Below are 84,107 nucleotides of genomic sequence, written 5' to 3' on the forward strand. Positions count from 1 at the left end.
GGCCTGTACCTCAGCTGGACCGCCGGACGGCTCGACCGGCTGCACGCGCGGATCGACGCGGCCCGCGCCGCGCTCGACGCCCAACTGCTGCGCCGTGCCTCGGTCACCCAGGAGCTGGCCACCTCGGGCGTCCTCGACCCCGCCGCGTCGATCGTCCTGTACGAGGCCGCGCACGCCGCACGCCAGGCCGAGGAGGACCACCGCGAGGTCGCCGAGAGCGAACTGAGCACGGCGCTGCGGGCCGTCTTCGGCGAGCCGGCCCAGGTCGAGGCCGTGAAGGAGATCCCCGGCGGCGAGGAGGCGGCCACCGAACTGGCCGCGGCCGTGCGCCGGGTACCGATGGCCCGGCGCTTCCACAACGACGCCGTGCGGGCGGCCCGCGCCCTGCGCAGGCACCGCACGGTGCGGCTGTTCCGGCTGGCCGGACACGCACCGTTCCCGCTCGCCTTCGAGATGGACGACGCGCCGCCGGTGGCCCTCGCGGACCGCCCCGGAACCTGACGCCCGGAGCGCCGACGGGGCCGTACACCGCAGGACTGTCCCGGGGAAAACGATCCACAGCCTGTCCATTGGCCCTTGCTGTGGACTGGTCCCGGAGCGTTTGCTCGGTCGTGCAGCATCCCGAGCGTCTTTCCACCGAGTGAGGTCCCGTGTCCACGCTTCCCAGCACCCCGCAGTCCACCGAGTCCCCGGCCACCGGCACCGCCCGCGTCAAGCGCGGCATGGCCGAGCAGCTCAAGGGCGGCGTGATCATGGACGTCGTCGACGCCGAGCAGGCGAAGATCGCCGAGGACGCGGGCGCCGTGGCCGTCATGGCCCTGGAGCGGGTGCCCGCCGACATCCGCAAGGACGGCGGCGTGGCCCGGATGTCCGACCCGAACATGATCGAAGAGATCATCGCGGCCGTCTCGATCCCCGTCATGGCCAAGTCCCGCATCGGCCACTTCGTCGAGGCGCAGGTCCTGCAGTCCCTCGGCGTCGACTACATCGACGAGTCCGAGGTCCTCACCCCGGCCGACGAGGTCAACCACAGCGACAAGTTCGCCTTCACCACCCCCTTCGTCTGCGGCGCCACCAACCTGGGCGAGGCCCTGCGCCGCATCGCCGAGGGCGCGGCCATGATCCGTTCGAAGGGCGAGGCCGGCACCGGCAACGTCGTCGAGGCTGTCCGCCACCTGCGCCAGATCAAGAACGAGATCGCCCGGCTGCGCGGCTACGACAACAACGAGCTGTACGCCGCCGCCAAGGAGCTCCGCGCTCCGTACGAGCTGGTCAGGGAGGTCGCCGAGCTCGGCAAGCTGCCCGTCGTCCTGTTCTCCGCCGGTGGCGTGGCCACCCCCGCCGACGCCGCGCTGATGCGCCAGCTCGGGGCCGAGGGAGTCTTCGTCGGCTCCGGCATCTTCAAGTCCGGCGACCCTGCCAAGCGCGCCGCAGCGATCGTGAAGGCCACCACCTTCTACGACGACCCGAAGGTCATCGCGGACGCCTCCCGCAACCTGGGCGAGGCCATGGTCGGCATCAACTGCGACACGCTGCCCGAGGCCGAGCGCTACGCGAACCGTGGCTGGTAACCACAGATGAACGAAACCCCTGTGATCGGAGTCCTGGCCCTCCAGGGCGACGTACGGGAGCACCTGATCGCCCTGGCCTCGGCCGATGCCCTGGCCAGGCCGGTCCGGCGCCCCGAAGAGCTCGCCGAGGTCGACGGCCTCGTCATACCCGGCGGCGAATCCACCACCATGTCCAAGCTCGCCGTCCTGTTCGGCATGCTGGAACCGCTGCGCGAGCGGGTACGGGCCGGGATGCCGGTCTACGGCACCTGCGCCGGAATGATCCTGCTCGCCGACAGGATCCTCGACCCGCGCTCGGGCCAGGAGACGGTCGGCGGCATCGACATGATCGTGCGCCGCAACGCCTTCGGACGGCAGAACGAGTCCTTCGAGGCCGCGGTCGAGGTCGACGGCATCGAGGGCGGCCCGGTCCAGGGTGTCTTCATCCGGGCCCCCTGGGTCGAATCCGTGGGGGCGGCGGCCGACGTCATCGCCGAGCACGGTGGCCATATTGTCGCCGTACGGCAGGGAAACGCCCTGGCCACGTCGTTCCACCCCGAACTGACCGGGGACCACCGGGTTCACGCACTGTTCGTCGACATGGTGCGCGCAGTCGGCTGACCTGATCCCGGTAGGATCTCTCGGGTTCGGATCGATTTTGGTGACGCGAGGGAGAAGGCAGATGTCCGGCCACTCTAAATGGGCTACGACGAAGCACAAGAAGGCCGTGGTTGACGCCAAGCGCGGCAAGCTCTTCGCGAAGCTGATCAAGAACATCGAGGTCGCGGCGCGTTCCGGCGGCGTGGACCCCGAAGGCAACCCGACGCTCGTCGACGCCATCCAGAAGGCGAAGAAGAGCTCCGTCCCCAACAAGAACATCGACTCCGCGGTCAAGCGCGGTGGCGGTCTCGAAGCGGGCGGCGCCGACTACGAGACGATCATGTACGAGGGCTACGGTCCCAACGGTGTCGCGGTGCTCATCGAGTGCCTCACCGACAACCGCAACCGTGCCGCGTCCGACGTGCGTGTCGCGATGACCCGCAACGGCGGCTCGATGGCCGACCCCGGTTCCGTCTCGTACCTCTTCAACCGCAAGGGCGTCGTCATCGTCCCCAAGGGCGAGCTGGCCGAGGACGACGTCCTCGGTGCGGTGCTCGACGCGGGCGCCGAGGAGGTCAACGACCTCGGTGACACCTTCGAGGTCGTCAGCGAGGCCACCGACATGGTCGCGGTCCGCACCGCGCTCCAGGAGGCCGGCATCGACTACGACTCGGCCGAGGCCAACTTCCTGCCCACCATGCAGGTCGACCTCGACGAGGAGGGCGCGCGCAAGATCTTCAAGCTCATCGACGCGCTGGAGGACAGCGACGACGTGCAGAACGTCTTCGCCAACTTCGACGTGTCCGACGAGGTCATGGAGAAGGTCGACGCCTGAGGCGCGATCGGAGAAGCTTCCGCGGACGGGCCGACGGGGACACACCCCGTCGGCCCGTCGCATTGTCAGTGCGAGCCGATAGCCTGCCAGAACAGTTGACCGAGCGGTGAGGACAGGGGGGGCTCCATGCGGGTACTCGGCGTGGACCCGGGGCTGACCCGGTGCGGTGTCGGGGTCGTCGAAGGGGTCGCGGGCCGCCCCCTGACGATGATCGGCGTCGGCGTCGTGCGCACCCCCTCCGACGCCGAGCTGGGACAGCGCCTGGTCGCCATCGAGCAGGGCATCGAGCAGTGGCTCGACGAGCACCGCCCCCAATACGTCGCCGTGGAACGGGTCTTCGCCCAGCACAACGTCCGTACGGTGATGGGCACCGCCCAGGCCAGCGCGGTCGCCATGCTCTGCGCCTCCCGGCGCGGCATCCCGGTCGCCCTGCACACCCCCAGCGAGGTCAAGGCCGCCGTCACCGGCTCGGGGCGCGCGGACAAGGCCCAGGTCGGCGCCATGGTGACCCGGCTGCTCCGGCTGGACGCGCCGCCCAGGCCCGCGGACGCCGCGGACGCCCTCGCACTCGCCATCTGCCACATCTGGCGCGCGCCCGCGCAGAACCGGCTCCAGCAGGCCGTCGCCGCCCATCGCACGCTGAAAGGCCGTACCGCATGATCGCCTTCGTCTCCGGCCCGGTGGCCGCCCTCGCCCCGACCACGGCCGTGATCGAGGTCGGCGGAATCGGCATGGCCGTCCAGTGCACCCCGAACACCCTGGCCCCTCTCCGCGTCGGCAAGGAGGCCAGGCTCGCCACCTCCCTCGTCGTACGGGAGGACTCGCTCACGCTCTACGGCTTCGCCGACGACGACGAGCGCCGGGTCTTCGAGCTGCTCCAGAGCGCCAGCGGCGTCGGCCCCCGCCTGGCCCAGGCCATGCTCGCCACCCACAGCCCGGACGCGCTGCGCCTGGCCGTCTCCACCGGCGACGAGAAGGCGCTCACGGCTGTCTCCGGCATCGGGAAGAAGGGCGCCCAGAAGCTCCTGCTGGAGCTCAAGGACCGGCTCGGTGAACCCACGGGCGCCCATATCGGCCAGCAGGGCATCGGCACCGCCGTCACCTCCGGCTGGCGCGATCAGCTCCAGGCCGCGCTGATCGGACTGGGATACGCGACCCGGGAGGCCGACGAGGCGGTCTCCGCCGTCGCCCCGCAGGCCGAAGCCGCCCTCGCCGAGGGCGCTCAGCCCCCCGTGCCGCAGCTGCTGCGCGCCGCTCTGCAGACCCTCAACCGCGCACGCTGACCGGCACCGAAACACCCGAGGCGGGACTGACCGAATGAACTGGGACGAGACCGGACCCGGCACCGACGAACGGCCGGTGGGGGAGTTCGACGACCGGCTGGTCGATGCCGGCGCGGACGGTGAGGACACCGCGGTCGAAGCGGCCCTGCGCCCGAAGGACCTGGACGAGTTCGTCGGCCAGGAAAGGGTGCGCGAACAGCTCGACCTGGTCCTCAAGGCGGCCCTCGCCCGCGGCGCCACCGCCGACCATGTGCTGCTCTCCGGCGCCCCCGGCCTCGGCAAGACCACCCTGTCCATGATCATCGCAGCGGAGATGAACGCCCCGATCAGGATCACCTCGGGGCCCGCCATCCAGCACGCGGGCGACCTCGCCGCGATCCTCTCCTCCCTCCAGGAGGGCGAGGTGCTCTTCCTCGACGAGATCCACCGGATGTCGCGGCCCGCCGAGGAGATGCTCTACATGGCGATGGAGGACTTCCGGGTCGACGTCATCGTCGGCAAGGGCCCGGGGGCCACCGCCATCCCGCTGGAGCTGCCGCCCTTCACCCTGGTCGGTGCCACCACCAGGGCCGGACTCCTGCCGCCCCCGCTGCGCGACCGCTTCGGCTTCACCGGGCACATGGAGTTCTACGCCCCCGCCGAGCTGGAGCGCGTCATCCACCGCTCCGCCCGGCTGCTGGACGTCGGCATCGACGTGGAGGGCGCCGCCGAGATCGCCGGACGCTCCCGGGGCACCCCCCGTATCGCCAACCGGCTGCTGCGCCGGGTCCGGGACTACGCCCAGGTGAAGGCCGACGGCACGGTCGACCGGGACATCGCCGCCGCGGCGCTCAAGGTGTACGAGGTTGACGCCCGCGGCCTCGACCGGCTGGACCGTGCGGTCCTCGGCGCCCTGCTGAAACTTTTCGGCGGCGGCCCGGTCGGCCTGTCCACCCTCGCGGTCGCCGTGGGGGAGGAGCGCGAGACGGTCGAGGAGGTCGCCGAGCCCTTCCTCGTACGGGAAGGACTGCTGGCCAGAACCCCGCGCGGCCGGGTCGCCACCCCGGCGGCCTGGGCCCACCTCGGGCTCGTACCTCCGCAGCACGGCGGAAAGGGACAACAGGGTCTCTTCGGGGCGTGATGCGTCACAGGTTGACCCTTACCGGAACCCCGGTGCCATGCTGGGCGTTGTTCCATCGATGCGGACTCGCTTAGACTCCGCCGATGCCGCCCTTACAGGTCGGTGTACCCACCCCCGTATATACAGGCCGCATTCCAGCGCGGTCGTGCGAAGGAAACCCGTCCCGTGAATCCCGTGACTCTCCTCCCCTTCATCGTGCTCATCGGGGCCATGTTCCTGATGACCCGGTCCGCCAAGAAGAAGCAGGCGGCGGCCGCGCAGATGCGTAACGACATGCAGCCCGGCACCGGCGTCCGGACGATCGGGGGCATGTACGCCACCGTCAAGGAGCTTCACGACGACACGGTTCTCCTTGAGATCGCGCCGGGCGTCCACGCCATCTACGCCAAGAACTCGATCGGTGCCGTCCTCGACGACGAGGAGTACAACCGCATCGTCCACGGCGAGGACGACCTGAAGGTCGACGGCGCGGTCGTGCCCGACGACGCCTCCTCGCTCACCGGCGAGGGTGACGACGCCGCGGACCGTTCGGACGACGCGAAGATCGACCTGGGCAAGAAGGCCGAGGACGAGGACGCCGGGACGACGGACGCCGTCGCCAAGGACGTCGCGGCCAAGGACGCCAAGGACGACGGCAAGACCGACGGCGACGCCGACGCGAAGTAGTTCACGACTCGGGGACGGCCGTATGCCCACAGGCGTGCGGCGTCCCCCGGACCGTGCGGTTTTCTGCGGGGGCAGGTCCCCACAACACTTCGTGGCCGCTCGGGCGCGTACCCGGCGCGGGGCGGTTGGACAGGGAGAAACGAGAAGGTGGCAGCACCGAAGAAGGGCCGCGGGCCGGCCGGTGGTCAGAGCAGGCCGGGGCGTGCCCTGGTTCTGATCCTGATCGCCATGGTCGCGCTCACCGGCGGGATGTTCCTGTCCGGTCACACCACGCCCCGGCTGGGTATCGACCTGGCGGGCGGGACGTCGATCACGCTTGAGGCGAAGACGCAGCCCGGCAAGCCGAACGCGATCAATCCGACCAATATGAACACCGCGGTCGGCATCATCGAGCGGCGGGTCAACGGTCTGGGTGTCTCCGAGGCCGAGGTCCAGACCCAGGGCGCGAAGAACATCATCGTCAACATCCCCAAGGGGACGAACTCCGAGCAGGCCCGGGAGCAGGTCGGTACCACCGCCCAGCTCTACTTCCGGCCCGTTCTGACCGTCGCGGCCAGCGGCCCCGGGGAGCCGACGCCTTCGGGCAGCGAGAAGCCCTCGGACGGCACCACGCCGAGCGCCGAGGAGTCCGCCAAGGCAGGGGACAAGGACAAGGGCGACAAGGCCACCGGTGACAAGGCCACCTCGCCCGACTCCCCGACGGCGAGCGCCACCACCCAGGGGCGCGCGGTCACCGGCGCCCTGAAGAAGGACCCCACCCCGGGCGCCTCGGACTCCTCGAAGCCGAAGTCGTCCACGCCGCCGGTCGACCCCGCGACGGCCAAGCTCCAGGAAGAGTTCGCCAAGCTCGACTGCACCGACCCGAAGCAGCGCACGGCCGCCGGCAAGGACGCGAAGCCCACCGACTCCATCGTCGCCTGTGGCTCGAACACCCCCGGTCAGTACGAGAAGTACGTGCTCGGCCCGGCCGAGGTCTCCGGCAGCGACGTCAGCGACGCCCAGGGTGCGATCGACCAGACCACCGGCGAGTGGATCGTGTCGATGGAGTTCACCTCCGGCGGCGCCAAGAAGTTCAAGACGATCACCTCGCGGCTCTCGCAGCAGCAGCCGCCGATGAACCAGTTCGCCATCGTCCTCGACGGTGAGGTCGTCTCCGCGCCCTCCGTGCGGACGGCGCTCAGCGCGAACGCCCAGATCTCCGGCAGCTTCGACCAGCAGTCCGCCGAGGACCTCGGCAACATCCTTTCGTACGGCGCCCTCCCGCTCACCTTCGAGGAGGCGAGCGTCACCACGGTGACCGCCGCCCTCGGTGGCGAGCAGCTCCAGGCGGGTCTGATCGCCGGTGCCATCGGTCTCGCGCTCGTCGTCATCTACCTGGTGGCCTACTACCGCGGGCTCGCGTTCATCGCGCTCCTCAGCCTTCTGGTCTCCGGCATCCTGACGTACACGCTCATGGCTCTGCTCGGCCCGGCCATCGGCTTCGCGCTGAACCTGCCCGCGGTGTGCGGCGCCATCGTGGCGATCGGTATCACAGCGGACTCGTTCATCGTGTACTTCGAACGTGTCCGTGACGAGATCCGCGAGGGCCGCACGCTCCGCCCGGCGATCGAACGGGCCTGGCCGCGCGCCCGGCGCACCATTCTGGTCTCCGACTTCGTGTCGTTCCTCGCCGCCGCGGTGCTCTTCGTGGTCACCGTCGGCAAGGTCCAGGGCTTCGCGTTCACGCTCGGCCTGACCACGCTGCTCGACGTCGTCGTGGTGTTCCTCTTCACCAAGCCCGTCATGACGCTGATGGGCCGGACGAAGTTCTTCTCCAGCGGCAACTCCTGGTCCGGGCTGGACCCGAAGCGGCTCGGCGCCAAGCCGCCGCTCCGCCGCTCGCGCCGTGCCAACGGTTCCACCGACCCGAAGGAGGCGTGAGATGTCGCGACTCGGCAATCTCGGCGCCCGGCTCTACCGCGGCGAGGTCGGTTACGACTTCATCGGCAAGCGCAAGATCTGGTATGGCGTCTCGATACTGATCACCATCACGGCCATCATCGGCCTGGCGGTCGGTGGCCTCAACATGGGCATCGAGTTCAAGGGCGGCGCGGTCTTCACGACCGACGTCAAGGCCAAGATCTCGACCTCCCAGGCCCACGAGGCCGCGGTGGAGGCGTCCGGCCACGAGGCGATCGTGCAGGAGCTCGGCAACGGCGGTCTGCGCATCCAGATCACCGAGGTCGACACGGCCAAGGCCGACGCGATCAAGACGCAGCTCTCCAAGGACCTCGGGGTCCCGGCGGAGAAGATCAACGCGGACCTGGTCGGCCCCAGCTGGGGTGAGCAGATCGCCAACAAGGCATGGACCGGCCTCGGGATCTTCATGGTCCTCGTGGTGGTCTATCTGGCCATCGCCTTCGAGTGGCGGATGGCCATCGCCGCCCTCGTCGCCCTGATCCACGACATCACCATCACGGTCGGTGTCTACGCCCTGGTCGGCTTCGAGGTCACCCCCGGCACCGTGATCGGTCTGCTGACCATCCTCGGTTACTCCCTCTACGACACGGTCGTCGTCTTCGACAGCCTCAAGGAGGGCCAGAAGGGGATCACCAAGCAGACCCGCTTCACCTACAGCGAGATCGCCAACCGGTCGATCAACAGCACGCTGGTCCGTTCCATCAACACCACGGTCGTGGCACTGCTGCCGGTCGCGGGTCTGCTGTTCATCGGTGGCGGTGTCCTCGGCGCCGGCATGCTGAACGACATCTCGCTGTCGCTGTTCGTCGGTCTCGCCGCCGGTGCGTACTCCTCGATCTTCATCGCCACTCCGCTCGTCGCCGACCTCAAGGAACGCGAGCCGCAGATGAAGGCGCTGAAGAAGCGGATCCTCGCCAAGCGTGCGGCGGCCGCCGCACGGGGCGAGTCCGCGGAGGACGAGCGCGACGACCAGCCGCAGGACGCCTTCCCCGAGGACGCCGAGACCGCGGGCGCCGTCGTGGGCCAGCGCAGGCAGCCCAGGGGCCACGGCCGGACTCCCGGGAAGCGCTGATGACCAGCACCACCGAATCGACCCGAGAGCTGCTGCTCAGCCGGATCCGCGATGTGGCGGACTACCCGAAGCCGGGGGTGATGTTCAAGGACATCACTCCGCTGCTCGCGGACCCGGTGGCCTTCACGGCACTCACCGACGCCCTCGCGGAGCTGTCCGTCCGGCACGGCGCCACGAAGATCGTCGGCCTGGAGGCACGCGGCTTCATCCTGGCCGCGCCGGTCGCGGTCCGGGCCGGGCTCGGCTTCGTACCCGTCCGCAAGGCCGGGAAGCTGCCCGGAGCCACGCTCCGGCAGTCCTACGAGCTGGAGTACGGCAGCGCGGAGATCGAGATCCACGCGGAGGACCTCACCCCCGACGACCGCATCATGGTCATCGACGACGTCCTCGCCACCGGCGGCACCGCCGAGGCCTCGCTGGAGCTGATCCGGCGGGCCGGTGCGCAGGTCGTGGGCGTCTCGGTCCTGATGGAGCTCGGTTTCCTCCCGGGCCGGGCCCGGCTGGAGCCCGCGCTGCGGGGCGCGCCGCTGGAGGCACTGATCACCGTCTGAGCGCCGCACACAGGCGATCGCGCGGCGGACCGCGCACAGCGGACGCGCGCAGGACACGCACACAGGACGGGCACCCGGGAACACCGGGTGCCCGTCCCGCGTTGTCACGGCTCCCGGCGTCCCCGGGCGAGGTCCGGCCGGGGGATCGATACCATGGGCTTTCCGGGGAGCCCGGATCCGCACGAGGAGCGCTCTTGCCAGACGAGGCCCAGCCAGTCGCCGCCCCGCAGCCCGACAAGCCCGGGACGGAACCCGCCACGCCCGAGAAGGCCCAGCCCTCGGGAGCGCCGAAGCCCGCGCCGCGCGAGGGCGCGGGCGGATCTGCGCAGGCCCCGGCTGCCGCCTCAGCGAAGCCCGGCGAGCCCGCGCGGCCGACCGCTCCGCCGAAGCCCGCCCCCGAGCGCCCGGCCCCCGCGGCCCCCGTGAAGCCCGCCGCGGCGGCCCCCGCCGAGCCCGCTCCCAAGGCGCCGGCCAGGCCCGCCGCGAAGTCCCCGGCGCCGACCGGTGCGGTGGCCCGCTCCGGCGGCTCCTCCAACCGTGTCCGGGCCCGGCTCGCCCGACTGGGTGTGCAGCGCTCCAGCCCGTACAACCCGGTGCTCGAACCGCTGCTGCGTACCGTCCGCGGCAACGACCCCAAGATCGAGACCGCCACGCTGCGCCAGATCGAGCAGGCGTACCAGGTCGCCGAGCGCTGGCACCGGGGCCAGAAGCGCAAGAGCGGCGACCCGTACATCACGCACCCGCTGGCCGTGACGACCATCCTGGCCGAGCTGGGCATGGATCCGGCCACCCTGATGGCGGGTCTGCTGCACGACACCGTCGAGGACACCGAGTACGGCCTGGACACCCTGCGCCGCGACTTCGGCGACCAGGTCGCCCTGCTCGTCGACGGGGTCACCAAGCTGGACAAGGTCAAGTTCGGCGAGGCCGCGCAGGCCGAGACCGTACGCAAGATGGTCGTCGCCATGGCCAAGGACCCCCGGGTCCTCGTCATCAAGCTCGCCGACCGGCTGCACAACATGCGCACCATGCGTTACCTCAAGCGGGAGAAGCAGGAGAAGAAGGCCCGCGAGACGCTGGAGATCTACGCACCCCTGGCCCACCGCCTGGGCATGAACACCATCAAGTGGGAGCTGGAGGACCTCGCCTTCGCGATCCTCTACCCCAAGATGTACGACGAGATCGTCCGCCTCGTCGCCGAGCGGGCCCCCAAGCGCGACGAATACCTCGCCATAGTGACCGACGAGGTCCAGTCCGACCTCCGCGCCGCCCGCATCAAGGCCACCGTCACCGGCCGGCCGAAGCACTACTACAGCGTCTACCAGAAGATGATCGTGCGAGGCCGGGACTTCGCCGAGATCTACGACCTGGTGGGCATCCGCGTCCTCGTCGACACCGTCCGCGACTGCTACGCGGCGCTCGGCACCGTCCACGCCCGGTGGAATCCGGTACCGGGGCGGTTCAAGGACTACATCGCGATGCCCAAGTTCAACATGTACCAGTCGCTGCACACCACGGTGATCGGCCCCAGCGGCAAGCCCGTCGAACTCCAGATCCGTACGTTCGACATGCACCGCCGCGCCGAGTACGGCATCGCCGCGCACTGGAAGTACAAGCAGGAGGCCGTCGCCGGTGCCTCCAAGGTGCGTACCGACGTCCCCAAGAACACCGGACGCGGCCAGGACACCGTCAACGACATGGCATGGCTGCGCCAGCTCCTGGACTGGCAGAAGGAGACCGAGGACCCCAGCGAGTTCCTGGAGTCCCTGCGCTTCGACCTCTCCCGCAACGAGGTCTTCGTCTTCACGCCCAAGGGCGACGTCATAGCGCTCCCCGCGGGTGCGACGCCCGTCGACTTCGCGTACGCCGTCCATACGGAGGTCGGCCACCGGACCATAGGAGCACGGGTCAACGGGCGGCTCGTACCGCTCGAATCGACTCTGGACAACGGTGATCTGGTCGAGGTCTTCACCTCCAAGGCGGCCGGTGCCGGTCCGTCGCGGGACTGGCTGGGCTTCGTCAAGTCGCCGCGCGCCCGCAACAAGATCCGCGCCTGGTTCTCCAAGGAACGCCGCGACGAGGCGATCGAGCAGGGCAAGGACTCCATCGCGCGCGCGATGCGCAAGCAGAACCTGCCGATCCAGCGCATCCTCACCGGCGACTCCCTGGTCACCCTCGCCCACGAGATGCGCTACCCGGACATCTCGTCCCTGTACGCGGCGATCGGCGAGGGCCATGTCGCCGCCGCGGGCGTCGTGCAGAAGCTCGTCCAGGCACTGGGCGGCGAGGACGCCGCCAACGAGGACCTCGTCGAGAGCGCACCGCCCTCCCGCGGCCGCAACAAGCGCCGCGCCAACGCCGACCCGGGCGTCGTGGTCAAGGGCGTCGAGGACGTCTGGGTCAAGCTGGCCCGCTGCTGCACGCCCGTCCCCGGCGACCCGATCATCGGCTTCGTCACCCGCGGCAGCGGCGTCTCCGTGCACCGGGCCGACTGCGTCAACGTCGACTCGCTCTCCCAGCAGCCGGAGCGCATCCTCGAAGTCGAGTGGGCGCCCACCCAGTCCTCGGTCTTCCTGGTCGCCATCCAGGTCGAGGCGCTGGACCGCTCCCGGCTGCTCTCCGACGTCACCCGGGTCCTGTCCGACCAGCACGTCAACATCCTGTCCGCGGCCGTCCAGACCTCGCGCGACCGGGTGGCCACCTCGCGCTTCACCTTCGAGATGGGCGACCCCAAGCACCTGGGGCACGTCCTGAAGGCGGTACGCGGCGTGGAGGGCGTCTACGACGTCTACCGGGTCACCTCCGCCCGCAGGCCGTAGCCCGCGGCCGGGCCATGACATACGGGAGGGGCCGCTGTACGTGACACGTACAGCGGCCCCTCCCGCATGTCAGGACCGAACGGCAGGTGCTAGCCGCCGAACTCCTCCAGGCCCTTGAGCGCCTGGTCCAGCAGCGCCTGGCGGCCCTCCAGCTCCTTGGCCAGCTTGTCCGCCCGCGCGTTGTTGCCCGAGGCACGCGCCGCGTCGATCTGGGTACGCAGCTTGTCCACGGCGCCCTGGAGCTGACCGGTGAGACCCGCGGCGCGGGCCCGCGCCTCCGGGTTCGTCCGGCGCCACTCGGACTCCTCGGACTCCTGGAGCGCCCGCTCCACCGTGTGCATCCGGCCCTCGACCTTCGGGCGGGCGTCACGCGGTACGTGGCCGATGGCCTCCCAGCGCTCGTTGATGGCCCGGAAAGCGGCCCTGGCCGCCTTCAGGTCCTTCACCGGCACCAGCTTCTCGGCCTCGGCAGCGAGCTCCTCCTTCAGCTTGAGGTTTTCGCCCTGCTCCGCGTCCCGCTCGGCGAACACCTCGCTGCGGGCCGCGAAGAAGACGTCCTGGGCGCCGCGGAAGCGGTTCCACAGCTCGTCCTCGGACTCGCGCTGCGCGCGGCCCGCGGCCTTCCACTCGGTCATCAGATCGCGATAGCGGGCGGCCGTCGTGACCCAGTCCGTGGAACCGGAGAGCGACTCGGCCTCCGTGACCAGCTTCTCCTTGGCCTTACGGGCCTCCTCGCGCTGGGCGTCCAGCGAGGCGAAGTGGGCCTTGCGGCGCTTGGAGAACGCCGAACGGGCATGCGAGAAGCGGTGCCACAGCTCGTCGTCCGACTTGCGGTCCAGCCGCGGCAGGCCCTTCCACGTGTCCACGAGCGCCCGCAGCCGCTCGCCGGCGGACCGCCACTGCTCGCTCTGCGCCAGCTCCTCGGCCTCGGTGACGAGCGCCTCCTTGGCGTGCTTGGCCTCGTCGGTCTGCTTCGCCTTCTGGACCTTGCGCTCCTCGCGCCGCGAGTCGACCGTCGCGACGAGCGCGTCCAGCCGCGTGCGGAGCGCTTCGAGGTCACCGACGGCGTGATGCTCGTCGACCTGCTGCCGCAGATGGTCGATCGCGGTCGTCGCGTCCTTGGCCGAAAGGTCGGTGGTCTTCACCCGCCGTTCGAGGAGGCCGATCTCGACCACAATGCCGTCGTACTTGCGCTCGAAGTAGGCCAGGGCCTCCTCGGGGGAACCGGCCTGCCACGATCCGACGACCTGCTCGCCATCGGCTGTACGCACGTACACGGTGCCGGTCTCATCGACACGGCCCCACGGGTCGCTGCTCACAGCGCCTCCTCCACCTGATGCCTGCGAGGGGGTTCGCCCCCCGGGCATCGTCCACAGTTTCCTGGGGCGGGCATCGCCCGCCCTGCACAACGCCAATCTAGGCGACCGGCCACCCGGCTGTCCGCACTCAGCGCGGCCGAAATTCTCCGGTGCGCCCGGGTGACCACGGCGGCGGCCGGGAGCACCCGGCCGTACCGGTCCGGTCAGTCCTTCTCGACGGTCGCCTTCTCGACGCTCACGGCCTTCTTCGGCGCACCGTCACCGGCGCCACCCTCGACACCGGCCTCGCCGACCTTCTGGACGGCCTTCAGACCGGCCTTGTCGATGGTGCCGAACGGGGTGTAGGTGGGCGGGAGTTTGGTCTCCTTGTACACCAGGAAGAACTGGCTGCCGCCGGTGTGCGGCTGGCCGGTGTTGGCCATCGCCACCGTGCCCGCGGGGAAGGTCACCGTGCCGTCGGCGCCCGCCTTGCCGAGCGCGGTCAGGTTCTCGTCCGCGATCGTGTAGCCGGGACCGCCGGTGCCGTCGCCCTTGGGGTCGCCGCACTGCAGGACGAAAATGCCCTGCGTGGTCAGCCGGTGACACTTCGTACCGTCGAAGTAGCCCTTGTCCGCGAGCGACTTGAACGAGTTCGTGGTGTGCGGGGTCTTCGCCGCGTCCATGGTGAACGCTATGTCGCCCTGGCTCGTCTTGAGCGACATCGTGTACTTCGCCTTTTTGTCGATCTTCATCGCGGGCTCGGGAGCTTTGCTCTCGCTCTCGGAAGGCGAAGCGGACGGGCTCCGGCTCGCGGCCGCGTCGTTCTTCTTGTCCTTGCCGTCGCTCTTGCCCGCCGCGACGAACGCACCCACACCCACCACCGCGGCCACGGCCACCGCGGACGCGATGATCACGGTGAGACGCCTGGTCCTGCTGCGGGCTTCCTCCCGGCGCTGCTGCTGCCGCTGGAACTTCTCCCGGGCGAGCTGCCGCCGCCGCTGATCGCTGCTGACCACCGGTTGATCTCCTTGTACGTCGTGTCATCGGGCGTGGGTTGCCCCGTACCGTATATGGGTTAGCTGTGGAATGAGGAGCGCCGGTAGGCTCTGATCCGCCGCACCCTTTGCCGCGGCCTCCTCCGCCGGACGAACATTAAGGACGATCGTGCTCATTGCCGGGTTCCCCGCCGGGGCCTGGGGGACCAATTGCTACCTGGTCGCCCCCGCCGCAGGCGAGGAGTGCGTGATCATCGACCCGGGCCATCAGGCCGCCCAGGGCGTCGAGGAAGCGCTGAAGAAGCATCGGCTCAAGCCCGTCGCCGTCGTGCTCACCCATGGCCACATCGACCATGTCGCCTCGGTCGTCCCCGTCTGCGGCGCCCATGACGTCCCCGCCTGGATCCACCCGGAGGACCGGTACATGATGAGCGACCCGGAGAAGGCCCTCGGCCGCTCCATCGGGATGCCTCTCATGGGCGAGCTGACCGTGGGGGAGCCGGACGACGTCAAGGAGCTGACCGACGGCGCGCTGCTGAGCCTGGCCGGTCTGGAGCTCGGGGTCTCGCACGCGCCCGGCCATACGAAGGGGTCGGTGACGTTCAGGATGCCCGAGGCCGCGGACGTACCGCCGGTCCTCTTCTCGGGCGACCTGCTCTTCGCCGGCTCCGTCGGACGCACCGATCTGCCCGGTGGCGACCACGCCGAGCTGCTCAAGTCGCTGGCCCGTGTGTGCCTGCCGCTCGACGACTCGACCGTGGTGCTGTCCGGCCACGGCCCCCAGACGACCATCGGCCGCGAGCGCGTCTCCAATCCGTACCTGCACGGTATGGACGCGCCGCGACGAGGAATGTGACGAGAGACGTTTCTGTGAGCACCTTTCAGGCCCCCAAGGGCACGTACGACCTGACCCCGCCGGACTCCGCGAAGTACCTCGCGGTGCGCGAGGCCATCTCCGCGCCCCTGCGCAACTCCGGCTACGGCTACATCGAGACGCCCGGTTTCGAGGACGTGAACCTCTTCGCCCGCGGTGTCGGTGAGTCCACCGACATCGTCACCAAGGAGATGTACACCCTCACCACCAAGGGCGGCTCCGAACTGGCGCTCCGCCCGGAGGGCACCGCCTCGGTGCTCCGCGCCGCCCTGGAGGCCAACCTCCACAAGGCGGGCAACCTCCCGGTCAAGCTCTGGTACTCGGGCTCGTACTACCGCTACGAGCGCCCGCAGAAGGGCCGGTACCGCCACTTCTCGCAGGTCGGTGCCGAGGCCATCGGTGCCGAGGACCCGGTTCTCGACGCCGAGCTGATCATTCTCGCCGACCAGGCGTACCGGTCGCTGGGCCTGCGCCAGTTCCGCATCCTGCTGAACTCGCTCGGCGACAAGGAGTGCCGCCCCGTCTACCGCGAGGCGCTGCAGGGCTTCCTGCGCGACCTCGACCTCGACGAGGAGACCCGCCGCCGCATCGAGATCAACCCGCTGCGCGTCCTGGACGACAAGCGGGCCGAGGTGCAGAAGCAGCTCGTCGGCGCCCCGAAGCTCCGCGACTACCTGTGCGACGCCTGCAAGGCGTACCACGAGGAGGTCCGCGAGCTGCTGACGGCCGCCTCGGTCGTGTACGAGGACGACGAGAAGCTCGTCCGCGGCCTCGACTACTACACCCGCACGACCTTCGAGTTCGTCCACGACGGTCTGGGCTCGCAGTCCGCGGTCGGTGGCGGCGGCCGGTACGACGGCCTGTCCGAGATGATCGGCGGCCCCGCGCTCCCGTCCGTCGGCTGGGCGCTCGGCGTCGACCGTACGGTGCTGGCGCTGGAGGCGGAGGGCATCGAGCTGGACATCCCCGCCACCACCAGCGTGTACGCGGTTCCGCTCGGCGACGAGGCCCGCCGGACCCTGTTCGGCATCGTCACCGAGCTGCGCAGGAGCGGCGTCGCCGCCGACTTCGCGTTCGGCGGCCGGGGCCTGAAGGGCGCCATGAAGAGCGCGAACCGGTCGGGTGCGCGCTTCACGATCGTCGCGGGCGAACGTGACCTGGCCGAGGGCGTGGTGCAGCTCAAGGACATGGAGTCCGGGGAGCAGACGTCCGTACCGCTGACCGAGGTCGCCGGGACGGTCCGCGCCCGCCTCGTGGTGTGACGGCCGGACACCGTGTGACCGCTTGAACGCCGTGGGCCCCGGGGCCCACGGCGTCCGCGCAAGGGGGGCTGGGCGGCCCGCGCGGGTCGTGAAGTGCGTCACCGTCCTGCGTTCCGTCAACTCGGCGGGCGCGACATCACACTGCCGGGCGCCACCGATACCGCGACGCCGTCGCGGAGCCACAGCCACCGCGAGCCCGCCCCGGCCGTCGGGCATCCCGCGGGCAGCGCTGACGCGTGGCCCGTGCGCGTACACCTTTATGTCCATCGAACGGTTGCCCAGTACCGCGGTGCGGCACAATGACCGTGCCCGGCTGGTTACTCATTGATGGAACGGCGATATGACGACTGCAGCGGTAGATCATCCCTCCTCGCACCAGGAAGAGGACGGCGGGAAGAGGACCATCGGCGGCAGTCGCGCGTTCGCACTGCTGCTGGTGATCACCGGTGCGGCCGGACTGCTCGCCGCCTGGATCATCACGATCGACAAGTTCAAGCTGCTGGAAGACCCGAGCTTCACTCCCGGATGCAGCCTCAACCCGGTCGTCGCGTGCGGCAACATCATGAAGAGCGAGCAGGCGGCGGCCTTCGGCTTCCCCAACCCGATGCTCGGGCTCGTCACCTACGCGATGGTGATCTGCATCGGCGTGGGACTGCTCGCCGGAGCACGCTTCCGCGGCTGGTTCTGGCTCGGCCTCAACGCGGGCACGCTGTTCGGCGTCGGCTTCTGCACGTGGCTTCAGTACCAGTCGCTGTACAACATCAACTCGCTCTGCCTTTGGTGCTGCCTCGCCTGGGTCGCCACGATCTTCATGTTCTGCTACGTGACCACGCACAACATCAAGCACCGCATCCTTCCCGCGCCCAACTGGCTGCGCAACGGCCTCACCGAGTTCCACTGGGTTCCGCCGGTGCTCTGGATCGGCATCATCGGCATGCTGATCCTGACCCGCTGGTGGGACTTCTGGACCAGCTGACCGGCGCCGCCCCCGGCCGGGCGGTGACGACCCGGCCCGGCGGCGTTGTCAGTGCGGTGGCATAGGCTTCGAATCGTGGAGCCCGACCTCTTTACCGCAGCCGCCGAAGACCGCCAGGAGAAGGACCCGTCCAGCAGCCCCCTCGCTGTCCGGATGCGTCCCCGTGTCCTGGACGAGGTCGTCGGCCAGCAGCATCTGCTCAAGCCGGGCTCGCCCCTGCGCCGCCTCGTCGGTGAGGGGAGCGGCGGCCCGGCCGGCCCGTCGTCGGTGATCCTCTGGGGTCCGCCCGGCACCGGCAAGACGACCTTGGCGTACGTGGTCAGCAAGGCCACCAACAAGCGCTTCGTCGAGCTCTCCGCGATCACCGCGGGCGTCAAGGAGGTCCGGGCCGTCATCGAGGGGGCGCGCCGGGCCACCGGTGGCTTCGGCAAGGAGACCGTCCTCTTCCTCGACGAGATCCACCGCTTCTCCAAGGCCCAGCAGGACTCCCTGCTCCCCGCCGTGGAGAACCGCTGGGTGACCCTGATCGCCGCGACGACGGAGAATCCGTACTTCTCGATCATCTCCCCGCTGCTGTCGCGCTCGCTGCTGCTCACCCTGGAGCCGCTGACCGACGAGGATCTGCGTGCCCTGCTGCGCCGGGCCCTGACCGACGAACGCGGGCTCGGCGGCGCGGTGACCCTGCCGGAGGACGCCGAGGCGCATCTGCTGCGCATCGCCGGCGGCGACGCCCGCCGGGCGCTGACCGCGCTGGAGGCGGCGGCTGGGGCCGCGCTGGCCACGCACGAGCCGGAGATCAGCCTGCGGACGGTCGAGGAGACCGTCGACCGCGCCGCCGTGAAGTACGACCGGGACGGCGACCAGCACTACGACGTGGCCAGCGCCCTCATCAAGTCCATCCGCGGTTCCGACGTCGACGCCGCGCTGCACTACCTGGCCCGGATGATCGAGGCGGGGGAGGACCCCCGGTTCATCGCCCGGCGGCTGATGATCTCCGCGAGCGAGGACATCGGGCTCGCCGATCCGACCGCGCTGCCGACGGCGGTGGCCGCTGCTCAGGCCGTCGCCATGATCGGCTTCCCGGAGGCGGCGCTGACCCTCAGCCATGCCACGATCGCGCTGGCCCTGGCGCCCAAGTCCAACGCGGCGACCCTGGCGATCTTCGCCGCCCAGGAGGACGTACGGAAGGGACTGGCCGGCCCCGTCCCGGCCCATCTGCGCGACGGCCACTACCAGGGCGCGGCCAAGCTGGGGCACGCCCAGGGCTATGTCTATCCGCATGACGTGCCCGGTGGCATCGCCGCGCAGCAGTACGCCCCGGACGCCGTCCGCGACAAGCGGTACTACACCCCCACGCGGTACGGCGCCGAGGCGCGGTACGCCGACGTGGCGGACCGGGTCCGCGAGCGGCTCGGCCGGACCGGCGCCGACGGCGGGACGGACGGCGCAGGATCCGCCTGACCGGACCGTTCGGGGAGCGGATCACGCGGATCGCGGCGGTCACCCCTCGGCACGCAGCGCGCCTCGTCCCGTCGGTCGTCACAGCATCAGGGCAGCACGGCGAATGGCGCCGGTCGCGGGCCCGTCAGTGGGATGCCGCTTCGAAGAGCGTGTGCATCGCACGGCGCAGTTCGCCGACATCCCGCACCGGTTCGGGGAACTCGAACCGGGCGTCGAAGCACGCCCCCCGGTCCTCGACGAAACGGACCCGCAGCCCGAAGCGGTCGAGGGCGACCGGGACGGCGGCGGGCCGATGGGCGGAGCCGGTGTCGGCGGTGCGCTCGCCGAGCAGCCCGCACAGCGTCCGCAGCTCCTCTCCGTGCGCCGCGTGCAGATGCTGGAGCAGTTCGGCCTCGTGGACGACGAGCGGGTCGGGCGCCGCGTCCCGGAAGTCCTCCGGCTCGATGCTCCCGGCGCCCCAGAGGTCGTCGACGTACGCCTCCCCGAACTCCAGCCGCAGCATCATCCGGCCGGGTCCGGCGAGGCCGGGTACGGAGGTGAGCCGGCCGGAGACCCAGGCCCGGCCGCGGACGCGGTGCGGGACGGAGACCGGGGCGACATCCGTGATCTCCAGCACGGCGGTCAGCTCGTCGCCCTGGGCGTGGGTCGCGGCCCGTACGACGGGGGAATCCGCCGCGAAGGCGAGGAACAGATCGCCCTCCGGCCCCACGCCCCGGGTGTCGGGGATCAGCTGCTCGGTACGGGCCACATCGAGCCCCGGTACGACCAGCACCGCGGAGCGGGTACTCTGTACGAGAGTTCGTGTGCGCTCGGCTGCTGACGGCATCCGAGTGTTTTCAAGCCCGCTGGGACGCGGCTGACCACGATCAGATCGGCCTTCCGTCGTAGCAGCGCCTTCATGTGCGCTGCCGCTGTCTGTGCTGTCCGTGACGTGAGTGGTGTTCCCAGGGCGAGACATGCGATCTCCTTGAGTAAGGTAAGCCTAACCTAACCTACAACGGAGGTCTGGAGAACGTGCCTAACCAGTCGCGTCCCAAGGTCAAGAAGTCGCGTGCCCTCGGCATCGCTCTGACGCCCAAGGCTGTCAAGTACTTCGAAGCGCGTCCGTACCCGCCGGGCGAGCACGGCCGTGGCCGCAAGCAGAACTCGGACTACAAGGTCCGTCTGCTGGAGAAGCAGCGCCTGCGTGCGCAGTACGACATCAGCGAGCGCCAGATGGCGCGCGCCTACGACCGTGCCAAGAAGGCCGAAGGCAAGACGGGCGAGGCGCTGGTCGTCGAGCTCGAGCGCCGCCTCGACGCCCTGGTCCTGCGTTCGGGCATCGCCCGCACCATCTACCAGGCCCGTCAGATGGTCGTCCACGGTCACATCGAGGTCAACGGTGGCAAGGTCGACAAGCCGTCGTTCCGCGTCCGCCCCGACGACGTCGTCCAGGTCCGCGAGCGCAGCCGCGCCAAGGTCCCCTTCCAGGTGGCCCGCGAGGGTGGTTACGACACCGACGGTGAGACCCCGCGCTACCTCCAGGTGAACCTGAAGGCCCTGGCCTTCCGCCTGGACCGGGACCCGAACCGCAAGGAGATCCCGGTGATCTGCGACGAGCAGCTCGTCGTCGAGTACTACGCCCGCTGATCCAGGCGTAGCCGCTCTCACCAGCGCTCCGGCCCGCCCCTCCCTGTTGTACGGGAGGCGGCGGGCCTTCGCGTTTCCCCGGGCGCCGGTACGCTGCCCAGCCCCTGCGGGCCCGCGGGCTCCCGGGGTCCGCCGGTCAGCGCCCGGGAGACCGCCGCCTCCAGATCCAGCCGTCCCCCGGCGCGCAGCCCCGAGGCGTACGCCGCGTCCCCCAGTTCACGGCGTACGCGCTCCTCGCACTCCGCCTTCGGCCGGCCGTAGTACGCCGACCCGAACAGAGGCAGTCCCACCGACGGCCAGATCCGCTCCGTGGCCCCCCGCAGCACCGCCGCTTCCGCGGGGTCGCCCTCCACCACCGTGACCAGGGCCAGCAGCTCCAGCGAGAGGGCGGTGCCCAGCAGATCGTTGAAGGCGCGGCCGATGGACAGGCACTCCCCGAGCATCCGCCGGGCCCGGCCCGCCTCGCCCCGCCGCAGCGCCGCGTAGGCCAGGACGTACAGCGCGTACGCCAGTGCCCACCGCTCCCCGTGGTCCTCGCAGATCTCCCTGGCCTCGTCGCAGATCACGGCGGCGCCCTCCAGGTCGCCGAGAAAGGCCACCGCCATCGCCAGTTCGATCTGGGCCATCAGCACATTGCTGTTCAGTTCCCCCAGCTCCCGGTAGCGGACGAGCGCGTCGCGCAGCAGCTCCTCGGCGCGCGGCATGTCGTCCGTGACGATCGCCAGGCACCCCGTCCGGTGCACCGCGTAGGCCGTCGCCGTGGCGTCGCCGGACCGCTCCGCCTCCTCCTGGCACTCGTGCAGCGCCGAGATCGCGCCGACCGCGTCCCCCTGCAGAACCGCCACATGGCCGAGAACCCACAGCGCCTTGAGCCGCGACGGATCGCGTCGAGGCGGCGGCAGAGCTCCAGTGTCGCGGCCCTGTTCCCGTCCGTCGGCCGGAATCCGGGCTGTACGGCGCGGGCCCGTTCCGTGAACAGCTCCACGGCGTCCTCGTCGGTCATCGGCGCGAGCGGGAAGGTCAGTTCACCGTCCACCTGGAGGGGTCGGCGTCCGGCGGCGAGCACCTGGAGCCGAGGGGCCCGGCGCAGCAGTTCCCGTACGAGTCCGGCGCAGGCGTCGATCAGGTGCTCGAAGCCGTCGATCACCAGCAGCAGTTGGCGCTCAGCCAGGTGCTCGACGAGGGTGCCCCGGGGCGGTCTGCTGGTGTGATCGGTGAGGCCCAGTGCCTCGACCAGTGCGTGTTCCAGCAGCTCGAGGTCGCGGATGGCGGACAGCTCGGCGATCCAGACCCCGTCGAAGTACCGTTTCTTCATCAGTGCGCCGACCCGCGTGGCACACCGGGTCTTCCCGGCCCCCGCCACTCCGGCGATCGTGACGAGTCTGGATTCCTCCAGGAGCTGCCCCAACGCGGCCAGCTCGGCGTCGCGGCCCACGAATCTGTTCAGTTCCGCCGGGAGGTTGCCGCCCGCGGCGGGGCGGAATCCCGGTCCGTCGGAGCTGGGGAAGGGGCGCTGGAGGCGTCGCATAAAACACGCGGAGTACTGGCGTGAAAGCTCTCCGTGCAATCTCCTTATGTCAACTCCCGCCCCGCACTGTTATGCGGTACGGCTGGAGATGCGCGGCGCGATAGGGTCGTGGGACGACGATTGGCTGCGCTGACAGCGGTCGGACGTGAGATGCGGAGACAAGTCCCGACAGGGGCGAGCGACAAGCAGAGAGCGGTGCACTGTGTCCGGTGGAGAGGTGGCCGGGATCCTGGTGGCCGTCTTCTGGGCGATCCTGGTTTCGTTCCTCGCCGTGGTGCTGGTGAGGCTGGCCCAGACGCTCAGGGCGACCACGAAACTCGTGGCGGACGTGACCGAACAGGCCGTCCCGCTGCTCGCCGACGCCTCCGCGACCGTGCGCTCCGCGCAGACCCAGCTCGACAAGGTCGACGCCATCGCGACGGATGTCCAGGAAGTCACCTCCAACGCCTCCGCGCTCTCCACCACCGTCGCGTCGACGTTCGGCGGGCCACTGGTCAAGGTGGCCGCGTTCGGCTACGGCGTACGGCAGGCGATCGGTCGCAGGACCGCTCCCGAGCCGGAACCGGAGCGGGAGCGCGGGGGCCGCGGCTCCTCCCGTCGCACCGTGATCGTCGGCCGTACCGTGCCGTCCGCGCGAGGCAGGAAGCGCAACGGCCGAAGTTCCCGCGGACAGAAGGACTGACGCTGCGATGTTCCGCCGTACGTTCTGGTTCACGGCCGGCGCCGCCGCCGGCGTCTGGGCCACCACCAAAGTCAACCGCAAGCTCAAGCAGCTGACGCCCGAGAGCCTCGCGGCGCAGGCCGCCGACAAGGCGATCGAGACCGGCCACAAGCTCAAGGACTTCGCCCTCGACGTGCGCGACGGCATGGTCCGGCGCGAAGCCGAACTGGGCGGCGCGCTGGGCCTGGACGCACCGGTCGACCCCGACCTCCCCGTACAGCGCCACTTCGCCGTCGAAGCCGCCGACCCCGCCGACCGGGCGGGCGACGGCTCCCACCACCGCAAGCTCCCCTACAACTCGTACAACCGGAATGAGGACCACTAATGGAGTCGGCTGAAATTCGCCGCCGCTGGCTGAGCTTCTTCGAGGAGCGCGGTCACGCCGTTGTCCCTTCGGCGTCGCTCATCGCGGACGACCCGACTCTGCTGCTCGTCCCCGCGGGCATGGTCCCGTTCAAGCCGTACTTCCTCGGCGAGGTCAAGCCGCCCGCCCCACGCGTCACCAGCGTGCAGAAGTGCGTCCGTACGCCGGACATCGAAGAGGTCGGCAAGACCACCCGGCACGGCACGTTCTTCCAGATGTGCGGCAACTTCTCCTTCGGGGACTACTTCAAGGAAGGCGCCATCAGCTACGCCTGGGAGGCTCTGACGAGCCCCGTGGCGGAGGGCGGCTTCGGACTCGACCCCGAGCGTCTGTGGATCACGGTCTACCTGGACGACGACGAGGCCGAGCAGATCTGGCGCGACAAGATCGGCGTACCGGCCGAGCGCATCCAGCGCCTGGGCAAGAAGGACAACTTCTGGTCCATGGGCGTCCCGGGTCCCTGCGGCCCCTGCTCCGAGATCAACTACGACCGCGGCCCCGAGTTCGGTGTCGAGGGCGGCCCGGCCGTCAACGACGAGCGGTACGTGGAGATCTGGAACCTGGTCTTCATGCAGTACGAGCGGGGCGCCGGTGACGGCAAGGAGGACTTCCCGATCCTGGGTGACCTGCCGTCGAAGAACATCGACACGGGCCTCGGTCTCGAACGCCTCGCCATGATCCTGCAGGACGTACAGAACATGTACGAGACCGACACCCTGCGCGTCGTCATGGACAGGGCCACCGAACTCACCGGCGTGCGCTACGGCGCCGAGCAGGGCACGGACGTCTCGCTGCGTGTGGTCGCCGATCACATCCGCACGTCCGTGATGCTCATCGGCGACGGCGTCACCCCCGGCAACGAGGGCCGCGGCTACGTGCTGCGCCGCATCATGCGCCGTGCCATCCGCAACATGCGGCTGATGGGCGCCACCGGCTCGGTCGTCAACGAGCTGGTCGACGTCGTGATCAACACGATGGGGCTGCAGTACCCGGAGCTGATCACCGACCGCAAGCGCATCGAGACCGTCGCCCTCGCCGAGGAGGCCGCCTTCCTCAAGGCCCTCAAGGGCGGCACCAACATCCTTGAGACCGCCGTCACCGAGACCAAGGCCGCCGGTGGCCAGGTCCTCGCCGGGGACAAGGCGTTCCTGCTCCACGACACCTGGGGCTTCCCGATCGACCTCACCCTGGAGATGGCCGCCGAGCAGGGCCTGTCCGTGGACGAGGACGGATTCCGCCGCCTCATGCAGGACCAGCGGGACAAGGCCAAGGCCGACGCCCGCGCCAAGAAGACCGGTCACGCCGACCTGTCCGCCTACCGCGAGGTGGCCGACAACTCCGGCGCCACCGAGTTCACCGGCTACACCAGCACCGCGGGGGAGTCCACCATCGTCGGCCTCCTCGTCGACGGTGTGCCCTCGCCCGCCGCCACCGAGGGTGACGAGGTCGAGGTCGTCCTCGACCGCACCCCGTTCTACGCCGAGGGCGGCGGCCAGCTCGCCGACCAGGGCCGGATCAGGCTGGACACGGGCGCCGTCATCGAGATCCGCGACGTCCAGAAGCCGGTACCCGGCGTCCATGTGCACAAGGGTGTCGTCCAGGTGGGCGAGGTGACGGTCGGAGCTTCCGTCCACGCCGCCATCGACAACTCCCGCCGCCGCGCCATCGCCCGCGCCCACAGCGCGACCCACCTCACGCACCAGGCCCTGCGCGACGCCCTGGGTCCGACGGCCGCCCAGGCCGGTTCGGAGAACTCGCCGGGCCGCTTCCGCTTCGACTTCGGCTCGCCCGCCGCCGTACCCGGCACGGTGCTGACCGATGTCGAGCAGCGGATCAACGAGGTTCTCTCCCGCGAACTCGATGTCCAGGCCGAGGTCATGTCCATCGACGAGGCCAAGAAGCAGGGCGCCATCGCCGAGTTCGGCGAGAAGTACGGCGAGCGGGTCCGGGTCGTCACGATCGGCGACTTCTCCAAGGAGCTGTGCGGCGGTACGCACGTCCACAACACCGCCCAGCTGGGTCTGGTGAAGCTGCTCGGCGAATCGTCCATCGGTTCCGGGGTGCGCCGCATCGAGGCCCTCGTCGGCGTCGACGCGTACAACTTCCTGGCCAAGGAGCACACGGTCGTCGCCCAGCTCCAGGAACTGGTCAAGGGCCGCCCCGAGGAGCTGCCCGAGAAGATCTCCTCGATGCTCGGCAAGCTGAAGGACGCCGAGAAGGAGATCGAGAAGTTCCGCGCGGAGAAGGTCCTCCAGGCCGCCGCCGGACTCGTCGAGTCCGCCAAGGACGTACGGGGCGTCGCCCTCGTCACCGGCCAGGTGCCGGACGGCACCTCGGCCGACGATCTGCGCAGGCTCGTCCTGGACGTCCGCGGACGCATCCAGGGTGGCCGCCCTGCCGTCGTGGCCCTGTTCACCACCGCCAACGGCCGGCCGCTGACGGTCATCGCCACCAACGAGGCCGCCCGCGAGCGCGGTCTCAAGGCGGGCGACCTGGTCCGTACGGCCGCCAAGACCCTCGGTGGCGGTGGCGGCGGCAAGCCGGACGTCGCCCAGGGCGGCGGTACGAACCCGGGTGCCATCGGCGACGCCGTAGCCGCTGTCGAACGCCTCGTCACCGAGACGGCGTGACGCCGGAAATGACGCAGATGCGCCGTGGACGCCGACTCGCCGTCGACGTCGGGGACGCCCGGATCGGGGTCGCCTCGTGCGACCCCGACGGGATTCTCGCCACGCCGGTGGAGACCGTGCCGGGACGTGACGTCCCGGCCGCCCACCGGCGGCTCGGGCAGATCGTCGAGGAGTACGAGCCGATCGAGGTCATCGTCGGCCTGCCGCGCTCCCTCGGCGGTGGTGAGGGGCCCGCGGCCGCCAAGGTCCGCGCCTTCGTGCAGGTGTTCGCCCGCTCGGTCGCACCCATTCCGGTGCGCCTGGTGGACGAGAGGATGACCACAGTGACGGCGAGTCAGGGGCTGCGCGCCTCGGGCGTGAAGTCCAAGAAGGGGCGTTCTGTCATCGACCAGGCTGCCGCTGTGGTGATCCTTCAGAACGCTCTGGAGTCCGAACGGGCGTCAGGCAAGCCCCCGGGCGAGGGCGTCGAAGTGGTTGTCTGATCGCGATACGGTAACGTTCCGCGCGATGCGGCGGTGTTCGAACAAACCGCACAGCGAAGCGAAGAGACGGAAGGTCGTCTCGCGGCTCTAGGGGATCGATGACTGAGTATGGCCGGGGCCCTGGCTCCGAACCGTGGCATCCCGAGGACCCGTTGTACGGGGACCAGGGATGGGGAGGCCAAGAGGCTGCCCACGGCCAGAGCCAGTACGGCGGCCAGCAGCCCTATCAGCAGGACCCGTACGCCCAGCAGCAACAGCAGCAGCAGCAGTCGTACCCGCAGCAGCAGCAGCAACAGCAGCCGCCGTACCAGCAGCATCCGGAGCAGCACCAGCAACAGCAGTACGCTGCTCAGCAGGATCCGTATGCGCAGCAGCACCAGCCGCAGCACCCCCAGCAGCCGCAGCAGCACGAGCCGCAGCAGCCGCAGCAGCCGCAGTTCAACGGCGGCTGGGACACCGGTCAGCAGGCCGCGATGCCGTACGGGGCCCAGCCCCAGGACCCGTACGCGCAGCAGCCCGGCGGCTACGGCGAATCGCACGACTTCTACGGCACCCCCGAGGCGTACCCGCCGCCGCAGCCCCCGGGCAGGCGCGAGGCCGTGCCCGAGCAGCAGTCGCCCGACTGGAACCCGGACGTGCCGCAGGAGGAGACTCATCCCTTCTTCACCGGCGCGGACGAGCCGGCCGGCCGGGACGGCGGCGAGGACCGCGGCTCCCGCGACGACGATGACGAGTACGACGACGACCCGCGCGAGTCACGGCGCGGCGGAGGACGGGGCGGCCGCGGCGGGAACGAACGCCGGGGCAAGGGCAAGAAGAAGAACCGCAGCGGCTGCGCCTGCCTGGTCGTCTCGGTCGTCCTCGTCGGCGGCCTCGGGGGAGTGGGCTACGTCGGCTACTCGTTCTGGCAGAACCAGTTCGGCGAGGCGCCCGACTACGCGGGCGGCGGGTCCGGCTCGGTCGAGGTGGAGATCCCGAAGGGTTCCCTCGGCTCCGACATCGCGAACATCCTGAAGAAGCAGGGTGTCGTCAAGTCGGTCGACGCTTTCGTTTCCGCGCAGAACGGCAACCCCAAGGGGAAGTCCCTTCAGGCAGGTGTCTATCTCCTGAAGAAGGAGATGTCCGCGGACAGCGCCGTGAAGCTGATGCTGGACCCGAAGAGCCAGAACGCGCTGGTCATTCCCGAAGGCACCCGCAACGTCACGGTCTACGAGAAGATCGACAAGCGGCTCGGCCTGAAGGAGGGCTCGACCGCCGAAGTCGCCAGGACGAAGGCGGAGAGCCTCGGGCTGCCGGACTGGGCCGATGACGATCCGGACATCAAGGATCCGCTGGAGGGCTTCCTCTTCCCGGCCGCCTATCCGGTCGCCAAGGGCTCGAAGCCCGAGGACGCCCTGAAGCGGATGGTCCAGCGGGCCAACGAGGAGTACGACAAGCTCGACCTCAAGGGTGCCGCCAAGCGGTACAACGTCGACGGCCCCTGGGCCGTGCTCACTGCCGCCAGCCTGGTCCAGGTGGAGGGCAAGACGCACGACGACTTCCGGAAGATGACCGAAGTCGTCTACAACCGCCTCAAGCCCAGCACCGTCGAGACGCAGCAGAAGCTCCAGTTCGACTCCAGCTTCAATTACCTCCGCAAGCAGAGCAAGATCAACATCAGCGCGACCGAGATCAACAAGAACATGGACCCGTACAACACCTATACGCAGAAGGGGCTGCCCCCCGGCCCCATCAGCAACCCCGGCGTCGAGGCCCTCGCCGCGGCTCTGAATCCGACGAAGGACGGCTGGCTGTACTTCGTGGCGACCGACGGTCAGCACAAGACCGAGTTCGCCAAGGACTACGACACGTTCCTGGAGCTCAAGGCCAAGTTCGATGCCCTCGACTGAGTCACGCCGGGCCGCCGTGCTCGGCTCGCCGATCGCCCACTCGCTCTCCCCGGCCCTGCACCGGGCCGCGTACGCGGAACTCGGCCTCGATCACTGGTCCTACGACCGCTTCGAGGTCGACGAGGCGGCGCTGCCCGGGTTCATCGAGGGACTGGACTCCTCCTGGGCCGGGCTCTCGCTCACCATGCCGCTCAAGCGGGCGATCATTCCCCTGCTGGACTCGGTCAGTGACACGGCCTCCTCGGTCGAGGCCGTCAACACGGTCGTGTGCACCGAGGACGGCCGCCGCGTCGGCGACAACACCGACATCCCGGGCATGATCGCCGCGCTGCGTGAGCGCGGGGTCGAGAAGGTCGAATCCGCCGCCGTCCTCGGCGCCGGAGCCACCGCCTCCTCGGCGCTCGCCGCGCTCGCCGAGATCTGCGCCGGGCCGGTCACCGCCTATGTGCGCAGTCGCGAGCGCGGAGCCGAGATGCGGGCCTGGGGCGAGCGGCTCGGTGTCGATGTCAGGATCGCCGACTGGGCCGAGGGCGAGCGGGCGCTGGGCGCGCCCCTCGTCATCGCCACCACTCCGGCGGGGGCCGCGGACGGCCTCGCCACCGCCGTACCGGAGGCTCCCGGCACGCTGTTCGATGTGCTGTACGAGCCCTGGCCGACCGCTCTCGCCTCCGCGTGGTCCGCACGCGAGGGTGCAGTCATCGGAGGTCTGGATCTTCTGGTGCACCAGGCGGTGCTTCAGGTCGAACAGATGACGGGGTGCGTTCCGGCCCCGCTCGCCGCCATGCGGCACGCGGGGGAAGCGGCGCTCGCGGCGCGCTGACTCCTGCGCGGTGGGCCCCGGACGGTCCCCTTCGGGTGGCCGGAACGTCCGTCTGCTGGACCGGCTGCCGGTTCGTGCCCCCGGTCGTGGGAGGATCGGGGGCGGCGGGCCAGGGCCGCGCACCCGGTCGCGCCACCGCAGTTTCAGGGCGCGAGCATGAGGAGCACCGTTGAGCAGGTTGCGCTGGCTGACCGCAGGGGAGTCGCACGGCCCCGCACTGGTGGCGACGCTGGAGGGTCTTCCCGCCGGTGTCCCGATCACCACGGAGATGGTGGCGGACGCGCTCGCCCGCCGGCGGCTGGGCTACGGCCGCGGCGCGCGGATGAAGTTCGAGAAGGACGAGGTTACCTTCCTCGGCGGGGTCCGGCACGGGCTCACCATGGGTTCCCCGGTCGCCGTGATGGTCGGCAACACCGAGTGGCCGAAGTGGGAGCAGGTCATGTCGGCCGACCCGGTCGACGCCGACGAGCTGGCCGCGCTGGCCCGTAACGCCCCGCTGACCCGCCCCCGCCCCGGCCACGCCGACCTGGCGGGGATGCAGAAGTACGGCTTCGACGAGGCCCGGCCGATCCTGGAGCGCGCCAGTGCCCGGGAGACCGCGGCCCGGGTCGCGCTCGGCGCGGTCGCGCGCTCGTACCTCAAGGAGACCGCGGGCATCGAGATCGTCAGCCATGTCGTCGAGCTGGCCGCGGCCAAGGCGCCCTACGGCGTCTACCCCAAGCCCTCCGACGTCGAGAAGCTGGACGCCGACCCGGTGCGCTGCCTGGACGCCGACGCGTCCAAGGCGATGGTCGCCGAGATCGACCAGGCCCACAAGGACGGCGACACCCTGGGGGGCGTCGTCGAGGTGCTGGCGTACGGAGTCCCGGTCGGCCTCGGCTCGCACGTGCACTGGGACCGACGGCTCGACGCCCGGCTCGCCGCCGCCCTGATGGGCATCCAGGCCATCAAGGGGGTCGAGGTCGGCGACGGCTTCGACCTGGCGAGGGTGCCGGGCTCGAAGGCGCACGACGAGATCCTGGCCACCGCCGACGGCATCAAGCGCGCCTCCGGCCGCTCCGGCGGCACCGAGGGCGGTCTGACCACCGGTGAGCTGCTGCGGGTCCGCGCCGCGATGAAGCCGATCGCGACCGTGCCCCGCGCGCTCGCCACGATCGACGTGGTCACCGGCGAGGCGGCCAAGGCCCACCACCAGCGCTCCGATGTCTGTGCCGTTCCGGCCGCCGGGATCGTCGCCGAGGCGATGGTCGCCCTGGTCCTGGCCGACGCGGTCGCGGAGAAGTTCGGTGGCGACAGCGTCCCCGAGACCCACCGCAACGTGCAGTCGTACCTCGACCACCTGCAGATCCGATGAGCGGCCCACTGGTCGTTCTCGTCGGCCCGATGGGCGTCGGCAAGTCCACGGTCGGTGAACTGCTCGCCGCACGGCTCGGCACCGCCTACCGGGACACCGACGCGGACATCGTGGCGACCGCGGGCAAGCCGATCCCGGAGATCTTCTACGACGAGGGCGAGGAGCACTTCCGCGCGCTGGAGCGGCAGGCCGTGCACGCGGCGCTCGCCGGGCACGCCGGTGTCCTCTCCCTCGGCGGCGGCGCCGTCCTCGACGCGACGACCCGCGAACTGCTCGCGGACCACGCCGTCGTCTACCTCTCGATGGACGTGGACGAGGCGGTCAGACGGGTCGGACTGAACACCGCGCGTCCACTCCTGGCGGTCAACCCCCGCCGTCAGTGGCGCGAGCTGATGGACGCCCGCCGTCCTCTCTACGAAGAGGTCGCCCGCACGGTCGTCGCCACCGACGAACGCACCCCCGAAGAGGTCGCCCAGGCGATCATCGACGTACTGGAACTGCCGGAGCGCGCGGGCGGGAACCCCGCACCGTCCGGCGGGGAGAAGACAGGCATGACGCAGCAGGGCCCCACCCGTATCCAGGTCGCCGGAACGGCGGGCTCCGACCCGTACGAGGTACTGGTCGGCCGTCAGCTCCTCGGCGAGCTGCCCCACCTCATCGGTGACCGCGCCAAGCGCGTCGCCGTCCTGCACCCGGAGGCGCTCGCCGAGACGGGTGAGGCGGTCCGCCAGGACCTCGCGGGCCAGGGTTACGACGCCATCGCGATCCAGCTGCCGAACGCCGAGGAGGCCAAGACCGTCGAGGTCGCCGCCTACTGCTGGAAGGCGCTGGGCCAGACCGGCTTCACCCGTACCGACGTCATCGTCGGTGTCGGCGGCGGGGCCACCACCGATGTGGCCGGGTTCGTCGCCGCCAGCTGGCTGCGCGGGGTGCGCTGGATCGCCGTGCCCACCACCGTTCTGGGCATGGTGGACGCGGCCGTCGGCGGCAAGACCGGCATCAACACCGCCGAGGGCAAGAACCTCGTCGGCGCGTTCCACCCGCCGGCCGGGGTCCTGTGCGACCTCGCCGCGCTGGACTCGCTGCCGGTCAACGACTACGTCTCCGGCATGGCCGAGATCATCAAGGCGGGGTTCATCGCCGACCCGGCCATCCTCGACCTGGTGGAGGCCGACCCCGAGGGCGCCCGTACGCCGGCGGGACCGCACACCGCCGAACTGATCGAGCGGTCCATCCGGGTCAAGGCCGAGGTCGTCTCCAGCGACCTCAAGGAGTCCGGACTCCGGGAGATCCTCAACTACGGCCACACCCTGGCCCACGCGATCGAGAAGAACGAGCGCTACAAGTGGCGTCACGGCGCGGCCGTCTCGGTCGGTCTGGTCTTCGCCGCCGAGCTGGGCCGGCTCGCCGGCCGTCTCGACGACGCCACGGCCGACCGCCACCGGGCCGTCCTGGAGTCCGTCGGACTGCCGCTCACCTACCGCGGCGACCAGTGGCCCAAGCTCCTGGAGAACATGAAGGTCGACAAGAAGTCGCGCGGCGATCTGCTGCGCTTCATCGTCCTGGACGGCCTCGGCAAGCCCACCGTCATGGAGGGCCCGGACCCGGCCGTCCTGCTCGCCGCCTACGGGGAGGTCTCCGCGTGACCCGCAGGGTCTTCGTGCTCAACGGCCCGAACCTCGGCCGGCTCGGCTCGCGCGAACCCGACGTGTACGGTGCCACGTCCTACGCCGGACTCGTGGACACCTGCCGGACGTTGGGCAAGGAGCTCGGCTTCGACGTCGACGTACGGGAGACCAATGACGAGGGCGAGTTGATCCGCTGGCTCCACGAGGCCGCGGACGGTTCGATTCCGGTCGTTCTCAACCCGGGCGCGTTCACGCACTACTCGTACGGCATGCGGGACGCGGCAGCCCAGCGCACCGCCCCGCTGATCGAGGTGCACATCTCGAATCCGTACGCACGGGAGGAATTCCGCCACACCTCCGTGGTCGCGCCCGTGGCCACCGGGACCGTGGCAGGGTTCGGCATCGGCTCCTACCGGCTCGCCCTGCGGGCCCTGGCCGACGAACTGACGGACTGACACCCGCCGCATCCGGGCGTGTCCGACGGGCACTTCGGGCGTTCCCGGGCCGTTCACCCTGTGACGGCCCGGGAAGGTACGGTGGCCGTCCGATCAGCGCCAGTTGCCTGTACGAGACGGAGTGGCACCGGATGCAGCACGCAGTGGGGGCCCCGCTGCCGCCGCCCCAAGGACCCGGAAACGGACCTGCCGGCTGGACGCACCAGGCTCAGCACCCCGGCCACCCCGGCCACCCCGGACCTCCGGGGCGGCCACCGATACCCCCGCCGCCTCCGCCCCTGGGGCATGGGCGGGGCCCGGGGGGCCAAGGGCAGAGCGCTCCGGGACCGGTGCCGCAGCACGTTCCAGCGCCGCAGCACGCCCCCGTACCTCAGCATGTTCCCGCGCCTCAGCAAGCACCTGCTCCGCAGCACGCTCCCGCGCCCGGCTCGCGGGAGACGTCCGGACACGTGCAGCTGCCCCCGGGCGGCCCCGTACCGCTGCCCGCGTACCCCGCCGAGGCCGGCACCGGCGCGGCGACCCTCGCCGTCCTGCTGATCGGCCCGGCGGGCGCCGGAAAGACCACGGTCGCCAAGCTCTGGGCGGCCCGCCGCAGAGTCCCCACCGCGCATGTCTCCCTCGACGACGTACGCGAATGGGTCTGCTCCGGCTTCGCCGACCCGCAGGCCGGGTGGAACGACCACTCCGAGGCGCAGTACCGCCTCGCGCGCCGCACCTGTGGCTTCGCCGCCCGTAACTTCCTGGCCAACGGCATCTCCTGCATCCTTGACGACGCCGTCTTCCCGGACCGGCCCGTCGTCGGTCTCGGCGGCTGGAAGCGCCATGTCGGCCCCGGACTGCTGCCCGTCGTCCTGCTGCCCGGCCTGGAGGTCGTCCTGGAGCGCAACGCGGCCCGCAGCGGCAACCGTCGCCTCTCCGACGAGGAGGTCGCCCGGATCCACGGCCGGATGGCCGGCTGGTACGGCTCCGGCCTGCCGATCATCGACAACTCCACGTACGACGTCGAGACCACCGCCCGGGTCCTGGACGACGTGCTCGCCCGGTCGATAGCCAGCCCGCCCGCATGGTAGGGCACCGGTGACGCGCCCCCCGGTCGGATGCGCTGACCGGGCGAAGCTCCGCCCCCGCTCGTACGCTCGGGGCATGTCAGAGGTGTACGCCGTCCGACGCGGGCTGCTCCGCGACCGGTGCGCCGCCGTCGGATCCGCGGCCGCCCTGGTCTCCCGCCCCGCCAATGTCCGCTACCTCGCCGGCGGAGCGCCTCCCGGCGCCGTGCTGCTGCTCGGCGCCGACGAGGACGTGCTGCTCTGCCCCCGGGTCCCGACGGGCGATCCCGCCCACGGGCGGCCCGACGAAGCGCTGCGGCTGTCCGTGCTGCCCGCCCCGGACGGCGACCCGGTCGTCGCCGCCGCCGATCTGGCGACGTCCGCGGGCGCGGAGTCCCTCGCCGTCGAGGAGCACGATCTGACGGTCGCCCGCCATCGGGCCATCGGCTCGGTCGCCCCCCGGCTCGTCCTCGGCGATCTGGGCTGCACCGTGGAGCAGCTGCGGATCGTCAAGGACGAGGAGGAGATCGCCTGTCTGCGGATCGCCGCCGAGATCACCGACCAGGCCCTCGGTGAACTCCTCGAATCGATCCTCGTGGGCCGCACCGAGCGTCACCTCGCCCTGGAGCTGGAGCGCCGTCTGGTCGACCACGGTGCGGACGGTCCCGCTTTCGAGACATCCGTCGCCACCGGCCCCAATTCGGGGCAGGGGCGGCACCGCCCCTCGGACCGACGGGTCGAGGAAGGCGATTTCCTCTCCGTCTGCCTGGGGGCGAACTATCGCGGCTACCGGTGCGAGATCGGCCGCACCTTCGTCATCGGCACCGCTCCGGCGGACTGGCAGATCGAGCTCTACGACCTCGTTTTCGCCGCTCAGCGGGCCGGACGTGAGGCCTTGACCCCCGGCGCCGCCTACCGTGACGTCGACCGCGCGGCCCGTCAGGTACTGGACCGAGCGGGCCATGGAGAGGGTCTCGTACCATGGACCGGTCACGGGGTGGGCCTCGAAATCGACGAGGACCCGCAATTGGCACCGACGGCCATGGGTAAACTGGACGCTTGTGTGCCGGTCACCGTCGAACCGGGGGTTCACCTCCCGGGCCGGGGCGGTGTCCGGATCGATGACACGCTCGTCGTGCGCCCCGAGGCGGACGGCGGACCCGAGCTACTCACCATGACGACCAAGGAGCTGCTCGCGCTCTAGCGCGCATCCTTGGCCGTTCCACCAGCTTCAGTCCAGGAGATTCCGCAACCGTGGCTTCCACGAACGACCTCAAGAACGGCCTGGTGCTCAAGCTCGACGGAGGCCAGCTCTGGTCCGTCGTCGAGTTCCAGCACGTCAAGCCCGGCAAGGGCCCCGCCTTCGTGCGCACCAAGCTCAAGAACGTGCTCTCCGGCAAGGTCGTCGACAAGACGTTCAACGCCGGTGTGAAGGTCGAAACGGCCACCATTGACCGCCGTGACATGCAGTTCTCGTACATGGACGGCGAGTACTTCGTCTTCATGGACATGAACACGTACGACCAGCTGATGGTCGACCGCAAGTCTGTCGGCGACGCCGCCAACTTCCTGATCGAGGGCTTCACCGCCTCCGTCGCCCAGCACGAGGGCGAGGTGCTCTACGTCGAGCTGCCCGCCGCGGTCGAGCTGACCATCCAGCACACCGACCCGGGCGTCCAGGGTGACCGCTCCACCGGTGGCAGCAAGCCCGCCACCCTGGAGACCGGTTACGAGATCGGCGTGCCGCTCTTCATCACCACCGGCGAGAAGATCAAGGTCGACACCCGCACGGGCGACTACCTCGGCCGGGTGAACAGCTAACCGTGGCTGCTCGGAACAAGGCCCGCAAGCGCGCCTTCCAGATCCTCTTCGAGGCCGACCAGCGCGGTGAGTCCGTGCAGACGGTCCTCGCGGACTGGGTTCGGCACTCGCGGACCGACGACCGTCAGCCGCCGGTCGGCGAATTCACGATGGAGCTCGTCGAGGGGTACGCGCAGTACGCGGACCGGATCGACGACCTCATCGTCACCTACGCCGTGGACTGGGAGATCGACCGTATGCCGGTCGTCGACCGGAGCATCCTGCGGCTCGGTGCGTATGAGCTGATCTGGATGGACGAGACCCCGGACGCCGTGGTGATCGACGAGGCGGTCCAACTCGCCAAGGAGTTCTCCACCGATGACTCACCGTCCTTCGTGAACGGCCTGCTGGCCCGTTTCAAGGACCTCAAGCCGAATCTCCGCCGGGAGCAGTAGTCTCCGGCGGCGTTCTGCCGACGAAGGGCCCACGGTCGTGCGACCGTGGGCCCTTCGTCATGTCCCGGCAACGCATCCGCGGGCGGTTCCCGTGCGGCCGGCTCTTGCTCCGCCGGGAGCCGGGCAACGAGAACGCCGGGCGGGCGGGGCACCCTGTGGGGCCCCGCCCGCCCGGCGGTACTTCTCTGCTCTGCTGGGCCCTCCTGGGAGGCCCGCTCGCCCGAGGGGCTCAGCCCTCTTCGTGGGCGACCGCGCGACGCGCGTCGGCGTCCAGCACACCCCAGCTGATCAGCTGCTCCGTGAGCACGGACGGCGACTGGTCGTAGATCACGGCCAGCGTGCGCAGGTCGTCCTGGCGGATCGAGAGCACCTTGCCGTTGTAGTCACCGCGCTGGCTCTGGATCGTCGCGGCGTAGCGCTGCAGCGGTCCGGCCTTCTCCGGCGGGACGTGGGCGAGGCGCTCAAGGTCGAGGACGAGCTTCGGCGGCGGCTCGGCGGCCCCGCCCGGAGTCGTACCGGGCAGCAGCTCCTGCACCGGGACCCCGTAGAAATCCGCCAGCTCGGCGAGGCGCTGCACGGTGACGGCACGGTCGCCGCGCTCGTACGAACCGACCACGACGGCCTTCCACCGGCCCTGCGACTTCTCCTCCACGCCGTGGAGCGAGAGGCCCTGCTGGGTGCGGATGGCGCGGAGCTTGGCCCCGAGCTGTTTTGCGTATTCGCTGGACATAAGGCTCCCCGGACGCTGGAACATTCTGCGGCTCCGCCGCGTGGCTGGTAACTCACTGTGAGGTTACGCAGCGTTACTTGGATGCGTCAAGCCGAAAAGTTCGGACCAGTACCTCCCGGGGGTGCTGCCGGAGCCCTGTGCAAGCCCTGGTAACGTGGATGACGCAATTTCGACGTCCTTTAAGATCCGTCCAGTGAGGCGGAGAAGGAGGTCCGTTTCTTATGGACGCACAGCATGACCACACCGGCAACGCGGCACGCCCCGTTCTTGAGGCGCCCGACATCGCCCGTGTGCTGACCCGAATCGCCCACGAGATCGTCGAACGCGCCAAGGGCGCCGACGACGTGGTGCTGCTCGGCATCCCGACGCGAGGCGTGTTCCTCGCCCGTCGGCTCGCCGACAAACTCGAAGAGATCACCGGCCGGAACATGCCGGTGGGATCGCTCGACATCACGATGTACCGCGACGACCTGAGGATGCGCCCGGCGCGCGCCCTGGCGCGTACCGAGATCCCCGGTGAGGGCATCGAGGGCAGCCTGGTCGTCCTGGTCGACGACGTGCTCTTCTCCGGCCGCACGATCCGCGCCGCACTCGACGCGCTCGGCGACATCGGCCGCCCCCGCGCCGTGCAGCTCGCGGTCCTCGTCGACCGCGGTCACCGCGAACTCCCCATCCGTGCCGACTACGTCGGCAAGAACCTCCCGACGTCGCTGCGGGAAACGGTCAAGGTCCAGCTCGCCGAGGAGGACGGCCGCGACGCCGTGCTGCTCGGTGTCCAGCAGACCGCCCCTGCGGACGGGCAGTAGCCACCCTCCCGTACGACCCCCGTCGGGCCGTACGGCCGCTTCCGCACGCCCGCATGCCTGAAACACCTCCAGCAACCGGAGAACCCCCAGATGATGCGCCACCTCATCTCGGCCGCCGATCTCACCCGCGACGACGCCGTCCTGATCCTCGACACCGCCGAGGAGATGGCCCGGGTCGCGGACCGGCCGATCAAGAAGCTTCCGACCCTGCGCGGCCGTACCGTCGTCAACCTCTTCTTCGAGGACTCGACGCGTACCCGCATCTCCTTCGAGGCCGCCGCCAAGCGCCTCTCCGCCGACGTCATCAACTTCTCCGCGAAGGGCTCGTCCGTCTCCAAGGGCGAGTCGCTCAAGGACACCGCCCTGACCCTGGAGGCGATGGGCGCGGACGCCGTCGTCATCCGGCACGGCGCCTCCGGCGCGCCGTACCGGCTCGCCACCTCCGGCTGGATCGACGGCGCCGTCGTCAACGCCGGTGACGGCACCCACGAGCACCCCACCCAGGCGCTCCTGGACGCCTTCACCATGCGCCGCCGGCTGGTCGGCGCCGACAGCGGCCTGGGCGGCGACCTCGAAGGCCGCCGGATCACCGTCGTCGGCGACATCCTGCACAGCCGGGTCGCCCGCTCCAACGTCCACCTGCTCACCACCCTCGGCGCGCACGTCACTCTGGTGGCCCCGCCGACCCTGGTGCCGGTCGGCGTGGAGGCATGGCCCTGCGACGTCAGCTACAGCCTGGACAAGGTGCTGCCGGACTCCGACGCGGTGATGATGCTGCGTGTGCAGCGTGAGCGGATGAACGCCGCGTACTTCCCGACCGAGCGCGAGTACTCCCGCCGCTACGGCCTGGACGGCGAGCGCATGGCGAAGATGCCCGGCCACGCCATCGTCATGCACCCCGGCCCCATGGTCCGCGGCATGGAGATCACCGCCGAGGTCGCCGACTCCGACCGCTGCACGGTCGTCGAGCAGGTCGCCAACGGGGTCTCGATCCGCATGGCCGTCCTGTACCTGCTGCTCGGCGGTTCCGGGACGGCAACGCCGTCCGCCGCCCCCGCCGCCAGTTCCGCCCGTACCGAGGAGAACACGAAACCATGAGCAAGATCCTTATCCGCGGCGCGAAGATCCTCGGCGGCGAGCCGCAGGACGTCCTGATCGACGGCGAGACCATCGAACGCGTCGGCACCGGCATCGAGGCCGGGGACGCCACGGTCGTCGAGGCGGCGGGCCGGATCCTGCTGCCCGGCCTGGTCGACCTGCACACCCATCTGCGCGAGCCCGGCCGCGAGGACTCCGAGACCGTCCTGACCGGCACCAAGGCCGCCGCGGTCGGCGGCTTCACCGCCGTGCACGCCATGGCCAACACCTTCCCGGTCGCCGACACCGCAGGCGTCGTCGAGCAGGTCTGGCGGCTCGGCAAGGAGTCCGGCTACTGCGACGTGCAGCCCATCGGGGCCGTCACCGTCGGCCTGGAGGGCAAGCAGCTCGCCGAGCTCGGCGCGATGCACGACTCCGCCGCCGGAGTGAAGGTCTTCTCCGACGACGGCAAGTGCGTCGACGACGCCGTGATCATGCGCCGCGCCCTGGAGTACGTGAAGGCGTTCGACGGAGTCGTCGCCCAGCACGCCCAGGAGCCCCGCCTCACCGAGGGCGCCCAGATGAACGAGGGCATCGTCTCGGCCGAGCTGGGTCTCGGCGGCTGGCCCGCCGTCGCCGAGGAGTCGATCATCGCCCGCGATGTCCTCCTCGCCGCCCATGTCGGCTCCCGGGTGCACATCTGCCACCTCTCGACCGCCGGCTCCGTGGAGATCGTGCGCTGGGCCAAGTCCAAGGGCTGGAACGTCACCGCCGAGGTCACTCCGCACCACCTGCTCCTCACCGACGAGCTGGTCCGTTCCTACAACCCCGTCTACAAGGTGAACCCGCCGCTGCGCACCGAGGCCGACGTCATGGCCCTGCGCGAGGCACTCGCCGACGGCACCATCGACTGCGTCGCCACCGACCACGCCCCGCACCCGCACGAGGACAAGGACTGCGAGTGGGCCGCGGCCGCCATGGGCATGGTGGGCCTGGAGACCGCGCTCTCCGTCGTCCAGCAGACGATGGTGGACACCGGCCTCATCGACTGGGCGGGCGTCGCCGACCGGATGTCCACGCGCCCCGCGGCCATCGGCCGCCTCGAAGGACACGGCCGCCCCGTCTCGGCGGGTGAGCCCGCCAACCTCACCCTGGTCGATCCGGCATACCGTGGGGTCGTGGACCCCGCAGGCTTCGCGTCCCGCAGCCGCAACACTCCGTACGAGGGTCGCGAGCTGCCGGGCCGTGTCACCCACACCTTCCTGCGGGGCCGTGCCACGGTCGTCGACGGGAAGCTCGCGTGACAACACTCACCCCCCTGTACCAGCTGGCCGCCGAACAGAAGTCGGCCGAAGTGACCGACTGGTCCGCCCGCGTCAGCTGGGTCCTCGGACTGCTCGTCCTGGTCGCCTTCGTCTACTGGCTGATGCGCCAGGGCTGGAAGTGGCGCGCCACCCTCCAGTCCGGCCTGCCGGAACTCGCGACCACCCCGGACGGCTTCGCGGACGACGAGCCGCTGCTGACCCTCACCGGCCGCTACCACGCCTCGACGACCGCCGGGCAGTGGCTCGACCGGATCGTCGCGCACGGCCTGGGCACCCGCAGCAGGGTCGAGCTCACGCTCACCGCGAGGGGCCTGGACGTCGTACGCCCCGGCGCGGCCGGATTCTTCGTCCCGGCCGCCGCCCTGCGCGAGGCCCGCCTCGACAAGGCGCTCGCGGGCAAGGTCCTCCCCGAGGGCGGCCTGCTGATCATCACCTGGGCGCACGGCGACCAGCTGATCGACTCGGGATTCCGCTCCGACCACGCGGCCGGACACCAGGCCTGGGCGGACGCCGTCAACCACCTCACCAGCACTACGGAAGGCACCGCACGATGACGATCTCCCACCCGGGGAACGCCTCGAAGAGGGCAGCGGCGTCCCCCGCCGTACTCGTCCTGGAGGACGGCCGCTCCTTCCGCGGCCGCGCCTACGGCGCCGTCGGGGAGACCTTCGGCGAGGCGGTGTTCTCCACCGGCATGACCGGCTACCAGGAGACGCTGACCGACCCCTCGTACCACCGCCAGGTCGTCGTGATGACCGCCCCGCACGTCGGCAACACCGGTGTGAACGACGAGGACCCCGAGTCGCAGCGGATCTGGGTCTCCGGATACGTCGTACGCGACCCTGCCCGGGTGCCCTCCAACTGGCGCTCGCGGCGCTCGCTCGACGAGGAGCTGGAGCGCCAGGGCGTCGTCGGCATCAGCGGCATCGACACCCGCGCGCTCACCCGCCACCTGCGCGAGCGCGGCGCCATGCGCGTCGGCATCTTCTCCGGGAACGCCATCGCCGACGAGGGCATGCTCCTCGCCAAGGTGCGCCAGGCCCCCGAGATGAGCGGCGCCGACCTCTCCGCCGAGGTCGCGACCAAGGAGGCGTACGTCGTCCCCGCGATCGGCACCAAGAAGTTCACCGTCGCCGCGATCGACCTCGGCATCAAGGGCATGACCCCGCACCGCATGGCCGAGCGCGGCATCGAGGTGCACGTCCTGCCCGCCACCGCCACCCTGGAGGAGGTGTACGCGGTGAAGCCCGACGGCGTCTTCTTCTCCAACGGCCCCGGCGACCCGTCCACCGCCGAGCACCCCGTCGCCGTCATGCGCGGCGTCCTGGAGCGGCGGACCCCGCTCTTCGGCATCTGCTTCGGCAACCAGATCCTGGGCCGCGCCCTCGGCTTCGGCACCTACAAGCTGAAGTACGGCCACCGCGGCATCAACCAGCCCGTGCAGGACCGCACGACCGGCAAGGTCGAGGTCACCGCGCACAACCACGGCTTCGCCGTCGACGCCCCGCTCGACAAGGTGTCCGACACCGAGTTCGGCCGCGCCGAGGTCTCCCACGTCTGCCTGAACGACCAGGTCGTCGAGGGGCTCCAGCTCCTGGACCGGCCGGCCTTCAGCGTCCAGTACCACCCCGAAGCCGCCGCGGGCCCGCACGACGCCGCGTACCTCTTCGACCGTTTCGTTTCCCTGATGGAGGGCCAGCGTGCCTAAGCGCTCCGATATCCAGTCCGTCCTGGTCATCGGCTCCGGCCCGATCGTCATCGGCCAGGCCGCCGAATTCGACTACTCCGGCACCCAGGCGTGCCGCGTCCTCAAGGCCGAGGGCCTGCGCGTCATCCTGGTGAACTCCAACCCGGCGACGATCATGACCGACCCGGAGATCGCCGACGCCACGTACGTCGAGCCGATCACCCCCGAGTTCGTCGAGAAGATCATCGCCAAGGAGCGCCCCGACGCGCTGCTCCCCACGCTGGGCGGCCAGACCGCGCTCAACACCGCGATCTCCATGCACGAGAACGGTGTCCTGGAGAAGTACGGCGTCGAGCTCATCGGCGCCAACGTCGAGGCCATCAACAAGGGCGAGGACCGCGACCTCTTCAAGGGCGTCGTGGAGGCCGTCAAGGCGAAGATCGGATACGGCGAGTCCGCCCGCTCCGTCATCTGCCACACCATGGACGACATCATCAAGGGTGTCGACACGCTCGGCGGCTACCCCGTCGTCGTCCGCCCCTCCTTCACCATGGGCGGCGCCGGCTCCGGCTTCGCCCACGACGAGGAGGAGCTGCGCCGCATCGCCGGACAGGGCCTCACGCTCTCCCCGACCACCGAGGTGCTCCTGGAGGAGTCCATCCTCGGCTGGAAGGAGTACGAGCTGGAGCTGATGCGCGACAAGAACGACAACGTCGTGGTCGTCTGCTCCATCGAGAACTTCGACCCGATGGGCGTCCACACGGGTGACTCGATCACCGTCGCCCCGTCGATGACGCTCACCGACCGCGAGTACCAGCGGCTGCGCGACATCGGCATCGCGATCATCCGCGAGGTCGGCGTCGACACCGGTGGCTGCAACATCCAGTTCGCCATCGACCCGGCCGACGGCCGGGTCATCGTGATCGAGATGAACCCGCGTGTCTCCCGCTCCTCGGCGCTCGCCTCCAAGGCCACCGGCTTCCCGATCGCCAAGATCGCCGCCAAGCTGGCCGTCGGCTACACGCTCGACGAGATCCCGAACGACATCACCGAGAAGACCCCGGCCTCCTTCGAGCCGACCCTCGACTACGTCGTGGTCAAGGCCCCGCGCTTCGCCTTCGAGAAGTTCCCCTCCGCCGACTCCACCCTCACCACCACCATGAAGTCGGTGGGCGAGGCCATGGCGATCGGCCGGAACTTCACCGAGGCGCTGCAGAAGGCCCTGCGCTCCCTGGAGAAGAAGGGCTCGCAGTTCGCCTTCACCGGTGAGCCCGGCGACAAGGCCGAGCTGCTGGCCGAGGCCGTGCGCCCGACCGACGGCCGGATCAACACCGTCATGCAGGCGATCCGGGCCGGCGCCACCCAGGAAGAGGTCTTCGACGCCACGAAGATCGACCCCTGGTTCGTCGACCAGCTCTTCCTGATCAAGGAGATCGCCGACGAGCTGGCCGCCGCCGAGCGCCTGGACGGCGACCTGATCGCCGAGGCCAAGCGGCACGGCTTCTCCGACGCCCAGATCGCCGAGATCCGCGGCCTGCGCGAGGAGGTCGTACGCGAGGTCCGGCACGCCCTCGGTATCCGCCCCGTCTACAAGACCGTTGACACGTGCGCCGCCGAGTTCGCCGCGAACACGCCGTACTTCTACTCCTCCTACGACGAGGAGAGCGAGGTCGCGAGCCGCACCAAGCCCGCCGTGATCATCCTCGGCTCGGGCCCCAACCGGATCGGCCAGGGCATCGAGTTCGACTACTCGTGCGTCCACGCCTCCTTCGCGCTGAGCGACGCGGGCTACGAGACCGTGATGGTCAACTGCAACCCGGAGACCGTCTCCACCGACTACGACACCTCCGACCGGCTGTACTTCGAGCCGCTGACGCTGGAGGACGTGCTGGAGATCGTGCACGCCGAGTCGCTGGCGGGCCCGATCGCCGGTGTCATCGTCCAGCTCGGCGGCCAGACCCCGCTGGGCCTGTCGCAGGCGCTCAAGGACAATGGCGTGCCCGTCGTCGGTACGCCCCCGGAGGCGATCCACGCCGCCGAGGACCGCGGTGCCTTCGGCCGGGTCCTCGCCGAGGCCGGACTGCCCGCGCCCAAGCACGGCACCGCCACCACGTTCGCCGAGGCCAAGGCCATCGCCGACGAGATCGGCTACCCCGTCCTCGTACGCCCCAGCTATGTGCTCGGCGGACGCGGCATGGAGATCGTGTACGACGAGATCCGGCTCTCCTCGTACATCGCCGAGTCCACCGAGATCAGCCCCACCCGGCCGGTCCTGGTCGACCGCTTCCTCGACGACGCGATCGAGATCGACGTCGACGCGCTCTACGACGGCACCGAGCTGTACCTCGGCGGCGTCATGGAGCACATCGAGGAGGCCGGCATCCACTCCGGCGACTCGGCCTGCGCACTGCCCCCGATCACGCTCGGCGGGTACGACATCAAGCGGCTGCGCGCCTCCACCGAGGGCATCGCCAAGGGCGTCGGCGTACGCGGACTGATCAACATCCAGTTCGCGCTCTCCGGCGACATCCTGTACGTCCTGGAAGCCAACCCGCGCGCCTCGCGCACCGTCCCCTTCACCTCGAAGGCGACCGCGGTACCGCTCGCGAAGGCCGCCGCCCGCATCTCGCTGGGCGCGACCGTGGCCGAGCTGCGCGAGGAGGGGCTGCTCCCGAAGACCGGCGACGGCGGCACCCTGCCGCTGGACGCGCCGATCTCCGTCAAGGAGGCCGTCCTGCCGTGGTCGCGCTTCCGCGACATCCACGGCCGGGGCGTCGACACGGTTCTCGGCCCGGAGATGCGCTCCACCGGCGAGGTCATGGGCATCGACTCGGTCTTCGGCACGGCGTACGCCAAGTCGCAGGCCGGCGCGTACGGCCCGCTGCCCACCGAGGGCCGCGCGTTCATCTCCGTCGCCAACCGCGACAAGCGCTCGATGATCTTCCCGGCCCGCGAGCTGGTCGCGCACGGCTTCGAGCTGTTCGCCACCTCCGGCACCGCCGAGGTCCTCAGGCGCAACGGCATCCACGCCACGGTCGTGCGCAAGCAGTCCGAGGGCGAGGGCCCCAACGGCGAGAGGACCATCGTCCAGCTCATCCACGACGGCGAGATCGACCTGATCGTCAACACGCCGTACGGCACGGGCGGCCGACTCGACGGCTACGAGATCCGCACCGCGGCCGTCGCCCGGTCCGTGCCCTGCCTGACCACGGTCCAGGCGCTCGCCGCCGCGGTCCAGGGCATCGACGCGCTCAACCACGGTGACGTGGGCGTACGTTCCCTCCAGGAACACGCGGAACATCTGACCGCGGCCCGCGACTAGCAGCCGGCAGGGGGACACCGGAAACGGTGTCCCCCTCTCTGTGAGCCCCGCTCTCCGTGAGCCCCCGCCGAGCACCGTCGGCACGCCGAGCACCTGAGCACATCGAGGACACCCAGATGTACAAGTTCTTCTTCCAGCTGGTCTTCAAGCGGATGGACCCGGAGCAGGCGCACCACCTGGCCTTCCGCTGGATCCGCCTCGCCGCCCGCATCCCCGTACTGCGCACCTTCGTCGCCGCCGCGCTCGCCCCGCGCCACAGGGAGCTGCGCACCGAGGCCCTCGGACTGCGGATGCACGGCCCCTTCGGGCTCGCCGCGGGCTTCGACAAGAACGCCGTCGCGATCGACGGCATGTCGATGCTCGGCTTCGACCACATCGAGATCGGTACGGTCACCGGCGAACCGCAGCCCGGCAACCCCAAGAAGCGGCTCTTCCGCCTCGTCGCGGACCGCGCGCTGATCAACCGCATGGGCTTCAACAACGAGGGCTCCGCCACCGTGGCCGAGCGCCTCGCCGCCCGCAACCCGGTCTTCCGGACCACGGTCGGCGTCAACATCGGCAAGACCAAGGTGGTCCCCGAGGCCGAGGCGGTCGCCGACTACGTGAAGTCCACCGAGCGCCTCGCCGCGCACGCCGACTACCTCGTGGTGAACGTCTCCTCGCCCAACACGCCCGGCCTGCGCAACCTCCAGGCCACCGAGGCGCTGCGCCCGCTGCTCTCCGCGGTGCGCGAGGCCGCCGACCGCACGGTCACCGGCCGCCGGGTCCCGCTGCTCGTCAAGATCGCCCCGGACCTCGCGGACGAGGACGTCGACGCGGTCGCCGACCTCGCGGTCGAGCTCGGCCTGGACGGCATCATCGCCACCAACACCACGATCGCCCGAGACGGCCTCGGCCTGAAGTCCTCGCCCTCCCTGGTCAAGGAGGCGGGCGGGCTCTCCGGGGCACCCCTCAAGGAGCGCTCCCTGGAGGTCCTGAGCCGCCTGTACGCCCGTGTGGGCGACGAGATCACCCTCGTGGGCGTCGGGGGCATCGAGAACGCCGAGGACGCCTGGCAGCGCATCCTGGCCGGCGCCACGCTCGTGCAGGGCTACAGCGCCTTCATCTACGAGGGCCCGTTCTACGCCCGCGCCATCCACAAGGGGCTGGCCGCACGCCTGGCCGCCTCCCCGTACGCCACGCTCGCCGATGCCGTCGGCGCCGAGACCCGGAAGGTGTCGCAGTGACCCCCGAACCCTTCGGCGCACGCCTGCGCCACGCCATGGACACCCGCGGGCCGCTCTGCGTCGGCATCGACCCGCACGCCTCGCTGCTCACCTCCTGGGGCCTGAGCGACGACATCGCGGGCCTGGAACGCTTCACCCGTACGGTCGTGGAGGCCCTGGCCGACCGGGTCGCCGTGCTCAAGCCGCAGTCCGCGTTCTTCGAGCGGTTCGGCTCGCGCGGGATCGCCGTGCTGGAGAAGGCCGTCGCCGAGGCGCGGGCGGCCGGCGCGCTGGTCCTGATGGACGCCAAGCGCGGCGACATCGGCTCCACGATGGGCGCCTACGCGGCGACCTACCTGGACAAGGACTCGCCGCTGTTCTCGGACGCGGTCACCGTCTCGCCCTATCTCGGCTTCGGTTCGCTGCGTCCGGCGCTGGACGCGGCAGCGGTCTCCGGCACAGGGGTCTTCGTGCTCGCCCTCACCTCCAACCCGGAGGGTGCCCAGGTGCAGCGGGCCACCGCGGCCGACGGCCGTTCGCTCGCCCAGCTGATGCTCGACCACATGGCCGCGGAGAACGAGGGCGTCACGCCGCTCGGCTCTGTCGGCGCGGTGGTCGGTGCCACGCTCGGCGACGCGGGGGTGAATCTGGCCATCAACGGCCCGCTGCTCGCCCCCGGCATCGGCGCCCAGGGCGCGACCCCCGCCGATCTGCCGGCGGTGTTCGGCGACGCGGTGGGCAATGTGGTGCCCAGCGTGAGCCGGGGCGTGCTGCGCCACGGTCCGGACGCGTCAGGGCTGCGCGAAGCGGCCGAACGGTTCGCGGACGAGGTCCGCGAGGCCGTGGCCGGGAGCTGACCCTGACACGTTTGCAGCGTGTTGACGAATTCCTGACCCGAAATCCCTGCCATTTCGCCGGAAATGTCCTGGTCGGTTGAGGCTGACCAGGACTTTTCGTCCGTTCTCGCTGACTCAGACGGCCTTGGCCGCTAGTCTCCGTCGAGAGCCAACGAGCACAGGTTGTTTCGTTGCTCACCAGGTGTGGGGCGACTAGGTTCCTCACCGGTCCGTATCCGACAGATCGACATCCGAGGTGACGTAGGCGTGGCTCTTCCGCCCCTTACCCCTGAACAGCGCGCAGCCGCGCTCGAAAAGGCCGCCGCGGCTCGCCGGGAGCGGGCCGAGGTCAAGAATCGACTCAAGCACTCCGGTGCCTCGCTCCAAGAAGTCATCAAGCAGGGCCAGGAGAACGACGTCATCGGCAAGATGAAGGTCTCCGCACTCCTTGAATCCCTGCCGGGCGTGGGCAAGGTCCGCGCCAAGCAGATCATGGAGCGTCTCGGGATCTCCGAGAGCCGCCGAGTCCGGGGTCTCGGCTCCAACCAGATCGCATCCCTGGAGCGTGAGTTCGGCGGCACCGCCGCCTGACGTTCTCAGGCACTCCTGAGAACCTGGATAATCGCTCCATGGCTGCAACATCCCGGGGGACGTCCCCCGTACCCCCGGACGTACGTCCGCGGCTGACCGTGCTCTCCGGCCCCTCGGGTGTCGGCAAGAGCACGGTCGTCGCTCATATGCGCAAGGTTCACCCCGAGGTATGGCTCTCCGTGTCGGCGACGACCCGTAGGCCACGCCCCGGGGAGAGCGACGGCGTCCACTACTTCTTCGTGGACGACGAGGAGTTCGACAAGCTCGTCGCCAACGGTGAACTGCTGGAGTGGGCCGAGTTCGCGGGCAACCGGTACGGCACGCCGCGCCGGGCCGTCCTCGACCGCCTGGAGGCAGGTGAGCCGGTCCTGCTGGAGATCGATCTCCAGGGGGCCCGGCTGGTCCGCCAGTCGATGGCCGACGCGCGCCTGGTCTTCCTGGCTCCGCCGAGCTGGGAAGAACTGGTGCGCCGGCTCACCGGCCGCGGCACCGAACCGCCCGAGGTCATCGAGCGCAGGCTCGCCGCCGCCAAGATCGAACTGGCCGCCGAGGCCGAGTTCGATACGACGCTGGTCAACACCTCCGTCGAGGATGTGGCCCGTGAGCTGCTAACCTTGATGTTGCAGGCTTCCGCCCACCGTGACAGCAGCGACTGAATCTCACGGAGCACCATCCGGCGGATGCTGCACTATCAAAGATTTCTTTGATCTTTACCCCCTTCGGAAGGCAGAGAGTGTCCTCTTCCATCACCACGCCCGAGGGCATCATCAACCCGCCGATTGATGAGCTCCTTGAGGCCACCGACTCGAAGTACAGCCTTGTGATCTACGCCGCCAAGCGCGCGCGCCAGATCAACGCGTACTACTCGCAGCTCGGCGAAGGTCTCCTGGAGTACGTCGGTCCGCTCGTCGACACCCACGTGCACGAGAAGCCGCTCTCGATCGCGCTCCGCGAGATCAACGCGGGTCTGCTGACCTCCGAGCCCATCGAGGGCCCCGCGCAGTAGGCGGAAAAGCACCTTCATCTCAGGCCCGGCGGGCATTCCGCCGGGCCTGAGGTGTGTCCCGGGGTCCCGTGCGGGCGGTCACCGACGGGTGAGGCAGCATGGGGTGACACGTAGCCGAGTGCGGGGAGACGCAGTGCAGAAGCCGAAGGTCGTCCTGGGGGTCAGCGGAGGCATCGCCGCCTACAAGGCGTGCGAGCTGCTGCGCCGGCTGACCGAGTCCGGACACGACGTACGGGTCGTGCCGACCGAGTCCTCGCTGCACTTCGTGGGGGCCGCCACCTGGTCCGCGCTCTCCGGCCACCCCGTCTCGACCGAGGTCTGGGACGATGTCCACGAGGTGCCGCACGTACGCATCGGACAGGGCGCCGACCTCGTCGTGGTCGCCCCGGCCACCGCGGACATGCTCGCCAGGGCCGCCCACGGCCTCGCCGACGACCTCCTCACCAACACGCTGCTCACCGCCCGTTGTCCGGTGGTCTTCGCGCCCGCCATGCACACCGAGATGTGGGAGCACCCCGCCACCCAGGAGAACGTCGCCACCCTGCGCCGCCGCGGTGCCGTCGTCATCGAGCCCGCGGTCGGCCGGCTCACCGGCGTCGACACCGGCAAGGGCCGGCTGCCCGACCCCGGCGAGATCTTCGAGGTCTGCCGGCGCGTCCTGACCCGCGGCCCCGCCGAGCCCGACCTCGCGGGCCGCCATGTGGTGATCAGCGCGGGCGGCACGCGCGAACCCCTCGACCCCGTCCGCTACCTCGGCAACCGCTCCTCCGGCAAGCAGGGGTACGCGCTGGCGCGCACCGCGGTCGCCCGCGGGGCCAGGGTCACGCTGATCGAGGCCAACACCGGACTGCCCGACCCGGCGGGCGCCGACGTGCTGCGGGTCGGAACGGCCGTCCAGCTGCGCGAGGCCGTACTGAAGGCCGCGGCGGACGCGGACGTCGTGGTGATGGCGGCGGCGGTCGCCGATTTCCGGCCCGCCGAGTACGCCCAGGGCAAGATCAAGAAGAAGGACGGTCAGGAGCCCGCCGCCGTCGCGCTCGTCCGGAACCCCGACATCCTCGCCGAGGTCGCCACCGGCCGGGCCCGGCCGGATCAGATCGTCGTGGGTTTCGCCGCCGAGACCGACGACGTTCTCGCCAACGGGCGGCAGAAGCTCCGCCGCAAGGGCTGCGATCTGCTCGTCGTCAACGAGGTGGGGGAGCGCAAGACCTTCGGCTCGGAGGAGAACGAGGCCGTGGTGCTCGCGGCGGACGGCGGTGAGACCCCGGTGCCGCACGGACCCAAGGAAGCGCTTGCCGACACGGTCTGGGACCTCGTGGCGACAAGGTTCCGCCAGATTTCACATTCGCCGCTCCGAGGGTCCGAAAGCTAGCGAAATCGGGCCCATTCGGTGCCCTGACGGGTGAATCCTCGTACCGCCGAAGGCAGTGCCGCACGTCACAGACGTGCCAAAGTGCGAGACGCGTGGCCCAAGCGACGGGTGCGACCGATAAACTGGACGACGGTACGTAGCCGGGCGCAGCTCCCGGGCGTACCACCAATGATCAGCCAGCAGCCGCTGCAACCCCAGGGAGCGATGTGTCCCGCCGTCTCTTCACCTCGGAATCTGTCACCGAGGGTCACCCCGACAAGATCGCTGACCAGATCAGCGACACGATTCTCGACGCGCTCCTGCGCGAGGACCCCGCCTCGCGCGTCGCCGTCGAGACCTTGATCACCACCGGTCTGGTGCATGTCGCGGGTGAGGTCACGACCAAGGCCTACGCCGACATTCCCAACCTCGTGCGCAACAAGGTTCTGGAGATCGGCTACGACTCCTCGAAGAAGGGCTTCGACGGCGCATCCTGTGGCGTCTCGGTGTCCATCGGTGCACAGTCCCCGGACATCGCCCAGGGCGTCGACACCGCGTACGAGAAGCGCGTCGAGGGTGCCTCCCAGAGGGATGGGGAGGACGAACTCGACAAGCAGGGCGCGGGCGACCAGGGCCTGATGTTCGGTTACGCCTGCGACGAGACGCCCGAACTGATGCCGCTCCCGATCCACCTGGCGCACCGGCTCTCGCGCCGGCTGTCCGAGGTCCGCAAGAACGGGACCATCCCGTACCTGCGCCCCGACGGCAAGACCCAGGTCACCATCGAGTACGACGGTGACAAGGCCGTCCGCCTCGACACGGTCGTCGTCTCCTCGCAGCACGCGAGCGACATCGACCTGGACTCGCTGCTCGCGCCCGACATCCGTGAGTTCGTCGTCGAGCACGTCCTGGCGCAGCTCATCGAGGACGGCATCAAGCTGGACACCGAGGGCTACCGCCTCCTGGTGAACCCGACCGGCCGCTTCGAGATCGGCGGCCCGATGGGCGACGCCGGGCTGACCGGCCGCAAGATCATCATCGACACCTACGGCGGTATGGCCCGCCACGGTGGCGGCGCCTTCTCGGGCAAGGACCCCTCGAAGGTGGACCGTTCGGCGGCGTACGCGATGCGCTGGGTCGCGAAGAACGTCGTCGCCGCGGGCCTCGCCTCCCGCTGCGAGGTCCAGGTCGCGTACGCGATCGGCAAGGCCGAACCGGTCGGGCTGTTCGTCGAGACCTTCGGTACGGCAGCCATCGAGAGCGAGAAGATCGAGCACGCCATCGGCGAGGTCTTCGACCTCCGCCCGGCCGCGATCATCCGCGACCTCGACCTGCTGCGGCCGATCTACGCCCAGACCGCCGCGTACGGCCACTTCGGCCGCGAACTCCCCGACTTCACCTGGGAGCGCACCGACCGCGTGGACGCCCTGCGCCGCGCCGCGGGCCTGTAGGACCGTCGCGCAGTCACGGCTTGCCGGGGCCCGGACACCGATCGTGGTGTCCGGGCCCCGGTGTCGTGACGCCCGGCGCCGCTGTCAGTGCCGTCTGGTAGGAATTTGGCTGTGAGCAGCGACGACGAGCAGTCCGCAGGACCCGAGGCCGGGGTCCCGGAGCAGCTTGCGCTGATCCGGGAGACGGTCCGCAGGGCGAAGGTGCCCCGCGCCAAGCCACGGACCTGGCGCGGCGCCGCGCTGGCCAAGGAGCTGCCGGTCGCCCGTGTCCTGGTGAACAAGGGCGTGCTCCATCTCGACCAGTACTTCGACTACGCGGTCCCGGAGGAGCTCGACGCCGACGCGCGGCCGGGCGTGCGGGTGCGCGTGCGGTTCGGGGCCGGGGGACGCAATGTGCGGGACGGGCGGCGTGAGGGCGGCGGGCTGATCGACGGGTTCCTCGTCGAGCGCGTGGCCGAGTCGGACTATCAGGGGGCGCTCGCCGCGCTCGCCTCCGTCGTGTCGCCGGAACCCGTGCTCGGACCGGAGCTGCTCGCCCTGTCACGGGCGGTCGCCGACCGGTATGCGGGCAGCCTCGCCGATGTGCTCCAACTCGCCGTGCCGCCGCGCAACGGGCGGGCCGAGTCCAAGCCCTCCCCGGAGCCCCTGCCGCCGCCGCCGGCGCCCCTGCCGGGCACGTGGGAGCGGTACGGGCAGGGGCCCGCGTTCCTGCGTGCGCTGGCCGAGGGCGGTGCGCCGCGGGCCGTGTGGACGGCGCTGCCGGGCCCGCACTGGCCGCAGGAGATCGCTCTGGCGGTGGCGGCGACGCTCTCCTCGGGACGCGGCGCGCTGGTCGTCGTACCGGACGGGCGGGTCGCGGGCCGGGTGGACGCCGCGCTGACCCAGGTGCTCGGGGCGGGACGGCACGCACTGCTCACCGCCGACTCCGGGCCCGAGAAGCGCTACCGCCAGTGGCTCGCCGTGCGCCGGGGTTCGGTACGGGCGGTCATCGGGACACGGGCCGCGATGTTCGCCCCCGTCGCGGATCTCGGCCTGGTCGCCATCTGGGACGACGGGGACTCCAGCCACAGCGACGACAACGCCCCCTTCCCCCATGTCCGCGAGGTCCTGGAGCTGCGGGCCGCGCACGGCCGGTGCGGCTTCCTGCTCGGCGGGACGAGCTGCACCGTGGAGGCCGCCCAGCTCGTGGAGAGCGGCTGGGCGCTCCCGCTCGGCGCGGACCGTGAGCAGCTCAGGAGGGCGGCGCCCCTGATCCGTACGGTCGGGGACGGCGAGCTGGCCCGGGACGGCGCGGCGAAGACGGCGCGGCTGCCCAGCCTGGCCTGGCAGACCGTACGGGACGGGCTGCGCGGCGGTCCGGTACTGGTCCAGGTCCCGCGCCGGGGTTACGCCCCACGGCTCGCCTGCGAACGCTGCCGCACCCCGGCCCGCTGCCGGCACTGCGCCGGGCCGCTGGAGGCACCCGACCAGCAGGACCTCGACTGCTCCTGGTGCGGACGCGCCGAGCGTGCCTGGCACTGCACGGCCTGCGGGTCCACCCGGCTGCGCGCGCAGATCGTCGGGGCCCGCCGGACCGCCGAGGAGCTGGGCCGCGCCTTTCCCGCCGTGCCGGTACGGACATCGGGGCGTGACCACATCCTGGACGCGGTGCCGGGCGCTCCCGCGCTGGTCGTCAGTACGCCGGGGGCCGAGCCCGTCGCCGAGGGCGGGTATGCCGCCGCGCTGCTGCTCGACGGCTGGGCGATGCTCGGCAGACCCGATCTGCGGGCGGGGGAGGACGCGCTGCGCCGCTGGACGGCCGCGGCGTCGCTGGTCCGGGGGCAGGACGAGGGCGGCACGGTGGTCATCGTGGCCGAGCCGACGCTGCGGCCGGTGCAGGCGCTGGTGCGCTGGGATCCGGCGGGGTACGCCCGGCGCGAGCTGGCCGAGCGGGCCGAGCTGGGCTTTCCGCCGGTGTCCCGGATGGCTTCGGTGACCGGGCCCGTGGAAGCCCTGGCCGGTTTCCTCGCTACGGCCGGACTGCCGCCGGAGGCCGAGGTCCTGGGCCCCGTACCGGTACCGTCCGCCGAGCCGGGCAGGCCGCGCAGGCCGTGGGACGCCCCGCCCGGCGAGACCTGGGAGCGGGCGCTGATCCGGGTGGTGCCGGGACGCGGTGCGGCGCTGGCCGCCGCGCTGAAGGGGGCGCAGGCGGCGCGGATGGCCCGGGGTGGCGGAGACCCGGTACGGATCAGGGTCGACCCGCCGGACATCGGCTGAGGCCCCGGTGCCGACCGGTGGACATCGGTGCGGACGCGGTCGGCGGAGCGTGCAGACGGGACTGCCCCGCCGTGCGACCGGCACGGTGGGGCAGAGGGGACAGTGTGGGGTCAGCCGTTGCGCGGGCCGGGGAAGGCGCCGGGGCGCAGCTCCTCCCGTGCCGAAGGGGCGCCGACCGAGGGCTGCGGAGGCATCGAGCGGGCCGCGGGCACCGCGGGCAGGGTGGGCCCGGACGGGATGACGGGGGCACCGGGCATGCCGGGGGACAAGGGGCGGGGCGCCGCGGCATCGGCCGCGACGGCGGTGGAATCGGCGGCGCCGGGCTGCGGGGCGGCGCGACGGGATCCGTAACGGCGGTGCACCGCCTGCTTGGTGACCCCCAGGGCGGAGCCCACCGCGTCCCAGGAGAATCCGAGGGAACGGTCGAAGTCCACCGCCGCGGTGACCAGGGTCTCGACGCTGTCCCGCAGTTCCTGGGCGAGGCGGACGGTGGGGGCCGGGGCCCTGCCATAGACGACGAAGCCCGCTGAGGGGCCGGAGCGGCGCGGACGGTAGACATTGCCCAGCTGTGCGGTGAGGGTGCGCAGCGCGTCCACCTGCCGCCGGACCCGCTCGATGTCCCGCACCAGGAGATGCAGGCTGGCCCGCGCTTGGGCGTCGTGGGTTGCGTGGTCGGCCATGAAGAAGCCTCTCGAACCGGCGTTGAAAGGGATCGGGCCGCACCGTGGCGGCCCGCTTCGGTCAATCTCCTTTGACCAACGCGTCAGCCGGGTATGTGGTCACGCTATCGGGGCGTATGTGCATATGCGCGGGGCGCACAGGCGCGCGTACGCCCCCCGGTAGGAGTAGAACGTGAGCCCCTCGGGGCTGCCGTCACGCACCCGCAGGGGATACCGGGAGTGCCCTTAGACTGGTGCGTTGCTCGTCACCGTACGTCTTGGCCCGAGAGGCAGTCAGCCACCCATGAAGCTCGTCTTCGCCGGCACCCCCGAGGTCGCCGTCCCCGCCCTGGACGCCCTGATCGCCTCCGACCGGCACGAGGTGGCCGCCGTGGTGACCCGCCCCGACGCACCCTCGGGGCGCGGTCGCCGGCTGGTCGCCAGCCCCGTCGCCGAGCGGGCGGCGGAGGCCGGGATCGAGGTCCTCAAGCCGGCCAGGCCGCGGGACGAGGAATTCCTGGCCCGGCTGCGGGAGATCGCGCCGGACTGCTGCCCCGTCGTCGCCTACGGTGCGCTGCTCCCCAAGGTCGCGCTCGACGTGCCCGCCCGCGGCTGGGTCAACCTGCACTTCTCGCTGCTGCCCGCCTGGCGCGGCGCCGCGCCGGTCCAGCACTCCGTGATGGCCGGGGACGAGGTGACCGGAGCGTCGACCTTCCTGATCGAGGAGGGCCTCGACTCCGGTCCGGTGTACGGCGTCCTCACCGAGGAGATCCGTCCCACCGACACCAGCGGCGACCTGCTCACCCGGCTCGCCTTCGCCGGTTCCGGGCTGCTCGCGGCGACGATGGACGGCATCGAGGACGGCACGCTGCACGCCGTCCCGCAGCCGGCCGAGGGCATCTCCCTCGCCCCGAAGATCACCGTCGAGGACGCCCAGGTGCAGTGGTCCGACCCGGCTCTGCGGGTGGACCGGGTGGTGCGCGGGTGCACCCCGGCGCCCGGCGCGTGGACGCTCTTCCGGGGGGAACGGCTCAAGCTGATCCAGGCCGCACCGGTCCTGGACCGTGCCGATCTGGCCCCCGGCGAGCTCTCCGCCGCCAAGAACAACGTGTACGTCGGCACCGGTTCGCACGCCGTCGAGCTGCTCTGGGTCCAGCCGCAGGGCAAGAAGCCGATGAAGGCCGCCGACTGGGCGCGCGGGGTGCGGATCGCTCCGGGGGAGCTGCTCGGGGCGTAGGTGCCGGGGCCCGGGACGGCGACGTACGCTGGGGAGGTTCGCCCCCTCACCATCAGCGGAGCACCTTTCACGTGAACGACCAGCCGCGTCGCCGTCCTGCCAAGCCCCACCGCCGTCCCCAGAAGGACCCCGTCCGGTTCCTCGCCTTCGAGGCGCTCAGGGCCGTCGACGAACGTGACGCCTACGCCAACCTCGTCCTGCCCCCGCTGTTGAAGAAGGCCCGTGCCAAGGGCGACTTCGACGCGCGGGACGCGGCCCTGGCGACCGAGCTGGTCTACGGGACGCTGCGCCGTCAGGGTACGTACGACGCGATCGTCGCCGCCTGCATCGACCGGCCGCTGCGCGAGGTCGACCCGCCGGTCCTCGATGTGCTCAACATGGGCGTCCACCAACTGCTCGGCACCCGCATCCCGACCCACGCCGCCGTCTCCGCCAGTGTGGAGCTGGCCCGGGTGGTGCTGGGCGAGGGGCGCGCGAAATTCGTCAACGCGGTGCTGCGCAAGGTCTCGGCGCACGACCTCGACGGCTGGGTGGAGCGTGTCGCCCCGTCCTACGAGAAGGACGCCGAGGACCACCTCTCCATCGTCCACTCGCACCCGCGGTGGGTCGTCTCCGCGCTCTGGGACGCCCTGGGCGGCGGCCGGGCCGGGATCGAGGACCTGCTCGAAGCCGACAACGAACGGCCCGAGGTGACGCTCGTCGCCCGCCCCGGCCGCTCCACCACCGATGAGCTGCTGGAGGCTCTCGGCGAGGAGAACGGCCTGCCCGGCCGCTGGTCGCCGTACGCGGTACGGATGGCCGAGGGCGGCGAGCCGGGCGCCCTGACCGCTGTCCAGGACGGCAGCGCGGGCGTTCAGGACGAAGGCAGCCAGCTCGTCGCCGCCGCTCTCGCCAACGCTCCGGTGGAAGGCAACGACACCCGCTGGCTGGACGGCTGCGCGGGTCCCGGGGGCAAGGCCGCCCTGATGGCCGCGCTCGCGGCCGGCCGCGGCGCCGCCCTCGTCGCGGCCGAGAAGCAGCCGCACCGCGCCCGGCTGGTCGAGCGGGCGCTGGCGGGCAACCCCGGCCCGTACCAGGTGATCACGGCGGACGGCACCCGTCCGCCGTGGCGGCCCGGCACCTTCGACCGGATCCTGATGGACGTCCCCTGCTCGGGCCTCGGCGCGCTGCGCCGCCGTCCGGAGGCCCGCTGGCGGCGCCGGGCGGCGGACCTGGAGAGCTTCGCCCCGCTGCAACGCGGGCTGCTGCGCGAGGCATTGAAGGCCGTCCGGATCGGTGGGGTCGTGGGGTACGCGACCTGCTCGCCGCACCTCGCGGAGACCCGGGTCGTCGTGGAGGACGTACTCAAGGGCCGTGGCGGAGAACCGGTGCGGGCGGAGTGGGTCGACGCCCGTCCGCTGATGCCGGGAGTGCCCGCGCTGGGCGACGGACCCGACGTCCAGCTCTGGCCGCATCTGCACGGCACGGACGCGATGTACCTCGCCCTGCTGCGCCGGACCGGCTGAATTCCGCCTACGAAGCCGGTAAAAGAACAGTAAAGCGCAGGCAAAATGCCGGGATTGCGTGGACTGTGATGATCGCGTGAGGCTTTGGGGCGCATCGAGGCGGGGAACCGGCCGGGAACGTGGCAGGCTTGGGTGCATGGCCCAGATCAACCCCAGCATCCTGTCCGCCGATTTCGCGCGTCTCGCCGAGGAGGCGAAGGCCGTCGAAGGCGCCGACTGGCTCCATGTCGACGTGATGGACAACCACTTCGTGCCCAATCTGACGCTCGGGGTGCCGATCGTCGAGGCGCTGAGCAAGGCCACGGACACGCCGCTGGACTGCCATCTCATGATCGAGGACGCGGACCGCTGGGCTCCGCGGTACGTCGAGGCGGGCGCCGGTTCCGTCACCTTCCACGCGGAGGCGGCGGCGGCGCCGGTACGGCTGGCCCGGGAGATCCGTGCGAAGGGGGCGCGCGCCTCGATGGCGCTCAAGCCCGCGACGCCCATCGAGCCCTACGAGGACCTGCTCCCCGAGCTCGACATGCTGCTGATCATGACGGTCGAGCCGGGCTTCGGCGGCCAGGCGTTCCTGGACATCATGCTGCCGAAGATCCGCCGCACCCGTGAGCTGATCTCCAAGCACGGCCTCGAACTGTGGCTCCAGGTGGACGGCGGAGTGTCGGCGGCCACCATCGAGCGGTGCGCCGAGGCCGGGGCGGATGTCTTCGTCGCCGGCTCGGCGGTGTACGGGGCGGCCGACCCGGCCGCCGCGGTGACGGCGCTGCGCGCGCAGGCGGACGCGGCCACGACCGCGGCGCCCTGGGCGTGCGGCCACTGAACCAAGCGCAGATGAACGTGGCCCGACGGGGCCGATCAAGGATCGCCGGATCTGACAGGATGAGCGGCGTATCGGGCGTGTGAACAGCAGTGAGGAGATCGCGGTGTCTGGCATCTCGGCGGGTCGGTCAGCCATGCGGATGGGACCCGCGGAGCTGGTGCAGGCGGCGGCCATGGCCCGCCGGTTCTACCTTGAGGGAAAGTCGAAGATCCAGATCGCCGAGGAGTTCGGCGTCAGCCGCTTCAAGGTGGCCCGGGTCCTGGAGACGGCTCTTGAGCGTGATCTCGTACGGATCGAGATCCGGGTACCGGCCGAGCTGGACGCCGAGCGCTCGGACGCGCTCCGTGCGCGCTACGGACTGCGGCACGCGGTGGTCGTCGAGTCCCCGGCGGAGGAGAAGGAGGACGCGGCCGACCCGGAGAACCTGGGCGAGGTCGCGGCCGATCTCCTGGGTGAGCTGGTGAACGAGGGCGATGTGCTGGGCCTGGCCTGGGGCCGGTCCACCATCCACATGGCGGCGGCGCTCGACCAGCTCCCGCCGTGCACGGTCGTGCAGCTCACCGGGGTGTACGACGCGGGGACGGCCGAGCGCGGTTCGGTCGAGGCGGTCCGCCGGGCCGCCCAGGTGTCCGGCGGTGAGGCGCACCCGATCTACGCGCCGATGCTGCTGCCGGACCCGGCGACGGCGGCCGCGCTGCGCCATCAGACGGGTATCGCCCGCGCCTTCGAGTACTTCGACAAGGTGACGGTCGCCGCGGTCTCGATCGGTTCCTGGGAACCGGGCATCTCCACGGTCCACGACATGCTCTCGGACGAGGAGCGGTCCCACTACGCCTCGCTCGGGGTCGCCGCTGAGATGTCCGCGCACCTCTTCGACTCCGAGGGCCGCCGGGTCGGCCGTGACCTGGGCGAGCGCTGCATCACCGTGGAGGCGGACCGGCTGCGCCGGATCCCCGAGGTGGTGGCCATCGCGGGCGGCCAGCGCAAGGCGGCGGCGATCGGTGCCGTACTGCGCTCCGGCCTGGTCACCAGCCTGGTGACGGACACGGCGGCGGCCGACTATCTGCTCACCGAGTCGCCGGCCGGATCGCGCCCGGCACTGGAGCGGGCCGACCCGGACGGCGAGTGACCCGAGCACTCGGGGACGGACGGACATGACGGAGGCCGGGCGCTGTGCGAGCGCCCGGCCTCCGTCGTGCCGGTCTCAGACGGTGCGGTGCCCGTCCGCCGCGCACGGCACCGCGTGGTCCCCGGCGATGCCCAGCACCGTCTCCTCCAGATACTGCTCGGGCCTCTCGTACTGGCTGACGTCGGCCGGGTTGTAGCGCGGGGTCTGCCGGGACCAGTCCAGATTGCCGCGCATCCAGCTTCGCATGCCGTCGAGGTAGGGCACGAGCATCCCGGAGAGCTCGGGATAGAGCTCCAGCAGCTCGTCCTCCGCGGTCAGGAACCGCTCGGTCTCCGTCGCTATCCTCGCCGCGACGTGGTCCAGCGCCTGCTGTTCCCCGAGGCCCCGGTGGTGGCGCACCAGATGGACGAGGTTGTGGATCTCGCCGAGCACCTGCTCCTTCTCGAAGGAGTACACGTCATTGGCCCAGCACACGACATTGCACGAGGCTTCCAGGGCGGTGATGAACCGGGGATCGTTGTGGATCGACTCCGGTGCCTCGATTCCGGCCACGATCTCTATCAGGTCCATGCAGACCTGGATGGCCCCGGTGTGCCGCCGGTTGGCGATGTACGTCTCCTCGGACGGCACCACGTCGTCGGCCCTGTTCCCGGCCTCCCAGGTGGTGGCCGTCGTGAGGTACATGACCAGATGCCAGGCGAAGCGGGTGCGCCAGTGCGCCGCGGCACTCGGAGTCGTACGTTCCCAGAGGTCGGCCAGGGCGGTCACGGCCGCCGGGACCTCCTCGCCGGGCAGCGGGGCGGGGGCGGTCCCGTCCACCACGGCGCGCATCCGGTCGACCACGTCGCGTACGCGTTCGGGGCTGCGGCCGAGGTGGCCGTCGTCGAGCTGGTCGTCGACGAGGAACAGCCAGACGAACCAGTCGGCCACCAGATCGAGGTGTTCCCTGTCGGCCGTCGGGTAGACCATGCCGACGAACGCACCGAAATCGGCCTGTTCGAAGCGGTTTCTCGCCGACTCGCGGTGCACCAGTCCGGTACGGCGGGTCCAGGCGTCAATATGGTCCCGGGTGTGACCGACATGCGGGTTGGTCCGCTGCGGGAACGGGCAGTAGATGTCCGGCAGTTCGCTGTCCACAGGCGGATCTGGATCCTCTCCGGTCAAACGGGCGTGTCGGGTTCTTCGACAGCGCCTGCACGACGCTGCGCTGACCCCCGAGACCTGCGGATTTGAAGCTACCTGACCCCTTGTCACGGGTCCAGGGATGGTGATCACGAATGGTTCGATTTCCCTTCGGGTAGGGTCTGTGGGTAAGGCAGGTTCCACTTGCCCGGCCCCCCGACCGCCTCCTTGGAGGAACACACGAAAGCGGGGGTCTTTTGCTGTGTCTTCGTGGAAACGACCTGCACCGTTTCGTATGAAAAAATGAGTGTTATGCGTTTTCTTGAGCCGGGCACCGGTCGTTACACAGAGTCCCCCTCGGTCCCTTACGACCTCACGTACGACGATGTCTTCATGGTCCCGGGCCGCTCGGCGGTCGGATCCCGGCAGGCCGTGGACCTCACCTCACCCGACGGCACCGGCACCACCATCCCGCTCGTCGTCGCGAACATGACCGCGATCGCAGGCCGCCGGATGGCGGAGACCATGGCCCGTCGCGGCGGCCTCGTCGTCATCCCCCAGGACATCCCGATCGAGGTCGTCACCGACGTCGTCACCTGGGTCAAGACGCGCCACCTCGTCCTCGACACCCCGATCGTGCTGGCCCCCGGCCAGACCGTCGCCGACGCCCTGTCGCTGCTGCCCAAGCGCGCCCACGGCGCCGGTGTCGTCGTCGACGCGGAGCAGCGGCCCGTCGGTGTCGTCACCGACCACGACCTGACCGGTGTCGACCGCTTCACCCAGCTGTCCGAGGTCATGTCCAAGGACCTGGTGCTGCTCGACGCGGACATCGACCCGCGCGAGGCGTTCAACAAGCTCGACGGAGCCAACCGCAAGCTCGCCCCCGCGGTCGACGCGGGCGGCAGACTCGTCGGCATCCTCACCCGCAAGGCCGCACTGCGCGCCACCCTCTACACCCCGGCCACCGACGCCGCGGGCAAGCTGCGCATCGCCGCGGCCGTCGGTATCAACGGCGACGTCGCGGGCAAGGCCAAGCAGCTCCTGGACGCGGGCGTGGACACGCTCGTGGTGGACACCGCGCACGGTCACCAGGAATCCATGATCAGCGCGGTCAGGGCCGTCCGGGCGCTCGACCCGAAGGTGCCGATCGTCGCGGGCAACATCGTCGCCGCCGAGGGGGTGCGCGACCTCATCGAGGCCGGCGCGGACATCATCAAGGTCGGTGTCGGCCCCGGCGCCATGTGCACCACCCGGATGATGACCGGCGTGGGCCGCCCGCAGTTCTCCGCCGTCCTGGAGTGCGCCGCCGAGGCGAAGAAGTACGGCAAGCACGTCTGGGCCGACGGTGGCGTCCGGCACCCCCGCGATGTCGCCATGGCCCTCGCCGCCGGCGCGTCCAACGTGATGATCGGCTCCTGGTTCGCGGGTACGTACGAGTCGCCCGGCGATCTCCAGCAGTCCGCCGACGGCCGCTACTACAAGGAGTCCTTCGGGATGGCCTCGGCGCGCGCCGTGAAGAACCGTACGTCGGAGGAGTCCTCGTACGACCGCGCCCGCAAGGCGCTCTTCGAGGAGGGCATCTCCACCTCGCGGATGTTCCTGGACCCGACCCGTCCGGGCGTCGAGGACCTGATCGACTCGATCATCGCGGGCGTCCGCTCCTCCTGCACGTACGCCGGTGCCGCCTCTCTGGAGGAGTTCGCCGAGAAGGCGGTCGTCGGGGTGCAGAGCGCCGCCGGTTACGCCGAGGGCAAGCCGCTGCACGCCAGCTGGAGTTGATCCCGCCCGATCCGCAACCCGCCTGCCCCTCCCGGTGATTCATGCCGGGAGGGGCAGCCGCGTTCCGGGGTTCGCGCGATGGTCGAAGAGTGTTCGTTTCCGGCCGTCCGGAGAGCCTTTGATGCGCTTCAAGTCTGTTGAGATATAAGTAATATGAAGCACAATCAACTGCCTATCTCTCTGTGGTAAGGGATCTCATGTCCTTCTTCACCGATCTGGCCCATCAGTTCATCGACGGTGAGTGGAGGCCGGGGAAGGGGTCCTGGGACATCATCGACTTCAACCCGTACAACGGGGAGAAGCTCGCCTCCATCGCCGTCGCCACGGCCGATGAGGTGGACCAGGCATACCGCGCGGCGGAGCGGGCCCAGCGGGCGTGGGCGGACACCAACCCGTACGCCAGACGGGCCGTGCTGGAGAAGGCGCTGCGGATCGTCGAGGAGCGCGAGCCGGAGATCAGCGAGGCGATCGTCGCGGAGCTCGGCGGCACCCGGCTGAAGGCGGCCTTCGAACTGCATCTGGCCAAGGAGTTCCTGCGCGAGTCCATTCAGCTCGCGCTGCGGCCGTCCGGGCAGATCCTCCCCTCGCCGACCGAGGGCAAGGAGAACCGGGTCTACCGGGTGCCGGTCGGCGTCGTGGGTGTCATCAGCCCCTTCAACTTCCCCTTCCTGCTCTCGCTCAAGTCGGTCGCTCCCGCGCTGGCGCTCGGCAACGCCGTCGTCCTCAAGCCGCACCAGAACACCCCGGTCTGCGGCGGCACCCTGCTGGCCAAGGTGTTCGAGGACGCGGGGCTGCCCGCCGGACTCCTGAACGTCGTGATCACCGATATCGCGGAGATCGGCGACACCCTGCTGGAGCACCCCGTGCCGCAGGTCATCTCGTTCACCGGGTCGGACAAGGTCGGACGGCACGTCGCCACCGTGTGCGCGGCCAGCCTCAAGCGGGCCGTCCTCGAACTGGGCGGCAACAGCGCGCTGATCGTGCTCGACGACGCCGATGTGGACTACGCCGTCGACGCGGCGGTCTTCAGCCGTTACGTGCACCAGGGACAGGTCTGCATGGCGGCCAACCGGATCCTGGTCGACCGTGCGGTGGAGCGGGAGTTCACCGAGAAGTTCGTCGCCAAGGTCGCGTCGCTGACGGTCGGCGACCCGGCCGACCCCGCGACCCAGATCGGCCCGCTGATCAACTCCTCGCAGGCCGAGGCCATCTCCAAGCTCGTCGACCAGACCGTCGCGGCCGGTGCGACGGCCCTGCTGCACGGCCGGGCCGACGGCAACGTGGTCAGCCCGTCGGTGCTGACCGGCCTCGCCGCCGACTCGCCCGTCCTGCACCAGGAGATCTTCGGGCCGGTGGCCCTGCTGGTGCCCTTCGACGGTGAGGACGAGGCGGTCCGGATCGCCAACGACACCCCGTACGGGCTGAGCGGCGCCGTGCACACCGGCAACATCGAGCGCGGGGTGCGGGTCGGGCAGCGCATCCACACCGGCATGATCCACATCAACGACGGCACCGTCCACGACGAGCCCATCGTTCCGTTCGGCGGCGAGAAGAGCTCCGGTCTCGGACGGCTGAACGGCGATTCGATGATCGAGGCGTTCACCACCCAGAAGTGGATCTCGGTACAGCACGGCCGCTCGCAGTTCCCGTTCTGACCGGTCACCCGCTGCGCCGGGCGCGCCCGGGACGGGCGCCGCATGGTCTACTGCGGGGGCGGCACCGCCGCCCCCGCCGCAGTCCCATCGCAGAGAAGTGAACCGCCCGACGTGCGCCTGAACGACCTCGACGAACGCATCGTCCACGCCCTCGCCGAAGACGCCCGGCGCAGCTACGCCGACATCGGCGCGATCATCGGGCTCTCCGCTCCCGCGGTGAAACGCCGCGTGGACCGGCTGCGCGCCGAGGGAGCGATCACCGGATTCACCGTGCGGGTGGACCCGGCGGCGCTGGGGTGGGAGACCGAGGGGTTCATCGAGATCTACTGCAGCCGCAACACGTCGCCGGAGGCGATCAAGCAGGGACTCGCCCGGTATCCGGAGATCGCCGCCGCCTCCACGGTGACGGGGGACGCCGACGCGCTCGTACAGGTCTTCGCCGCGGACATGCGCCACTTCGAGCAGGTGCTGGAGCGGATCGCCGGCGAGCCGTACGTGGAGCGGACGAAGTCGGTGCTGGTGCTGTCGCCCCTGCTGCGGCGCTACTCGGCGGGGCCGCCGCCCGCCTGACGCCCCTCGGGCCGGGCCGTCCCGATGCTTCTGCCGCCCCTGCCGCCCCTGCCGCCCGTCCGGGGTCCGGGCGTCCGTCCGGGCTCAGGGCTTTGGGTCGCCGGGGCGTCGCGGGGGCGCTGCGTCCGCAACCGCCGGACCGATACGGACCGCCGTCCCCGCCCTCTGCGCCGAGACCCATGTCACCCTTCTGACCTGCGACGATGCCGCGCGCAATAAATCACCGCGAGGCGCCCGTCACGCGCAACGAATCGACGGTGGATGCGCAACGGTCGCGCCTTGTCCGGGGTGATCGCCGCCCCGTACCTTCGATACGTCTCCCCACCCCGCCCCACCCCGCCCGAGGTCAGCCATGCCGCCGTTGCGTACCGCCCTGCTCCAGAGCTCCGGCCGGCCCGGTGCCGTGGACGAGAACCTGAAGGTGCTCGACGAGGCCGCCGGGCGCGCCGCCGCGGCCGGGGCGCGGCTGCTGGTCGGCCCGGAGATGTTCCTCACCGGATACGCCATCGGTGACGCCGTTCCCCGGCTGGCCGAGCCCGCCGACGGCCCCGGCGCACAGGCCGTCGCGGACATCGCCCGACGGCACGGACTCGCCGTCCTGTACGGCTACCCGGAGCGCGCCGGTGAACCGATCTTCAACGCGGCCCAGCTCATCGGCCCCGACGGGACCCCGCTGGCGAACTACCGCAAGACCCATCTCTTCGGCGGCTTCGAGCAGGAGTGGTTCACCCCCGGCGAGCGACCCGTCGTCCAGGCCGAACTGGACGGAGTCCGCATCGGCCTGCTCATCTGCTACGACGTCGAGTTCCCGGAGAACGTCCGGGCGCACGCCCTCGCCGGAACCGACCTGCTGCTGGTGCCCACCGCCCAGATGCACCCGTTCCAGTTCGTCGCCGAGTCCGTCGTGCCGGTACGGGCCTTCGAGAGCCAGATGTATGTGGCGTACGTCAACCGGACCGGCCCGGAAGGCGAGTTCGAGTTCGTCGGGCTGAGCTGCCTGGCCGGGCCCGACGGTACCGTGCGGGCCCGCGCCGGACGCGGCGAGGAACTGGTCGTCTCCGATGTGGACCCCGCGTTCCTGAGTGCCTCGCGCGCCGCCAACCCGTATCTGCACGACCGCCGCCCCGGTCTGTACGGCTCCCTCGCCTGAGCCCGTCCCCTTCTTCTTTCCGTACCCGCAAGGAGTCCGTACCCCATGACGTCCACGGTGCCCAACGCCGTCCAGCACACCGACGCGGCCCCGCCGATCACCATGTTCGGGCCGGACTTCCCCTACGCGTACGACGACTTCCTCGCCCACCCGGCGGGCCTCGGCCAGATTCCCGCGACCGAGCACGGGGCCGAGGTCGCCGTCATCGGCGGCGGGCTCTCCGGCATCATCACCGCGTACGAGCTGATGAAGATGGGCCTGCGGCCCGTCCTGTACGAGGCCGACGAGATCGGCGGCAGGCTGCGCACCGTCGGGTTCGACGGCTGCGACCCCGCGCTGACCGCCGAGATGGGCGCCATGCGCTTCCCGCCGTCGTCCACGGCGCTCCAGCACTACATCGACCTCGTGGGACTGGAGACCCGGCCCTTCCCCAACCCGCTCTCCCCGGCCACGCCGTCGACCGTCGTGGACCTGAAGGGCGAGTCGCACTACGCCGAGACCATCGCCGATCTGCCGCAGGTCTACCGCGAGGTCATGAACGCCTGGAACTCCTGCCTGGAGGAGGGCGCCGACTTCTCCGACATGAACCGGGCCATGCGCGAGCGCGATGTGCCGCGCATCCGGGAGATCTGGGCGAAGCTCGTCGAGAAGCTCGACAACCAGACCTTCTACGGATTCCTCTGCGACTCCGACGCCTTCAAGTCCTTCCGGCACCGGGAGATCTTCGGGCAGGTCGGGTTCGGCACCGGGGGCTGGGACACCGACTTCCCCAACTCGATCCTGGAGATCCTGCGGGTCGTGTACACCGAGGCCGACGACCACCACCGGGGGATCACCGGCGGCAGCCAGCAGCTGCCGCTGCGTCTGTGGGAACGCGAACCGCGGAAGATCGTGCACTGGCCGCTCGGTACGTCACTGGCCTCGCTGCACGGCGGCGAGCCCCGCCCCGCCGTGACCCGGCTCAACCGCACCGCCAAGAACCGCATCACGGTCACCGACGCCACCGGGGACATCCGCACCTTCCGGGCGGCCGTCTTCACCGCGCAGTCCTGGCTGCTGCTCTCCAAGATCGACTGCGACGACGCGCTCTTCCCCATCGACCACTGGACGGCGATGGAGCGCACCCATTACATGGAGTCGTCCAAGCTGTTCGTCCCGGTCGACCGGCCGTTCTGGCTGGACAAGGACGAGACCACCGGCCGCGACACCATGTCGATGACGCTCACCGACCGGATGACCCGGGGCACGTACCTCCTGGACAACGGCCCCGACGAGCCCGCCGTGATCTGTCTGTCCTACACCTGGTGCGACGACAGCCTGAAGTGGCTGCCGCTCTCCGCGAACGAGCGCATGGACGTCATGCTCAAGTCGCTGGGCGAGATCTACCCGAACGTCGACATCCGCAGTCATGTCATCGGCAACCCGGTGACGGTCTCCTGGGAGAACGAGCCCTACTTCATGGGGGCGTTCAAGGCGAACCTGCCCGGCCACTACCGCTATCAGCGGCGCCTGTTCACCCACTTCATGCAGGACCGGCTGCCCGCCGACAAGCGGGGGCTGTTCCTCGCGGGCGACGACATCTCCTGGACGGCCGGATGGGCCGAGGGCGCCGTACAGACCGCGCTCAACGCCGTGTGGGGTGTGATGACCCAGTTCGGCGGTGCCACGGACGCGACGAACCCCGGCCCCGGCGACGTCTTCGACGACATCGCCCCGGTCGAGCTTCCGGAGGACTGACCGCCGCTCAAGGGCGGGACAGCGCTCAGGCGGACCGCAGGACGCTGCGCTGTCGGCCGAGGCCCGAGATCTCGACCTCCATCACATCGCCGGCGGCCAGATACGGGAAGCGGCCGGACAGCGCCACACCCTGCGGTGTACCGGTGTTGATGATGTCGCCGGGCTCCAGCACCAGGTACTGCGACAGATGGTGCACCAGATGCGCCACGCTGAAGATCATGTCCTCGGTGCCGGAGTCCTGTCGCGGCTCCCCGTTGACGTGACTGCGCAGCCGCAGCCGCTGCGGGTCACCCACCTCGTCGGCCGTCACCAGGACCGGGCCGAGCGGGTTGAACGTCGCGCAGCTCTTGCCCTTGGACCACTGGCCGCCCGACTCCTCCAGCTGGAACGCGCGCTCGGACACGTCGTTGCTGACGGCGTACCCCGCGATGTGCGCGGCGGCGTCGGCGGGGGAGTCGAGGTAGGAGGCGCGGCGGCCGATGACGACGGCCAGCTCCACCTCCCAGTCGGTCTTCTTCGAGCCGCGCGGGATCAGGACGTCGTCGTACGGGCCGACGACCGTGTTCGGCGACTTGTAGAAGAGGATCGGCTGCTCGGGCGGCAGCGCACCCGACTCCGCCGCGTGGGCCGCGTAGTTCTGGCCGATGCAGAGCAGGGCCGAGGGGCGCGCGACGGGCGCCCCGATCCGCTGCCCGGTGATGTCGGTCTCCGGAAGCTTCGGCTCGTCCGGGATCAGACGGGGGTTCTCGGCGAGCGCGGCGAGGAAATCGCCGTCGATGTCGCCGGTGATGCCCGACAGGTCGTAGTGGCGGCCTTCGGGGCAGACGAGCACCGGGCGTTCAAAACCCGGCTCGCCGACGCGCATGAGACGCATGGGGGTGAACTCTCCTGGAAGTGAAGGGGGATGGGGTGGCTGCGTGGCCGGAGCCTCAGCGCAGCCGCACCAGGGCTTCGGCCGTGACGGCGTGCAGCGGGGGACGGCCGTCCAGCAGCCGCAGCACCTCGTCGACGGCGCTCGCGCCCAGCCGCTGCCGGCACTCGACGCTGCCCGCCGCCTGGTGCGGGGTGAGCAGCACATTGGGCAGGGACCGGAAGGGGTGATCGGTGGGCAGCGGCTCCGCGTCGAAGACGTCGATCGCCGCGTCCAGCCGGCCCGAGGCCAGCTCCGCGAGGAGCGCGTCCTCGTCGACCAGCCAGGACCTCGCGGTGTTCACCAGGCCCGCGCCGTCCGGCATCAGCGCCAGTTGCCCGGCGCCGATCATCCGGTGCGTCTCCTCCGTCACGGGGGCGTGCACCGCGACGATCCGGCTGCGGGACAGCAGCGTGGGAAGGTCCACGGACTCCACACCGAGGTCCGCCGCGTCCGCCGGGGTGAGGAACGGGTCGCTCACGCTCACCCGCGCCCCCATCGCCCGCACCATCGCGATGTACGCCCGCCCGGTGCGGGAGGCGCCGATGACCCCGATCTCGCTGCCGTGGATCTCGTGACGCGGCGGCGCCTCGCTCGCTGCCGCCCACTCGGCGCCGCCCCGCAGGGCGTGGTCGAAGCGCTGGATGCGGTGGAGCAGGGAGAGGGTGAAGGCGAGGGCCACCTCCGCCACCGGCCGCCCCATCTCGTCCCCGGCCTGGGTGACCCGGACACCGCGCCGGAACACCTCCTCGGTGACGTACGGGGCGACCGCCGACCCGGTGTGCGCGACGAGCTCCAACCGGTCCGCGACATCGAGGAGTTCGGTGTCCGCCCGCGGGCTGCGCCACGATGTCACGAGCGCGCGGGCCCCGGGCATGGCCGCGAGCAGGGCGGCCCGGTCCCGGTGCTCGTCCAGCACGGTGAGATCGGCCGCCTCCTCCAGGGCCCGCCAGACCTCGGCGGTGAAGAACTGGGCCCGCAGGTGCGGAGGTACGGAGACGACCACCCGGGAGCGGTCGGCAGGATCAGGAGAGCCAGGCATCGAGGTGCTCCGCAACGAAGGCGTCATCGGTCAGCCAAGGGTATGCCTGGGCCACCCGGGTGATCTCCTCGGCCTGCCCCGGCGACAGCGTCTCGGTCGGATCCAGGCAGCGGATGTTGGCCAACAGGCCCTGACGGTGCAGGACTTCGTGCACCCCGGCGATGCAGCCGCGGAACGCGCCGCGCACATCGAAGACCGCGCTGTTGGCATCGGTCAGCTCGGTGCGCCGGGCCAGGCAGCGCACCATCGCCGCGTGGTCCCCGGCGCGCGCCGCCCGCACGTCGTCCAGGAGCGTCGCGGCGGAACTCGTCCAGACGGCCCACTGGCCCAGGAGCCCGCCCGCGAACCAGCGCCGTGTGCCGTTCGCCGTCTCGTACGGGGTGAGGAGGTCACCGATGATGTCGTCGTCGTTGCCGGTGTACAGCGCGACCTCGTCCGCACGGTCCGCGGCGGCCACGGCCCGTACGACGTCGGCGGTGCGATAGCGGTCGAACGGGGCTATCTTCACCGCGGCGGTGGACGGCAGATCGGTGAACGCCGACCAGAAACCCGGCGACAGATAGCGTCCGCCGACGGCCTCCTGGAGGTAGAAGCCGATCACCGGCAGCACCTCGCCGACGGCACGGGCCCGCTCCAGCAGGCCCTTCTCGTCGGCGCCCGGCACCGCGGGGCTGAGCAGCACCGCGTCGTAGCCGAGGGCGGCGGCGGTCTCGGCCTCGGCGACGGCCTGCGCGGTGTAGCCACAGGCTCCGGCGACCTTGATGAAGGGGCGGCCGGCCTCCGCGTCGATGGTCTCGGCGGCCAGTTCGAGCACCGGGCGCAACAGCCCGACGCCGGGCTCCCGGATCTCGAACTGGGTGGTGTGTACGGCGACGGCCACGCCACCCGCTCCGGAGGCGAGGTAGTAGCGGGTCAGCGCCCGCTGGCGGCGCTCGTCGAACGTACCGTCCGTGTGCAGCGCGAGCGGGTGGGCGGGGATCACCGCGCCGTGGGCGAGCGCGTCCAGCGCGGGCGTGGAGGTGGGGGAGGACGCGGACACCGGGGACGGCGCGGACACAGGAGAAGGAGTGGACATGGGGTGGATCAGAACCTTCCGTCACGGACCTGGAACTTGGTGGGCTTGCCGGAGAGCGGCAGCCCGCGGCGCAGCCAGTCGGCCTGCCAGGCGACGAGGGTGCGCAGCGTCACGTCCGGGTAGCCGAACAGTGCGTGGCAGCGGCTCGCGTCGGAGAGCAGCGCGGTCGGTGCCTCGGCGCCCGCGAACACCGGCTCCCGGTCGAACTCCTCGCCGAACCACTGGGCCAGGCGACGGACCGAAGCGGTCTCCGGGCCGGTGAGGTTGAGGGTGAACGCCGTACCGTCGGTGGCGTGCGGCAGGGCGCGCAGGGCGACCTCGTTCGCGTAACCCTGCCACACCACGTTGGCGTGACCGGTCGTCACATCCACCGGCTCGCCCGCCGATACGCGTGAGGCGATGTCGGCGAGCACGCCGTAGCGCAGGTCGACCGCGTAGTTGAGGCGGATGTTGGCGACCTTCGTGCCACGGGTCAGCGCGGCGTGGTCGAAGATGCGCTCCCGGCCGAGGCAGGACATCGCGTACTCGCCCACCGGACCCACCGGGTCGCTCTCCGTGCAGCCGCCGGAGGAGACCGGGACCAGGGGGTACACATTGCCGGTGGAGAACGCGGCGATCCGGGCCCCGGGCCAGCGGTGCGCCACCCGGTCCGGCATCGCGGCGTTCACGGCCCAGGCGTGCGAGGGCGCCCCGGCCGAACCGAACTTGGCGCCGACCATGAAGACGATGTTCCCGGCCTCGGGCAGCTCGCCGAGATCGGCGGCCGGGTCCATCAGGTCGAAGGCGACGGTGGAGACGCCCGCGGCCTCCAGTTCCTCGGCGGCCGCCTTGTCCGACCAGCGGGACACCGCGTACACGGTGACGTCCGTCCGGCCCGCGGCGTCCAGCGCCCGGCGGGCCAGCCGGCACAGGCTCGGCCCCATCTTGCCGCCGGCGCCGAGCACCAGCAGATCGCCCTCCAGCCCGGCGAGGTCGGCGATCAGTGCGGAGGAGGGGGTGGCGAGCCGCTCTTCGAGCGCGGCCTCATCGGTGAACATGCGTGGCTATCCCTTGATTCCGGACGCGGAGACGCCCTCGGTGAAGTAGCGCTGGCCCACCAGGTACGCGGCGAAGATGGGCACGAACGCGATGACGGAGCCGGAAAGCACCACGTTCAGCGGCACGTTCTGCTGCTGGAGCGAGGCGATACCGACGGTGAGGGTGCGCATATCGGTGGACTGGCCGATGACCAGCGGCCACAGGAAGTCGTTCCAGTGCCACAGGAAGACGAAGACACCCAGCGTGGCGAGGATCGGCTTCAGCAGCGGCAGCACGATCCGGTAGAAGATCTGCCACTCGCTGCACCCGTCGAGCCGGGCGGCCTCGAACAGCTCGTCGGGCAGCCCCTGGATGAACTGCCGCATCAGGAAGACCGCCTGGGCGTTGGCCAGGGTCGGCACGATCAGGCCCCAGTAGGTGTCGACGCCGCCCATCTTCGCGATCATCGCGAAGGTCGGGATCATCGTGACGTGGTACGGGACCATGACCATCGACAGGAACGACCAGAACATCGCCTCCCGGCCGGGGAAGCGCTTCTTGGCGAACGCGTACCCGGCCAGTGAGGCCAGCAGCAGCACACCCACGACCGAGACGACCGAATAGATCAGGGTGTTGAGCAGCCAGCGCGGCACGGCCTGGGCGTTCATGACGGTGTCGTACGCCTCGCCGGTCAGCGGCCACGGCAGCAGACTGCCGGGGAACTCGACCGCCGCGGACGGCTTCAGCGAGAGCACGACCATCGCGTAGAACGGGAAGATCGTCACGATCGCGGCCACGGTCAGCAGCGCGCCGCGGGCGATCCGTCCGGCCGGGGTGGCGCGCATGCCGTGCGGGACGGTGTCCTGCTCGGACTGCTTGCGCAGCCTGCGCTCGGCGCGGCGGCCGGCCCGGTCGCCGCCCGCGGGCGACGCCTGGGGCGCGGGCGGTGCCTTCTCGGTGTCCACAGGGCTTGCGGTCATGGTCACTGGTCCTTCCCGATCACGAGCCGCTGGATCACGGCCACCACCACGGTCAGCACGAAGAGCGCGACGCCGATGGCGGCGGCGTAACCGAGGTCGAAGTACTTGAAGCCCGCGTCGTAGAGCTGGAAGACGAGCGTGTAACTCGCGTTGGCGGGGCCGCCGCCGGTCATCGTGTAGACGGCGTCGAACACCTGGAAGGAGGCCGTCGTCTCGATCACCGCGAGGAAGAACAGGGCGGGCTTGAGCTGCGGCAGCACGATGTAGCGGAACCGCTGCCAGGGCCCGGCGCCGTCCGTGAGGGCGGCCTCCTCCAGCTCACGCGGGATGTCCTGCATCCGGGCGAGCAGGATGAGCATCCCGTACCCGAAGCGGGACCAGACGCCGACGATCGCGAGCGCGGGCAGCACCAGGACGTCGTCGGAGAGCCAGGAGCCCTCGGACATCCCGAACCAGCCCATCAGGGTGGACCACGGGCCGCCGGTCGAGAAGATCCAGACGAACACGGTGGCGGCCAGCACCAGCGAGGTGACGACCGGCAGGAAGAACACCGAACGGAAGAACTTCGCGCCCCGGAAGGCCCGGCGGGTGATCAGCGCCAGCGAGACGGACGCGATCAGTGTGCCGGGCACGGCCAGCACGGTGTAGAGGACGGTGACCTTCAGCGCCTGCCAGAACAGCGGGTCGTCCCAGAGGCGGGTGAAGTTGTCGAGCCCTATGAAGCTGCCGCCACCGGTGAGCGAGTAGTCCGTGAAGCTCATCAGCACACCGGCGACGCCGGGGCCGAACCGGAAGGCGAGGAAGAGCAGAAAACACGGAAGGACGAAGAGCAGGCCGATCCGGGCCTCGCGGCGCGCCTGCGGCCCGCTGCGACGGCCCCGGCGGGTGGGTTCCGCGACGACTGCCACGGGGATCTCCTTGCGGTACGGGGAAATTGCGGGGTGTACGGTCCCGGCGCGATGCCGGGAGGGACGGGGTCCGGGTCCGGCCCGGACCCCGTGGGAACGGGCTAGCGGCCGAGCATCGCCTGGGCGGCCTTCGCCGAGTCGTCGAGTGCCTGCTGCGGGCTCTTCTTGCCCAGCAGCGCCGCCTGGATCTCGGGCGCCAGCACCCCCATGACCTCGCGGGACTTGTCCTCCAGCGGGCCCACGGTCATGCTCGGCAGCGTGTCGCCGACGGCCTTCTGCAGGGCGTCGCCGGGGTAGAGGTCGCCGCCGGACCTACGGGCGGGGAAGTAGCCCGCGCCCGTCTGGAGGCCGGCCGCGTTCTTCGACTCGGCGACGAAGTTCAGCCAGTCGCCGGTGTTCTTCTTGTCGGCGCCCTTCAGCATCGACAGGGCGCCCACGGTGCCGTATCCGATGGACTCGGTCTCCTTCAGCGGCGGCTGGACGACGATGTTCTCCTTGCCCCAGAAGGGCTCGACATCGGCCGGGGTGTTCTGCCAGGTACAGGCGACCTTGCCCTTGGCGACCGGGGTCTGCTCCAGCTTCGGCGTCGTGGTGACCAGGTCCCTGTCGGTGTAGCCGCCCTCGACCAGCTTCTTCAGGTACGTCAGTGCCTTGACCCCGGCGGCGTCGTTGAACGCGATTTTCTTGCCGTCCTCGGAGAAGACGTCGCCGCCCGCCTGCCACAGCAGCGGGTAGAAGGTCATGTTCAGTGTCTGCTGGGTGTCACCGCTGTAGCTGGTGGCGTAGAAGCCCTTGTCCTTCAGCTTCGGGGCCAGTGCCTCCAGCTCCGCCCAGCTCGTGGGGTAGGAGGTCTCCCCGATGGCGGAGAACACCCGCTTGTCGCAGATCAGCGGGTTGGCGCTGGTCAGGACCGGGGTACCGAGCTTCTTGCCGTCGTACTCCACGGACTTGAGCGCGAAGTCGGTGTAGTCCGCCTTGGCGTCGGCCGGCATGTAGTCGTCGGCCGGGACGATGTTCTTGGCGTACTTGGGCAGCTGGTCCGGGATGAGGTAGACGGCGTCCGGGCCCTTGCCGGAGGCGATCGCGGTGGCCAGCGCGGTGTCGCGGTTGGCCCACGGGAAGGTCTCCACCTTCACGGTGACGCCGGAGTGCTCCTTCTCGAACGCCTTGACGAGACCGTCCCAGTAGGCCTTGTTCTTGGCCTCGTCGAAGATGACGGGGTAGGTCCACATGGTGACGGTGTTGCCGTCGCTGTCGCTGGAGCAGCCGGCCAGCACACCGGTGGCCAGCGCGGTGGCGAGGACCGGGGCGGCGAGGGCACGGACTCTGGAACGGCGCTTCAGTACACGGGACATGAGGGAGTCCTCCGAGGACGTGAGGGTGGTGCCGGGACAAGGGGGTGTCATGCGAGGGGCACCTGCTGGACGGTGCCGGTGTGGCGGGCGCGTTCGGCGGCGAAGGCCGCCAGATGGCTGCCGAGCGAAGTGGCGGGGCCGGAGCGGACGGCCCCGGCATCCCCGGTGGCGACAGCGGTGACGAACGCCTCGACCAGCGCGGCGTCCCCGCCGCCGTGCCCGTCGGCCGCGTTCGAACCGGACTCGCCCAGTTCATGGACGGTCGTGGCGCCCGTCCGGAAGTCCTGCACGGTGACCCGCTCACCGTCACCGCGCAGCCAGCCGTGCGAGCCGAAGATCCGGGTCTGCCGGTGGGTCTGCTCGGTGAACGCCACCATCTGGAAGGTCGCGGTCACCCCGTCCGTCAGCTGCATGGCGATGACCTGGTGGTCGACCACGTCGTTGTCGCTGCGGTATGCGCAGACGCCGTACGGGCCCTCCCGCAACGCCTGTACCAGCCCGGCCTCGTCCGTCGCCTCGGTGACATGGGTGACCGGCCAGACCGCGCCCTTCTCGCGCAGCGTGGGCATGTACAGCTTCAGCGCGCTGTACGGGCAGTCGGACTCCACCGCGCAGTCCAGACAGCGGTCGGCGGACCCGGCCGGGGCGTTCTCCGGCCGGAAGTGCTTCAGCCCGCCGAACCCGGTGACCTGCTCGATCCGGCCGCCCATGACATAGGTGATCCAGTCCAGGTCGTGGCAGGACTTGGCGAGCAACATCGGGGACGAGTCCTTCTCGCTGCGCCACGGGCCACGCACATAGCTGTGCGCGTAGTGCCACCAGCCGACCGGCTCCAGATGATCGAGGGAGACCAGCTGGCCGAGGACGCCGGAGTCCACCACGCCCTTCACCAGGTCGGTGTAGGGCGTGTACCGCATGACGTGGCAGACGGCGAAGAGGACTCCGGCCCGCTCCACGCCCTCGACGATCCGCCGGGTCTCGTCCTCGGTCGGGGCGAGCGGCTTCTCGGCGAGGATCGCGTATCCGGCCTCGGCCAGGGCCAGTACGGGCTCCACATGGAAGCGGTCCTGGGTGGCGACGATGACGGCGTCGGCGATGCGGTTCTCGACGAGCGGCCGCCAGTCGTCGAATGCGACGGGGGCGCCCGCGGCGGCCCGCGCGGCCGGACGCGGGTCGGCGACGGCGACGAGTTCGGCGCGCTCCGGGTGGGCCTTGATCCACTCGGCGTACGTCAGACCGCGGTTACCGGCGCCGACGAGGGCGACCCGTACGGGCCGGCCGGTGATCGGGGTATGCGTGGACACGGGGATTACCTCCTCGGACTCAGTGGTCGGGGCGCTCAGAAGCGCAGATTGGCCGCGGTGTGGGCGACGCGGTCGCCCTCGTCGGGCAGCGCGGTGCGCTCGGTGCCGTTCTCGACGCAGCCGGTGTGCAGCAGATGGCTGCCGGAACCGGCGAAGGCCGCGGGCCGCAGGTCGAGCCCGCCACCGGTGAAGGTGGACCCGGTGGCCCGGTAGCGGTTGGGGCCCTCGGCGAGGCGCAGATGGGCGGTGCCCCCGGGGGCGGTGGAGTCGAGCCCGGTCAGCTGCCAGTCGACGGCGCGGCCGGCTCCGGTACGGGAGAGGAGTGCGCCGTCCTTGTTGGTGCCGTTGATCCGGGTGCCGTCGACCCGCAGCCGCTGGTCCTTCGCCGAGGTCAGCTTCAGTCCCGTGTCGCGGAGTTCGCCGCCGAGCACCGTGATGTCCGTGTGCGCGAGCGAGACGGGTGCGGTGTCCTTCGAGCCGGACAGCGTGCACTGGTCGAGCACGAGGGGCCCGGTGCCGTTGAACACCGCGCCGTCGACGCCCTTGAGCACGGTCCGCGCGATCGTGACCGGGGCGGAGACATTGGCCTGGGTGATCTCGGCACCCGCGGCGAAGGCGAACGAGGAGTCGGCGATCACATTGGGGCGGGTGGAGAGGTCCGAGGCGCGGGAGACGATCAGCGGTCCGGTGGCGGTGCAGCCGCGCAGCTGTACACCGTCCGCGTTGACCCAGAGCATTCCGGAGCCGGCGAGCGACTTCTTGCCGACGACGAGCACGTCCTCCAGGGTCAGATCAGTGATCTTGACCCGGGCCACGAACCAGGAACAGGAGTGCCTGCGGACCGTGATCCGCTTGGCCCTGCCGCCCCACGCGGCACCGGAGTTGGCGAACGTCATCAGCCCGGAGTTGCCGGTGTAGACGAGATCGTGCTCGAACTGACCGTGCGTCACGAACGGGCCCTCGTCGTCACCGTCGCCGTGGCAGTTGGTCACGTAGCAGTACGCGGAGGCCGTGAAGTCGTTGAGGTGACGGGCGTTGGAGGTGTGACAGTCCTCCACGTGCCCGTACAGACAGTAGATCTGCTGGGTGAGATAGCCCGCCCCGCCGTAGGTGACGGACTTGGGGTTGGTCAGCGAGCACTGCTCGGTGCGGTAGTACGTGCACCAGCGGCGCATCACCACCGGCCAGAAGGTGCCGATGGCCTCGATCCCGGAGACGTCGCAGCGCACCGCGTACTCGTACGCGACCGGATGCGAGCCGGTCATCTCGTCCTCGCCCCAGCCCTCGAAGACCATGTTGCGGACGTGGGCGCGGTCGACGGGCTCGATACGGGTCCAGCTCAGGGTGCGCCCCGCGGCCAGGTCCCAGCCGATCTGGTAATTGACCCGGATGTGCGTCGCGTCGACGATCCCGGTGACCTGGACGAGCCGCTGGATCTCCTTCTCGTACTTCCCCGCCAGCGCGTCGCTCTCCACGGCCCACCACTGGCCGACCGCGAACTTCCCCGAGTCGCCGACCTCGAAGAGGTCGGACAGGTCCGGCATCGGCGCGCCCAGCTTGTGGGTGTGCGTGGTGTCGGTGGTGGTGCCGCGGAAGGAGAGGACGGCGCCGAAGGGGTTGTCGTGGGTGTTTTTCTCGATGCCTTCGGTGTGGATGCGGTGGCCGCCGAAGTCGAGTTCGATGTGGGAGCGGGTGAAGAGGTGGCGTCGGGTGAACAGGAGGTCGGTGTGGGCTTCGATGCGGTGGATGGTGGGGTCGTTGACCATCGCGTCGAGTGCGGTGTCGGCGGGGGTTTTGGCGTCGAGGTGTCCGAAGGTGCGGAAGTCGACGGTGCCGGTGTGGAGCTGGTGCCAGCGTCCGGTGGTGGGGTTCTTGGTGGGGGTGATGACGGTGCCGCCGTTGTGGGTGGCCTTGGAGGTCCTGTTCCAGCGGACGGCCATGGCTCCGCCGTCGGCGGGGGTGTGGTGGCCGGCGACGAGGACCACGGTGCCGTCGGGGAGGGGTTTGGTGTTGAGGGCGCGCAGTGCGGTGACGGTGTCGACGCGGGTGACGTCGGCGGGGTGTCCGGGAGCGGCCTGCGCGGAGCCGGAGGCCACGGCCGAACCGGCCACGACCAGACCGGCGAGACCCGAGGCCCGCAACAGATGACGGCGGCTGGACTGCGCGGGAGTGGGACTGGTGGGAACGCTCATGCGGACTTCGCCTTCCGAGAAGTGCCGAAAACGAGGGAGCGTTCCTGCGGGGGACTGCCATGGGGCGGATGGCTCAAAAGGGTCCGGCCGTCGGATGTCCACGACACGATGGGCAGGTGTCGGAAGCGGGCCGGAAGGGGTAAATCGCCGGTGACCTGTGGGTGTCACCGGGGTTGGCAGGGAACCTACGGCCGGTGATGCCGATCGGTCAAGACCTGATCGCGTCGGAATCTTCCCGGGCCGCGTCGGAGGTGTCCTGCGCCGCGTCGTCGATCCAGCCCAGCGACCGGCTGATCCGCCGCGCCGCGTCGCGTACCTGACCTCCCAGTTCCTGGTAGCGCCAGGCCGGCAGGCCGAGCTTCAGTCCGGTGATGCTGACCGCGCCCGCGCACACCGAACGGTCGTCGAAGACCGGCGCGCCGATGCAGATGATGCCCTCGGCGTCCTCCTCGTCGTCCAGGGCGTAGCCGACCCGGGCGATGTCGCGCAGGTGGGACAGGAACGTGGCCGGATCGGTGATGGTCCGTGCCGTGCGGCGGGGCAGTCCGAACCGGTCGATGACCGCGGCGGCCTCGCTCTGCGGCACGGCGGACAGCAGGGCCTTGCCCAGGCCCGTGCAGTGCGGCAGCTCGCGCTGGCCCATCCGCAGGTCCAGTCGGACCCGCTGGTCGAGCTCGACCTGGTCCACCACCACGGCATGCCCGTCCTCGGGCACGGCGAGCCGCGAGGCCATGCCGGTGAGGCCGGTGAGGTCGCGCAGGACCGGGTGGGCGACACCGCGCAGGGACACCTGGGAGCGGGCCCGGTCGCCGAGCCTGGCCAGGCTCATGCCGAGCCGGTAGCGCCGGTTCATTCCCTCGCCGTCGTCCGAGACGAGGCCGTAGGCGCGCAGGGTCTGGAGCATGCCGAAGGCCGCGCTCTTGGAGATGGAGCAGACCTGGCCGACCTCGGTGACGCTCAGGCCGTTCCCCTGCGAGGGGGCGGCGAGCGCTTCGAGGATGTCCGCTGCCCTGGCCACGCTCTTGACCCAGTACTTCGGTTCTTCTTGGGCAGCACTGTTCGTCATAGCAGAACAGCGTAGTGCCTGCCGAGGTCGGAGCGGACCTTCCGTGACCGTGAAGGTCCCGTGAGGGCCCAGGAAAGGCCAGTAATCGGCGTTTTGTTGTCCGGAAGGGGGTTGACCCCCCTCGGAGGCGGACGTAATATCCAGGCACTGTTCTGCTCTACAGAACAGCGTTTTGAAAAACTGAGACGCAGCACCACGAGCACCACGGATCACCCTCTTCCTGCGGCGACTGCCGGGCGGATGGCGCCAGGGACTCACGGGCCGGGCAGGGTCCGCGAAAACCGACGACTCTCGACGCAAGGAGCAAGCACCATGAGTTCAGGCCCGGTGGGCAACGAATCCGGAGCCCGACTCGCCGAGCGCGCCCGCCAGGTCGTACCCGGCGGCGTGAACAGCGGTCAGCGCAGCGTTCCCGGACTGACCGACCTGGTGGTCACCGGCACCGACGGCGCGCGGTTCCGTACCGCCGACGGACGCGAGTACACCGACTTCCACTCGGCGTTCGGCCCGCCGCTGCTCGGCCACAACGACCCCGACGTGGCCCGGGCCACCGCCGAAGCGGGCGCCACGCTCGGCCACATGGGCGTCGGCGTCACCGAGGGCGAGGTCCTCCTCGCCGAACAGCTCACCGAGCTGATCCCCTCGATCGAGAAGGTCCTGCTCACCAGCACCGGCAGCGAGGCCACGTTCCACGCGCTGCGCGTCTCCCGCGCCGCCACCGGCCGCCGCCTCGTGGTCAAGTTCCAGGGCTGCTACCACGGCTGGCACGACTCGGTCAGCCTCAACGTCATCTCCGCCCCGGACAAGGTCGGCGGCCACGACCCGATCTCCACCGGCATCCTGCCCGAGGTCCTCGAAGCCACCCTCGTCCTGCCGTTCAACGACAGCGAGGCCGTCCGCCGCACCTTCGCCGAGCACGGCTCCGACATCGCCGCCGTCATCGTCGAACCCGTCCCGCACAACGTCGGCGCCCTCCTGCCCTACCAGGAGTTCCTCACCACGCTGCGCGAGGAGACCACCAGGGCCGGCAGCATCCTGATCTTCGACGAGGTCATCACCGGCTTCCGGCACAGCATCGGCGGCTGGCAGCAGATCTCCGGCGTCACCCCCGACCTCACCACCCTCGGCAAGGCCATCGCCAACGGCGCCCCCGTCGGCGCGATCGGCGGACGCGCCGACCTGATGGACCTCTTCTCCACCCGCCCCGGCGCCCCCGCGTTCTTCGCCGGTACGTACAACGGACACCCGTCCGTCGTCGCCGCCGCGCTGGCCACCCTGCGCAAACTCCGCGAGGAGCCGGTCCACGACCACGTCTTCCGGCTCGGCGACCGCGTCCGTACCGAACTGACCGCCCTGTACGGACGCCTCGGTGTCCCGGCGGTCGTCACCGGATACGGCTCCGTCTTCGTCAGCTACTTCATGCCGGGCGAGGCCCCCCGTACCTACGCCGACCTCCTGAACAACGACGCCTCGCTCTTCGTCGGCTACCGCCGCAAGCTCCTGGACCACGGCCTGTTCGAGCTGCCGCTCAACCTCAAGCGCAGTCACATCAGCTACGCGCACACCGACGCCGATGTCGACCGCCTGATCGAGGGCACCGAGGCGGCCGTCACGGCGGTCCTCGCCGAAGGCGGCGCCCGCGACCTGGAGAACACCTCCACCATGGGCGGAGCGACCCTCTGATGCTGACCGTCAACCGCACCCGTCCGGCCGGCCCCGCCGGACGCATCACCCGCGTCGAGACCCTGATGCTCGGCACCTCCTGGCGGGACTTCGGCTACGTCCGGGTCCACACCGACGAGGGCCTCAGCGGCATCGGCGAGATCACCCACCCCTACCGGGTAGGTGAGGTCTGCGCCCTCACCGAGGCGCTCGCCCGGCGCCACCTCATCGGCGCCGACCCCTTCGACATCGAGGAGCTCTGGCTCCGCGTCTACCAGGGCGACTTCCTGCGCGGCGGCGACATGGGCGGCGTCGCCCTGTCCGGCCTCGACCAGGCCATGTACGACCTGATGGGCAAGGCGCTCGGCGTGCCCGCGTACCGCCTGACCGGCGGCGCCTGCCGCGACACCGTACGCGTCTACGCCAACGGCTGGTACACCGGCGAGCGGGAGCCCGAGACCTTCGCGGCCAAGGCGAAGGAGACCGTGGCCAAGGGCTTCACCGCGCTCAAGTTCGACCCGTTCGGACCCGGACTGCACGAGCTGGAGCGTGCCGAACTGCGCCGCTCCCTCGACCTGGTGGCCGCCGTCCGCGAAGCCATCGGCCCGGACATCGACCTCTTCATCGAGGGTCACGCCCGCTTCGCCATGCCGACCGCGGCACGGCTGGTGCGCGAGCTGGAGCCCTTCGACATCGGCTGGTTCGAGGAGCCGATGCCCTGGACCCACATCGAGCGGTACGCGGAACTGCGTCAGCGCGCCGCCTTCCCGATCTCCGGCGGTGAGCACTTCCACAACCGCTACGAGTACAAGCAGCTCTTCGCCACCCACGCGGTCGACATCATCCAGCCCGACCTGTCGATGGCCGGCGGCTTCACCGAGGTAAGGAAACTGGCCGCGATCGCCGATACCCACGGCATGCTCGTCGCACCGCACAACTCCAACTCGCCGCTCTGCACCACCGTCTCCGTGCACGCGGCGCTCGGAATCCCCAACTTCAAGATCCTCGAAACCTTCGACGGGCTCCTGGAGCCCTTCGTGTTCGACGCCCTGAAGGGCACCCTGCCGATGGCGGACGGTCACATCGGCCTGCCGACCGCCCCCGGACTCGGAGTCGAACTCGTCGACGAGGTCTTCGAGGAGCACCCGCCCAGCCACCGCTTCTGGAACATGTTCGCGGACGGCTGGGAGAAGCGGAACCGGACATGATCGTCGACGTCCACTCGCACCTCTTCCGGCACAGCCACGACTTCACCGAACCCTTCAGCTCCGACTCCGCCCGCGCCCACGAGGGCGAGGTCGACCTGACGGTGAAGTGGGAGGACTACGCCGCCACCGCGCCCCCGTCCACCCGCACCGTCGTCGTCGGCGGCAAGGCCCGCCGCAGCGGACTCTGGGTCGACGACGCCGCCGTGGCGTCGTACGCCGCGAAGCACCCCGACCGGCTGATCGGCTACCTCTCCCTCGACCCCACCCAGCCCGGCTGGCAGGACGAACTCCGCTACGGCCACCAGGAACTCGGTCTGCGCGGCATCAAACTGATGCCGATGTACGCGGGCTTCGACCCGGCCGCCGAGGAGTACGACGAGCTGTACGCCTACGCCGAACGGCACGGGCTGCCGCTCCTCGTCCACACCGGCACCACCTTCGTGTCGAACGCCCCGCTGGAATGGGCGATGCCCCGCCACCTGGACGCGGTCGCCATCCGCCATCCGGAACTGCGCATGGTCCTCGCCCACCTCGGCCACCCCTTCGAGGGCGAGTGCATCGCGGTGATCCGCAAGCACCCGCACGTGTACGCGGACATCAGCGCCCTGCACTACCGGCCCTTCCAGCTCTGGCACAGCCTGCGGCTGGTCCAGGACTACGGGGTCTTCGACAAGGTGATGTTCGGCAGCGACTACCCGTTCACGACGGTCGACGACTCGGTGAAGGGGCTGCGGGAGATCGCCCGCATTCCCGGTATCCCCGGGCTGCCGCCCCTCGACGCGGACAAGGTGGAGGAGATCATCCACCGGCCGTCGCTTGACCTGCTGGGCCTGAACGGCTGACCGCACCGTTCCCCGGACCGGCGGACCGCGCCCCGCGGCCCGCCGGTTCCCCCGAACGGCCGGGCCGTATCCGACGGCCCGCCGTTCCCGAACGACCGGGCCGCACCCCACGGCCCGCCGTTCCCCTCGACCTGTCGGCCTGGAGCCGGGACGCCCCCCGTCCCCGGGCACCGGCCGGCAGCAGGGCCGCCGCGTCCCCTTCCCTGGTCCGGCGCGGCGGCCCACCTCCCCGTACCGCTCCGCCTGGAGGAACCCGCCATGACCGCAGCCGTACCGCCCCGCGGCACCGAGCGCTTCGACCTCACCGGCCGCACCGCCCTCGTCACCGGGGCCGCCCGCGGCCTGGGCCGGTCCTTCGCCGTGGGCCTCGCCGAGGCGGGCGCCGACGTGGTCCTCGTCGACCTGCCCGGCGCCGACGGGATCACCGAGACCGCGGCGGCGATCGACGCACTCGGCCGCCGGACCTGGACGTACGGGCAGGACCTCGCCGATATCGACGCGCTGGCCGGGTTCGCCGACACCGTACGGGCCGAGACCGGACCGCTGCACATCCTGGTCAACAACGCGGGCACGGCAGCCCTGGAACGCTTCAACGAGATCACCCCCGCGAGCTGGTCACACATCATGCGGGTCAACGTCGACGCGGTCTTCTTCCTCAGCCAACGCATCGCCGAGCACATGACGGCGGACGGCGTCGCGGGCCGCATCATCACCATCACCTCGAAGAACGCCCTGGTGGCGGAGGCCGGACTGGCCCACTACAACGCCTCCAAGGCCGCCGCCCAACTGCTCACGGAAACCCTGGCCGTCGAACTCGCCCCGCACGGCATCACGGCCAACACCCTGGCACCCGGCATGGTCGAGACACCCATCGACGGCGAGTTCCCCTTCGACCGGGAAGCCTTCGAATCCGCGTACCGCGAGCGCATCCCGCTCGGCCGCTACGCGCGCCCCGACGAGTGCGTGGGCGCGCTGCTGCTCCTGGCCTCGGACGCGGGCGCCTACCTCACCGGGGCGCGGATCGTCGTCGACGGGGGAGTCCTCGCCGACCAGATGCCGCGCATGCGGTTCATGCCGCCCTACCGCAACACGATCTGACGTCACCGGTCATCCGGTTCCACGACAACGCGAGGAGCACCTCCGTCATGTCTGTCCCAGCATCGTCACGCCGTCATCTGTTGCGGGCCTCGGGTCTCGCCGGTCTGGTCGTGGCCGGTTCGGCCGTGGCCTCCGGCTCCGCGCAGGCCGCTCCCGGACACCCCGCCGACGTCACCCGCGTCGACACCGTCACCGCACTGCGCGCCCTGAACACCAAACCCCTCCCCGACGGCACCGTGGTCCTCGTCGCCGGCCACCACACCCCCGCCGACGGCGGAGCCATGGCCGTCCGCTGGAACAGGACCTCCAAGGCCACCCAC

General features: G+C 70.5%; 73 protein-coding genes and 2 pseudogenes. 58 read left to right on the forward strand and 17 right to left on the reverse strand.

The features are described from left to right. The 12 genes from A6A29_RS42485 to A6A29_RS42540 all read left to right on the forward strand — a co-directional run. The coding region (locus A6A29_RS42485) for a hypothetical protein (protein ID WP_241838859.1) at positions 1-501 on the forward strand (501 nt) is incomplete at its 5' end. 149 nt (positions 502-650) lie between these two features. Beyond that, positions 651-1,571, forward strand: a complete 921-nt coding sequence (pdxS, locus tag A6A29_RS42490; protein ID WP_073729423.1) for a pyridoxal 5'-phosphate synthase lyase subunit PdxS — start codon at positions 651-653, stop codon at positions 1,569-1,571. A gap of 6 nt (positions 1,572-1,577) precedes the next feature. Further along, complete coding sequence (gene pdxT / locus A6A29_RS42495; protein ID WP_073729425.1) at positions 1,578-2,171, forward strand: pyridoxal 5'-phosphate synthase glutaminase subunit PdxT; 594 nt, start codon at positions 1,578-1,580, stop codon at positions 2,169-2,171. Between the two features lie 61 nt (positions 2,172-2,232). Then, the gene (locus A6A29_RS42500; RefSeq protein ID WP_073729427.1) at positions 2,233-2,985 is read left to right on the forward strand and encodes a YebC/PmpR family DNA-binding transcriptional regulator; all 753 of its coding nucleotides are present in this window, start codon (positions 2,233-2,235) and stop codon (positions 2,983-2,985) included. Positions 2,986-3,111: 126 nt separating this feature from the next. Then, positions 3,112-3,645 carry a crossover junction endodeoxyribonuclease RuvC gene (gene ruvC, locus A6A29_RS42505; protein WP_073729429.1) on the forward strand — a complete coding sequence of 178 codons (534 nt, stop codon included), beginning with the start codon at positions 3,112-3,114 and terminating at the stop codon, positions 3,643-3,645. After that, complete coding sequence (ruvA, locus tag A6A29_RS42510; RefSeq protein ID WP_073729431.1) at positions 3,642-4,268, forward strand: Holliday junction branch migration protein RuvA; 627 nt, start codon at positions 3,642-3,644, stop codon at positions 4,266-4,268. The genes ruvC and ruvA overlap by 4 nt, the downstream gene beginning before the upstream one ends. Positions 4,269-4,302: 34 nt before the next feature. Continuing rightward, complete coding sequence (gene ruvB / locus A6A29_RS42515; RefSeq protein WP_073729434.1) at positions 4,303-5,388, forward strand: Holliday junction branch migration DNA helicase RuvB; 1,086 nt, start codon at positions 4,303-4,305, stop codon at positions 5,386-5,388. A gap of 165 nt (positions 5,389-5,553) precedes the next feature. Next, complete coding sequence (gene yajC, locus A6A29_RS42520) at positions 5,554-6,054, forward strand: preprotein translocase subunit YajC (RefSeq protein WP_073729436.1); 501 nt, start codon at positions 5,554-5,556, stop codon at positions 6,052-6,054. A gap of 147 nt (positions 6,055-6,201) precedes the next feature. Continuing rightward, entirely contained in the window at positions 6,202-7,974 is a 1,773-nt protein-coding gene (gene secD / locus A6A29_RS42525) for a protein translocase subunit SecD (protein ID WP_073729438.1), read from the forward strand. Between the two features lies 1 nt (position 7,975). After that, a complete protein-coding gene (gene secF / locus A6A29_RS42530) occupies positions 7,976-9,085 on the forward strand; it encodes a protein translocase subunit SecF (RefSeq protein ID WP_073729440.1) in 1,110 nt (369 codons plus the stop codon). Further along, complete coding sequence (locus A6A29_RS42535) at positions 9,085-9,636, forward strand: adenine phosphoribosyltransferase (protein WP_073729442.1); 552 nt, start codon at positions 9,085-9,087, stop codon at positions 9,634-9,636. Before secF ends, A6A29_RS42535 begins: the two co-directional genes overlap by 1 nt. A gap of 194 nt (positions 9,637-9,830) precedes the next feature. Continuing rightward, positions 9,831-12,455: a RelA/SpoT family protein gene (locus A6A29_RS42540; protein ID WP_073729444.1), complete on the forward strand. Its 2,625-nt coding sequence runs from the start codon at positions 9,831-9,833 to the stop codon at positions 12,453-12,455. An 89-nt stretch (positions 12,456-12,544) separates the two neighbouring features. Here A6A29_RS42540 and A6A29_RS42545 read toward each other — a convergent pair whose 3' ends face one another. Further along, positions 12,545-13,774: a DUF349 domain-containing protein gene (locus tag A6A29_RS42545; protein WP_073729446.1), complete on the reverse strand. Its 1,230-nt coding sequence runs from the start codon at positions 13,772-13,774 to the stop codon at positions 12,545-12,547. Positions 13,775-13,977: 203 nt separating this feature from the next. After that, on the reverse strand, positions 13,978-14,769 hold the full coding sequence (locus tag A6A29_RS42550) for a peptidylprolyl isomerase (protein WP_073729448.1): 792 nt from the start codon (positions 14,767-14,769) through the stop codon (positions 13,978-13,980). A 148-nt stretch (positions 14,770-14,917) separates the two neighbouring features. On the opposite strand from A6A29_RS42550, the gene A6A29_RS42555 reads away from it, so the two are divergent. The 4 genes from A6A29_RS42555 (at position 14,918) to A6A29_RS42570 (ending at position 19,321) form a co-directional block, all read left to right on the forward strand. Continuing rightward, entirely contained in the window at positions 14,918-15,604 is a 687-nt protein-coding gene (locus A6A29_RS42555) for an MBL fold metallo-hydrolase (RefSeq protein ID WP_073729450.1), read from the forward strand. Positions 15,605-15,618: 14 nt separating this feature from the next. Beyond that, positions 15,619-16,884, forward strand: coding sequence for a histidine--tRNA ligase (gene hisS / locus A6A29_RS42560; RefSeq protein WP_073729452.1), 1,266 nt, complete (start codon positions 15,619-15,621; stop codon positions 16,882-16,884). 340 nt (positions 16,885-17,224) lie between these two features. Continuing rightward, positions 17,225-17,860 (forward strand): vitamin K epoxide reductase family protein, encoded by a 636-nt coding sequence (locus A6A29_RS42565; RefSeq protein ID WP_073729454.1) that lies wholly within the window; start codon positions 17,225-17,227, stop codon positions 17,858-17,860. 75 nt (positions 17,861-17,935) lie between these two features. Continuing rightward, complete coding sequence (locus tag A6A29_RS42570; RefSeq protein WP_073729456.1) at positions 17,936-19,321, forward strand: replication-associated recombination protein A; 1,386 nt, start codon at positions 17,936-17,938, stop codon at positions 19,319-19,321. Between the two features lie 124 nt (positions 19,322-19,445). Here A6A29_RS42570 and A6A29_RS42575 read toward each other — a convergent pair whose 3' ends face one another. Continuing rightward, positions 19,446-20,147 carry a DUF2470 domain-containing protein gene (locus A6A29_RS42575; RefSeq protein ID WP_073729458.1) on the reverse strand — a complete coding sequence of 234 codons (702 nt, stop codon included), beginning with the start codon at positions 20,145-20,147 and terminating at the stop codon, positions 19,446-19,448. A gap of 188 nt (positions 20,148-20,335) precedes the next feature. On the opposite strand from A6A29_RS42575, the gene rpsD reads away from it, so the two are divergent. Next, positions 20,336-20,950, forward strand: coding sequence for a 30S ribosomal protein S4 (gene rpsD / locus A6A29_RS42580; RefSeq protein ID WP_073729460.1), 615 nt, complete (start codon positions 20,336-20,338; stop codon positions 20,948-20,950). Between the two features lie 17 nt (positions 20,951-20,967). Here rpsD and A6A29_RS42585 read toward each other — a convergent pair. Then, positions 20,968-22,478, reverse strand: a pseudogene (locus A6A29_RS42585) (AAA family ATPase). Positions 22,479-22,695: 217 nt separating this feature from the next. Here A6A29_RS42585 and A6A29_RS42590 point away from each other — a divergent pair. From A6A29_RS42590 to nusB, 13 genes are all read left to right on the forward strand, one after another. Continuing rightward, positions 22,696-23,160 (forward strand): DUF948 domain-containing protein, encoded by a 465-nt coding sequence (locus tag A6A29_RS42590; RefSeq protein WP_073729462.1) that lies wholly within the window; start codon positions 22,696-22,698, stop codon positions 23,158-23,160. 7 nt (positions 23,161-23,167) lie between these two features. Continuing rightward, complete coding sequence (locus A6A29_RS42595; protein WP_073729464.1) at positions 23,168-23,524, forward strand: DUF6167 family protein; 357 nt, start codon at positions 23,168-23,170, stop codon at positions 23,522-23,524. Beyond that, positions 23,524-26,193: an alanine--tRNA ligase gene (gene alaS, locus A6A29_RS42600; RefSeq protein ID WP_073729466.1), complete on the forward strand. Its 2,670-nt coding sequence runs from the start codon at positions 23,524-23,526 to the stop codon at positions 26,191-26,193. Before A6A29_RS42595 ends, alaS begins: the two co-directional genes overlap by 1 nt. Positions 26,194-26,201: 8 nt before the next feature. Beyond that, positions 26,202-26,675, forward strand: a complete 474-nt coding sequence (gene ruvX, locus A6A29_RS42605; RefSeq protein WP_198953587.1) for a Holliday junction resolvase RuvX — start codon at positions 26,202-26,204, stop codon at positions 26,673-26,675. 98 nt (positions 26,676-26,773) lie between these two features. Further along, positions 26,774-28,564, forward strand: a complete 1,791-nt coding sequence (gene mltG / locus A6A29_RS42610; RefSeq protein ID WP_073729470.1) for an endolytic transglycosylase MltG — start codon at positions 26,774-26,776, stop codon at positions 28,562-28,564. Beyond that, on the forward strand, positions 28,551-29,384 hold the full coding sequence (locus A6A29_RS42615) for a shikimate dehydrogenase (RefSeq protein ID WP_073729472.1): 834 nt from the start codon (positions 28,551-28,553) through the stop codon (positions 29,382-29,384). The genes mltG and A6A29_RS42615 overlap by 14 nt, the downstream gene beginning before the upstream one ends. Positions 29,385-29,553: 169 nt before the next feature. Further along, positions 29,554-30,738 carry a chorismate synthase gene (gene aroC, locus A6A29_RS42620; RefSeq protein ID WP_073729474.1) on the forward strand — a complete coding sequence of 395 codons (1,185 nt, stop codon included), beginning with the start codon at positions 29,554-29,556 and terminating at the stop codon, positions 30,736-30,738. Next, a complete protein-coding gene (gene aroB, locus A6A29_RS42625; RefSeq protein WP_073729476.1) occupies positions 30,735-32,384 on the forward strand; it encodes a 3-dehydroquinate synthase in 1,650 nt (549 codons plus the stop codon). Before aroC ends, aroB begins: the two co-directional genes overlap by 4 nt. Beyond that, positions 32,381-32,821, forward strand: a complete 441-nt coding sequence (gene aroQ / locus A6A29_RS42630; protein ID WP_073729478.1) for a type II 3-dehydroquinate dehydratase — start codon at positions 32,381-32,383, stop codon at positions 32,819-32,821. Before aroB ends, aroQ begins: the two co-directional genes overlap by 4 nt. A gap of 131 nt (positions 32,822-32,952) precedes the next feature. Next, positions 32,953-33,891 (forward strand): Pro-rich N-terminal domain-containing protein, encoded by a 939-nt coding sequence (locus A6A29_RS42635; RefSeq protein WP_073729480.1) that lies wholly within the window; start codon positions 32,953-32,955, stop codon positions 33,889-33,891. Positions 33,892-33,964: 73 nt separating this feature from the next. Then, entirely contained in the window at positions 33,965-35,071 is a 1,107-nt protein-coding gene (locus tag A6A29_RS42640; protein ID WP_073729482.1) for an aminopeptidase P family protein, read from the forward strand. A gap of 50 nt (positions 35,072-35,121) precedes the next feature. After that, the gene (efp, locus tag A6A29_RS42645; protein ID WP_073729484.1) at positions 35,122-35,688 is read left to right on the forward strand and encodes an elongation factor P; all 567 of its coding nucleotides are present in this window, start codon (positions 35,122-35,124) and stop codon (positions 35,686-35,688) included. A gap of 2 nt (positions 35,689-35,690) precedes the next feature. Then, complete coding sequence (gene nusB, locus A6A29_RS42650) at positions 35,691-36,122, forward strand: transcription antitermination factor NusB (RefSeq protein WP_073729486.1); 432 nt, start codon at positions 35,691-35,693, stop codon at positions 36,120-36,122. 229 nt (positions 36,123-36,351) lie between these two features. On the opposite strand, the gene bldD is transcribed toward nusB, so the two are convergent. Continuing rightward, entirely contained in the window at positions 36,352-36,852 is a 501-nt protein-coding gene (bldD, locus tag A6A29_RS42655) for a transcriptional regulator BldD (RefSeq protein WP_014044812.1), read from the reverse strand. A 221-nt stretch (positions 36,853-37,073) separates the two neighbouring features. Between bldD and pyrR the strand changes: the two genes are divergently transcribed. The 14 genes from pyrR (at position 37,074) to A6A29_RS42725 (ending at position 53,765) form a co-directional block, all read left to right on the forward strand. Then, positions 37,074-37,658: a bifunctional pyr operon transcriptional regulator/uracil phosphoribosyltransferase PyrR gene (pyrR, locus tag A6A29_RS42660; RefSeq protein WP_073729488.1), complete on the forward strand. Its 585-nt coding sequence runs from the start codon at positions 37,074-37,076 to the stop codon at positions 37,656-37,658. Between the two features lie 90 nt (positions 37,659-37,748). Then, the gene (locus A6A29_RS42665; protein WP_073729490.1) at positions 37,749-38,756 is read left to right on the forward strand and encodes an aspartate carbamoyltransferase catalytic subunit; all 1,008 of its coding nucleotides are present in this window, start codon (positions 37,749-37,751) and stop codon (positions 38,754-38,756) included. Beyond that, complete coding sequence (locus tag A6A29_RS42670) at positions 38,753-40,039, forward strand: dihydroorotase (protein WP_073729492.1); 1,287 nt, start codon at positions 38,753-38,755, stop codon at positions 40,037-40,039. Before A6A29_RS42665 ends, A6A29_RS42670 begins: the two co-directional genes overlap by 4 nt. Continuing rightward, the gene (locus tag A6A29_RS42675; protein ID WP_073729494.1) at positions 40,036-40,614 is read left to right on the forward strand and encodes a PH-like domain-containing protein; all 579 of its coding nucleotides are present in this window, start codon (positions 40,036-40,038) and stop codon (positions 40,612-40,614) included. Before A6A29_RS42670 ends, A6A29_RS42675 begins: the two co-directional genes overlap by 4 nt. Next, on the forward strand, positions 40,611-41,768 hold the full coding sequence (carA, locus tag A6A29_RS42680; RefSeq protein WP_073729496.1) for a glutamine-hydrolyzing carbamoyl-phosphate synthase small subunit: 1,158 nt from the start codon (positions 40,611-40,613) through the stop codon (positions 41,766-41,768). The genes A6A29_RS42675 and carA overlap by 4 nt, the downstream gene beginning before the upstream one ends. After that, positions 41,761-45,069: a carbamoyl-phosphate synthase large subunit gene (carB, locus tag A6A29_RS42685; protein ID WP_073729498.1), complete on the forward strand. Its 3,309-nt coding sequence runs from the start codon at positions 41,761-41,763 to the stop codon at positions 45,067-45,069. The genes carA and carB overlap by 8 nt, the downstream gene beginning before the upstream one ends. 116 nt (positions 45,070-45,185) lie before the next feature. After that, positions 45,186-46,295: a quinone-dependent dihydroorotate dehydrogenase gene (locus A6A29_RS42690; protein WP_073729500.1), complete on the forward strand. Its 1,110-nt coding sequence runs from the start codon at positions 45,186-45,188 to the stop codon at positions 46,293-46,295. Next, a complete protein-coding gene (gene pyrF / locus A6A29_RS42695; protein WP_073729502.1) occupies positions 46,292-47,131 on the forward strand; it encodes an orotidine-5'-phosphate decarboxylase in 840 nt (279 codons plus the stop codon). The genes A6A29_RS42690 and pyrF overlap by 4 nt, the downstream gene beginning before the upstream one ends. 246 nt (positions 47,132-47,377) lie before the next feature. Beyond that, complete coding sequence (locus A6A29_RS42700) at positions 47,378-47,701, forward strand: integration host factor (RefSeq protein ID WP_014044803.1); 324 nt, start codon at positions 47,378-47,380, stop codon at positions 47,699-47,701. Between the two features lie 38 nt (positions 47,702-47,739). Next, positions 47,740-48,357, forward strand: coding sequence for a guanylate kinase (gmk, locus tag A6A29_RS42705; protein ID WP_073729504.1), 618 nt, complete (start codon positions 47,740-47,742; stop codon positions 48,355-48,357). Between the two features lie 77 nt (positions 48,358-48,434). After that, positions 48,435-48,707: a DNA-directed RNA polymerase subunit omega gene (gene rpoZ, locus A6A29_RS42710; protein WP_015607348.1), complete on the forward strand. Its 273-nt coding sequence runs from the start codon at positions 48,435-48,437 to the stop codon at positions 48,705-48,707. 133 nt (positions 48,708-48,840) lie between these two features. Then, on the forward strand, positions 48,841-50,079 hold the full coding sequence (gene coaBC, locus A6A29_RS42715; RefSeq protein ID WP_073729506.1) for a bifunctional phosphopantothenoylcysteine decarboxylase/phosphopantothenate--cysteine ligase CoaBC: 1,239 nt from the start codon (positions 48,841-48,843) through the stop codon (positions 50,077-50,079). A gap of 206 nt (positions 50,080-50,285) precedes the next feature. Then, a complete protein-coding gene (gene metK, locus A6A29_RS42720; protein ID WP_073729508.1) occupies positions 50,286-51,509 on the forward strand; it encodes a methionine adenosyltransferase in 1,224 nt (407 codons plus the stop codon). 111 nt (positions 51,510-51,620) lie between these two features. Next, on the forward strand, positions 51,621-53,765 hold the full coding sequence (locus A6A29_RS42725; protein WP_073729510.1) for a primosomal protein N': 2,145 nt from the start codon (positions 51,621-51,623) through the stop codon (positions 53,763-53,765). A gap of 110 nt (positions 53,766-53,875) precedes the next feature. On the opposite strand, the gene A6A29_RS42730 is transcribed toward A6A29_RS42725, so the two are convergent. Further along, positions 53,876-54,445, reverse strand: a complete 570-nt coding sequence (locus A6A29_RS42730) for a hypothetical protein (RefSeq protein ID WP_073729512.1) — start codon at positions 54,443-54,445, stop codon at positions 53,876-53,878. 283 nt (positions 54,446-54,728) lie between these two features. On the opposite strand from A6A29_RS42730, the gene fmt reads away from it, so the two are divergent. From fmt to A6A29_RS42750, 4 genes are all read left to right on the forward strand, one after another. Next, positions 54,729-55,661, forward strand: a complete 933-nt coding sequence (gene fmt, locus A6A29_RS42735) for a methionyl-tRNA formyltransferase (RefSeq protein ID WP_073729514.1) — start codon at positions 54,729-54,731, stop codon at positions 55,659-55,661. Between the two features lie 71 nt (positions 55,662-55,732). After that, positions 55,733-57,166 (forward strand): RsmB/NOP family class I SAM-dependent RNA methyltransferase, encoded by a 1,434-nt coding sequence (locus tag A6A29_RS42740; RefSeq protein ID WP_073729516.1) that lies wholly within the window; start codon positions 55,733-55,735, stop codon positions 57,164-57,166. A 136-nt stretch (positions 57,167-57,302) separates the two neighbouring features. Continuing rightward, positions 57,303-57,986: a ribulose-phosphate 3-epimerase gene (gene rpe, locus A6A29_RS42745; protein ID WP_073729518.1), complete on the forward strand. Its 684-nt coding sequence runs from the start codon at positions 57,303-57,305 to the stop codon at positions 57,984-57,986. A 139-nt stretch (positions 57,987-58,125) separates the two neighbouring features. Beyond that, positions 58,126-59,115 (forward strand): sugar-binding transcriptional regulator, encoded by a 990-nt coding sequence (locus A6A29_RS42750; RefSeq protein ID WP_198953588.1) that lies wholly within the window; start codon positions 58,126-58,128, stop codon positions 59,113-59,115. 75 nt (positions 59,116-59,190) lie between these two features. Here the strand turns inward: A6A29_RS42750 and A6A29_RS42755 are convergent, their stop codons facing one another. Then, complete coding sequence (locus A6A29_RS42755) at positions 59,191-60,252, reverse strand: terpene synthase family protein (protein WP_073729522.1); 1,062 nt, start codon at positions 60,250-60,252, stop codon at positions 59,191-59,193. 297 nt (positions 60,253-60,549) lie between these two features. Here A6A29_RS42755 and A6A29_RS42760 point away from each other — a divergent pair, with 297 nt between their 5' ends. From A6A29_RS42760 to A6A29_RS42780, 5 genes are all read left to right on the forward strand, one after another. Next, positions 60,550-62,016 (forward strand): GuaB1 family IMP dehydrogenase-related protein, encoded by a 1,467-nt coding sequence (locus tag A6A29_RS42760; RefSeq protein ID WP_073729524.1) that lies wholly within the window; start codon positions 60,550-60,552, stop codon positions 62,014-62,016. A 197-nt stretch (positions 62,017-62,213) separates the two neighbouring features. Continuing rightward, positions 62,214-63,671, forward strand: a complete 1,458-nt coding sequence (locus tag A6A29_RS42765) for an aldehyde dehydrogenase family protein (protein ID WP_073729526.1) — start codon at positions 62,214-62,216, stop codon at positions 63,669-63,671. Positions 63,672-63,782: 111 nt separating this feature from the next. Next, complete coding sequence (locus A6A29_RS42770; RefSeq protein ID WP_073729528.1) at positions 63,783-64,241, forward strand: Lrp/AsnC family transcriptional regulator; 459 nt, start codon at positions 63,783-63,785, stop codon at positions 64,239-64,241. 352 nt (positions 64,242-64,593) lie between these two features. Further along, the gene (locus tag A6A29_RS42775; RefSeq protein WP_073729530.1) at positions 64,594-65,391 is read left to right on the forward strand and encodes a carbon-nitrogen hydrolase family protein; all 798 of its coding nucleotides are present in this window, start codon (positions 64,594-64,596) and stop codon (positions 65,389-65,391) included. 45 nt (positions 65,392-65,436) lie between these two features. Beyond that, on the forward strand, positions 65,437-67,128 hold the full coding sequence (locus A6A29_RS42780) for a flavin monoamine oxidase family protein (protein ID WP_073729532.1): 1,692 nt from the start codon (positions 65,437-65,439) through the stop codon (positions 67,126-67,128). Between the two features lie 25 nt (positions 67,129-67,153). Here A6A29_RS42780 and A6A29_RS42785 read toward each other — a convergent pair whose 3' ends face one another. The 10 genes from A6A29_RS42785 to A6A29_RS42830 all read right to left on the reverse strand — a co-directional run bounded on the left by A6A29_RS42785 (position 67,154) and on the right by A6A29_RS42830 (position 78,977). Next, positions 67,154-68,002, reverse strand: a complete 849-nt coding sequence (locus tag A6A29_RS42785; RefSeq protein WP_073729534.1) for a fumarylacetoacetate hydrolase family protein — start codon at positions 68,000-68,002, stop codon at positions 67,154-67,156. A 55-nt stretch (positions 68,003-68,057) separates the two neighbouring features. After that, on the reverse strand, positions 68,058-69,080 hold the full coding sequence (locus A6A29_RS42790; RefSeq protein ID WP_073729536.1) for a hydroxyacid dehydrogenase: 1,023 nt from the start codon (positions 69,078-69,080) through the stop codon (positions 68,058-68,060). Then, the gene (locus A6A29_RS42795) at positions 69,064-70,155 is read right to left on the reverse strand and encodes a dihydrodipicolinate synthase family protein (RefSeq protein WP_073729538.1); all 1,092 of its coding nucleotides are present in this window, start codon (positions 70,153-70,155) and stop codon (positions 69,064-69,066) included. Before A6A29_RS42795 ends, A6A29_RS42790 begins: the two co-directional genes overlap by 17 nt. A gap of 8 nt (positions 70,156-70,163) precedes the next feature. Further along, positions 70,164-71,192: an NAD-dependent epimerase/dehydratase family protein gene (locus tag A6A29_RS42800; protein WP_073729539.1), complete on the reverse strand. Its 1,029-nt coding sequence runs from the start codon at positions 71,190-71,192 to the stop codon at positions 70,164-70,166. A 6-nt stretch (positions 71,193-71,198) separates the two neighbouring features. Further along, positions 71,199-72,152 carry a carbohydrate ABC transporter permease gene (locus A6A29_RS42805; protein WP_073729541.1) on the reverse strand — a complete coding sequence of 318 codons (954 nt, stop codon included), beginning with the start codon at positions 72,150-72,152 and terminating at the stop codon, positions 71,199-71,201. Positions 72,153-72,154: 2 nt separating this feature from the next. Next, a complete protein-coding gene (locus A6A29_RS42810; RefSeq protein ID WP_073729543.1) occupies positions 72,155-73,060 on the reverse strand; it encodes a carbohydrate ABC transporter permease in 906 nt (301 codons plus the stop codon). A 101-nt stretch (positions 73,061-73,161) separates the two neighbouring features. Then, positions 73,162-74,415, reverse strand: coding sequence for an ABC transporter substrate-binding protein (locus A6A29_RS42815; protein ID WP_073729545.1), 1,254 nt, complete (start codon positions 74,413-74,415; stop codon positions 73,162-73,164). A 47-nt stretch (positions 74,416-74,462) separates the two neighbouring features. After that, on the reverse strand, positions 74,463-75,719 hold the full coding sequence (locus tag A6A29_RS42820) for a Gfo/Idh/MocA family protein (RefSeq protein WP_073729547.1): 1,257 nt from the start codon (positions 75,717-75,719) through the stop codon (positions 74,463-74,465). A 35-nt stretch (positions 75,720-75,754) separates the two neighbouring features. Continuing rightward, entirely contained in the window at positions 75,755-77,911 is a 2,157-nt protein-coding gene (locus A6A29_RS42825) for a peptidase C14 (protein ID WP_241838860.1), read from the reverse strand. Between the two features lie 208 nt (positions 77,912-78,119). Then, positions 78,120-78,977 (reverse strand): IclR family transcriptional regulator, encoded by an 858-nt coding sequence (locus A6A29_RS42830; RefSeq protein ID WP_073729549.1) that lies wholly within the window; start codon positions 78,975-78,977, stop codon positions 78,120-78,122. 312 nt (positions 78,978-79,289) lie between these two features. Between A6A29_RS42830 and A6A29_RS42835 the strand changes: the two genes are divergently transcribed. The 5 genes and pseudogenes from A6A29_RS42835 to A6A29_RS42855 form a co-directional block, all read left to right on the forward strand. Continuing rightward, positions 79,290-80,660, forward strand: coding sequence for an aspartate aminotransferase family protein (locus A6A29_RS42835; RefSeq protein ID WP_073729550.1), 1,371 nt, complete (start codon positions 79,290-79,292; stop codon positions 80,658-80,660). After that, complete coding sequence (locus tag A6A29_RS42840) at positions 80,660-81,847, forward strand: mandelate racemase/muconate lactonizing enzyme family protein (protein WP_073729552.1); 1,188 nt, start codon at positions 80,660-80,662, stop codon at positions 81,845-81,847. Before A6A29_RS42835 ends, A6A29_RS42840 begins: the two co-directional genes overlap by 1 nt. Next, positions 81,844-82,689 carry an amidohydrolase family protein gene (locus A6A29_RS42845; protein WP_073729553.1) on the forward strand — a complete coding sequence of 282 codons (846 nt, stop codon included), beginning with the start codon at positions 81,844-81,846 and terminating at the stop codon, positions 82,687-82,689. The genes A6A29_RS42840 and A6A29_RS42845 overlap by 4 nt, the downstream gene beginning before the upstream one ends. Positions 82,690-82,947: 258 nt before the next feature. Beyond that, positions 82,948-83,787: an SDR family NAD(P)-dependent oxidoreductase gene (locus A6A29_RS42850; protein WP_073729555.1), complete on the forward strand. Its 840-nt coding sequence runs from the start codon at positions 82,948-82,950 to the stop codon at positions 83,785-83,787. A 47-nt stretch (positions 83,788-83,834) separates the two neighbouring features. Beyond that, positions 83,835-84,107, forward strand: a pseudogene (locus A6A29_RS42855) (peptidase C14); the annotation flags it as partial.

Origin of the sequence: Streptomyces sp. TSRI0281, from assembly GCF_001905125.1 — a bacterium.
Taxonomy (GTDB): Bacteria; Actinomycetota; Actinomycetes; order Streptomycetales; family Streptomycetaceae; genus Streptomyces.

Coding starts and splice junctions, on each gene's coding strand:
- pdxT (WP_073729425.1), top strand. CDS start 1,578: ATGAACGAAACCCCTGTGATCGGAGTCCTGGCCCTCCAGGGCGACGTA.
- A6A29_RS42500 (WP_073729427.1), top strand. CDS start 2,233: ATGTCCGGCCACTCTAAATGGGCTACGACGAAGCACAAGAAGGCCGTG.
- ruvC (WP_073729429.1), top strand. CDS start 3,112: ATGCGGGTACTCGGCGTGGACCCGGGGCTGACCCGGTGCGGTGTCGGG.
- ruvA (WP_073729431.1), top strand. CDS start 3,642: ATGATCGCCTTCGTCTCCGGCCCGGTGGCCGCCCTCGCCCCGACCACG.
- ruvB (WP_073729434.1), top strand. CDS start 4,303: ATGAACTGGGACGAGACCGGACCCGGCACCGACGAACGGCCGGTGGGG.
- secF (WP_073729440.1), top strand. CDS start 7,976: ATGTCGCGACTCGGCAATCTCGGCGCCCGGCTCTACCGCGGCGAGGTC.
- A6A29_RS42535 (WP_073729442.1), top strand. CDS start 9,085: ATGACCAGCACCACCGAATCGACCCGAGAGCTGCTGCTCAGCCGGATC.
- A6A29_RS42565 (WP_073729454.1), top strand. CDS start 17,225: ATGACGACTGCAGCGGTAGATCATCCCTCCTCGCACCAGGAAGAGGAC.
- A6A29_RS42575 (WP_073729458.1), bottom strand. CDS start 20,147: ATGCCGTCAGCAGCCGAGCGCACACGAACTCTCGTACAGAGTACCCGC.
- A6A29_RS42595 (WP_073729464.1), top strand. CDS start 23,168: ATGTTCCGCCGTACGTTCTGGTTCACGGCCGGCGCCGCCGCCGGCGTC.
- alaS (WP_073729466.1), top strand. CDS start 23,524: ATGGAGTCGGCTGAAATTCGCCGCCGCTGGCTGAGCTTCTTCGAGGAG.
- ruvX (WP_198953587.1), top strand. CDS start 26,202: ATGACGCAGATGCGCCGTGGACGCCGACTCGCCGTCGACGTCGGGGAC.
- mltG (WP_073729470.1), top strand. CDS start 26,774: ATGACTGAGTATGGCCGGGGCCCTGGCTCCGAACCGTGGCATCCCGAG.
- A6A29_RS42615 (WP_073729472.1), top strand. CDS start 28,551: ATGCCCTCGACTGAGTCACGCCGGGCCGCCGTGCTCGGCTCGCCGATC.
- aroB (WP_073729476.1), top strand. CDS start 30,735: ATGAGCGGCCCACTGGTCGTTCTCGTCGGCCCGATGGGCGTCGGCAAG.
- A6A29_RS42635 (WP_073729480.1), top strand. CDS start 32,953: ATGCAGCACGCAGTGGGGGCCCCGCTGCCGCCGCCCCAAGGACCCGGA.
- A6A29_RS42640 (WP_073729482.1), top strand. CDS start 33,965: ATGTCAGAGGTGTACGCCGTCCGACGCGGGCTGCTCCGCGACCGGTGC.
- bldD (WP_014044812.1), bottom strand. CDS start 36,852: ATGTCCAGCGAATACGCAAAACAGCTCGGGGCCAAGCTCCGCGCCATC.
- pyrR (WP_073729488.1), top strand. CDS start 37,074: ATGGACGCACAGCATGACCACACCGGCAACGCGGCACGCCCCGTTCTT.
- A6A29_RS42665 (WP_073729490.1), top strand. CDS start 37,749: ATGATGCGCCACCTCATCTCGGCCGCCGATCTCACCCGCGACGACGCC.
- A6A29_RS42670 (WP_073729492.1), top strand. CDS start 38,753: ATGAGCAAGATCCTTATCCGCGGCGCGAAGATCCTCGGCGGCGAGCCG.
- carA (WP_073729496.1), top strand. CDS start 40,611: ATGACGATCTCCCACCCGGGGAACGCCTCGAAGAGGGCAGCGGCGTCC.
- A6A29_RS42690 (WP_073729500.1), top strand. CDS start 45,186: ATGTACAAGTTCTTCTTCCAGCTGGTCTTCAAGCGGATGGACCCGGAG.
- gmk (WP_073729504.1), top strand. CDS start 47,740: ATGGCTGCAACATCCCGGGGGACGTCCCCCGTACCCCCGGACGTACGT.
- A6A29_RS42730 (WP_073729512.1), bottom strand. CDS start 54,445: ATGGCCGACCACGCAACCCACGACGCCCAAGCGCGGGCCAGCCTGCAT.
- fmt (WP_073729514.1), top strand. CDS start 54,729: ATGAAGCTCGTCTTCGCCGGCACCCCCGAGGTCGCCGTCCCCGCCCTG.
- rpe (WP_073729518.1), top strand. CDS start 57,303: ATGGCCCAGATCAACCCCAGCATCCTGTCCGCCGATTTCGCGCGTCTC.
- A6A29_RS42750 (WP_198953588.1), top strand. CDS start 58,126: ATGGGACCCGCGGAGCTGGTGCAGGCGGCGGCCATGGCCCGCCGGTTC.
- A6A29_RS42760 (WP_073729524.1), top strand. CDS start 60,550: ATGCGTTTTCTTGAGCCGGGCACCGGTCGTTACACAGAGTCCCCCTCG.
- A6A29_RS42765 (WP_073729526.1), top strand. CDS start 62,214: ATGTCCTTCTTCACCGATCTGGCCCATCAGTTCATCGACGGTGAGTGG.
- A6A29_RS42775 (WP_073729530.1), top strand. CDS start 64,594: ATGCCGCCGTTGCGTACCGCCCTGCTCCAGAGCTCCGGCCGGCCCGGT.
- A6A29_RS42780 (WP_073729532.1), top strand. CDS start 65,437: ATGACGTCCACGGTGCCCAACGCCGTCCAGCACACCGACGCGGCCCCG.
- A6A29_RS42785 (WP_073729534.1), bottom strand. CDS start 68,002: ATGCGTCTCATGCGCGTCGGCGAGCCGGGTTTTGAACGCCCGGTGCTC.
- A6A29_RS42790 (WP_073729536.1), bottom strand. CDS start 69,080: ATGCCTGGCTCTCCTGATCCTGCCGACCGCTCCCGGGTGGTCGTCTCC.
- A6A29_RS42795 (WP_073729538.1), bottom strand. CDS start 70,155: ATGTCCACTCCTTCTCCTGTGTCCGCGCCGTCCCCGGTGTCCGCGTCC.
- A6A29_RS42800 (WP_073729539.1), bottom strand. CDS start 71,192: ATGTTCACCGATGAGGCCGCGCTCGAAGAGCGGCTCGCCACCCCCTCC.
- A6A29_RS42805 (WP_073729541.1), bottom strand. CDS start 72,152: ATGACCGCAAGCCCTGTGGACACCGAGAAGGCACCGCCCGCGCCCCAG.
- A6A29_RS42815 (WP_073729545.1), bottom strand. CDS start 74,415: ATGTCCCGTGTACTGAAGCGCCGTTCCAGAGTCCGTGCCCTCGCCGCC.
- A6A29_RS42825 (WP_241838860.1), bottom strand. CDS start 77,911: ATGAGCGTTCCCACCAGTCCCACTCCCGCGCAGTCCAGCCGCCGTCAT.
- A6A29_RS42830 (WP_073729549.1), bottom strand. CDS start 78,977: ATGACGAACAGTGCTGCCCAAGAAGAACCGAAGTACTGGGTCAAGAGC.
- A6A29_RS42835 (WP_073729550.1), top strand. CDS start 79,290: ATGAGTTCAGGCCCGGTGGGCAACGAATCCGGAGCCCGACTCGCCGAG.
- A6A29_RS42840 (WP_073729552.1), top strand. CDS start 80,660: ATGCTGACCGTCAACCGCACCCGTCCGGCCGGCCCCGCCGGACGCATC.
- A6A29_RS42845 (WP_073729553.1), top strand. CDS start 81,844: ATGATCGTCGACGTCCACTCGCACCTCTTCCGGCACAGCCACGACTTC.
- A6A29_RS42850 (WP_073729555.1), top strand. CDS start 82,948: ATGACCGCAGCCGTACCGCCCCGCGGCACCGAGCGCTTCGACCTCACC.